Origin of the sequence: Streptomyces sp. NPDC005492 (assembly GCF_040605995.1) — a bacterium.
In the GTDB taxonomy this organism is placed as follows: domain Bacteria; phylum Actinomycetota; class Actinomycetes; order Streptomycetales; family Streptomycetaceae; genus Streptomyces.
The window spans coordinates 1-115,343 of sequence record NZ_JBEXDX010000020.1; the positions used below are offsets into that span (position 1 = coordinate 1).

At 70.7% G+C, this 115,343-nt stretch carries 94 protein-coding genes and 3 pseudogenes; 50 read left to right on the forward strand and 47 right to left on the reverse strand.

The annotated features are described in order from the left end of the window. Window positions 1-41: 41 nt before the first annotated feature. Window positions 42-329, forward strand: a complete 288-nt coding sequence (locus ABZT04_RS25425; protein WP_356059282.1) for a DUF6332 family protein — start codon at window positions 42-44, stop codon at window positions 327-329. Here the strand turns inward: ABZT04_RS25425 and ABZT04_RS25430 are convergent. The 3 genes from ABZT04_RS25430 to ABZT04_RS25440 form a co-directional block, all read right to left on the reverse strand. Then, window positions 290-955, reverse strand: a complete 666-nt coding sequence (locus ABZT04_RS25430) for a response regulator transcription factor (protein ID WP_356059283.1) — start codon at window positions 953-955, stop codon at window positions 290-292. The genes ABZT04_RS25425 and ABZT04_RS25430 overlap by 40 nt on opposite strands. Continuing rightward, window positions 952-2,187: a sensor histidine kinase gene (locus ABZT04_RS25435; RefSeq protein WP_356059284.1), complete on the reverse strand. Its 1,236-nt coding sequence runs from the start codon at window positions 2,185-2,187 to the stop codon at window positions 952-954. The genes ABZT04_RS25430 and ABZT04_RS25435 overlap by 4 nt, the downstream gene beginning before the upstream one ends. Before the next feature lie 86 nt (window positions 2,188-2,273). Further along, window positions 2,274-2,966, reverse strand: coding sequence for a TetR/AcrR family transcriptional regulator (locus ABZT04_RS25440; protein ID WP_356059285.1), 693 nt, complete (start codon window positions 2,964-2,966; stop codon window positions 2,274-2,276). Between the two features lie 188 nt (window positions 2,967-3,154). On the opposite strand from ABZT04_RS25440, the gene ABZT04_RS25445 reads away from it, so the two are divergent. Next, window positions 3,155-3,604: a nitroreductase family deazaflavin-dependent oxidoreductase gene (locus ABZT04_RS25445; RefSeq protein ID WP_356059286.1), complete on the forward strand. Its 450-nt coding sequence runs from the start codon at window positions 3,155-3,157 to the stop codon at window positions 3,602-3,604. Here ABZT04_RS25445 and ABZT04_RS25450 read toward each other — a convergent pair. Continuing rightward, window positions 3,594-4,853 carry a geranylgeranyl reductase family protein gene (locus ABZT04_RS25450; protein WP_356059287.1) on the reverse strand — a complete coding sequence of 420 codons (1,260 nt, stop codon included), beginning with the start codon at window positions 4,851-4,853 and terminating at the stop codon, window positions 3,594-3,596. The genes ABZT04_RS25445 and ABZT04_RS25450 overlap by 11 nt on opposite strands. Before the next feature lie 132 nt (window positions 4,854-4,985). On the opposite strand from ABZT04_RS25450, the gene ABZT04_RS25455 reads away from it, so the two are divergent. From ABZT04_RS25455 to ABZT04_RS25465, 3 genes are all read left to right on the forward strand, one after another. After that, window positions 4,986-6,341 (forward strand): dipeptidase, encoded by a 1,356-nt coding sequence (locus tag ABZT04_RS25455; RefSeq protein ID WP_356059288.1) that lies wholly within the window; start codon window positions 4,986-4,988, stop codon window positions 6,339-6,341. 61 nt (window positions 6,342-6,402) lie between these two features. After that, window positions 6,403-7,125 (forward strand): MBL fold metallo-hydrolase, encoded by a 723-nt coding sequence (locus ABZT04_RS25460; protein ID WP_356059289.1) that lies wholly within the window; start codon window positions 6,403-6,405, stop codon window positions 7,123-7,125. Between the two features lie 5 nt (window positions 7,126-7,130). Continuing rightward, window positions 7,131-8,186, forward strand: coding sequence for a protein kinase family protein (locus ABZT04_RS25465; protein ID WP_356059290.1), 1,056 nt, complete (start codon window positions 7,131-7,133; stop codon window positions 8,184-8,186). Here the strand turns inward: ABZT04_RS25465 and ABZT04_RS25470 are convergent. From ABZT04_RS25470 to ABZT04_RS25505, 8 genes are all read right to left on the reverse strand, one after another. Then, window positions 8,159-9,229, reverse strand: a complete 1,071-nt coding sequence (locus ABZT04_RS25470) for an oligopeptide/dipeptide ABC transporter ATP-binding protein (protein ID WP_356059291.1) — start codon at window positions 9,227-9,229, stop codon at window positions 8,159-8,161. The genes ABZT04_RS25465 and ABZT04_RS25470 overlap by 28 nt on opposite strands. Then, complete coding sequence (locus tag ABZT04_RS25475) at window positions 9,226-10,344, reverse strand: ABC transporter ATP-binding protein (RefSeq protein WP_356059292.1); 1,119 nt, start codon at window positions 10,342-10,344, stop codon at window positions 9,226-9,228. The genes ABZT04_RS25470 and ABZT04_RS25475 overlap by 4 nt, the downstream gene beginning before the upstream one ends. After that, complete coding sequence (locus ABZT04_RS25480; RefSeq protein ID WP_356059293.1) at window positions 10,341-11,261, reverse strand: ABC transporter permease; 921 nt, start codon at window positions 11,259-11,261, stop codon at window positions 10,341-10,343. Before ABZT04_RS25480 ends, ABZT04_RS25475 begins: the two co-directional genes overlap by 4 nt. Then, window positions 11,254-12,240: an ABC transporter permease gene (locus tag ABZT04_RS25485; RefSeq protein WP_356059294.1), complete on the reverse strand. Its 987-nt coding sequence runs from the start codon at window positions 12,238-12,240 to the stop codon at window positions 11,254-11,256. The genes ABZT04_RS25480 and ABZT04_RS25485 overlap by 8 nt, the downstream gene beginning before the upstream one ends. A 98-nt stretch (window positions 12,241-12,338) precedes the next feature. Then, the gene (locus ABZT04_RS25490; protein ID WP_356059295.1) at window positions 12,339-14,156 is read right to left on the reverse strand and encodes an ABC transporter family substrate-binding protein; all 1,818 of its coding nucleotides are present in this window, start codon (window positions 14,154-14,156) and stop codon (window positions 12,339-12,341) included. A 250-nt stretch (window positions 14,157-14,406) separates the two neighbouring features. Continuing rightward, window positions 14,407-15,450 carry an NUDIX domain-containing protein gene (locus ABZT04_RS25495; RefSeq protein ID WP_356059296.1) on the reverse strand — a complete coding sequence of 348 codons (1,044 nt, stop codon included), beginning with the start codon at window positions 15,448-15,450 and terminating at the stop codon, window positions 14,407-14,409. A gap of 139 nt (window positions 15,451-15,589) precedes the next feature. Then, window positions 15,590-15,784, reverse strand: a complete 195-nt coding sequence (locus ABZT04_RS25500) for a hypothetical protein (protein WP_355901722.1) — start codon at window positions 15,782-15,784, stop codon at window positions 15,590-15,592. A 30-nt stretch (window positions 15,785-15,814) separates the two neighbouring features. Then, the gene (locus ABZT04_RS25505) at window positions 15,815-16,786 is read right to left on the reverse strand and encodes a TIGR01777 family oxidoreductase (RefSeq protein WP_356059297.1); all 972 of its coding nucleotides are present in this window, start codon (window positions 16,784-16,786) and stop codon (window positions 15,815-15,817) included. Between the two features lie 202 nt (window positions 16,787-16,988). Here ABZT04_RS25505 and ABZT04_RS25510 point away from each other — a divergent pair, with 202 nt between their 5' ends. Continuing rightward, a complete protein-coding gene (locus ABZT04_RS25510; RefSeq protein WP_356059298.1) occupies window positions 16,989-19,022 on the forward strand; it encodes an NPCBM/NEW2 domain-containing protein in 2,034 nt (677 codons plus the stop codon). 33 nt (window positions 19,023-19,055) lie between these two features. On the opposite strand, the gene ABZT04_RS25515 is transcribed toward ABZT04_RS25510, so the two are convergent. Beyond that, the gene (locus ABZT04_RS25515) at window positions 19,056-20,009 is read right to left on the reverse strand and encodes an ROK family protein (RefSeq protein WP_356059299.1); all 954 of its coding nucleotides are present in this window, start codon (window positions 20,007-20,009) and stop codon (window positions 19,056-19,058) included. 208 nt (window positions 20,010-20,217) lie between these two features. Between ABZT04_RS25515 and ABZT04_RS25520 the strand changes: the two genes are divergently transcribed. Both ABZT04_RS25520 and ABZT04_RS25525 read left to right on the forward strand, forming a co-directional pair. After that, a complete protein-coding gene (locus tag ABZT04_RS25520; RefSeq protein ID WP_356059403.1) occupies window positions 20,218-21,255 on the forward strand; it encodes a LacI family DNA-binding transcriptional regulator in 1,038 nt (345 codons plus the stop codon). A gap of 6 nt (window positions 21,256-21,261) precedes the next feature. Further along, window positions 21,262-22,041, forward strand: a complete 780-nt coding sequence (locus ABZT04_RS25525; protein ID WP_356059300.1) for a hypothetical protein — start codon at window positions 21,262-21,264, stop codon at window positions 22,039-22,041. Here ABZT04_RS25525 and ABZT04_RS25530 read toward each other — a convergent pair. Continuing rightward, window positions 21,987-24,038 (reverse strand): protein kinase, encoded by a 2,052-nt coding sequence (locus tag ABZT04_RS25530; RefSeq protein ID WP_356059301.1) that lies wholly within the window; start codon window positions 24,036-24,038, stop codon window positions 21,987-21,989. The two genes, ABZT04_RS25525 and ABZT04_RS25530, sit on opposite strands and share 55 nt — an antisense overlap. A 119-nt stretch (window positions 24,039-24,157) precedes the next feature. Then, window positions 24,158-25,462: an aldolase/citrate lyase family protein gene (locus ABZT04_RS25535; protein WP_356059302.1), complete on the reverse strand. Its 1,305-nt coding sequence runs from the start codon at window positions 25,460-25,462 to the stop codon at window positions 24,158-24,160. Between the two features lie 184 nt (window positions 25,463-25,646). Between ABZT04_RS25535 and ABZT04_RS25540 the strand changes: the two genes are divergently transcribed. After that, entirely contained in the window at window positions 25,647-26,540 is an 894-nt protein-coding gene (locus ABZT04_RS25540) for an endonuclease/exonuclease/phosphatase family protein (protein ID WP_356059303.1), read from the forward strand. Between the two features lie 68 nt (window positions 26,541-26,608). On the opposite strand, the gene ABZT04_RS25545 is transcribed toward ABZT04_RS25540, so the two are convergent. The 4 genes from ABZT04_RS25545 to ABZT04_RS25560 form a co-directional block, all read right to left on the reverse strand. Further along, window positions 26,609-27,571 carry an electron transfer flavoprotein subunit alpha/FixB family protein gene (locus ABZT04_RS25545; protein ID WP_356059304.1) on the reverse strand — a complete coding sequence of 321 codons (963 nt, stop codon included), beginning with the start codon at window positions 27,569-27,571 and terminating at the stop codon, window positions 26,609-26,611. Between the two features lie 61 nt (window positions 27,572-27,632). Further along, window positions 27,633-28,421: an electron transfer flavoprotein subunit beta/FixA family protein gene (locus ABZT04_RS25550; protein ID WP_356059305.1), complete on the reverse strand. Its 789-nt coding sequence runs from the start codon at window positions 28,419-28,421 to the stop codon at window positions 27,633-27,635. 244 nt (window positions 28,422-28,665) lie between these two features. Continuing rightward, window positions 28,666-29,181: a flavin reductase family protein gene (locus tag ABZT04_RS25555; RefSeq protein ID WP_356059306.1), complete on the reverse strand. Its 516-nt coding sequence runs from the start codon at window positions 29,179-29,181 to the stop codon at window positions 28,666-28,668. Between the two features lie 208 nt (window positions 29,182-29,389). Further along, window positions 29,390-29,803 (reverse strand): thioredoxin family protein, encoded by a 414-nt coding sequence (locus ABZT04_RS25560; RefSeq protein ID WP_356059307.1) that lies wholly within the window; start codon window positions 29,801-29,803, stop codon window positions 29,390-29,392. 75 nt (window positions 29,804-29,878) lie between these two features. Here ABZT04_RS25560 and ABZT04_RS25565 point away from each other — a divergent pair, with 75 nt between their 5' ends. Then, window positions 29,879-30,295 carry a DUF4395 domain-containing protein gene (locus ABZT04_RS25565; protein WP_356059308.1) on the forward strand — a complete coding sequence of 139 codons (417 nt, stop codon included), beginning with the start codon at window positions 29,879-29,881 and terminating at the stop codon, window positions 30,293-30,295. 186 nt (window positions 30,296-30,481) lie between these two features. After that, entirely contained in the window at window positions 30,482-31,210 is a 729-nt protein-coding gene (locus ABZT04_RS25570) for a lysophospholipid acyltransferase family protein (protein ID WP_318014729.1), read from the forward strand. A 4-nt stretch (window positions 31,211-31,214) separates the two neighbouring features. On the opposite strand, the gene ABZT04_RS25575 is transcribed toward ABZT04_RS25570, so the two are convergent. From ABZT04_RS25575 to ABZT04_RS25595, 5 genes are all read right to left on the reverse strand, one after another. Then, window positions 31,215-31,907, reverse strand: coding sequence for a phenylalanine--tRNA ligase beta subunit-related protein (locus ABZT04_RS25575; protein WP_356059309.1), 693 nt, complete (start codon window positions 31,905-31,907; stop codon window positions 31,215-31,217). Between the two features lie 8 nt (window positions 31,908-31,915). Then, window positions 31,916-32,488, reverse strand: a complete 573-nt coding sequence (locus ABZT04_RS25580; RefSeq protein WP_356059310.1) for a transglutaminase family protein — start codon at window positions 32,486-32,488, stop codon at window positions 31,916-31,918. Between the two features lie 85 nt (window positions 32,489-32,573). Beyond that, window positions 32,574-33,653 carry a low specificity L-threonine aldolase gene (locus ABZT04_RS25585; RefSeq protein WP_356059311.1) on the reverse strand — a complete coding sequence of 360 codons (1,080 nt, stop codon included), beginning with the start codon at window positions 33,651-33,653 and terminating at the stop codon, window positions 32,574-32,576. After that, on the reverse strand, window positions 33,650-34,396 hold the full coding sequence (locus tag ABZT04_RS25590) for an SDR family NAD(P)-dependent oxidoreductase (RefSeq protein WP_356059312.1): 747 nt from the start codon (window positions 34,394-34,396) through the stop codon (window positions 33,650-33,652). The genes ABZT04_RS25585 and ABZT04_RS25590 overlap by 4 nt, the downstream gene beginning before the upstream one ends. Before the next feature lie 38 nt (window positions 34,397-34,434). Further along, window positions 34,435-35,832 (reverse strand): DUF6421 family protein, encoded by a 1,398-nt coding sequence (locus tag ABZT04_RS25595; protein WP_356059313.1) that lies wholly within the window; start codon window positions 35,830-35,832, stop codon window positions 34,435-34,437. Between the two features lie 393 nt (window positions 35,833-36,225). Here ABZT04_RS25595 and ABZT04_RS25600 point away from each other — a divergent pair, with 393 nt between their 5' ends. Next, on the forward strand, window positions 36,226-36,909 hold the full coding sequence (locus tag ABZT04_RS25600) for a glycerophosphodiester phosphodiesterase family protein (protein ID WP_356059314.1): 684 nt from the start codon (window positions 36,226-36,228) through the stop codon (window positions 36,907-36,909). Between the two features lie 3 nt (window positions 36,910-36,912). Here ABZT04_RS25600 and ABZT04_RS25605 read toward each other — a convergent pair whose 3' ends face one another. After that, entirely contained in the window at window positions 36,913-37,452 is a 540-nt protein-coding gene (locus ABZT04_RS25605) for a GNAT family N-acetyltransferase (protein WP_356059315.1), read from the reverse strand. A gap of 77 nt (window positions 37,453-37,529) precedes the next feature. Here ABZT04_RS25605 and ABZT04_RS25610 point away from each other — a divergent pair, with 77 nt between their 5' ends. Together ABZT04_RS25610 and ABZT04_RS25615 are read left to right on the forward strand one after the other, a co-directional pair. Next, complete coding sequence (locus ABZT04_RS25610) at window positions 37,530-37,922, forward strand: VOC family protein (RefSeq protein ID WP_356059316.1); 393 nt, start codon at window positions 37,530-37,532, stop codon at window positions 37,920-37,922. A gap of 96 nt (window positions 37,923-38,018) precedes the next feature. Next, window positions 38,019-38,786: a VOC family protein gene (locus ABZT04_RS25615; protein ID WP_356059317.1), complete on the forward strand. Its 768-nt coding sequence runs from the start codon at window positions 38,019-38,021 to the stop codon at window positions 38,784-38,786. A 22-nt stretch (window positions 38,787-38,808) separates the two neighbouring features. Here ABZT04_RS25615 and ABZT04_RS25620 read toward each other — a convergent pair whose 3' ends face one another. The 3 genes from ABZT04_RS25620 to ABZT04_RS25630 all read right to left on the reverse strand — a co-directional run bounded on the left by ABZT04_RS25620 (window position 38,809) and on the right by ABZT04_RS25630 (window position 43,827). Continuing rightward, on the reverse strand, window positions 38,809-41,457 hold the full coding sequence (locus tag ABZT04_RS25620; RefSeq protein ID WP_356059318.1) for a CBM35 domain-containing protein: 2,649 nt from the start codon (window positions 41,455-41,457) through the stop codon (window positions 38,809-38,811). 118 nt (window positions 41,458-41,575) lie between these two features. Next, window positions 41,576-42,148 (reverse strand): MarR family transcriptional regulator, encoded by a 573-nt coding sequence (locus ABZT04_RS25625; protein WP_356059319.1) that lies wholly within the window; start codon window positions 42,146-42,148, stop codon window positions 41,576-41,578. Then, complete coding sequence (locus tag ABZT04_RS25630; RefSeq protein WP_356059320.1) at window positions 42,145-43,827, reverse strand: FUSC family protein; 1,683 nt, start codon at window positions 43,825-43,827, stop codon at window positions 42,145-42,147. The genes ABZT04_RS25625 and ABZT04_RS25630 overlap by 4 nt, the downstream gene beginning before the upstream one ends. Window positions 43,828-44,059: 232 nt before the next feature. Here ABZT04_RS25630 and ABZT04_RS25635 point away from each other — a divergent pair, with 232 nt between their 5' ends. The 5 genes and pseudogenes from ABZT04_RS25635 (at window position 44,060) to ABZT04_RS25655 (ending at window position 47,158) form a co-directional block, all read left to right on the forward strand. Beyond that, window positions 44,060-44,617 carry a DUF5134 domain-containing protein gene (locus tag ABZT04_RS25635; protein ID WP_356059321.1) on the forward strand — a complete coding sequence of 186 codons (558 nt, stop codon included), beginning with the start codon at window positions 44,060-44,062 and terminating at the stop codon, window positions 44,615-44,617. Window positions 44,618-44,727: 110 nt separating this feature from the next. Further along, window positions 44,728-45,663: a M56 family metallopeptidase gene (locus tag ABZT04_RS25640; RefSeq protein ID WP_356059322.1), complete on the forward strand. Its 936-nt coding sequence runs from the start codon at window positions 44,728-44,730 to the stop codon at window positions 45,661-45,663. Window positions 45,664-45,762: 99 nt separating this feature from the next. After that, window positions 45,763-46,121: pseudogene (locus ABZT04_RS25645) on the forward strand (phosphatase PAP2 family protein). Window positions 46,122-46,231: 110 nt separating this feature from the next. Further along, a pseudogene (locus tag ABZT04_RS25650) lies at window positions 46,232-46,446 on the forward strand (hypothetical protein); the annotation flags it as partial. Between the two features lie 22 nt (window positions 46,447-46,468). Then, a complete protein-coding gene (locus tag ABZT04_RS25655) occupies window positions 46,469-47,158 on the forward strand; it encodes an HAD-IA family hydrolase (protein ID WP_356059323.1) in 690 nt (229 codons plus the stop codon). 138 nt (window positions 47,159-47,296) lie between these two features. Here ABZT04_RS25655 and ABZT04_RS25660 read toward each other — a convergent pair whose 3' ends face one another. Then, window positions 47,297-47,545, reverse strand: coding sequence for a DUF2630 family protein (locus ABZT04_RS25660; protein ID WP_043668925.1), 249 nt, complete (start codon window positions 47,543-47,545; stop codon window positions 47,297-47,299). Window positions 47,546-47,806: 261 nt separating this feature from the next. Between ABZT04_RS25660 and ABZT04_RS25665 the strand changes: the two genes are divergently transcribed. Then, a complete protein-coding gene (locus ABZT04_RS25665; protein WP_356059324.1) occupies window positions 47,807-48,553 on the forward strand; it encodes a helix-turn-helix domain-containing protein in 747 nt (248 codons plus the stop codon). Window positions 48,554-48,570: 17 nt separating this feature from the next. On the opposite strand, the gene ABZT04_RS25670 is transcribed toward ABZT04_RS25665, so the two are convergent. Continuing rightward, entirely contained in the window at window positions 48,571-49,044 is a 474-nt protein-coding gene (locus ABZT04_RS25670; protein ID WP_356059325.1) for a DUF6214 family protein, read from the reverse strand. 225 nt (window positions 49,045-49,269) lie between these two features. On the opposite strand from ABZT04_RS25670, the gene ABZT04_RS25675 reads away from it, so the two are divergent. Further along, the gene (locus tag ABZT04_RS25675; protein WP_356059326.1) at window positions 49,270-50,622 is read left to right on the forward strand and encodes an FAD-dependent oxidoreductase; all 1,353 of its coding nucleotides are present in this window, start codon (window positions 49,270-49,272) and stop codon (window positions 50,620-50,622) included. Between the two features lie 112 nt (window positions 50,623-50,734). Next, window positions 50,735-52,084 carry a nucleobase:cation symporter-2 family protein gene (locus ABZT04_RS25680; protein WP_356059327.1) on the forward strand — a complete coding sequence of 450 codons (1,350 nt, stop codon included), beginning with the start codon at window positions 50,735-50,737 and terminating at the stop codon, window positions 52,082-52,084. A gap of 249 nt (window positions 52,085-52,333) precedes the next feature. Here the strand turns inward: ABZT04_RS25680 and ABZT04_RS25685 are convergent, their stop codons facing one another. Further along, the gene (locus ABZT04_RS25685) at window positions 52,334-53,614 is read right to left on the reverse strand and encodes an SGNH/GDSL hydrolase family protein (RefSeq protein ID WP_356059328.1); all 1,281 of its coding nucleotides are present in this window, start codon (window positions 53,612-53,614) and stop codon (window positions 52,334-52,336) included. A gap of 76 nt (window positions 53,615-53,690) precedes the next feature. Continuing rightward, complete coding sequence (locus ABZT04_RS25690; protein WP_356059329.1) at window positions 53,691-55,016, reverse strand: PHB depolymerase family esterase; 1,326 nt, start codon at window positions 55,014-55,016, stop codon at window positions 53,691-53,693. Between the two features lie 251 nt (window positions 55,017-55,267). Here ABZT04_RS25690 and ABZT04_RS25695 point away from each other — a divergent pair, with 251 nt between their 5' ends. Continuing rightward, entirely contained in the window at window positions 55,268-56,062 is a 795-nt protein-coding gene (locus ABZT04_RS25695; RefSeq protein WP_356059330.1) for a pectate lyase, read from the forward strand. 40 nt (window positions 56,063-56,102) lie between these two features. On the opposite strand, the gene ABZT04_RS25700 is transcribed toward ABZT04_RS25695, so the two are convergent. Then, a complete protein-coding gene (locus ABZT04_RS25700; protein ID WP_356059331.1) occupies window positions 56,103-56,858 on the reverse strand; it encodes a PaaX family transcriptional regulator C-terminal domain-containing protein in 756 nt (251 codons plus the stop codon). Between the two features lie 74 nt (window positions 56,859-56,932). Between ABZT04_RS25700 and ABZT04_RS25705 the strand changes: the two genes are divergently transcribed. Together ABZT04_RS25705 and ABZT04_RS25710 are read left to right on the forward strand one after the other, a co-directional pair. Next, window positions 56,933-58,600: an acyl-CoA dehydrogenase family protein gene (locus ABZT04_RS25705; RefSeq protein ID WP_356059332.1), complete on the forward strand. Its 1,668-nt coding sequence runs from the start codon at window positions 56,933-56,935 to the stop codon at window positions 58,598-58,600. Between the two features lie 86 nt (window positions 58,601-58,686). Beyond that, window positions 58,687-60,681 carry a HEAT repeat domain-containing protein gene (locus tag ABZT04_RS25710; protein ID WP_356059404.1) on the forward strand — a complete coding sequence of 665 codons (1,995 nt, stop codon included), beginning with the start codon at window positions 58,687-58,689 and terminating at the stop codon, window positions 60,679-60,681. A 501-nt stretch (window positions 60,682-61,182) separates the two neighbouring features. On the opposite strand, the gene ABZT04_RS25715 is transcribed toward ABZT04_RS25710, so the two are convergent. Continuing rightward, a complete protein-coding gene (locus tag ABZT04_RS25715) occupies window positions 61,183-61,767 on the reverse strand; it encodes a hypothetical protein (RefSeq protein ID WP_356059333.1) in 585 nt (194 codons plus the stop codon). Between the two features lie 215 nt (window positions 61,768-61,982). Here ABZT04_RS25715 and ABZT04_RS25720 point away from each other — a divergent pair, with 215 nt between their 5' ends. The 4 genes from ABZT04_RS25720 (at window position 61,983) to ABZT04_RS25735 (ending at window position 65,983) form a co-directional block, all read left to right on the forward strand. Next, window positions 61,983-63,134 carry an exo-alpha-sialidase gene (locus tag ABZT04_RS25720; protein WP_356059334.1) on the forward strand — a complete coding sequence of 384 codons (1,152 nt, stop codon included), beginning with the start codon at window positions 61,983-61,985 and terminating at the stop codon, window positions 63,132-63,134. A gap of 133 nt (window positions 63,135-63,267) precedes the next feature. Continuing rightward, the gene (locus tag ABZT04_RS25725) at window positions 63,268-63,945 is read left to right on the forward strand and encodes a uracil-DNA glycosylase (protein WP_356059335.1); all 678 of its coding nucleotides are present in this window, start codon (window positions 63,268-63,270) and stop codon (window positions 63,943-63,945) included. Next, window positions 63,942-64,964: a BadF/BadG/BcrA/BcrD ATPase family protein gene (locus tag ABZT04_RS25730; protein WP_356059336.1), complete on the forward strand. Its 1,023-nt coding sequence runs from the start codon at window positions 63,942-63,944 to the stop codon at window positions 64,962-64,964. Before ABZT04_RS25725 ends, ABZT04_RS25730 begins: the two co-directional genes overlap by 4 nt. Window positions 64,965-65,059: 95 nt before the next feature. Further along, entirely contained in the window at window positions 65,060-65,983 is a 924-nt protein-coding gene (locus ABZT04_RS25735) for a hypothetical protein (RefSeq protein ID WP_356059337.1), read from the forward strand. A gap of 82 nt (window positions 65,984-66,065) precedes the next feature. Here the strand turns inward: ABZT04_RS25735 and ABZT04_RS25740 are convergent, their stop codons facing one another. Next, window positions 66,066-67,103, reverse strand: coding sequence for a lactonase family protein (locus ABZT04_RS25740; RefSeq protein WP_356059338.1), 1,038 nt, complete (start codon window positions 67,101-67,103; stop codon window positions 66,066-66,068). A 297-nt stretch (window positions 67,104-67,400) separates the two neighbouring features. Next, complete coding sequence (locus ABZT04_RS25745; protein WP_356059339.1) at window positions 67,401-68,894, reverse strand: FUSC family protein; 1,494 nt, start codon at window positions 68,892-68,894, stop codon at window positions 67,401-67,403. Between the two features lie 170 nt (window positions 68,895-69,064). On the opposite strand from ABZT04_RS25745, the gene ABZT04_RS25750 reads away from it, so the two are divergent. From ABZT04_RS25750 to ABZT04_RS25775, 6 genes and pseudogenes are all read left to right on the forward strand, one after another. Continuing rightward, window positions 69,065-69,541, forward strand: coding sequence for an Lrp/AsnC family transcriptional regulator (locus ABZT04_RS25750; RefSeq protein ID WP_356059340.1), 477 nt, complete (start codon window positions 69,065-69,067; stop codon window positions 69,539-69,541). A 19-nt stretch (window positions 69,542-69,560) separates the two neighbouring features. Next, on the forward strand, window positions 69,561-70,241 hold the full coding sequence (locus ABZT04_RS25755; RefSeq protein ID WP_356059341.1) for an HAD family phosphatase: 681 nt from the start codon (window positions 69,561-69,563) through the stop codon (window positions 70,239-70,241). A gap of 62 nt (window positions 70,242-70,303) precedes the next feature. Further along, window positions 70,304-70,653: pseudogene (locus tag ABZT04_RS25760) on the forward strand (hypothetical protein); the annotation flags it as partial. A 308-nt stretch (window positions 70,654-70,961) separates the two neighbouring features. Continuing rightward, the gene (locus ABZT04_RS25765; RefSeq protein ID WP_356059342.1) at window positions 70,962-71,642 is read left to right on the forward strand and encodes a class I SAM-dependent methyltransferase; all 681 of its coding nucleotides are present in this window, start codon (window positions 70,962-70,964) and stop codon (window positions 71,640-71,642) included. Between the two features lie 125 nt (window positions 71,643-71,767). Then, window positions 71,768-73,495, forward strand: a complete 1,728-nt coding sequence (locus ABZT04_RS25770) for a SpoIIE family protein phosphatase (RefSeq protein WP_356059405.1) — start codon at window positions 71,768-71,770, stop codon at window positions 73,493-73,495. Window positions 73,496-74,038: 543 nt separating this feature from the next. After that, a complete protein-coding gene (locus tag ABZT04_RS25775) occupies window positions 74,039-74,254 on the forward strand; it encodes a hypothetical protein (RefSeq protein ID WP_356059343.1) in 216 nt (71 codons plus the stop codon). Between the two features lie 152 nt (window positions 74,255-74,406). Here ABZT04_RS25775 and ABZT04_RS25780 read toward each other — a convergent pair whose 3' ends face one another. Further along, window positions 74,407-75,963, reverse strand: a complete 1,557-nt coding sequence (locus tag ABZT04_RS25780) for an MFS transporter (RefSeq protein ID WP_356059344.1) — start codon at window positions 75,961-75,963, stop codon at window positions 74,407-74,409. A 151-nt stretch (window positions 75,964-76,114) separates the two neighbouring features. Between ABZT04_RS25780 and ABZT04_RS25785 the strand changes: the two genes are divergently transcribed. Further along, a complete protein-coding gene (locus tag ABZT04_RS25785) occupies window positions 76,115-77,641 on the forward strand; it encodes an aromatic amino acid ammonia-lyase (protein WP_356059345.1) in 1,527 nt (508 codons plus the stop codon). Beyond that, the gene (locus ABZT04_RS25790) at window positions 77,638-78,537 is read left to right on the forward strand and encodes an amidohydrolase (RefSeq protein ID WP_356059346.1); all 900 of its coding nucleotides are present in this window, start codon (window positions 77,638-77,640) and stop codon (window positions 78,535-78,537) included. Before ABZT04_RS25785 ends, ABZT04_RS25790 begins: the two co-directional genes overlap by 4 nt. 7 nt (window positions 78,538-78,544) lie before the next feature. On the opposite strand, the gene ABZT04_RS25795 is transcribed toward ABZT04_RS25790, so the two are convergent. The 4 genes from ABZT04_RS25795 to ABZT04_RS25810 form a co-directional block, all read right to left on the reverse strand. Further along, window positions 78,545-80,005 carry a glycoside hydrolase family 76 protein gene (locus ABZT04_RS25795; RefSeq protein ID WP_356059347.1) on the reverse strand — a complete coding sequence of 487 codons (1,461 nt, stop codon included), beginning with the start codon at window positions 80,003-80,005 and terminating at the stop codon, window positions 78,545-78,547. A gap of 31 nt (window positions 80,006-80,036) precedes the next feature. Beyond that, window positions 80,037-81,650: an alpha-galactosidase gene (locus ABZT04_RS25800; RefSeq protein ID WP_356059348.1), complete on the reverse strand. Its 1,614-nt coding sequence runs from the start codon at window positions 81,648-81,650 to the stop codon at window positions 80,037-80,039. A gap of 152 nt (window positions 81,651-81,802) precedes the next feature. Next, on the reverse strand, window positions 81,803-82,834 hold the full coding sequence (locus tag ABZT04_RS25805) for a LacI family DNA-binding transcriptional regulator (RefSeq protein WP_356059349.1): 1,032 nt from the start codon (window positions 82,832-82,834) through the stop codon (window positions 81,803-81,805). Between the two features lie 86 nt (window positions 82,835-82,920). Continuing rightward, window positions 82,921-84,555, reverse strand: coding sequence for a glycosyl hydrolase family 28 protein (locus ABZT04_RS25810; protein WP_356059350.1), 1,635 nt, complete (start codon window positions 84,553-84,555; stop codon window positions 82,921-82,923). Window positions 84,556-84,805: 250 nt separating this feature from the next. On the opposite strand from ABZT04_RS25810, the gene ABZT04_RS25815 reads away from it, so the two are divergent. From ABZT04_RS25815 to ABZT04_RS25840, 6 genes are all read left to right on the forward strand, one after another. Beyond that, complete coding sequence (locus tag ABZT04_RS25815; protein ID WP_356059406.1) at window positions 84,806-86,341, forward strand: acyl-CoA carboxylase subunit beta; 1,536 nt, start codon at window positions 84,806-84,808, stop codon at window positions 86,339-86,341. Between the two features lie 79 nt (window positions 86,342-86,420). Then, window positions 86,421-88,163 (forward strand): fatty acyl-AMP ligase, encoded by a 1,743-nt coding sequence (locus ABZT04_RS25820; RefSeq protein ID WP_356059351.1) that lies wholly within the window; start codon window positions 86,421-86,423, stop codon window positions 88,161-88,163. Continuing rightward, on the forward strand, window positions 88,160-92,098 hold the full coding sequence (locus ABZT04_RS25825; RefSeq protein ID WP_356059352.1) for an acyltransferase domain-containing protein: 3,939 nt from the start codon (window positions 88,160-88,162) through the stop codon (window positions 92,096-92,098). The genes ABZT04_RS25820 and ABZT04_RS25825 overlap by 4 nt, the downstream gene beginning before the upstream one ends. Window positions 92,099-92,107: 9 nt before the next feature. Next, window positions 92,108-93,097, forward strand: a complete 990-nt coding sequence (locus tag ABZT04_RS25830) for an alpha/beta hydrolase family protein (protein WP_356059353.1) — start codon at window positions 92,108-92,110, stop codon at window positions 93,095-93,097. A gap of 122 nt (window positions 93,098-93,219) precedes the next feature. After that, a complete protein-coding gene (locus ABZT04_RS25835; protein ID WP_356059354.1) occupies window positions 93,220-94,446 on the forward strand; it encodes a helix-turn-helix domain-containing protein in 1,227 nt (408 codons plus the stop codon). Between the two features lie 138 nt (window positions 94,447-94,584). Further along, complete coding sequence (locus ABZT04_RS25840; protein ID WP_356059355.1) at window positions 94,585-95,226, forward strand: cutinase family protein; 642 nt, start codon at window positions 94,585-94,587, stop codon at window positions 95,224-95,226. Window positions 95,227-95,296: 70 nt separating this feature from the next. Here the strand turns inward: ABZT04_RS25840 and ABZT04_RS25845 are convergent, their stop codons facing one another. The 3 genes from ABZT04_RS25845 to ABZT04_RS25855 form a co-directional block, all read right to left on the reverse strand. Further along, the gene (locus ABZT04_RS25845) at window positions 95,297-97,024 is read right to left on the reverse strand and encodes a hypothetical protein (RefSeq protein ID WP_356059356.1); all 1,728 of its coding nucleotides are present in this window, start codon (window positions 97,022-97,024) and stop codon (window positions 95,297-95,299) included. A 106-nt stretch (window positions 97,025-97,130) separates the two neighbouring features. After that, window positions 97,131-97,565 carry an OsmC family protein gene (locus ABZT04_RS25850; protein WP_356059357.1) on the reverse strand — a complete coding sequence of 145 codons (435 nt, stop codon included), beginning with the start codon at window positions 97,563-97,565 and terminating at the stop codon, window positions 97,131-97,133. Between the two features lie 87 nt (window positions 97,566-97,652). Continuing rightward, window positions 97,653-99,545 (reverse strand): peptidoglycan recognition family protein, encoded by a 1,893-nt coding sequence (locus tag ABZT04_RS25855; RefSeq protein ID WP_356059407.1) that lies wholly within the window; start codon window positions 99,543-99,545, stop codon window positions 97,653-97,655. A gap of 587 nt (window positions 99,546-100,132) precedes the next feature. On the opposite strand from ABZT04_RS25855, the gene ABZT04_RS25860 reads away from it, so the two are divergent. Beyond that, on the forward strand, window positions 100,133-104,404 hold the full coding sequence (locus tag ABZT04_RS25860) for a discoidin domain-containing protein (protein ID WP_356059358.1): 4,272 nt from the start codon (window positions 100,133-100,135) through the stop codon (window positions 104,402-104,404). A gap of 64 nt (window positions 104,405-104,468) precedes the next feature. On the opposite strand, the gene ABZT04_RS25865 is transcribed toward ABZT04_RS25860, so the two are convergent. Continuing rightward, window positions 104,469-105,830, reverse strand: coding sequence for a beta-1,3-glucanase family protein (locus tag ABZT04_RS25865; RefSeq protein WP_356059359.1), 1,362 nt, complete (start codon window positions 105,828-105,830; stop codon window positions 104,469-104,471). A 239-nt stretch (window positions 105,831-106,069) separates the two neighbouring features. Beyond that, on the reverse strand, window positions 106,070-109,849 hold the full coding sequence (locus ABZT04_RS25870) for a hypothetical protein (protein WP_356059360.1): 3,780 nt from the start codon (window positions 109,847-109,849) through the stop codon (window positions 106,070-106,072). A gap of 148 nt (window positions 109,850-109,997) precedes the next feature. On the opposite strand from ABZT04_RS25870, the gene ABZT04_RS25875 reads away from it, so the two are divergent. After that, complete coding sequence (locus ABZT04_RS25875) at window positions 109,998-110,465, forward strand: ricin-type beta-trefoil lectin domain protein (RefSeq protein WP_356059361.1); 468 nt, start codon at window positions 109,998-110,000, stop codon at window positions 110,463-110,465. Window positions 110,466-110,607: 142 nt separating this feature from the next. On the opposite strand, the gene ABZT04_RS25880 is transcribed toward ABZT04_RS25875, so the two are convergent. Next, complete coding sequence (locus ABZT04_RS25880) at window positions 110,608-111,036, reverse strand: secondary thiamine-phosphate synthase enzyme YjbQ (protein ID WP_356059362.1); 429 nt, start codon at window positions 111,034-111,036, stop codon at window positions 110,608-110,610. Between the two features lie 122 nt (window positions 111,037-111,158). On the opposite strand from ABZT04_RS25880, the gene ABZT04_RS25885 reads away from it, so the two are divergent. The 5 genes from ABZT04_RS25885 to ABZT04_RS25905 all read left to right on the forward strand — a co-directional run bounded on the left by ABZT04_RS25885 (window position 111,159) and on the right by ABZT04_RS25905 (window position 115,202). After that, window positions 111,159-111,242 carry a putative leader peptide gene (locus ABZT04_RS25885; protein WP_356059408.1) on the forward strand — a complete coding sequence of 28 codons (84 nt, stop codon included), beginning with the start codon at window positions 111,159-111,161 and terminating at the stop codon, window positions 111,240-111,242. 144 nt (window positions 111,243-111,386) lie between these two features. After that, window positions 111,387-112,280: an ABC transporter permease gene (locus ABZT04_RS25890; protein ID WP_356059363.1), complete on the forward strand. Its 894-nt coding sequence runs from the start codon at window positions 111,387-111,389 to the stop codon at window positions 112,278-112,280. Continuing rightward, a complete protein-coding gene (locus ABZT04_RS25895) occupies window positions 112,253-112,990 on the forward strand; it encodes an ABC transporter ATP-binding protein (RefSeq protein WP_356059364.1) in 738 nt (245 codons plus the stop codon). Before ABZT04_RS25890 ends, ABZT04_RS25895 begins: the two co-directional genes overlap by 28 nt. A gap of 42 nt (window positions 112,991-113,032) precedes the next feature. Further along, window positions 113,033-114,058: an ABC transporter substrate-binding protein gene (locus ABZT04_RS25900; protein ID WP_356059365.1), complete on the forward strand. Its 1,026-nt coding sequence runs from the start codon at window positions 113,033-113,035 to the stop codon at window positions 114,056-114,058. Window positions 114,059-114,125: 67 nt separating this feature from the next. Beyond that, window positions 114,126-115,202 carry an NAD(P)-binding domain-containing protein gene (locus ABZT04_RS25905; RefSeq protein WP_356059366.1) on the forward strand — a complete coding sequence of 359 codons (1,077 nt, stop codon included), beginning with the start codon at window positions 114,126-114,128 and terminating at the stop codon, window positions 115,200-115,202. Window positions 115,203-115,343: the final 141 nt, after the last annotated feature.

The following is a 115,343-nucleotide window of genomic DNA, read 5'->3' on the forward strand; positions in this document are numbered from 1 at the left end:
GTTCGTTGCCCCGCCGGGCGCACACGTGTGAGACTTCCGGGATGACCACGACCGGGGGACGGCGCACTCAGGCCGAGCGGGACGCGATGACCGTCGAGATTGGATACGCTCTGGCCAGCGCGGTGTTCGTGGCGGCGGTACTCTTCGGGGCGGTCGCCGGTCCTGCGCTGCTCTTCGAACTCCCGCGCACCGTCGAGACGTTGCTGGTGCGTGGGGCGCTCGTGCTCGTTCCGGTGGTGTTCCTCGCCCGGGTGGTGACCGTGCTGTACGGGTACCGGCAGGGCGCGGGTCAGCCCAACCAGCCCGGGCGGACCAACCCCGACTCGTAGGCCAGTACGACCAGTTGAGCCCGGTCTCGGGCGCCCAGTTTCACCATCGTGCGGCTGACGTGCGTCTTCGCGGTGAGCGGGCTGACGACGAGGCGGCGGGCGATCTCCTCGTTGGAGAGGCCGATGCCGACCAGGGCCATCACCTCCCGTTCCCGCTCGGTGAGTTGGGTCAGGGCGTCGGCGGTCGCGGGCTCCTTGGAGCGGGCCGCGAACTCGGCGATCAGCCGGCGGGTCACACCGGGCGACAGCAGTGCGTCGCCCTCGACCACCGCCCTTACGGCGCGCAGGAGTTCGTCCGGTTCGGTGTCCTTGACCAGGAAGCCGGAGGCGCCCGAGCGGATCGCCTCGAAGACGTACTCGTCGAGTTCGAAGGTGGTCAGCATGACGACCTTCACGTCCTTCAGGTCGCCGTCCCCGGTGATACGGCGGGTCGCGGCCAGGCCGTCGAGCAGCGGCATGCGGATGTCCATCAGGACGACGTCGGGGCGCAGTTCGCCCACCTTGCGCACGGCTTCCTCGCCGTCGGAGGCCTCGCCGGAGACCTCGATGTCCGGCTGCGCGTCCAGGAGCGCCCTGAATCCGGCCCGGACCAGTGACTGGTCGTCGGCGAGCAGTACGCGGATCACCGGTCGTCCTCCTTGGGCTGTGGCGTCAGGGGCAGTACGGCGAACACCCGGAAGCCGCCGTCCGGGCGCGGGCCCGCCTCGATCGTGCCACCGAGCGCGGCGGCCCGCTCCCGCATCCCGGCGAGTCCGTTGCCGCTGCCTCCCGCGTCCGCGCCGGTCGCGGGTCCGTCGTCGTCGACGCGCAGCCGTAGCTCCCGGGGGTCGTGGTCGACGTGCACGCGCGCGTGCCGCGAACCCGAGTGCCGTACGACATTGGTGAGGGCCTCCTGGACGATGCGGAAGGCGGCGAGGTCGGTGCCGGGCGGGAGGCGGGGCGGTGTGCCGTCGAGCTCGACGGTGAGGCCGGCGCTCGCGGCCTGCTGCACCAGTTCGGGCAGCCGGTCGAGGCCGGGGGCCGGGGCCCGTGGTGCGTCGCCCGGAGTGCGCAGGGTGTCGAGGACCTGGCGAACCTCGCCGAGCGCCTCCTTGCTGGCGGCCTTGATGGTGGTGAGGGCCGTGCGGGCCTGCTCGGGGTCGGAGTCGAGGAGCGCGAGGCCGACGCCCGCCTGGACGTTGATGACGGAGATGCTGTGGGCGAGGACGTCGTGGAGTTCGCGGGCCATCCGCAGGCGTTCCTCGTCGGCGCGGCGGCGGGTCGCCTGGGCGCGCTCGGCGCGGTCGCGGGCCCACTGTTCGCGGCGGGTCCGGGCCAGTTCGGAGATCGCCGCGATGGCCACCACCCAGGTGGCGACGGCCACTTCACCGCTCCACGGCATTCCGTGGTCGTGCTGCGGGGGCAGCCACCGGTAGAGCCAGTGCGCGACCAGGAGATGCGCCGCCCACAGCACGCCGAGGGCGGTCCAGGCCGCCCAGCGCCGCCCGGCGACGACCGCGCTGAAGCAGCCGAGGGCGACGGTCAGGAAGACGGGGCCGTAGGGATACCCCGCGCCCAGGTAGAGGACGGCGAAGAGCACGGTGCCGAAGGCGACCGGCACGGGGTACCGGTGGCGCCACAGGAGCAGCGCCGATCCGGCGACGAGCAGCACGCGCGCGTAGAGGTCGAGCGGGACGCGGTCCTGCTGGCTGTGCGAGGCGAAGTTGCTGCCGATCAGCACGAACACGGTGACCAGCAGTGTGGAGCGCCACGGCCACCGGTGCGGTGCCGCCGGCTCGCTCTCCGGGCGGTTCCACCACGGCGGTCCGTAGCGCCACCACCGGGGTGGCGCTCCGCCGCGTACACGCTGCTCGTCCATGCACGTCACGCTAGACGCCGGGCGGCGCCGGGGGCGTCAGCCCGGCGGGGTGATCACGCGTACTTCCCGAGGAGTACGTCCTTGGGTCAGCCGTCGGTGAGACCCACTCCGAGGGCGAGTCGCCGTACCGAGTGATGGAAGAACCGCTCGCGGTCCTCCACCACGCGGTGGAACTGACCGAAGAGTTCGAAGCCGACCAGGCCGTACAGCTCGGCCCAGGCGGCGACGAGGGCCACGGCCGTCGCAGGGGGGAGGTCGGTGGCGAAGTCCGCGACCATGCGCTCCCCCTCGGGGCGCAGTTCGGCCGGGAGCGGGGGTTCGGTCAGGGTGCCGGCCCGGTGGGCGTCCTGCGCGATGCCGATCAGGAGGAGGCCGATCCTGGCGGCGGCCGGGACGGTCGTCTCGGGCGCGACATAGCCGGGCACCGGTGTGCCGTAGATCAGCGCGTACTCATGGGGATGACCGAGCGCCCAGCCGCGCACCGCCTCGCACACGGTCGTCCAGCGTCGCAGCGGGCCGTCGTCCGCCACCGCGGAATGCGCCGTCTCCGCAGTCTCCCCGAGGGAGTCGTACGCGTCGATGATGAGAGCGGTCAGCAGGTCGTCACGGCTGGGGAAGTACCGGTACAGGGCGGAGGAGACCATGCCCAGCTCACGGGCGACCGCGCGCAGCGAGAGCTTGACGGCGCCCTCGGCGACGAGCTGTCTGCGGGCTTCGTCCTTGATGGCCGCTGTGACCTCGATCCTGGCGCGGGCGCGGGCCCCTTGTGTGGTGCTCATACGAGCCAGTGTGCCATGAATCGGAGCAGTGCACACAAACGAGAGCGGCGAACAAAAAAGAGAGCACTGCTCTTGCGCCGGACCGCCGACCCGATGCAGACTGATGGCGAGCGAGAGCAGTGCTCACAAAAATGAGCGGCGCTCTCACCGTGTTTCCTTTGTTTCTCTCTCCACCTCTGGGAGTCGTCATGAGCACGCACGTTCAGAAGCCCGGCTGGTTCACCGTGAACGTCCTCAACCGCGCCGTCGCCTGGTTCACCCGCCGCGGTCTCAGCGTCTGGGGTTCACGGGTGCTGGCGGTCCGCGGCCGCAAGAGCGGTGAGTGGCGGACCACCCCGGTGAACCTGCTGACGGTGGACGGACAGCAGTACCTCGTCGCCCCGCGCGGACATGTCCAGTGGACGCACAACATGCGGGCGGCGGGCGGCGGCGAGCTGCGGCTCGGCAAGAAGGTGGACGCGTTCACCGCGACCGAGGTCACCGGCGACGACAAGGTGCCGCTGCTGCGCGCCTACCTCAAGCGCTGGAAGGCCGAGGTCGGCGTGTTCTTCGGAGGAGTCGGCCCCGACTCCTCCGACGACGAGCTGCGGCGCATCGCCCCCGACCACCCCGTCTTCCACGTCACGGTCAGGAGCTGACCTCGCCCTCCGCGGGCTCCTCGGGCGCGACGGGTTCCGCGATCCTGCGGTCGAACGCGGTCAGCGCGCGCTGCGCCATGGGGTGGCTGCGCACCAGCTCGCCGAGTGTGGTCGAGCCACGGGTGATGTCCATGAATGCCTTCCAGGCCGGCCGGAAGCCGGTGAGGGCGGCGTGGAACAGACCGGGGCGCCGCTCGAAGACGGCCAGCATGGTCTTGCCGACCTTCATCTCCACGCCGAGGCCGGCCTTGATCGCGAACGCGTAGTTGAGCGCCTGGCGGCGGGTGTCCACGGCGTCGTGCGCCTCGGCGATCCGCACCGCCCACTCCCCCGCGAGCCGTCCCGACCGCAGCGCGAAGGAGATGCCCTCCCTGGTCCACGGCTCCAGCAGTCCCGCCGCGTCCCCGCACACCAGCACCCGCCCGCGCGAGAGCGGCGAGTCGTCAGCGCGGCACCGGGTCAAGTGCCCCGAGGAGATGGCCGGTTCGAAGCCGGCGAGCCCGAGCCGGGCGATGAAGTCCTCCAAGTACCGCTTGGTGGCGGCGCCTTCACCGCGCGCGGAGATCACCCCGACCGTGAGTGTGTCGCCCTTGGGGAAGACCCAGCCGTAGCTGCCGGGCATCGGGCCCCAGTCGATGAGCACCCGCCCCTTCCAGTCCTCGGCGACCGTGTCCGGCACCGGGATCTCCGCCTCCAGACCCAGGTCCACCTGGTCGACCTTGACGCCGACGTGCGCACCTATACGGCTGGCGCTGCCGTCGGCGCCGACGACGGCCCGCGCGAGCACCGTCTCGCCGCTCTGGAGGACCAGGGCGACCGTGCGCCGGTCCGGCACCGCGGAGCCGTGCTGCTCGACTCGTGTCACTGTGACGCCGGTGCGCAGCTCGGCGCCCGCCTTCTGCGCGTGCTCGACGAGCTGCTGGTCGAACTCGGGCCGGTTGATCAGCCCGAACAGCATCTGCCGGGACCGGCGGGTCCGGGTGAAGCGCCCGTTGTTCGAGAACGTTATGGCGTGCACCCGGTCCTTCAACGGCAGCTCGAAGCCGGGTGGCAGCGAGTCGCGCGAGGGTCCGATGATGCCGCCGCCGCACGTCTTGTAGCGCGGCAGCTCGGATTTCTCCAGCAACAGCACGCGCCGTCCCGCGACCGCCGCCGCATACGCGGCCGAGGCCCCCGCGGGTCCCGCGCCCACCACGACGACGTCCCACACCCGCTGTTCGTCGTCCGCCGAAGAGTTCTCGCTGCTCACGATGGTCTACTGCTCCCGATCAAGCCGCTGCCGCACCTGTCCCCCGCATCCTACGGCGGACATCGCCACAGGCCGTTGTGGGAGGATCGACGGCATCATTCGTACAACGTCGCACCCACAAGGAGCGTGCCCATGTCGTCGAATCCGGTCGCCGAGACCGTCGCCTCGCTGATGCCCACGGCGCGGAGGGAGCTCACCGAGCTGGTGGCTTTCACATCGGTGGCGGACTTCGACCAGTTCCCCAAGAGCGAGAGCGAGGGCGCCGCGAACTGGGTCGCCGACGCGCTGCGCACCGAGGGTTTCCAGGACGTGGCCCTGCTCGACACCCCGGACGGCACCCAGTCGGTGTACGGCTACCTGCCCGGCCCGGAGGGCGCGAAGACCGTGCTCCTGTACGCGCACTACGACGTGCAGCCGCCGCTGGACGAGTCCGCGTGGACGACCCCGCCGTTCGAACTGACCGAGCGCGACGGCCGCTGGTACGGGCGTGGCGCCGCCGACTGCAAGGGCGGCGTGATCATGCACCTGCTCGCGCTGCGCGCCCTCAAGGCCAACGGCGGTGTCCCGGTGCACGTCAAGGTGATCGCCGAGGGCTCGGAGGAGCAGGGCACCGGCGGCCTGGAGCGGTACGCCGAGGAGCACCCCGCGCTGCTGAAGGCCGACACGATCGTGATCGGCGACGCGGGCAACTTCCGGGTCGGGCTGCCCACGGTCACGGCCACCCTGCGCGGCATGACGATGATGCGCGTGCAGATCGACACCCTCGAAGGCAACCTGCACTCGGGCCAGTTCGGCGGCGCCGCGCCGGACGCGCTGGCCGCGCTGATCCGTGTCCTGGACTCTCTCCGCGCCGAGGACGGCTCGACGACGATCGACGGGCTCGCGGCGAAGGCCTCCTGGGACGGACTCGCGTACGAGGAGCAGCAGTTCCGTACGGACGCCAAGGTGCTGGACGGCGTCGAACTGATCGGTTCCGACGCGGTCGCCGACCGCATCTGGGCGCGCCCGGCCGTGACGGTTCTCGGCATCGACTGCCCGCCGGTCGTCGGCGCCACCCCGTCCGTGCAGGCCGGCGCCCGCGCGCTGGTCAGCCTCCGCGTCCCGCCGGGCGTGGACGCCGTCGAGGCCGCCAAGCTGCTCCAGGCCCACCTGGAGTCACACACCCCCTGGGGCGCCCGCGTGCGCGTCGAGCAGATCGGCCAGGGCCAGCCCTTCAGCGCCGACACGACCAGCCCGGCGTACACGGCGATGGCCGACGCGATGGCGGTCGCCTACCCGGGCCAGGAGATGCAGTACGCCGGCCAGGGCGGCTCCATCCCCCTCTGCAACACCCTCGCGGCCCTCTACCCGCAGGCCGAGATCCTCCTCATCGGCCTCAGCGAGCCGGAGGCGCAGATCCACGCGGTGAACGAGAGTGTGTCGCCGGAGGAGTTGGAGCGGTTGTCGGTGGCGGAGGCGCTGTTCCTGCGGAACTACGCGAGCAGTTGATCGGTTCTGCCCGCGGCAGAGGACCCTGGCCTCCGAGCAGGGACCCTTCTACGGTCCTCCCATGGACGTCGTCGAGATCCTCCCTCATCTCCACCTTCTGCGCTTCTCGGTCGGCCAGGCCTATCTCTGGTCCGACGAAGGGGAGTTGACCCTGATCGACGCGGGGCCGGTGGGCTCGGGCGCGTCGATCGCGGAGGCGATCACCTCGCTGGGGCGGGATCCGGCGGCCGTGCGGCGGATCGTGCTCACCCATTTCCACGAGGATCATGTGGGCGGGGCGGGCGAGTTCGCCGCGATGAGCGGTGCGGAGGTGCTGGCGCATCGGCTGGACGCCCCTGTCGTGCGCGGTGATATCCCGGGCCCGCCACCGGTGTTCGAGGACTGGGAGCGACCTATCCATGCGGAGGTGGTCAGGCAACTGCCCCACGGAGACATCCACCGCCCAGCCGGAGTCACGGAGTTGGGGGACGGTGATGTACTCGGCTTCGGGGCCGGCGCTCTTGTCGTCCATGCTCCCGGTCACACGGACGGCAGCATCGCGCTCCATCTGCCGGAACACGGCGCGCTGTTCACCGGCGACGCCGTCGCCGCGTCCCCGGTCGACGGCGCTGTGATGCTCGGTCTGTTCAACGTCGACCGCGCCCGGGCCGTCTACTCCCTCCACCGGTTGGCGGCTCTCGACGTGGACGTGGCCTGTTTCGGTCACGGCGATCCGGTGATCGGACAGGCGGGGGCGGCGCTGCGGAGATCGGCGGACAAGTACGCGGCCCCAGGCCGAGGATGAACCCCATGTCTCCCACGGAACGCCTCGTCGCCCACAGTGACATCGCCACATCCCTCGCCCTCCTCTCCGACCACGAACTCGCCGAACTGGTCGAGACCGGCACGCCGTTGGGGACCAGCGTCGGGGGTCGCTCGGCGCTGATCGAGGTCGACGGCAGGAAGGTGTTCGTGAAGCGGATGCCGCTGACGGATGTCGAGCGCCTGTCGGAGAACGTGCGGTCCACGGCGAACGTGTTCGGGGCGCCCGCCGTCTGTCACTACGGCATCGGTGCCGTCCCCAGCCCCGGTTTCGGCGTCTGGCGTGAGCTGGTCGTCCATGAGATGACGACCAACTGGGTGGTGGCCGGCCGTTTTCCGGGGTTCCCGCTGCTGCACCACTGGCGCGTGCTGCCCGACCCGGAGCAGTCGCTGCCCGAGGAACTCGCCGACGTGGAGCGGAACGTGGCCTACTGGGGCGGCGGGTGCGAGCACATCGAGGCGCTGCGCACGGCGTCCGCGAGCCTGACCCTGTTCATGGAACACCTGCCGCACACCCTCCACGACTGGTTCTCCGCACAGTTGCGCGCCGAGCACCCCGACGCCGCCTGCGCCCTCGTGGAACAGGGTCTCGAAGCCGTCACCGGCTTCCTGCACGAGCACCAACTCGTACACTTCGACGCCCACTTCAGGAACATCCTCACCGACGGACGGCGGCTCTACCTCGCCGACCACGGCCTCGCGCTCTCACCGCGCTTCCGACTCACGGCGGACGAGCGCGACTTCTACGACCGCCACCGTCACTACGACCGCTCCTACGCCTTCTCCTACCTGGTGCACTGGCTCGTCGTGGACCTGTACGGCTACGGGAGGGACGAGCGCCAGGACTTCATCCGGGCCTGCGCCGACGGCAAGCGGCCCGAGGGCATCCCGCGTGCCGCCGCCGGACTCATCTCCCGGTACGCCCAACTCGCCGCGACCGTGGGCGACTTCAACCGGCGCCTGGAGCAGGAGAGCCGGCTGACTCCGTACCCGTCCGCCGAGACGCTCGGGATCGCCTACAACAACTCGACGCTCTCCGCGTAGTGACAGGCGACCGGGTTGCCGCCGCCCCGGTCGACGAGTGCCGGTATCTCCTCGACGCAGGACGTGCGTTCGCTGTCGGTGAGCTGGTTCGCGAACTTGGGGCAGCGGGTGCGGAAGCGGCAGCCGCTGGGCGGGCGGACGGGGCTCGGGACGTCGCCCTGGATGGTGATCCGTTTCCGGGCGCGTTCCTTGCGCGGGTCGGGCAGCGGGATGGCCGAGACCAGGGCCTGGGTGTAGGGATGGGCCGGGCGGGCGAAGAGCTGCCGGGCGGGGGCGATCTCCACCAGGCGGCCGAGGTACATGACGGCCACCCGGCCGGCCACGTGTCGCATCACCGACAGGTCGTGGGCGACGAACAGGAAGGACAGGCTCAGTTCGCTCTGCAGGTCCATCAGGAGGTTGAGGACGCCCGCCTGGATCGACACGTCGAGCGCCGACACCGGCTCGTCGAGGACGATCACCTTCGGGTGCAGGGCCAACGCCCTTGCTATGCCTATGCGTTGACGCTGGCCGCCGGAGAATTCGTGGGCGAAGCGGTTGCCGTGCTCGGGGTTGAGCCCGACCAGGCGCAGGAGTTCGCGGACCTCGTCCTTGGCGCCGGTCCCGTACCGCCCGTGGATGCGCAGCGGTTCGGCGACGATCTCGTGGACGGTCATCCGCGGGTCGAGCGAGGCGTACGGGTCCTGGAAGACGATCTGCAACTCGCGGCGCAGGGGCCGCATCTGACGTCTGCTCAGCTCGGTCAGCTCGTGCTGGCCGTAGCGGACCTGGCCCGCCGTGGCCCGTTCCAGGCCTAGGACGGTGCGGGAGATCGTCGTCTTGCCCGAGCCCGACTCCCCCACCAGGCCAAGGGTTTCGTTCTCGTGGAGGTCGAAGGAGACCCCGCACACGGCGTGCACATCGCCGACACGGCGGCGGATGACGCCCTTGGACATGACCGGGAAGTGCTTGACGAGTTCACGGACCTGGAGGACCGGTTCGCCGGTGCCGCCGTGGCCGGGCAGCGGCGGCAAGGGGGTGGCGGCCTGCGCGGGCGCGGTCATACGGAGCCCTCCTCGGGGTCGGTGGCGGAGGCCGCGTCGGCGAAGCGGGCCAGGGCCTCGGTGTCCGCGCCGACGGCGTCGAAGACCTGACCGGCGCCGGTGTCGACGAGTTCGTCGGCGAAGTGGCAGGCGCTGAGGTGCAGATCGCCGCCCGCCCTGCGCAGGGCGGGCTCGTCCGTGTCGCAGACGTCGCGGCGCATGGGGCAGCGGGGTGAGAAGGGGCAGCCTGGTGGCAGGTTGAGCAGGCTCGGCGGTGATCCGGTGATGGGGGTGAGCCGTGCCTCCTCGCGGTCGAGGCGGGGCAGCGAGCCGAGCAGGCCCAGGGTGTAGGGCATGCGCGGGGTGTAGAAGATGTCCTCGACGGAGCCGGTCTCCACTATCCGGCCCGCATACATGACCGCGACCCGGTCGGTGTGCCCGGCCACCACCCCCAGGTCGTGGGTGATGAGGACGAGGGCCGCGCCGGTCTCGGCGCGGGCGGTCTCCAGGGCTTCGAGGATCTGCGCCTGCACGGTGACGTCGAGGGCGGTGGTCGGCTCGTCGGCGATGATCACGTCCGGGTCGTTGGCCATGGCGATCGCGATGACGACGCGCTGGCGCATCCCGCCGGACATCTCGTGCGGATAGCTGTCGACGCGCCGCTCCGGGCTGGGGATGCCGACCGTGCCGAGGAGTTCGACGGCCCGTTTGCGAGCGTCCTTGTGTTTCATCTCGGGGTTGTGGCGGAGCAGGGTCTCGCTGATCTGGTAACCCACGTTGTAGACGGGGTTGAGCGAGGTCATCGGATCCTGGAAGATCATCGCGATGCCGCTGCCGCGCAGGTCGGACAGGCGGGCATCGGACAGCCCGAGGAGTTCGGTGCCCTCGAAGCGGACCGAGCCGCGCACCCGGGCGCCGGCCGGCAGCAGCCCCATCACGGCGAGGGCGGTCACCGACTTCCCGGACCCGGACTCGCCGACGATACCGAGGGATTCGCCGCGGTCGAGCCGGTAGCCGACGCCGCGTACGGCCCGTACCGTGCCGTCCTCGGTGCCGAACTCCACGCTGAGGTCCTCGACTTCGAGCACGGCGGACGTCACGGGGACCTCGCGCACTCCATGACTCGTGGTCGTCACTGTCGCACCCTTTGCTGCCGGGGGTCGAAGGCGTCGCGCAGTCCGTCGCCGATGAAGTTGATGGTCAGTGCGATGGCGATGATGAACGCGCCGGGAATGTAGAAGAGCCAGGGCCGGGTGTCGACCGCCGTCTGCGCCTGGGAGACCAGCAACCCCAGGGAGGTGTCGGGCGGTTGGACGCCGAAGCCGAGGAACGAGAGCGCGGTCTCGGTGAGGATGCCGGTCGCCACCAGGATCGTCGCGTTGACGATGATCGGGCCGAGGGCGTTGGGCAGCAGATGCCGGAAGATGATCCGCACGTCGGAGGCGCCGAGCGCCCGCGCCGCCTCGATGAACTCCTTCTCGCGCAGCGACAGCACCGAGGAGCGCACCACCCGGGCCACGTACGCCCAGGTCAGCCCGGCGATCACAATGGCGATCCAGTACCAGGAGCCGCCGGTGCGCGAGGAGATGACCAGCGCGATCGCGAACAGGGGCAGCGTGAGCACGAGGTCGGCGATGCGCATCATGACGGCGTCGACGATGCCCCGGTAGAAGCCCGCGATGGCGCCCCAGATCGCGCCCACCAGGGTGGAGCCGAGCGCGATCATGATGGCGATCTTGAGCGAGGTCTGGGTGCCGCGCATGACCTGTGCGTAGGCGTCGTATCCCGAGGAGTTGGTGCCGAACGGGTGCTTCCAGGACGGCGGTTTGGAGTTGTCCTCGGTGTACTTCTCGTAGGAGTAGTGCCACAGGTGCGGGCCGATGAACGCCCACAGCAGGATCAGCACGAACACCACCAGGCTGACCATCGCGGCGCGGTGCCGCACGAAGCGGCGCAGCACCAACTGGGTCTGGGTGCGCTGTCGTACGGTGAACTCGCGGTCTTCGGGCGGCAGTTGAGTGGCCGCGGACCCCGGTGCCTCAATGTCAGTCATAGCGGATCCTCGGGTCGAGTACGGCGTAGAGGAGATCGGCGATGAGGTTGAACCCGATGACGACGACGGCGGAGAGCAGCAGCCAGGCCATGGTGCGGTAGACGTCGAGCGTGGTCGCCGCCTGGACCAGCATCTCGCCCATGCCGTGCCACTGGAAGATCGTCTCCGTGATCACCGCGCCGCCCAGGATGATCGCGATGTCGAGGGCGGTGACGGTGGCGAGCGGGATGAGGGCGGTGCGCAGCGCGTGCCGGGTCATCACCCTGCCGCGCCGCAGCCCTTTGGCGCGGGCGAGCCGTACGTAGTCGCTGTTGAGGACCTCCAGCATGGAGGCGCGGGTGTAGCGGGTCCAGGACGCGAAGGAGACCAGGGCGAGGGTGATGGTGGGCAGGATCAGATGGCCCACGTGATCAGTGAACTCGTTCCAGGTGGTGTCGACTTCGAGGTACGGGGACTTCTCGCCGATGGTGCCGAGGAACTGGCTGCCGGTCTTCTCGTTGAACCAGATTCCGGCCTGCTTGAGCAGGACCGCGAACCAGAACACCGGCATGGCGAGGAACAGGAAGCCGAAGAAGGTGATGGTGTAGTCGGCCGCGGAGTACTGGCGGATGGCGCTGAACACGCCGAACACCACGGCCAGGATCAGCGCGAGGATCATCGCCGCGGCGACCAGGGTGATGGTCACCTTGAACCGGGTGAACAGGTCGTGCCCGATGTCCAGGTTGGACTGCACGGACGGGCCGAAGTCGCCGTGCAGGACGCCGATGATCCAGTTCCAATAGCGTTCCATCACGGGCTGGTTGGCATGGATGTGCCGGGCGAAGGCGGCCACCGCCGCCTTACTGGGCGCGGGTTGACGTGAGGTGGCGAAGTTGGCCACCGGGTCACCGGAGTTGATGACGACGAGGAACACGATGAACGTCGAGATGATGAGGACGGGTATGGAGACGAGGATGCGACGCACGGTGTAGGCGAGCATGCGGTCTTCTCTCGGAGGCCGGCGGGTCGGGGATGCCGTCCGGGCCGGGCCCGGCCCCGGTGTCGCCGGGGCCGGGCTCGACGGGCGTGCTGGTGGGGCTACTTCTTCAGACCCCACTCGCCGGTGTTGTAGGCCGGTCCGACGTTCGTGGAGTTGTTCCGCATGTTCACGAACCGCGTCTGCGTCGCGAAGAACGTCGGCTTCTGGTAGAGCGGCAGGACGTAGGCGTCGTTCACCATGAGCTGGTCGGCCTGGTTGAGGAGCGCGGCGGACTTCGTCGCGTCCGTCTCACCCACGGCCTGGGAGATCAGGGAGTCGGCCGTCTTGTTGCTGTAGCCGCCGTAGTTGCCGCCACCGCCGGTGAACCAGTTCTGCTGGGCGCCACTGGACGGGAACGGAGCCGCGACCCAGGCGAAGACGATGATGTCGTACTGGTGCCCGGCGAGGACCGTGCCGAGGTCGGCGGCGCCGATCGGCTTGATGGTGATCTTGATGCCGAGGCTCGCCAGGTTGCTCTGCAGGATCTGGCACTCGCTCTGCCGGATCTGGTTGCCGGTGGTGTAGCGGCAGTTGAAGGGCCCGACGGCCTTGCCGTCCGGTGTCTTCAACGCCGTTCCCACACCGGTGAACTTGGCGTCGGTGAGGTACTTCTTCGCCTTCGTCAGATCACCCGAACCCTGCCCGCTTGCGCTGACCACGTCCTTGTAACCGGCCTGCCCGGGAACGAAGTTGTGGTTGCCGAGCGGCTTCACCGCCGGGTCGAACTGGCCGACCGTCTTGGCGATGATGTCCTTGGTGTTGATCGCCGTGAACATCGCCTGACGCAGCGCCACATACTTGCCGATCACCGGATCGTGCAGGTTGAGGTCGAAGTGCTCCCAGGTCAGCCCGTTCCCGATGGTGTAGGTGACGCCGGGGATGTCCTTGACCTGGTTGACCAGGTCCACCTCGGGCTGCGGGTAGATGGCCTGAACCTCGTTGTTCTTCAGGGCTGTCGGCTCTTGAGTGGCGTCCGAGATCACCTTGAAGATCAACCGCTGGAGAGTCGCCTTCTTCGTGCCGTACCACTTGGGGTCGGGCACATAGGTGGCGTGGTCGTTGTCGGCCCACTCCTGCATCTTGTAGGCGCCCGCCGTGGGGTACTTGGTGGGCGGGGTCTTGAGGAAGTACTGCCAGGCCTTGGCCATCTGAGTGGCCGTCATGGCGGCGGCGTCACCGACCTTGGCCCCGGAGATCTTCTCGGCGGTCTGAGCGGGATAGAGCGGATAGCCCCCACCGAACAGGGACTTCCAGTCCGAGTACGGCTTCGACATCACCATGGTGACGGTCTTGCCGTTGTCGGACGGGGTGAGGGACTTGATCCGGTCATAGCCCGCGGTGCTCGCCGGCAGACAGCCCTTCGTCTGCGTGGAGTCACTGGCAGGCGGGGGCGGACAGTCCTTGCCGTTGTTGGTACGCCAGTAGTAGATGAAGTCGTCGGCGCTGATGGGCGTGCCGTCGTTCCACGACGCCTTCGGGTTGATCTTGTAGACGATGGTCTGCGGGCTGGTGCTGGTCTGCGTCGCGGACGTGACCACGTCGGTGTTGAGGGCGACGGAGAAGTCGGGCTGGGGTATGAACACCTGAGGCAGGACGACCTCCAGGGCCTCCGCGTTCTCGAAGGTGTTGCCGTTGACGTCCTGGACGTTCCACTGCTGGATGTTCTTCTCCAGCACATAGGTGAACGTCCCGCCGGACTTGGTGGCGGCCGTGTTGCAGGTGTTGGCCTTGCCCACGGTGTTGCAGGACGTGAGCCCGGCCGAGCTGCCCTTGCCGGAGCCGTCGCCCCCGCCGCCGCTGCTGCAGGCGGTGAGCGCCAGCGCGAAGCCGGCGGCGAGGGTGAGGGCCCGGGTGAGGGCCGAGGATGGCGCGCGCATGTTCCTCTCCTTCGACCGGCACGAGATCCGGTCCCGTCAGGGCGGCCGACGGCCGCGAGAGAACTGAGCTGCGCAAAGACGTTAGGGCCCGGATGTACCTTCTTCACGTTCTTGTTCATACCGGGAAGGCGACGATTCACCCTCGCTTTGTTATCGGAATGACCCACGCCCCGTAAAATCGCCAGGTCGTGTCCCCGAATAGGCAAAGTCCCGTCCAACATCGTTGATCAGACCGCAAATTCACTGACCGTCAGCCGACCGGGACTCCGGCCTCCAGATACAGCGCGGCCCCGCGTTCACGGGCCCGCAGCGCCCACCGCAACCGCTCGTAGCGGACCGGGGGCAACAGGTCCGCGGCTTCCTGTTCGCTGGCGAAGCACCAGCCGCGCAACTCGGGCCCGGGCAACAGCAGTCGGTCGGCCTCCGCGGCGTCCAGCCGGCCGCCGTCGAAGAGGAGGCGCAGTCCGCCGTAGCCCGGCGGTACGGGAGATTCCCAGTCGACGACGAGCAGCCGGGGTACGTCGTCGAGCACGATCCCGGTCTCCTCGGTGACCTCGCGCATGCCGGCCCGGGCGGGTGCCTCGCCGGGTTCGACGACCCCGCCGGGGAACTCCCAGCCGGCCTTGTAGGTGGGGTCGACGAGCAGGACGCGGTCCTGTTCGTCGAAGAGGAGCACTCCGGCCGCGAGGGTCTCGGAGGTGGGCTCCGGGGTCTGCACGATGTCACAGACGGGCACGGTACCGCTGCCGACCGCCCCGGCGATCCGGGTGGCCGTCTCGTAGGGGGTGAGCGCGCTGGTGTCGACGAGATGGGCGTCGGCGGTGAGCCAGGAGGCGAGCGCGGCGCGGTACGGCTCGATGTGGTCGTACGCCCACTGCTGCATCCGCAGCTCGCCGTCGGGGAGGTCCGGGGGGATCTCCCGGGCGGCTATTCGCTCGCGCAGGATCGTTTCAGCCGGAGCCAGGAGGACATGCCGGACGGCGATCCGGCGCGCGGCGAGACCGCCGAAGATCTCGTCGCGGTACTCCTGGCGCAGCACGGTCATCGGAACGATGAGGGTCCCGCCCAGCTCGGCGAGCATGGCGGCCGCCGTGTCGATCACCAGCCGCCGCCAGATCGGCAGGTCCTGGAAGTCGCCGACCTCCGCGAGATGCTTGGGCGGGAGCAGGCAGGACAGTGTTCCGCCGATGACCTCCGGGTCGAAGAGCGTGCTGTTCGGGATCAGGTCCATCAGTTCCCGTGCGGTGGTCGTCTTCCCCGCACCGAACGCGCCGTTGATCCAGACGACGGTCACAGTTCCCCCTCTTCTGTTGGCCCCCTGAGGCTTGCCCGTTCCACCCTGCCACGGAAACCAGCCCCAGTTGAGAGCGCGCATACGACGGCGCCGGTGCCCCCTCCGGCGAGGCACCGGCGCCGTGCGCTTCAGACCGGTATCAGCTGTTCTGTCCCAGGGCACCCTCGTCGACGGCGAGGCTGCCGTCGCTGACGAGGTGGTCCACGGAGCCCACGGTGTCCTTGACGTTCAGATCGCCGAGTACGTCGTGGTCGTGGGAGTGCGACGGAGTGATCGCGGCGACGACGAACCCGGTGGCGAGGGAGGCGATGGCGAGCATGCTGCGCTTCTTCATGCCCCGTTCAACTGGCGAAGCGCGCCGGGGTCACGCCCGGACCGCCCGCCGGGTGGAACCGGCCCCGCCCCGGGCCCGCCGTACGAGATCCACGGCCGCCTCGGGCCACTGCGGATGATCGAAGGTGAACCCCTCCGCCAGCAGCCGTCCCGGGACGACCCGCCTGCTCTTCAGGAGGAGTTCGGTGTCCGAGCGCAGGGCGAACGCGCCCAGTTCCGCCATCCACCTGGTGGCGGGCAGTCCCACGGGGACACCACGGGCGGCCCGCAGGACGCGCATGAAAGCGCGCTGCGGGAGCGGTCCCGGGGCGGCGAGGTTCACCGGTCCTGCGATGTCGTCGCGGTCGACGAGGAACTCGACCGCGCGCACGAAGTCCTGGTCGTGGATCCAGGAGACGTACTGGGCACCGCCCGCGACCGGACCGCCGAGCCCGAGCCGGACCAGCCCCGACAGCACGTCGAAGACACCGCCGCGGTCGGGGCTCATCACCATGGCTGCGCGCAGCGCGACCTTGCGGGTGTGCGGGGTGTCGGCGCGCTCCTGCGCCAGCTCCCAGTTCCTGGCGATCTCCACGCTGTAGGACCAGTAGCGCGGGACGTCCGGTTCGGCGCCGCCGATCAGGCCGGTGGCCTCGTCGTTGGGGGCGTCGTAGCGGTGGGCGTAGACGGTGGCGGTGCTCATCTGGAGCCAGACGCGCGGCGGTCGCGCGGCGGCGGCGATGGCCTCGCCGACGACCCGGGCGGAGTGGACGCGCGAGTCCATCATCGCCTTCAGATTGGCCGGCGTGTAGCGACAACTGACGCTGCGGCCCGCCAGGTTGATCACGACGTCGCTGCCGTCGACCTCCCGGGCCCAGGACCCCAGCCTCTCGCCGTCCCACCACACCTCACCATCACGCGTCGGCCGCCTGCTCAGAACGACGACCTCGTGCCCGGCCGCGGTCAGAGCACGGTTCAGCACCGCGCCCACCTGTCCCGTACCACCGGGAATGACGATCTTCACAGGGCTCCCCCTTCGGTTCGGAGTGAGCCTAGCGCAGAAACTTGAACACGTTCAAAAGCAGTCAGCTCGGCCTTCTAACATCCGATGTACCGGTGCCTCACCAACCCTTTCCAACAGAGTCCAACACGCCCTAACGTAAGCGCACATTGATGACACGTACATGCAGTCATCCCATCTTTCGCGAGTCCGGAGGAACGTCACCATGCGTCACCCCCACACCCGCACGACCCGCCGAAGACTGGTCGGGGCGCTCGCCGCAGGGCTGCTGTGCACGGCGGGCCTCGCCGGGCCGGCCGTCGCCGCCCCCGTGCAGGATCCCGTCTCGCCCGCCCTGGCCGACGGTCAGGCGCTCACCCCTCCCATGGGGTTCAACAACTGGAACTCCACCAACTGCCGTGCCGAGTTCAACGAGTCCATGGTCGAGGGAATAGCGGACCTCTTCGTCGACAAGGGCCTCAAGGCCGCCGGCTACCAGTACGTCAATCTCGACGACTGCTGGGCCCTGCCCTCCCGTGACGCGGACGGCGAACTCGTCCCCGACCCGGTCCGCTTCCCGCACGGGATCAAAGCGGTCGCGGACTACGTGCACTCCAAGGGACTCAAGCTCGGCATCTACACCAGCGCGGGCACCAAGACGTGCAACGACGCGGGGTTTCCGGGCGCCCTGGGCCACGAGTACAGCGACGCGCGGCAGTTCGCCGACTGGGGCGTGGACTATCTCAAGTACGACAACTGCAACAACCAGGGCGTCGACGCCAAGTCGCGCTACACCACCATGCGCGACGCCCTGAGGGCGACCGGCCGGCCCATCGTCTTCAGCATCTGCGAATGGGGCGAGAACAAGCCCTGGGAGTGGGCCTCGGACGTCGGACACCTGTGGCGCACGACCGGTGACATCAGCGACAACTGGGGCTCGATGCTGTCGATCCTCAAACAGAACCTCCCGCTCGCGCAGTACGCCGGCCCCGGCCACTGGAACGACCCGGACATGCTGGAGGTCGGCAACGGCGGCATGACGGACACCGAGTACCGCTCCCACTTCTCGATGTGGTCGATCATGGCCGCGCCCCTCCTCATCGGCTCGGACCTGCGCAAGGCCACCGACGCGACCTTCGACATCCTCGACAACAAGGAGGTCATCGCGGTCGACCAGGACCCGCTGGGCAAGCAGGGCGCGGTCGTCTCCTCCGAGGGCGGACGCTGGGTCGTCGCCAAGGAGATGAAGGACGGCAGCCGTACGGTGGCCCTCTTCAACGAGTCCGGCAGCGCTCAGCGCATCGCCACGACCGCGACGGCCGTCGGCCTCCCCGGCGCCCGCGCGTATACCCTGCGCGACCTGTGGCAGCACCGGAGCTACAACACCGCGGGCACGATCTCCGCGACCGTCCCGGCCCACGGCACGGTTCTCGTACGGGTCTCCGCCGACCGGCACGCGCTCAAGAACCCGCCCGCCGTCGAACTCGGCCTGGACGGCACCCCGTTGATCCAGGCGGCCACGAAGACCCCGCTCACCACGACCGTCACCGACCTGGGCCGGACGACCGCCGAGCACGTCTCCGTCGCCCTCTCGGGGCCCACCGGCTGGAAGATCCGGGCCACGTCGCCGACGACCGCGCGGGCCGTACCGACCGGCGGATCGCTGCGCACGAAGTGGACGGTCACCGCACCCGCGGGGACGCCGACAGGGTCCTACGACCTGACGCTCAAGGCGAGTTACCGCTCGCCGAGCGGTGCGCGGGCCGGCGACACCCTGCCGTTCACCGCGTCCGTGGTGGTGGCTCCCCCGGCGGGAACCTCGTACCTCGGTGACCTGCCCTGGCTGTCAACGACCAATGGATACGGGCCCGTTGAGCGCAACACCAGCAACGGGGAGAGCGCCGCGGGAGACGGCCATCCGATCACCCTGGGCGGAGTGGTGTACGCCAAGGGGCTCGGTGTCCACGCCGCCAGCGACGTGGAGTACTACACCGGAAAGGCGTGCGAGAAGGTCACCGCGGACGTCGGTGTGGACGACGAGAAGGGCGCCAACGGCACCGTCGCCTTCGAGATCTGGGCGGACGGCACCAGGGTCGCCTCGACCGGCGTCCTCACCAACGCGATGCCCGCCCAGCCGGTCACGGCGGACGTGACCGGCGCCCAGGTGGTCCGGCTCGTCGTCACCGACGGCGGTGACGGGATCGACTCGGACCACGCGGACTGGGCGGACGTTCAACTCACGTGCCGAGCAAGGGCGTAGGCCACTGAGCGAACGTTTCGTCCGCTCGGTTCCTCACACCCCGGCCGAGGTCGTGCTCGCCCGCCCGGCGAGCGCGGCCGCGGCCGCTCCCACCAGCCCGGCGTCCGTGCCCATCTGAGCCGGCGTCACCGTCAGGCGCTGCACGAAGGACAGCGTCGCGTAGTCGCTCAGGGCCTTGCGGAGCGGCGTGAAGAGCACGTCGCCCGCCTTGCCCACGCCGCCGCCGATCACGGCGATGTCGATCTCGACGAGGGTCGCGGTGGCCGCGATACCAGCGGCGAGTGCCTGCGCGGCCCGCTCGAAGGAGGCCACGGCGACCGGGTCGCCGGCGCGGGCCGCGGCGGCCACCGCGGCGGCCGAGGCGTCGCCGTCCGGGCCCGGCCGCCAACCGCCCTCGACCGCCCGCCGGGCGATGTTGGGACCGCTGGCGATCCGCTCCACACAGCCGCGCGAACCGCACGGACAGGCGTCGCCGTCCAGGTCCACGCTGATGTGGCCGATGTGACCCGCGTTGCCGGTCGGCCCGGGATGCAACTGCCCGCCCAGGACGAGGCCGCCCCCGACGCCCGTGGACACCACCATGCAGAGCGCGTTGGCGTGCCCGCGCGCGGCGCCCTGCCAGTGCTCGGCCGCCGTGATCGCCACACCGTCGCCGATCAGCTCGACGGGCAGGCCCCCGGTCGCCGCACGCACCCGCTCGACAAGCGGATAGTCGCGCCAGCCGGGCACGTTGACCGGACTCACGGTGCCCGCGGAGGCGTCCACGGGACCCGCGCTGCCGATGCCGAGGGCGCTCGCGCGGGACCACGAAGGCGATGCGGTGAGCTCCCCGAGCACCTCCTCCACGGCGCTCATCACGGTGTCGCCGTCGTCCTGCGAGGGTGTCGGGCGCTGCGCGCGCACCAGGATCTTGCCGTGGCCGTCCACCAGCGCCCCGGCGATCTTGGTGCCTCCGATGTCGAGCGCGGCCACGAGGTCGGTGTGCATCACAGTGTCAGATCTCCCCGTCAAACATGAGGTACCACCAGAAGGTGAGTTGGGCCGGTCTCGCGGTGGGGGCGCAGGCCGGAGATATCGGTGGACAGTCTCTCTCGCATATGACAACGTTGTCCAGGCTCTATGCTCGACGCCACATCCTCATACAAACCCATGGACCTATGCATCCCCCGTGGACGACAGGACAGGACAGCGCATCGTGCCAGAGACCGCCCGCCGCCCCGAGAACCGCTACGGCAACCGTCCGACCATGAAGGACGTGGCCGCACGCGCCGGTGTCGGCCTGAAAACGGTGTCACGCGTGGTCAACGGCGAACCGGGCGTCACCCCGGACACCGAGCGCCGCGTCCAGGAGGCGATCGACGCCCTCGGCTTCCGTCGCAACGACAGCGCACGCGTCCTGCGCAAGGGCCGCACGGCCAGCATCGGTCTCGTCCTGGAGGACCTCGCCGACCCGTTCTACGGCCCGCTCAGCCGCGCGGTCGAGGAGGTCGCCCGGGCCCACGGCGCCCTGCTGATCAACGGCTCCAGCGCCGAAGACCCGGACCGCGAGCAGGAGTTGGTGCTGGCGCTGTGCGCCCGGCGCGTGGACGGACTGGTGGTGATCCCGGCCGGGGACGACCACCGCTATCTGGAACCGGAGATCAAGGCGGGCGTCGCGACCGTGTTCGTGGACCGTCCGGCCGGACAGATCGACGCGGACGTCGTCCTTTCCGACAGTTACGGCGGCGCGCGCGACGGCGTCACCCACCTCATCTCCCACGGCCACCGGCGCATCGGCTTCATCGGTGACATGCCCCGCATCCACACCGCCGTCGAGCGACTGCGCGGCTACCGGGCCGCCATGGAGGACGCGGGCATACCGGTCGAGGACGCCTGGATGTCCCTCGGTGTGACCGACCCCGTGCGGGTGCGCCGGGCGGCCGAGGAGATGCTGACCGGCCCCTCCCCCGTGACCGCGATCTTCGCCGGCAACAACCGTGTGACGGTCACCGTCGTCCGGGTCCTGGCCGAACAGTCCCGCCGGGTCGCCCTCGTCGGCTTCGACGACTTCGAGCTCGCCGACCTGCTCCAGCCCGGCGTGACCGTCGTCGCCCAGGACTCCGCGACCCTCGGCCGCACGGCCGCCGACCGCCTCTTCCGCCAACTGGACGGCAACCTCATCGCCCCGGAGCGCATCGAATTGCCCACCCGGCTGATCACCCGGGGCTCGGGCGAGCTGCCGCCGACGGACTGAGGGCTCGTGGACGACCGTACGTTGGAGGCCCTCGGACTGGCTCGGGCCCCACGCGAGGAACCCCTCACCTACCCGGGCGCCTGGCCCGCCACCTCCGGACTCCTCGTCGGCGACCGGCTGTTGCCTCTCGACGATCGCGTCACGTACGAGGACAGCACCCCGGTCCTCGCCATCGGTTCCAACGCCTGTCCCGGCCAACTGCGGCACAAGATGGCGGAGTTCGGGATCACGTCTCCCGTCCCGATGGTGAAGGCGCGGGTCACGGGTGTCGGCATCGGCGTCTCCGCGCATGTGAGTCGCATGGGTTACGTCTCGGCGTCTCCCGTCAACTCACCCGGCGTCGTACGGGAGTTGTTCGTGACGTGGTTCGAGGCGCGGCAGCTCGCGGTGGTGGACGCGAGCGAGATCGCCTTCGACCGGGTGTGGTTGCCCGGGTCCGAGTTCGGCTTCGAGCCGGAGTCGGGGGTGTTGCCAGAGGGCGTGTACGCCTACGTCAACCGGCATGGGGTGCTGCATGACGGTACGGGCGTACCGCGCCGGCATCCGGGCGAGCGGGCGCTGCTCACCGAACTGCTGGGCGGCTCGGCGGAGTTGAGGAAGCTGTTCGGGCGGACGCCGGAGAAGTTCTGCAGGCGGGCGCGCGCGGACCGGGAGTTGTGCGAGCGGGGTACCCGACTGTTCCTGGAGGAGGGGATGGTGACGGTGTCCGGCCTGGAGGGCTTCGGACAGCTTCAGCAGACCGGCAGCCCCGGGACCGGCTCGTCGTTGTCGCCACCCTTGATGTAGACGTCGCTGACGTAGACGTTCGTGTTGCCGCTGTCGTCGTCCGTCCTGGCCCACCAGACGTTGGTCCACTGGCCGTAGGTCTCGCGGCGGCCCAGGTTCTGCTGGCAGAAGAAGTAGTTGGTCCCCGCGCCGAGGACACCGGCTTCGTTGCCGGACGCGGTGTAGGACTTGGCGCTGTGCCACACCTGGCAGTTGTACTTGCCGCCGCCGATGGACTGGCAGGCGGCGGGGCTGGGACTGGGGCTGTTCCCGCCCGTCGTCGGGGTGGTTCCGCCGCTGGGGGTCGTGGACCTGCCCGGAGCGGCGCTGGAAGCCTTCCCCGCTCCCGTCCCCTCTCCCTTGCCCGTGTGCTGCTGCGTCGGCGCCTGGGACCCGTCGTCGCCCTGACCGGTGGGCTTGGGGTCGATCGAGCGGTCGGCGTCGGTGCGTCCGGTGGGCGAGGCGGGGCCGATCACGTCACCGGCCGGGGGTGAGCTGGGTCGCGAAGTGACGGACGTGTCCCCGGAGTTGGCCAAGCGGGCGACGAGGACTCCGGCACCGGCGAGGACGACGGCTGCCGTTGCGGCGGCCATCAGGACGCGTGCCTTGCGGCGGGGCGGGTCGGGTCGGGTCATGGGGCCGGTCGGGTGCGTTGCGGGGGTGGGGGGCGGGCCGAAGCCTTGGGGCGCGGATGTGGGAGGGGGCGTGGTGGCGGGCCGGTGGGTGCCCGAGGCAGGTCGCCCTGGAGAAGCGGGGCCCTGCTCTCCTGATGCGGGCGGGTATGCCGCACTCGATCCGTAGGCCGTTGCTTCAAGTCGCCCCGGCTGCCCGGGTATTGAAACTCCGGACCCGGAACGCCCCGAGGCCACGGTTCCGGCGTTCTCCGGTCCCGCCTCCCCCGGTGTACCACCGCTCTCCGGCTCACCGCCTGCGACCGGGTCGACGGCGCCGCCCCTCGGCCCAGCCGGAGCCCCGGCCCCCGCGGACCCGAGCCCCTGCCCGATCTCCGTCGCCTCAGCGGCCTCGGCTCCCTCAACTCCCGCCCCGACCTCGCCCCGTACCGCGCCCGCTCCCCCAAGGCCCGCCGTACGAGCCTCCGTTGACTCCACCGGTCCGAACCCCGGCGGCACCGCGCGAACCCCGCCCCCGCTCGCCCGCAACGTGGTCGTAGGCGCATCCGTCTCCGGCGCCCCGGCCACCGCTTCCAGCAGCTCCCGCGCCCGGTCGGCGTCAGGGCGGGACTCCGGGCGTTTGTCCATCAGTTGGCGCAGGACGGGGCCGAGGGGGCCCGCCCGGTGGGAGTCCGGCAGGGGCTCGGAGACGATCGCCGTGAGTGTGGAGTAGGTCGAGGTGCGGCGGAACGGTGAGGTGCCCTCGACCGCCGCGTAGAGCGTGGCGCCCAGGGCCCAGACGTCGGAGGCCGGTCCTGGGTCGGCGCCCTGGGCCCGCTCGGGGGCCAAGTAGTCCAGGGAGCCGATGAGTTCGCCGCTGCGGGTGAGGTGGGTGGCGGACCCGTCGCCCGGGTCGTCCATGGTGGCTATGCCGAAGTCCGTGAGGACGACCCGGCCCGAGCGGTCCAGGAGGATGTTGCCCGGCTTCACATCGCGGTGCAGGACGCCGGCGGAGTGGGCGGCGGCCAGTGCCTCCATGACCTTCGCGCCGATTCCGGCCGCCTCGCGCGGGCCGATCGGGCCGCGCTCCGCCAGGACGTCGTCGAGGGAGGGGCCGTCGATCAGCTCCATGACGATCAGCGGGCGTCCGTCGACCTCGGCGATGTCGTGCACGGCGACGACTCCGGGATGGCGGACCCGCGCCGCCGCCCGCGCCTCGCGCTGCATCCGCAGCCGCAGGTCGTCCAGTTCGGGCCCATGGGCGTCGGTGAAGGTGCGCAGTTCCTTGACGGCTACCTCACGGCCGAGGACCTCGTCCACGGCCCGCCAGACGACGCCCATGCCACCGCGCCCCAGCCGGGCCACGACGCGATAGCGCCCGGCCAGCAACCGGTCGGTCCCGTCCACGCGTCCGCTCTCCCCCGAAGGCACCGCCGCTCCGTCCCTGTGGCACAACCATGAACGCCGTACAGCCTACGGGGCGGCAGTGACAACAGCATCCGACGACAACAGCTGTGACAGGTCCGCTACTTGGCGGACGCCGTCAGGTCACCCCGGCGCGGCACCGCGAAGCCCTCCAGGTCCGCCCGGGTCAGCCCGGTCGCCCTCGCCACCTCGGCGATGTCGAGCGCCCCGCAGTCCAGGCCGCGCAGCAGATAGCCGCTGAGGGCCTTGGCGGTCGCGGGCTCGTCCATGACGTCGCCGCCGGCCCGGTTGGCGTAGCGGGTGAGGCGCGCGGCGGCCTGTTCGAAGCCTTCGCGGTAGAAGGCGAAGACGGCCGCGTAGCGGGTGGGGATGTGCCCGGGGTGCATGTCCCAGCCCTGGTAGTACGCGCGGGACAGGGCCCGCCGGGTGAGGCCGTAGTGCAGCCGCCAGGCATCGTGGACCCGAGCGGTGGGACCGACCGGGAGGACGTTCGTGGAGCCGTCCGAGACACGCACCCCGGTCCCCGCCGCCGCGACCTGCATGACCGCCTTCGCGTGGTCGGCGGCCGGGTGATCGCCGGCCTGGTAGGCGGCGGAGACGCCGAGACAGGCGCTGTAGTCGAAGGTGCCGTAGTGCAGACCGGTGGCGCGGCCCTCGGCGGCCTGGATCATGCGGGCCACGGTCGCCGTGCCGTCGGTGGCGAGGATGGACTGGCTGGTCTCGATCTGTATCTCGAAGCCGATGCGTCCCTGCTCCAGGCCGTGCGCCTCCTCGAAGGCCTCCAGGAGGCGCACCATCGCGGTGACCTGCTCGGCATAGGTGACCTTGGGCAGGGTCAGGACCAGTCCCTCGGGCAGCCCGCCGGCCGCCATCAGGCCGGTCAGGAAGATGTCGAGGGTGCGGATGCCCCGCTCGCGCACCGGTGCCTCCATGCACTTCATCCGGATGCCCATGTACGGCGCCGCCGTGCCCTTCGCGTACGCCTCGGCGATCAGCCGGGCCGCGCGGGCGGCGGCCTCGTCCTCCTCGGCGTCGGGGCGGGGGCCGTAGCCGTCCTCGAAGTCGACACGCAGGTCCTCGATGGGCTCGCGCTCCAACTTGGCCCGCACGCGCGCGTGGACGGGCTCGGCGAGTGCGTCGGAGAGGCCGAGGACGGCGGCGAAGGAGGCCGCGTCGGGCGCGTGCTCGTCGAGGGCGGCGAGTGCCCGGTCGCCCCAGGAGCGGATCGTGTCGGCGGCGAAGACGTCACCGGGGACGTAGACCGTGTGGACGGGCTGACGGGTGCCGGGGTCGCCCGGGTAGCGGCGCTCCAGTTCGGCGTCGACCGGTGCCAGGGAGGCGCTGATCTCCTCGCCGACCGCGCCCGCGAGACTCGTCGCCACCTTCTCCTGCTGGCCCTGACCCATCCCACACCCTCCAGTTTTCCGCTCTACGGAATCAACAATCCGTAGAACGAAGTTATCCATGGAGCTTCCCGCCGGTCAACACCCTGTCCACGGCGTGAACCCGAGGCGTTCACTCCTGCCCCGAGGCCCTCTTCCGCCCAGCTCTCCGCCCCTTCATCCTGACTCCCAAGGGGAGGGGATGCACATGTCGACTGTCGGGACGGTGACGCGGCGCGCCGGGCTCACCGCACTGGTGGCGGCAGCCGTCGCCCTGCCACTGATCGGAACCGTGCGCTCCGGGACAGTCCGCAAGGAGACCCGGCTGCTGGACGTCATGACGTTCAACCTGCGCTACGCCAGCAGCGACGAACCCAATAGCTGGAAGGTCCGCCGCCCGGTGATGCGCGATCTGCTGCTCCGCGCGGCCCCCGACATCATCGGCACCCAGGAGGGCCTCTACCAGCAGCTCCAGGACATCAAGCACGACCTCGCCCCGCACTACGACTGGATCGGCGGCGGCCGCAAGGGGGGCAGCCACGACGAGGAGACGGCGATCTTCTACGACACCCGCCGACTCGCCCCCGTCGAGTACGACCAGTTCTGGCTCTCCGACACACCCGCCGTGATCGGGTCGAACACCTGGGGCGGCGCGCATCCGCGCATCGCGACCTGGATCCGCTTCCGCGACCTCGGGGACAACGGACGGGAGTTCTACGTCCTCAACACCCACCTGGACAACGCGAGTCAGTACGCACGCGAGCGTGCCGCCACCCTCATCGCCGAACGCATAGCGGGCCTCGACCGCTCCCTGCCGTTCGTGGTGACCGGCGACTTCAACACCGCCGCGTACACCACCTCGGTCTACGACACGATGCTGGGCGCCGGCTTCAGGGACACCTGGGACGCGGCGGCGGGCCGCGGGGAGCTGTACGGGAGTTTCCACGGCTATCGTGCGCTCGTGCCGGGCGGTGCGCGCATCGACTGGATCCTGGTCACTCCGGGCATCACCGTGCGCCGGACGACCCTGGACACCTTCTCCGAGAACAGCCAGTTCCCGAGCGACCATCTGCCCGTGCGGTCCACCATCAGCCTGGGATGAACGGCCCGTGACACGCGAGGGCCCCCACGACCGCGCGGGTCGCAGGGGCCTCGTACAGCCTGGCGGGATCAGCCCTTGCGGGTGGTGATCTCCTCGGTGAGCTGCGGGACGACGTCGAAGAGGTCGCCGACCACGCCGTAGTCGACGAGGTCGAAGATCGGGGCCTCGGCGTCCTTGTTGACGGCCACGATCGTCTTCGAGGTCTGCATGCCCGCGCGGTGCTGGATGGCGCCGGAGATGCCGTTGGCGATGTAGAGCTGCGGGGAGACGCTCTTGCCGGTCTGGCCGACCTGGTTGGAGTGCGGGTACCAGCCGGCGTCGACCGCGGCACGCGAGGCGCCGACGGCCGCGCCGAGGGAGTCGGCGAGGGCCTCGATGATCGCGAAGTTCTCCGCGCCGTTGACGCCGCGGCCGCCGGAGACGACGATCGCGGCCTCGGTCAGCTCCGGGCGGCCGGTCGACTCGCGCGGGGTGCGGGCGGTGACCTTGGTGCCGGTGGCCTTGTCGGAGAAGGTGACCGCGAGGGCCTCGACGGTGCCGGCGGCCGGAGCGGCCTCCACGGCGGCCGAGTTGGGCTTGACCGTGATGACCGGGGTGCCCTTGGCCACGCGGGTCTTGGTGGTGAAGGAGGCGGCGAACACCGACTGCGTCGCGACCGGGCCGTTGTCGCCGGCCTCGAGGTCGACGGCGTCGGTGATGATGCCGGAGCCGATGCGCACCGCGAGGCGGGCGGCGATCTCCTTGCCCTCGGCGGAGGACGGCACCAGGACGGCGGCCGGGGAGACGGAGTCGTAGGCCGCCTGGAGGGCGTCCACCTTGGGGACGACGAGGTAGTCGGCGTACTCGGCGGCGTCGTGGGTGAGCACCTTCACCGCGCCGTGCTCGGCGAGCGCGGCGGCGGTGTTCTCGGCACCGGAGCCGAGGGCGACCGCGACGGGCTCGCCGATACGGCGGGCCAGGGTCAGCAGCTCCAGGGTGGGCTTGCGGACGGCGCCGTCCACGTGGTCGACGTAGACGAGAACTTCAGCCATGGGAATGGTCTCCTGCGTGCTTGCGAAGTCTGAGGGGCGGTGAGCGAGTTGAGCCTGGGCCTTAGATGAACTTCTGGCCCGCGAGGAACTCGGCGAGCTGCTTGCCGCCCTCGCCCTCGTCCTTGACGATCGTGCCGGCGGTGCGCGCGGGGCGCTGGGCCGCGGAGTCGACGGCGCTCCAGGCGCCTGCCAGGCCGACCTCGTCGGCGTCGATCTCCAGGTCGGAGAGGTCCCAGGCCTGAACCGGCTTCTTCTTGGCGGCCATGATGCCCTTGAAGGACGGGTAGCGCGCCTCGCCCGACTGGTCGGTGACCGACACGACGGCCGGCAGGGAGGCCTCCAACTGCTCGGAGGCGCTGTCGCCGTCACGGCGGCCCTTGACCACACCGTCCTCGACGGAGACCTCGGAGAGCAGCGTGACCTGCGGGACGCCCAGGCGCTCGGCCAGCAGGGCGGGGATCACGCCGGCGGTGCCGTCGGTGGAGGCCATGCCGGAGACGACCAGGTCGAAGCCGGCCTTCTCGATCGCCTTGGCCAGCACCAGGGAGGTGCCGATGGCGTCGGTGCCGTGCAGGTCGTCGTCCTCGACGTGGATCGCCTTGTCGGCACCCATGGACAGCGCCTTGCGCAGGGCATCCTTGGCGTCCTCGGGGCCCACGGTCAGGACGGTGATCTCCACGTCGTCGTCCGAGTTCTCGGAGATCTGCAGCGCCTGCTCGACCGCGTACTCGTCGAGCTCGGAGAGCAGACCGTCCACGTCGTCCCGGTCGACGGTCAGGTCATCGGCGAAGTGCCGGTCGCCAGTGGCGTCGGGCACGTACTTCACAGTGACAACGATCCTCAAGCTCACGCCGGCTCTCCTACTGCATCGTCATTTTTCGGCTGCCTACTTCCAGGCAGCATAGGCGCCTAGAACGGCCGTTCCCTGTGGGGGCGACCGGTGCTCCGAGCGAAATATTACTCACCAGTACGCACCACTACGCTCCCCCAAGGGGTGCCCGCTAAGCAAGCGCTTTGAACTGTGACCTGTGCAACGCAGCGTAATCGGAACTCGACACTTTCGCAGGGCGGCCCGTCACCCCGGGCGAGTGGCCTCAGTCACGCAGCCCGTTGAAGCGCCCCTGGTGGTAGAGGAGCGGGCGGCCGGAACCGGCGGGATCGCCGAGGACGACCTCGGCCACGACGATGCGGTGGTCCCCGGCGGGCACGCGCGCGACGACCCTGCACACCAGCCAGGCGAGCACGTCGTCGAGGACCGGCACGCCCTCGGGCCCCTCGCGCCAGGCGGTGGGCGCCCCGAACCGGTCGGCGCCGCTGCGCGCGAAGGTGGCGGCCAACTGCTCCTGGTGCTCGCCGAGTATGTGCACGCCGACATGGTCGGCACCGGATATCGCCGGCCAACTGGAGGCACCGGTGCTGATCCCGAAGGACAGCATCGGGGGCTGCGCCGAGACGGAACTGAGCGAGGTGGCGGTGAAGCCGACCGGACCGGCGCCACCGCTCGCGGTGATCACCGCCACACCCGCCGCGTGCCGCCGGAAGACGGAGCGCAGCAGGTCGGGAGAGGCGAGTTGGGGAGTACGGGTGCCGAGATCGGGCGTGGCCGGCATGGAGTTGTCCTTCTGCGGAGGGGACGAGCGGGGACCGTGGCTGCTCAACAGCCCGGACAGCGCGCGCTCGCGGTGCGGGCGAGGTCGACGTGCACCCGCCCGAAGAGAAGGAGTTCCGAAGGCATACGGTCAGGCTGACGATAGGTGGTGCGCGCAGTCAAGTACGTTCCGGCATATGGGAGATGCCTCACCGTAGTCGTCACAGCCGTCAGACCGCCTCCCCCAGAGCCGCGATGACATCCGCCTTGCGGGGGAGGCCGGTGGCGCGGCGTACGACCCGTCCGTCGGCGTCGAGGACCAGCACGGTGGGGGTCTTCAGGATGTCGAGTTCGCGTACCAGCTCCAAATGGTCCTCGGCGTCGATCTCGATGTGACGGACGCCCGCGACCATGTCGGCCACCTCGCCCAGCACCCGGCGCGTGGCCCGGCAGGGCGCGCAGAACGCGCTGGAGAACTGCACCAGGGTGGCCTTCTCACCGAGGTCGCCGCCCAACTCGGCGGCCCCGAGCCGTTTTCCGCCGTCGCGCCCGCGCACCCGCACTCTCCCGCTCCGCCGCCGATGCAGCACTCCGTAGGCGCTCGCCACCGCGAACACCGCCACGCACACCATCAGTCCGGTCATCCCCGGCTTCAGCGTTCACGAGACTGCAAAGATTCCCAGCACTACGAATCGATTTCGCTGCGGAATCCTGGGTTCATGGACATCGACGTGAGAGGGCCGCGCTTCGGGGCGGCCCTGACGACCGTAGTACTGGCGGTCGTGCTGATCACCGGCAGCTTCTGGCTGCTGGCCTGGCAGACCCTGGCGTTCGCGCTGGGCGCGGCGGGCGGCGTGGGCCGTTCGCCGTACGGCTGGCTGTTCCGGACGGCCGTACGGCCCCGGATCGGGCCGCCGACCGAGTTCGAGTCGCCGCAGCCGCCGCGGTTCGCGCAGGCGGTCGGGCTGGTCTTCGCCGGGTTGGGTCTGGTCGGTTTCGGCCCGGGTCCCGAGTGGCTGGGGCTCGCGGCGGCCGGCGCCGCGCTCGCCGCCGCCTTCCTCAATGCCGCTTTCGGGTACTGCCTGGGGTGCGAGATGTACCTGCTCGCGCGTCGCGTCACAGTACGTGCACAGTAAAGACAATTTAAAAGCCCGAGGTGGATCAAGTGATGGACGTGACGAGGATCTCGCCGTTCTGCGGCACGAGGACTGGCCACTCGTCCGTTCTTGGGGCACGATCTGCGCAATGCCGTAAACCTACGGCGGCGTAACTTTCCCGCCCGGAGAACCCCTTCCAGGCAGAGAGAAGGGTCCACCCCGTCCATGGCTGAGCTTGTCTACCGCCCCGTCATCGGTCTCGCCCAAACGCTGTTCAAGGCCTGGGACCTCAAGATCGACTGCAAGGGGTCGGAGAACATTCCGCGCTCGGGCGGCGCCGTGCTGGTCAGCAATCACATCAGCTACCTGGACTTCATCTTCGACGGTCTCGCCGCGCTGCCGCAGAAGCGCCTGGTGCGCTTCATGGCGAAGGAGTCGGTGTTCCGGCACAAGATCTCCGGTCCGCTGATGCGCGGCATGAAGCACATCCCCGTGGACCGCAAGCAGGGCGAGACGGCGTACCAGCACGCACTGGATTCACTGCGGTCCGGCGAGATCGTCGGCGTCTTCCCCGAGGCGACCATCTCGCAGTCCTTCACTCTGAAGAGCTTCAAGTCCGGTGCCGCGCGCATGGCCCAGGAGGCCGGTGTCCCGCTGATCCCGATGGCCCTGTGGGGCACGCAGCGCCTGTGGACCAAGGGGCACCCGAAGAACTTCAAGCGCAGCCACACCCCGATCACCATCCGGGTCGGCGAGCCGGTGGAGGCTCCTCAGGACCAGTACGCGGGCGCGATCACCCGTCGACTGCGCGAGCGCATCCAGGAGTTGCTGGAGGCCGCCCAGCGCGCCTACCCGGTGCGGCCGAACGGCCCGGACGACACCTGGTGGATGCCCGCCCATCTCGGCGGCACCGCGCCGACCCCTGAAGAGGTCAAGGCGGCCGAGGCCCGCTGAGCCGTCATGCCGGGGCGTGGACGGAGATCCGCGCCCCTGGGCTGAACTTCCCCAGCAGTTCGGCGAGTTCGGCACCGGCGTCCTCGACGTCGGCCACCGGCATGGGCGCCAGGCTCTCCAACAGGAAGACGGCGGAGGTCGATTGCTCCGTGAGCCTGGTGCGCGGCCCCTGCCGCCAGTTCCAGCGGCGGCAGGTGACCCCGGCCGCGTCACGCCAGACCACCTCGCCCGCGTCCGGGTGCTCGACGACCTCCTCGCCGCCCGAGACGGTCACGAACTCCTCGTCCCCGACGGCCCGTTCGAGCACCATCCCGCCCTGGATGCGGTCGGTGTCCTCACCGCCCACAGGGATCAGGTGGGCGACACTGATGGCGTTGTAGAGGTCGACCAGGAGATTGATCCGGGGCAGCCCGCCGTCCGAGAGCGCCCTCTTGGCCAGCGCCTCCGCCGAGTTGCGGGTGCGCGACGGCTTCGATCCGAACGCCGTGTACACCTCGCGCCAGGCCGCCATGTGCGGGTCCTCGTGCGGGGCCCGACCGTCGAGTCGCACGGCGAGCCGGCGGGCCGCGTCGTCGAGGAGCGCCGAACTCGCGCCGGTGCTCGGCCCGTTGACCAGTCCGTGCGCCTCGATCGCGAGATGCGTGAACCCGGGGGCGAGGGCGCGGACTTCGTCGGACACGGTCAGTGTGAGAGCCATGGCTTGCCTCAGAGTGCGGTCGGGAGCGTCTTCCACAGGTACGGCCGGTCGGGGGCGGATTTGAGGGCGCTCAGCACGACCGGATGCGGTTCAGCGTACAGGACCGGATAGTCCAGCTCATTGAACTCCGGATCCGGTACGAAGGCCAGCCGCTCGCCGTCGAGGGAGAACTGCGCGTCCACGCCCGGCTTGTTGCCGCGCGGATCCTGCCGGTGCCAGGCCCCGTTGAAGCGGACGGCCACCAGACCATGCACCACGTCGAACTTCTGGTAGCACAGCGCCGTCGGGATGTCCTCGGCGCGCAGCAGCGCGGCGAGGGCGTGCGCCTTGGCGTAGCAGATGCCGGTGCCCTGCTCCAGGACGTCGGAGGCCCGCCAGGTGACGCGCAGGTCGCCGGAGTCCTGCGAGTGGGGAATGGCGTCCCGCACGAACTCGAACGCCAACCGTGCATAGCCATACGAGTCTGCGGCACCGTCGGCCAGCCGCGCGGCCGTCTCCCGTACGAGAGGGTGCTCGTGGTCGATGACCTCGTCGGCGGCCAAGTAGGCGGACAGGTCGGGGGCGTTCTGGATCAGCTCCATGACCGGAGAGCATAGGAAAGCGATCACCCGAGAGTCAATGACTTTTCAGACGACCGCATACCTATGCATGACCTCCTGCGGCCCGTCAGCGCGCCATCTCCTCCTTAAGCGCCGCCACGAAGGCGTCCACGTCGTCCTCGGTCGTGTCGAAGGCGCACATCCAGCGGACGTCGCCGGCGGCCTCGTCCCAGAAGTAGAAGCGGAACCGCTGCTGGAGACGCTCGCTCACGTCGTGCGGAAGGCGGGCGAAGACGCCGTTGGCCTGCACGGGATAGAGGATCTCCACACCGTGCACCGCGCGCACGCCCTCGGCGAGGCGCTGGGCCATCTCGTTGGCGTGGCGGGCGTTGCGCAGCCACAGGTCCTTGGCGAGCAGCGCCTCCAACTGCACGGAGACGAAGCGCATCTTGGAGGCGAGCTGCATGGACAGCTTGCGCAGATGCTTCATATGGCTGACGGCGTCCTGGTTGATGACCACGACCGCCTCGCCGAACAGGGCGCCGTTCTTGGTGCCCCCGAAGGAGAGGATGTCGACGCCGACCGCGTTGGTGAACGTCCGCATGGGGACGTTCAGGGAGGCGGCCGCGTTGGCTATCCGGGAGCCGTCGAGGTGGACCTTCATGCCGTGTGCGTGGGCGTGGTCGCAGATCGCGCGGATCTCGTCGGGCGTGTAGAGAGTGCCGAGTTCGGTGCTCTGGGTGATCGAGACGACCTGCGGCATCGCGCGGTGCTCGTCGTCCCACCCGTAGGCCTGCCGGTCGATCAGTTCGGGGGTGAGCTTGCCGTCCGGGGTGGGCACCGTGAGCAGTTTGAGGCCGCCCATGCGCTCGGGGGCGCCGCCCTCGTCGACGTTGATGTGCGCGCTCTCGGCGCAGATCACCGCGCCCCAGCGGTCGGTGACCGCCTGGAGCGCGACGACGTTGGCGCCGGTGCCGTTGAAGACCGGGAAGGCCTCCGCCGTGGCGCCGAAGTGGCTGCGGATGACGCCCTGGAGGTGGTCGGTGTAGTCGTCCTCGCCGTAGGCCACCTGGTGGCCGCCGTTGGCGAGGGCGAGGGCGGCGAGTACCTCGGGGTGAGCGCCGGCGTAGTTGTCACTGGCGAAGCCGCGGCTCTCCGGGTCGTGATGGCGTCCGGCCTGCGTAAAAGGGGCCTTCGGAGGGTTCATGGCTTCTCGGTCAGCCACAGACGGTGTCCGTTCACTTCGGTGGCGGGCTTGTCCCAGACGCCGGCGATGGCCTCGGCGAGATCCTTGACGTCGGTGAAGCCCGCGAACTTCGCGTTGGGGCGTTCGGCGCGCATCGCGTCGTGCACCAGTGCCTTCACCACCATGATCGCAGCGGCGGAGGTGGGACCGTCCGCGCCCCCGGCCTTGCGGTAGCCGTCGGCCATGGCGAGGGTCCAGGCCTCGGCGGCGGCCTTCGAGGCGGCGTACGCCGCGTTGCCCGCGGTGGGCTTGCTGGCGCCGGCCGCGCTGATCAGGAGGTAGCGGCCGCGGTCGCTGCGCTCCAGGCCGTCGTAGAAGGCCAGGGAGGTGTGCTGGACGGTGCGGATGAGCAGTTTCTCCAGCAGCTCCCAGTCGGCGAGGTCGGTGTCGGTGAAGGTGGCGCTGCCGCGCCAGCCGCCGACGAGGTGGACCAGGCCGTCGATGCGGCCGAAGTCCTTCTCGATGTGCTCGGCCCACTCGCGGGTCGCCTGCGCGTCGAGCAGGTCGACCGTGTCCCCGACGACGGTGGCCCCGCCGTGCGCGTAGCGGGCCGCGTCCACGGCCTCCGCCAGGCGCTCGGGATGCGCGTCCGAGCCGACGACGGTCGCGCCCGCCTCCGCCAGCCGCAGCAGTACGGCATGGCCCGCGGGCCCGCCCGCTCCGGCCACCGCGATCACCGCGCCGTTGAGCGCCCCGTTCCCCATGGTCCTCGCCTCCTGAGCCACTTCTGTCGTGCGGTCGCTCACGCGGCGACCTGCTCGGCGCTCTCCACCCGGATCCCCTTGGTCGAGGCGATCACGTTCTTCAGCTTCTTGGAGAGTGCCTCATAGAACATGCTCAGCGGAAACTCGTCCGCAAGCACGTCATCCACGAGTTTCCGCGGCGGCTGGGTCAGGTCCAGGGCATCGGGGCCCTTGGCCCACTTGGAGCCCGGGTGCGGGGCGAGATAGGTGGCGACCAGCTCGTAGGCCTTGAACCAGTGGACGAGCTTGGGGCGGTCGATGCCCGCGCGGTAGAGGTCCTCGATCTCGGCGCACAGCCGGTTGGTGACCTCGGGGGCGCGCTGCCAGTCGATGTGCAGCTTGTTGTCGGTCCAGCGGACGACGCCGTGCTGGTGCAGGTACGCGAAGAGGAGCTGGCCGCCGAGTCCGTCGTAGTTGCGGACGCGTTCGCCGGTGACCGGGAAGCGGAACATGCGGTCGCAGAGGACCGCGTACTGCACGTCACGGGCCTGCGGGACGCCGTCGGCCTCCAGCTTCACGGCCTCCTTGAAGGCGGTGAGGTCGCAGCGCAGCTCCTCCAGGCCGTACATCCAGAACGGCTGGCGCTGCTTGATCATGAACGGGTCGAAGGGCAGGTCGCCGTGGCTGTGGGTGCGGTCGTGGACCATGTCCCACAGGACGAAGGCCTCCTCGCAGCGCTTCTGGTCGTCGACCATCGAGGCGATGTCCTCGGGCAGTCGCATCCCCAGGATGTCGACGGCGGCCTCGGTCACCCGGCGGAAGCGGGCGGCCTCGCGGTCACAGAAGATGCCACCCCAGGAGAAACGTTCCGGCGCCTGGCGCACGGCGATGGTCTCCGGGAAGAGCACGGCGGAGTTGGTGTCGTAGCCGGCCGTGAAGTCCTCGAAGGTGATGCCGCAGAACAGCGGGTTGTCGTAGCGGGTCGCTTCCAGCTCGGCCAGCCAGTCGGGCCAGACCATGCGCAGGACGACCGCTTCGAGGTTGCGGTCCGGGTTGCCGTTCTGGGTGTACATCGGGAAGACGACCAGGTGCTGGAGTCCGTCCCGGCGGTTCGCGGCGGGCTGGAAGGCCAGCAGCGAGTCGAGGAAGTCGGGCTCCTGGAAGCCGTCGTCCGCCCAGCGCTCCAGGTCTGCGACCAGCGCGGTGTGGTAGGCGGCATCGTGCGGGAGCAGCGGGGAGAGCTCCTCGACGGCACCGGTAACGCGGCGCACGGTGTGCTCGACGTCCGCGCGGTCCGGGGCACCCTCGGCCGTGAAGTCGATCGACCCGTCCTTCGACTGCCATGGCCGGATCCGCTCCACGGCATCCTTGAGCACGGGCCATGCCGGATGCTCCACCACCCTGGTCACGGGAGGAACCCGCTCCTCCGTACCCACCTGCACAAGAATTTCAGTCATGCCCCATCCTCCACGGGAGAACCTCGCGTATGGACACCGTATGCGTTCATGGTTTCTCCCAGCAAGGGGAGGTTCCGCAGATTATCCTGCGCGCCCCGGGCCGTCACCGCACTTTTTCCTGCCGGACACGGGGAAGACGATTACATCCGCTGTGACGGGGTAGACACCGACGCGCATGGAACCGGGGTCCGGTTCCGGTCAACGCCCGCGACACTCGTCCACGGAGGAGTGACGGCGACGCGCGGTACAGCTCCAAGTGCGTAGTTGCTCCGTGTACGCGCGGGTACATCGCCGGGTCCGGCCATTAGGCTGCGGCTCTGCCGCGTGGACGCCGGTGTCCGGCCGCGCCCACGCGCGCGTGCCGAGCCGCCGTCGACGGAAGCGAGTTGAACCTTGAACTTCCTTACCATCGGTCACCGCGGAGTCATGGGTCTCGAACCCGAGAACACTCTCCGTTCCTTCGTCGCCGCCGAGCAGGCCGGCCTCGATGTCATCGAACTCGATCTGCATCTGAGCAAGGACGGCGCCCTCGTCGTCATGCACGACGCCGACGTGGACCGTACGACCGACGGGACCGGCCCGATCGCCGAGCGGACCCTCGGCGAACTGCGCACCCTGGACGCGGGCCGCGGCGAGCGCGTACCCGTCTTCGAAGAGGTACTGGACGCGGTCGCCTCACCGCTCCAGGCCGAGATCAAGGACCTGGCGGCGGCGCGGGCGCTGGCCGAGGTGATGCAGCGGCGCGACCTGGCCGGGCGGGTGGAGGTGTCGTCGTTCCACGACGAGGCGATCGCCGAGATCTCCCGTCTGGTGCCCGGTGTGCGCACCGCGCTGATCGCGAGCCGTTTCGGCCCCGACGTGGTGGACCGGGCCACCGAGGCCGGTGCCGAAACGGTCTGCCTCAACATCCGCCGGCTGACCCTGGAGGTCGTCGAGGCGGCCCGGAAGGCGGACCTGAAGATCATCGGCTGGGTGGTGAACACCCAGGACCAGCTACGGCTCGTACGCGCCCTGGGGCTTGACGGCGCGACCACCGACTACCCGGAGATCAAACGCACCGGCCGTTTTACGGCATGACCGTCACACCAGCGGCTTGACCAGCAGCTCGAACTGCAGGTCCTCGCGCTGCGGAATGCCGAACCGCTCGTCGCCGTACGGGAACGGGGTCATCCGGCCCGTACGGCGGTAGCCGCGGCGCTCGTACCAGGCGATGAGGTCGTCGCGTACGGATATCACGGTCATGTGCATCTCCCGCACGCCCCAGGTCTCGCGGGCCGTGCGCTCGGCCTCCGCGATGATGACCTTGCCGAGGCCGCCGCCCTGGAGCCGCGGGCTTACGGCGAACATCCCGAAGTAGGCGTGGTCGCCCCGGTGTTCGAGCTGGCAGCAGGCGACGACCTGACCGTCGCGTTCGACGACCAGCAGTCGGCTGTCGGTCGACTTGATGACCGCGAGCACACCCTCGGGATCGGTCCGCTGCCCTTCGAGGATGTCCGCCTCGGTGGTCCACCCGGCCCGGCTGGAGTCCCCCCGGTAGGCGGACTCGATCAGCACCACCAAGGCGTCCGCATCGGCGTCGGTGGCGTCTCGGAACGTGAGTCCGGTGGCGGCGGTTTCCATGGTGCACAACTCCGATCAGGGGCGCGGCTCGGGCAGGGACGAGAGTAACGCGACTCGGGCGACTAGGCTCCGGCCGCATGGTGCACGTACTGAGCAGCCGAATCCTGTTGCGTCCCGGCGATCCCGAGCGGTCCCGCGCTTTCTACGGCGAGCAGTTGGGACTGGCCGTCCACCGGGAGTTCGGCACAGGCCCGGAGCGCGGGACCGTCTACTTCCTCGGCGGCGGCTTCCTGGAGGTATCCGGGCGCTCCGACACCCCGCACTCCCCCGCCGTACAACTGTGGTTGCAGGTCGCGGACGTGGAGGCCGCGCACGAGGAGCTGCGGGCGAAGGGGGTCGAGATCGTGCGGCCGCCGGTGAAGGAACCCTGGGGGCTGATCGAGATGTGGATCTCGGATCCGGACGGGACGCGGATCGTGCTGGTGGAGGTGCCGGCGGATCATCCGTTGCGGTATCGGCCGGGGATCTAGGTCCACGGCGGGCGGGGCGCCCCTGCCCGCCCGATGGCCGGGGTCGCGGCCCGGGCATAGCGTGCTGGGAGGGGAGTTCTCTGCGGAAGGAACGCCATGAAGCTCGACAAGCCGGTGACCGGTGGGCCCTGCTGGACCGAGTTGGGGACCAGTGATCTGGAGGCGGCCAAGCGGTTCTACTCGGACCTGTTCGGCTGGCGTACGGAGACCGATCCCCGGCAGGAGGCGGGCGGTTACACGGTCGCACACGTCGGGGACGCGGCGGTCGCCGCGCTGACGCCGCTGTACCAGGAGTCGCAACCGGTGGGCTGGAACCAGTCGTTCGCCGTGGCGGACGCCGACGCGGCCGCGGAGAAGGTGCGGGCGGCGGGCGGGACGCTGGTGATGGAACCCGTCGACGTGTTCGACATCGGGCGCTTCGCGGTCGCTCTGGATCCGGGCGGTGCCGCCTTCCAGATGTGGCAGGCGCGGACCTTCCCCGGCGCCGGGTTGTTCAACGCGCCCGGCTCGCTGGGCTGGGTGGAGCTGCTGACGCGGGCGCCCGAGCGGGCGGAGACCTTCTACACGGCGGTGTTCGGCTGGACCGTCCGCCCCTCGGAGCACTACCCGCAGTGGGGCATCGACGGCGCCGACTTCGGCGGCATGATGACGATGGACGAGAAGTTCCCGCCGGAAGTGCCCCCGCACTGGCTGCCCTACTTCTCCGTGATCGATGTCGACGCCACCGCCGCCACGGCGACGGAGGCGGGCGGCGCGGTCCTCATGGAGCCCACGTCCGTCGGCGACGTACGGCGGATCGCGGTGCTGCGGGATCCGCAGGGCGCGGTGTTCGGGGTGTACGCGGCGGCCGACGAGGCGGGCTGAGCCGGCCGCCCGTACCTCGTCCTCAGGCCAGCCGGGTCACCGTCACCCGGTCGATCACCGGTGCGTACGCGGAGCGTTGGCCGTACTGGTTCCTGGAGTGGCCGTCGTGGTCCCGGAGTTCGTCGGCGGTGAAGGTGAGAGTGTTGGCGCCGGCGTCGAGCGTGACCGGGACGGAGAGGTCGCGGAAGTCGTTGAAGTGGAAGGTCGTGGGGAACAACACGCGCTGCGGGGCACCCCCGTTGACCGCGATGTCCGCGTGGCGGCAGACCGGGTCCGGGTTGTAGTGGGTGGCGGGCGCCTGCTCGCCGTTGGAGTAGCGGATCGTGAGCGCGTGACGGCCGGCGCGCTCCGCGGTCACGGTGAGGGTGAGGGCGTTCCCGGTTCCGGCTCCGACGCCTTCCACCGCCTTGCCGCCGGTCGCGAACGTGTGGGCGCCGGTGACCCGGGCACTGCCCGTCACGACGCCTTCCTCGGCCTGGTGGGTCGACGTGGGCAGGAGACCGCGTGAAGGCCCTACCTGGAGGCGGTCCAGGACGAGCTGGTCCGAGGTGGCGGTGACGGTGACCTTGTTGATGCCGGACGCGAGGAACAGGGGAACGGAGGATCGTTCAACAATCCCCATGTCGCCTCCGCTGACTGTCCTCATGTCGTCTCCGCCGAACGTCCCCACGTCCATACCGTTGATCGTCGACACATCCTCGCCGTTGACCGTCAACACGCCGTCCCCGGGGCCGACCAGATCGACGCTCACCGCCGCCTCCCCGTCGTCCGCAGCGTGCACCCAGAAGGTTGCGGTGCCGCCCCTCGGCAGTACGGCGACCCCGGGGCCCGAGGCTCCGCGCCACGCGTAGCCGACGCGGGCGCCGCCACCCAGGGCAGCGAACTCGGCGTCGTACAGCGCGGGTGCGTTCACGTGCTCGTCGCGCAGGGCGAGGTCGAGCCTGTCGATGACGGCGTCGCCGCGGGTGGCTCCGAGGTCGGGGTCCTGGGCGGCGAGGGTGATCGTGTGCGCGCCGGCGGTCAGCTCGACCCGGGTGTCGGCGTGTCCCCACACCGCCCACTTGTAGCCGAGCGGCAACCGGAGTTCCTGCGGCTGCCTGCCGTCGACCCGGAGGAAGACATTGGTGGGCCCCTGCTCGCGCACCGCGTCGGCCAGGTTGTAGGAGTTGGCGAAGACGCTCACGTCGTACGTCCCGTCCCGCGGGACCTCCACGGAGAAGGCGAGCACACCGTCGGAACCGGTGCGGAGCCCGCCCACGTGGTAGCCGGTCGAGCCGGCGAACCTGTCGACGGCGGACGGGGACCCCTCGGGCCCGTTCAGCGAACGGCCGCCGCCGAGATAGGTCGCGTCCTCGGCCTGGTACGTCCGCCGCCAGCCGACCGAGGGCGACAGCGCTAGGGCCCCCTTGCCGCCCGGGGAGAGGATCACCTGGTACGCCGACATCTCCTCCAGGTCGGCCAGACGCAGCGTCACTTTGCCGTCCAGGACTGGCAGTTCGCGATCTGTTAGACGCAACGGCTGTGCGGAGGCGCCGAGTTGGCCCGTCCAGGGGATCTCCTGGAGTCGTAGGTGCACGGTCGTGCCGAAGGTTTCGGGGTCGACGTGCTCGAACACGACGTCCGCGGCCCCGCCGGCGCCGCCGAGGAGCACCCGCGCCTGCCGCTTGTCCCGGTCGAGCGCGGCGACGCCCTGCAGCGTGTACTGGACGTTGGGGTGGGGCGCGTCGACCCGGACGGTGTTGCCGGTGAACTGCCCGTAGGCGTTGAACAGCCACCACTGGCCGTTGCCCTTGTTGGCCTCCACGGCCGAGTCGTTGAGGTTGCCGTCGATGTTCCAGTACGCCATGTCGGCGTCGACCTTGGACTCCTCGATGGCGGCGATCCACTGGATCATCTGCCCCGGCACGGACAAGTGGTAGTTGTGTGCGTACTCGTTGAGGTTGACGGGCAGCGGGCCGATGCCCAACTCCTCTTCCAGTGCACGGTACTTGGTGACGTTGGTGCGGATCTCGTCGGGCGAGGACAGCTCGTGCCAGGTGATGACGTCGGGCAGGACGCCCTCGGCCTTGGCGAACTCCAGGAAGCCGCGCACCTCGTCGTACAGGAGGGAGGTGTTGGGGCCGGCGATGCGGGCGCCCGGGTCGAGGTCCTTGATGAGGCGGTGGATGTCCCGCCAGGCGGTGAAGTAGCGGTGCGGGTCGGTGCGCCAGGAAACCTGGTCGTAGCTCCACTCCCCCGTGCCGAACATGTTGCCCTCGGGTTCGTTGAACGGGACGTACACGACATGGGACTTGTACGCGCCCAGTGCCAGCACCTGTTCGACCTGCCTGCGGACGCGCGCCGTGAAGTCGGCGAGCCGCTCGGCTCCGGTGTCGCCGGGCCATTCATAGGGGAAGCCGCGGTAGATGTCGGTCATGTAGACGTAGACGTCCCGGCCGCCCGCCTCCACGAAGGGGCGCAGGATCTCCAGGGCGTCGGCGCCCGGGTGCTGGGTGCCGTCCTGGGCCTTGGTGGAGACCGTGCGCACGTACATGCCCTCGACGACGTTGCGGCTGGGGACGCCGGCGCCGTAGAGGCCGTAGAGCGTGCCGCTCGCGCCGCCGTGGAAGGGGCCCGTTTCGGTGCCGAGGTCGATGGTGAGCGTCTCGCGGGCGGAGGCTGCGGCTGCCACGGCATCAATCCCTTGTTCGACATGTCGTATGCCGGTCGGTGTCCCGAACCGGCCTGGTCGAACGTAGGGAGACCACGCGATCCGCGTCAACGGTCCGTCACGGTCCAGGTGCGGCGGCTCAGACGCGCAGCACGCCCGGTCGGCCTTCCAGTTGGACGAGCAACTCGCCGAGCAGGGAAGCGAGTTCGCCCTGTCCGCGATTGTCCAGGCCCGACAGCACAGTGGTCTCGTAGGCGAGTTGCTCGGGCAGGATGGCGTCGACGAGGTCGCGGCCGGTGTCCGTGAGGCGGACGTGGGCGACCCGGCGGTCGCGGGTGTCGCCGCGGCGCTCCACCAGACCCCGTTCGGTCAGGTGCTTGAGGCGCTTGGTCACGGCGGCGCCCGAGGAGAAGGTCTCCCGGGTCAGCTCGCTCGGCGTCAGCTCGTGCCCGGTGCGGCGGAGCGCGCCGAGGAGGTCGAACTCGGGACGGCTGAGCCCAGCCCGCCGCAGGGGCGCGTCCTCGGCCTGCTGGAGCAGGGCGGCGCACCGGTTGATGCGGCCGATGATCTCCATCGGGCCGGTGTCGAGGTCGGGGTGCACGGCCTGCCACTGCCCGACGACGGCGGCGACGGTGTCGCGCCGCACCGCACCCGGAGCGGTTGGGCGGGCCGGGTCCGGCCCGCCCACCGGCCGTCCGTTCGTTGCCGTCATCCCCGTACGCCCTCCGTCTTCCCGCCTGTGCGCCGATCCACGGCGATCCAGGGGCCTGGCCCCCGGCGTCGTACCGTCGCGGCGAGCGTACGGTGTCCGGACCGCTCGGCGAGCACGACCCGCTCCTGCGGCAGGGCGCGCTGCCACCACTCGCCGGACGCGGCGTCTACGGTGGCGCGCAGTTCGACCAGGGCGGCGGCGAGCGCGCGGTGCGCGGATTCCAGGGCTCCGGGCGCGGGAGTCCGCTCCACGAGGAGCCGCGCGGCCCGCTCACGGGCCCGTTCCACCGCGCTCAGCGCCTCCTCGATGCGGTCGGTCGCGCGGCGGTTGGTGACGGCGACCGCGGCGACGAGGCCGACCAGGGCGCCGACGAGGGTGTCCACGACCCGCTCGGTGATCAGCTCGCCGGGCTGCTGGGTGCGGGCGAACTCGGTGACGAGCAGCGCCATCGGGGTCACACAGACGCTGCCGAGCCAGTAGTTGCGGCCGATCAGCGCCTCGGCACCGAAGTTGAACGCGAGGCAGCACAGCACCAGTGCCGCCGGGTGGAGGTGGGCGAGCGGGGCCACCGCGGCGAAGACGAGCACACCGGCGAGGTTGCCGACGACGCGCTGGACGCCACGGCCCCAGGTGAGGGTGATGTTGGCCTGGTAGAGGGAGGCGGCGGTGACGAGGGCCCAGTAGGGGCGGCCGACCCCGAGGGCGAGGGAGGCGTATCCGGCGAGGGCGCAGCCGAGCGCCGTGCGCAGCACGAGGGGGGTGAGCGGGCCGAGCCTCGTCCACAACAGGCGGGCGGGGGCGGCGAGTTCGGCCTCCACACCGAGGAGTTCGGCTGCGGCGCCCACGGTCTCATCGGCCTGCGGGACCGGTCCCCTGCCGCGCAGTTCGCGCGCCCAGGTGCGCAACCGCTCCGGGTCGGCGTCGGCGGGTGCGGCGAGCGCGACCTCGGCACGGACGACGAGGCGTTCGAGAGCGCGGCGGGGTGCGGTGCGGGCTCCGGTGGCGAGCAGGGACTGCCCGGCGGCGTGGACGGCGGCCGCCGCGGCGGCACGCGCGCGTGCATGACCTTCGCCCTGAGCGGCCGCGTATGCGGCGGCCGCGTTCAGTGCCTGGGCGGTGGCGCGGCGCTCGGGGCCGTAGGGGCGGACGAGCCCGGGCGTCATGCCGACGAGCCAGGCCCAGGCGCCCGCTGCGGCGGCCAGTGCGAGGTGACCGGGGACCTGGCCGAGCGTCTGCGGCGCGAAGAGCGAGGCCGAGCTGATGAAGGTGAGGACCACGTTCCCGGGCGGGCCGATCCGGGTCGCGTCGCAGAGTCCCTTCTGTACGGCGGCCAGGGCGGCGCCGACCGTGACGAGTACGACGGCGTTCGTGGTGAGGGAGGCCGTGACCAGCGCGACGGCGAGTCCGCCGATCATCCCGAGCACCACCCACACCAGGGCACGGGCCCGGGCGGCGTAGGGCTTGTTGTGGGCGTAGAGCGCGCACAAGGAGCCGGCCATCGTGTACATCGCCAGGTCGAGACGGCCGAGGCCCAACAGGATCAGGTTCGGCGGGGCGACGGAGGCGACCACGCTGAGCGCGGGCTTGAACCAGATGTCGGAGGGCCGACCGAGGCGCAGCACGCCGGTGAGCGGGAGACGTCGGACGCGCGGGGTCGGGGCGGGGGTCGCACTGCTCATGGGAAACAAGTTTAGCAGGTGTTTTACTCGTGAATAATTTGCCGCGAACGCGCCTCCGACAGGACTCCGACCTGCCGCGCTCCACCGAGTGCTCCCCGTGTACACCGTTGCGCTCGGTTGCGCCCCGTGCGGCACGGGCATCCTGTGACCGACTGTCGACGGAGAGTGAGGCCGAGGGCGGGGCATGGAGGTCGAGCCGCCCGCCGTTCGTCAGGGACACGGAGCAGGGGGGATGCGCGTGCAGGGTGGACCGGCTTCGCCCGGCTGGTTGCTGGTCGCGTTGTGCGCGGCGACCGGGGCGTACTGCCTGCTGCGGATGCGCAGCCCCGTGGAGGAGCAGCGCCGGGCCGCGGGCGGTGAGGCGTTGATGGGCTTCGGCATGGCCGCGATGGCCGTGCCCGCCGCGGTGTTCAGCCCACCGTCGTGGGCCTGGCCCGGCTACGCGGCGGTGTTCGGCGCGGCGGCGCTGCGCGCCCTGTGGACGGCCCGCAGGAGCCCGCACCATGTGCACCATCTGCTGGGCACGGCGGCCATGATCTACATGGCGCTCGTGATGGCCGCCTCCCCCGCACACCACCACGAGCACGGCGGCTCCGGAGTCCCGCTGGTGACCGGCGTGTTGCTCCTCTACTTCGTCGGATACGTCCTGCTGTCGGGGGTCCGGCTGGTGCCCGCGAACGCCACGGCCGCCGGCGCCGGGAGCGTCGGGTGGGGCGACCGGCCGGAGCTGGCGCGGGCGTGCCGGTTGTCCATGGGGATCGGCATGGTCGCGATGCTGCTGACCCTGTGAAGGGGGGCGGGGAGCCGGAACACGGGCGCGGCTGTACGGAATCGTGGTCTGCGTCACTTTGGCGTGACAAGCCGTACCCCTGATCACCGCGCCGCTCATAGGGTGCTTCCATGATGGTCCCCGCGGCACTGTTGCTGCTCGGCGCCCTGGCCGCCGTAGTCGCCCCACGGCTGCTCGCCCGGGCCGACTGGGCGGACCATGAGCCGGTGGTCGCGCTGTGGGTCTGGCAGTGCGTGGTGGTGGCCGTGCTGCTGTGCTGCGCCCTGTCGATGACGCTCAGCGCCGCCGCCGCGTGGCAGGCGGTGCGCGGTCATGTCTTCGCCAGTGCGCCGCACGCGGTCGTGGACGCCTATCCCCTGGTGACGACCGGGCCTTGGGCCGCCGCGACCGCGGTGACCCTCGCCTGCGGCGGGGCGTGGACCGCGGCGATGCTGGTCCGGGAAGTCGTACGGGCCCGGGCACGACGCCGGCTGCGCAGGGCCGAACTCCTGGTACGGGCCCCGGTGTTGCCCGGCGAGGAGCCCGGCGCCGAGCCGCTGGTCATCCTGGAGGGCGAGCGGCCCGACGCCTGGTGGATGTCCGGTACCGCGCCCCAACTGGTCATCACCACGGCCGCGTTGCGCCGGCTGAAGGGACGCCAGTTGGACTCGCTGCTCGCCCACGAGCAGGGGCACGCGCAGGCCCGGCACGACTGGCTGCTGCACTGCTCGGGCGCGCTCGCGAACGGGTTTCCGCAGGTGCCGGTGTTCGCCGCGTTCCGGGACGAGATGCATCGCCTGGTCGAACTCGCCGCCGACGACATGGCCTCCCGCCGCTTCGGCCGACTGACCACGGCACTCGCACTGGTCGAACTCAACGAAGATCGTGGGGTGTTCGGCCCGTGCCCCACTCCGCAGGCCCATGTCCCGCAGCGGGTGCACCGGTTGCTCACTCCCCCGGACCGGCTCACGGCAATGCGCCGCCTGGGCCTGACCGCGACGGCGGCGCTGGTCCCGGTGGTGCCGGTGCTGGTGGCCTTCGTGCCCGGGTTGCGGGCGCTCGGCTGAGGAGCGGCGGAGCTTCACTCGCACACCACGGGTCGTGGAGGATCGTTCCATGCGCACCCTGTCCCTCCCGTCCCGATCGTCCGGCGCACCACCGTCTCCCTGGCGCTGTGCTCGGCGGCGCTCCTCACTCCGGTCGCGGTCGAGTGGGATGGGCGGTCGAGCAGCGCGGGGCGACGCGTACGTGCAGGATCCTGACGGACTGGATCTGGGACCCGCTGACCCTGCGCCTTGTGTGTGCGGGCGCCGTGGTGTGGCTGGTATGACGGCGCTCGGCCTGGTGGACGGCCCTATGGCTGGCGTACGGCCATGGCCACGGCCGTGATCTCCGTCGCGGGTGTGGGACTGACCCGTGTGTGGCTGGGTGTGCACTGGCTGTCGGACGTGGTGGGCGGCTGGCTGCTAGGGGCGCGCTCGTGGTGGCGGTGGCTGTCGGGGGGTACGAGCGGTGGCGGGTGTGAGAGTGGCAGAGTGGCGGCATCGATATGTCGGACCTGCGGAGCTACTCACCGCGATCCGGCCGGGCGCGGCGGGCGAAGTCGTACGGTCGGTCGCCGACCTACACGTCTGGCTGACCGGACGCGACAAGGCCGAGCTTGCCGAACCCTTCACCTTCGTCGTCGACCTGGACGGACTGCTGCGGATGGCGCCTCGCCGGAGTGAGCATGTGGCGTGTGCCGGAGGCACGGATGTCCTGGGCGCGGGCGAGATCGCACGGCGGGGGCCTGGGTCGTCACGATGGTCAGCAACCAGTCCACCGGGTACTGCCCACACATCGACTCCTGGCGTGACTGCGTAAGATCACCACATGAACGCCGTCCTCTTCGACTTCTCCGGAACCCTCTTCCGCATAGAGTCCACCGAGTCCTGGCTCCGTGCCGTGCTGCGCGACACCGGGATCGCGCTGCCCGAGCCGGAGTTGGCCGAGGCGGCGCGGGCGCTGGAGTCGGCGGGGGCGATGCCGGGTGGGGCGCAACCCGAGCGGCTGCCCGAGGAGTTCGCCGAGGTGTGGGCGGTGCGGGACGAGAGTGCCGCGCTGCACCGGGCCGCGTACACCGGCGTCGCACGCCAAGTCCCGCTTCCCGACCCGGCGTTGTACGACGCGCTGTACGACCGGCACATGACGCCGGCCGCCTGGACGCCTTACCCGGACACGGAGGACGTCCTGCGGACACTGCGCGAGCGCGGGATCGGCGTGGGTGTGGTCAGCAACATCGGCTGGGATCTGCGGCCGATCTTCCGTGAACACGGCCTCGACCCGTACGTGGACGCGTACGTCCTGTCGTACGAACACGGCATCCAGAAACCGGACCCACGCCTGTTCGCCGTCGCCTGCGAGGGCCTCGGCGTCGCCCCGGAGGACGTGCTGATGGTCGGCGACGACCGGCGGGCGGACGGCGGGGCGGCGGCTCTGGGGTGCGGGGTGCACTTCGTGGACCACCGGCCGGTGACGGAGCGGCCGGACAGTCTGCGGCCGGTGCTTGACCTGGTCGGGTAGGACAGGCTTCGGGAGCGGGGCTGAGCTGAGACAACCCCGGCCCGTCGGTCCGCGGTGTCGGCGGGCTTGCCTGAGCCGACCCCGACGAGGTCGCGCTCGACTCCTAGCCGGAGGCCTGAAGCGCCCGCACCGCTCGCCTCACCCCTGATACCCCTCCACCTCGGACTCCGGCCGCACCCGCGCCTCGTCCGGGTTCTCCCCGAACTCGACCTTGGCGCGACGCTGCCGCAACAGGTCCCAGCACTGGTCGAGTTCCCGTTCCAGTTGGCCGAGTCGCTGATGTTCCGTGGTGCTGTCGATCGTGCCGGACGCGAGGGCCTCCCGGAGCTTGCGCTCGTCGTCGACCATCTCGTTGATCCGCGCGAAGATCTGCTGGTCCTGCTCCATGCCCGTGCTCCTCATCGGCTCGACACCCGTGCCCACTCTAGGGACGGATCACAAGCCGTGCGACAGATGTGCGAGAAGCAGGCACCGGAGGACGGGTCAAAGGTCGCCCGAGGAAACCATTGGGTGAAAAGGAGCCGCCCGCCTGAGACGATCCCCCGCGTCGCCCCAGACGGACGGCAGCATTGGCCAGGCCCCCACGGCGGGGGACCCGGACGTCCTGAGTATAGTTGGCTGATAGCCAGTCAACGCAGGAGTTACAGCATGTCCCCGCGAAGCGCCTCGGTCAATGAAGAGTTGCGACGGCGTTCCCGCGAGCGGCTCTTGCTGGCGGCCCTCGAACTGGTCGGTGAGCGCGGATACGAGGCCACGACCTTGGGCGACATCGCGGACCGGGCCGGCTCGGCGCGGGGCCTCGTGTCGTACTACTTTCCCGGAAAACGCCAGCTCGTACAGTCCGCGGTGCACCGGTTGATGCACCGCACCCTGGAAGAGGCGCTGGAGTGCGAGCCCCGGACCGACGACGGTCGGGAGCGGATGGCGCGGGCCATAGACGCGATCCTGGGCCTGGCGCAAGACCGCCCCGTGCTGATGCGCCAGCACATGGCCGGACTCCTCCAGGGCGAGGGCTTCGTGCAGTGCCCGGAGCAGCGGCGACTGTCCGAGCTGCTCGGCGAGACCATCGCGCGGTACGGGTCGGGGAACGTCCCGTCCGACTACCCGATGCTGCGAGCACTGCTCATGGGCGCGGTCTACGCGGCACTGGTGCCGGGGGTGCCCATGCCGATTCCGGTGCTGCGCTCCGAACTGTTCAAAAGGTACGGTCTCCACCGGGAGTTGGGGGTTCCGCACCATCCCGGTGCGCCGGGCGGGGTGGCCGACACGGACCTGTCACGGTTCTTCGAGACCGACGACCGGACGGCTGACGACGACAACTCCACGGATCGCGACGGCAGTTCCGCGACCGTCAGACCTGGCGACGACCATCCCACCCTGCCGACCAACGCCTGATCGCCCGACAGGCCTGCTCAGCGCCGCGCATGACGAGGCGTCAGGTATCCCGCGTCGCGCGCCTGGGAGATGAGCCGCAGCGACCGGCGCCGACTGTGCCCGGTCGCGCACATCACCGCGAGGACCGGATCGACGCCCTCCTCCTGCGCGGCCCGGTACTCCTGCGCCACCAGCCAGCGCCCCTCGATGCCGCGCGGCCAGGCCGGACGGGCCCGGCGCGCACCGCCCGACTCCACCCCCTCCTCCCCTTCCGCCACCCCTGGTTCCAGTCCGCACGCCTCGAACAGCGGTGCCTCGATCCAGTCGGCGAGGACCGTCAAGTCGTCAAGGGACAGGGCCGGTTGGGCCCGTACGTCCTCGACGGAGACGTTCTGCTCGGACACCACGGCGAGTGCGTCGACCCGGGCACCGTCGGTGAAGGCCAGTCTGACGTGGAACCACGAGGTGGTCCGGTCGTGCTCCTGCACTTCCCACGCGGGCCATACGGACACCGCACCATCCGCCGGGCATCGATCGGAAAGATTAAGAAAGGATGCTTCTAGCACACACGCAACGTAACCGCATGATCACATTCCATACGAACGGACACGCGCGCCCACCATGGACCGGCCCGCACGGCACTCTGTCAGCGGAGCACCGGTGGTGCGATCCTGGACCTGTCAGTGGTCTGGCGATTCTGCGATCTCCTGTGTGCCTCTCGGGTTAGGAGTTCCGCCGTGCTACGTGTCGCCGTCGTCGGTTCCGGGCCGAGCGGGGTCTACACCGCCCAGAGCCTTGTCCAGCAGGAGCCCGGGGTGCTGGTCGACGTGCTGGACCGGCTGCCGTGCCCGTACGGTCTGGTGCGCTACGGCGTGGCGCCCGACCACGAGAAGATCAAGTCCCTGCAGAACAATCTGCGCACGGTCCTGGAGCACGAGCGGGTGCGGTTCCTCGGCGGGGTGCGGGTGGGTCCCGGACCCGGCGGACTGACGACCGCCCGGCTGCGGGAGCTGTACGACGCGGTCGTGTACTGCGTGGGCGCCGCCACCGACCGCCATCTGGGGATTCCCGGCGAGGAGCTGCCGGGCAGTTGGTCGGCGACCGAGTTCGTGTCCTGGTACAGCGCGCACCCGGACTCCACCGCCGACGGTTTCGTGCTCGGGGCGCGCTCGGCGGTCGTCATCGGCCTGGGCAATGTCGCGGTGGACGTTTCCCGGATGCTGGCGCGCGGCGCGGCCGAGCTGAGCCGTACCGACATGCCCCAGGCGGCACTCACCGCGCTGGCCGCGAGCGGTGTGACGGAGGTCCACATGGTGGGCCGGCGCGGCCCCTCGCAGGCCCGCTTCACCACCAAGGAGCTGCGCGAACTGGGCAACCTGCCGGACACCGAAGTAGCCGTGGATCCGGTCGAGTTGGCGCTCGACCCGGACTGCCTCGACCCCTCCGTGCTGCCCGCCGCCCAGCGCCGCAATGTGGAGACGCTGCGCACCTGGGCAGCGCTGCCTTCCTCGGGCGCCCCACGCCGTATCCGGCTCCGCTTCTTCCTCCGTCCCGTCGAAATCCTCGCCGAGGGTGGGCGCGTGGGCGCCGTGCGCTTCGAACGCACCGCGCCGGACGGCCGGGGCGGAGTAACCGGCACAGGTCGATTCGAGGACATCGGGGCGCAGTTGGTGCTGCGCTCGGTGGGATATCGCGGGGTGCCCTTGGACGGGTTGCCGTTCGACGCCGATCTCGGCATCGTGCCGCACCGGGCCGGCCGTGTCGTACGCGACGGAAGGACCGTACCCGGCGAGTACGTGGCCGGCTGGATCAAGCGCGGCCCGACGGGAGTCATCGGAACCAACCGCCCGGACGCCAAGGAGACGGTGACGTCCCTGCTGGAGGACGCCTCCATGCTCGTACGACGGGACGCGCCCGAGGACCCCCTCGCCGTGCTGCGTGCCGAGGGGATCGAGCCGGTCGAGTGGGCCGGATGGGAGGCCATCGAGCGGGCCGAGGCGGAGCTGGGAGCCTCCCTGGGGCGAGGTGGTGTGGTCAAGCTGCCCGACTGGGCGGCTCTGCTCGCGGCGATACGTGGGTCGCGCACATAGCGGAAGGGCATGACACACAGCGGCAACACCACAGACATCAACAAACTGTTCAAGGCGCTTACGGTCTCGTGCTGTTCGCATGTTCTTCCCCCTCCGCCGCTCAGGAGTGCCCATGGCAACGACCACCCCCGTACATCCCGTCGACGAGGTCCCGCCCATACGGCAGTTGGCCGCCTTCGGGCTTCAGCATGTGCTCGCGATGTACGCGGGCGCGGTGGCGGTGCCGCTGATCGTCGGCGGGGCGATGAAGCTGTCGGCCGCCGATCTGGCGTATCTGATCACCGCGGATCTACTGGTGTGCGGTATCGCGACACTCATCCAGTGCGTCGGCTTCTGGCGGTTCGGGGTACGGCTGCCGATCATGCAGGGCTGTACGTTCGCGGCCGTGTCGCCGATGGTGCTGATCGGTACGACCGGCGGCGGACTGCCCGCGATCTACGGGTCCGTGATCGTCGCGGGGCTGGCCATCGCGCTGCTGGCACCCGTCTTCGGCCAACTGCTGCGCTTCTTCCCTCCGTTGGTCACCGGCACGGTGATCCTGATCATCGGTCTGTCGCTGCTGCCGGCGGCGGGCAACTGGGCGGCCGGCGGACAGGGCGCGAAGGACTTCGGTGAGCCGAAGAACCTGGCGCTCGCGGCCTTCGTCCTCGTCGTCGTCCTGGGTGTGCAGCGGTTCGCGCCGGCGTTCCTGAGCCGCATCGCGGTGCTGATCGGCATGGCCGTGGGGCTCGTGGCCGCGGTGGCGTTCGGTTTCACGGACTTCAGCGGGGTCGGGGACGCCGACTGGGTCGGCATCAGCACGCCGTTCCACTTCGGTACGCCCACCTTCCATGCCTCGGCGATCGTGTCGATGCTGGTGGTGGCGCTGGTGACGATGACCGAGACGACCGGTGACCTGATCGCGGTGGGCGAGATGACCGACCGCCCGATCGAGCCGCGCTCCCTCGCCGACGGCCTGCGCGCCGACGGCCTCTCCACCGTCCTCGGCGGTGTCTTCAACACCTTCCCGTACACCGCGTACGCCCAGAACGTCGGGCTCGTCGGGATGACCCGGGTGCGCAGCCGCTGGGTCGTCGCGGTCGCCGGTGGCATCCTCGTCGTCCTCGGCCTGCTGCCCAAGTTGGGCGCGGTCGTCGCGGCGATACCGGCGCCGGTGCTCGGCGGCGCGGGCCTGGTCATGTTCGGCACGGTCGCCGCGAGCGGCATCCGCACCCTGGCCCAGGTCGACTTCAAGGACAACCACAACCTCACCGTCGTCGCCGTCTCGGTGGCCGTGGGCATGCTGCCGGTCGGGGTGCCGACGGTGTACGCGCGGTTCCCCGACTGGTTCCAGACGGTGATGAACAGCGGGATCAGCGCGGGCTGTCTGACGGCGATCGTGCTGAACCTGGTCTTCAACCACCTTCCGGCGAAGGGCAGTTCGTCCACCACCACGGCTGCCGCGAAGGAGTCGGTCGCCTAGGACTTGTCCGCCGATCATGGGTCTGGCCGGTCAGGGACGAGGCCCGGGTGAGCATCATCGTCAAGCTCTTGTCGAAGCCGGCGAGCCACGCATCGTCGTCGGTGAGGACGAGGGCGGTCGTGTCTTCGCGATCTCGCCCGGCCGCTCTCGTCGGCGGCGCCCGTCGCCAGAGCCGCGGCGTCTACTGCTGCGGCGCGTAGGAGCTCACGTTCGGAGCCGGATGGCGAACACCTGTCCGGCGGATCGCGTCTAACGCAGCAGCCCGGCCGGGACCGTCGCGGCCAGCACCCCGTACCCCTTCGGGTTGAGGTGCAGCCAGTCCCCCACCTGGAGGGACTCCAGCAGTCGGCGCGGGTCGGCGGGGTCGCGTACGGCGCGGTCGAAGTCGAGGACCGCGTCGAAGTGGCCGCTCGTCCGGATCCAGGTGTTGACCACCTGGCGGCAGGACTCGCGTTCACCCGCCGGGTCGTCGTAGGAGTTGCCGCCGAAGGGGAGCAGGGTGGCGCCGTAGACGCGGATGCCCTGGGCGTGGGCGCGGACGACGATCTGGTCGTAGGCGGCCAACAGGTCTTCGGCGAGCCGGTGTTGGGCGGCCTGGGTCGCCTCGGCGGTGCCGATGTCGTTGACGCCCTCGAAGACGATGAGGCGGGTGACTCCGCTGCGCGTCAGGACGTCGCGGTCCAGACGGGCGAGGACGTTGGGGCCGAGGCCGTCGTTGAGGACGCGGTTGCCGCCTGCTGCCTGGTTCAGGATCGACACGGCGGCGGTGGCAGGGTGGGCGCGGAGGCGGTCGTAGAGCTGGTCGGGCCAGCGGTCGTTGGCGTTGGTCGTGGAGCCTCGGCCGTCGGTGAGCGAGTCGCCCAGGATCGCCACGGCGCTGGTGTCGTGCGGGGCGAGGACCTCGACGTCGCTCAGCAGGTACCAGTGGTCGACCGGGATCGCACCGGGCAGGTCCTCGTCCCGCGTGTGATCTCCGAGCTGGAGATACGACGTCGTGCGCGAACCGGGGTGCGAGGTGAGCGCGAGCGAGGGCTGACCCGTCGCGAGGTACGTCGTCACGGTCAGGACGGACGCGGCGGGCAGGTCCAAGTCCACCGGGTCGGAGACCAGTTGGGCGCCGACCGGGACGGTCGCCGACGCGCGTCCGGCGAAGGTGACCGCCTTGCCGCTTCCATGCACGATCGCGCTCGCTCCCGGCTTGCCGTCCACGGGGAGCGCCACCGTCACCGCGGTGAGCGGGAGCGGGGTGTCGCCGTAGGCGTTGGAGTAGCGCAGCCGCAGAGTACGGCCGCCGGTCGTGATGCGGAGTGTCTGTCGCAAGGTGGTGTCGACCAGGATCGAGTTGGTGCCGGTGAACGGGGCGGGCGGCAGGTTGGCGGGTTCGGTGAGTTGGGGCATCGCCGTCCAGGTGTGCAACCAGTGCACGGCGGGACGAGGCGCATTCCCTTCCGCGCGTGCCGAGTTGGGGACGACCAGCGCCGACAGCGCGGTTGTCGTCGCGGCGATCGCGGTCCGTCTCGTTGGCTGCACAGAACCTGCCTTCCTCTGAGGGGAGTTGGGGCAGGGTGCGCGCCGGAAGCGACACAGGCACGCACCCCGGGGTGGATCAACCGACCGTGCAGGACGTCCCGTTGAGCGTGTAGGCGGTGGGCCCCGCACTGTTCCCGGTGTGGTTCGCCTGGTAGCCGATAGTCACGCTCGCGTTCGGGGCGATCGTGCCGTCGTAGGACGCATTGGTGGCCGTCACCGTGCCGGAGGCCGGTGTGTACGTCGCTCCCCAGCCGTTGGTGATGGTCTGGCCGGTGGGCAGGGTGAAGCCGAGCTGCCAGCCGTTGACCGTGGTCGTGGCGGTGTTGGTGATCGTCACGGAGGCGGTGAGGCCGGTGTTCCAGGCGCTGGTCGTGACCGCCACCTTGCAGGGACCGGTCGACGGCGGGGGTGTGGTGCCGCCGCCGGTCAGCCCGAAGAAGGTGAGGACGCGGGCGCCCATGCCGTACGTGTAGAGGTTGTGGGTGACGCCCTGGAGGCTGATCGCCTCGACGGGGGCCTGGTCACCGGTGGCGCCGTAGCGGGTGCGGGTCCAGCCGCTCACCGGGGAGTCGGTGGCGGCCGGGGTCTGGCTGACGCCCAGCACGTTCGTCCACTGTTTGATCTCCTCCCCGAAGTTGGGGTAGAAGAGCGTCGCGTCGGCGGTGCCGTGCCACAACTGCATGCGGGGGCGGGCGCCGGTGTAGCCGGGGTAGGCGCCGCGCACCAAGTCCCCCCATTCCTGGGGGGTATGGGTGACGGTGCCGTTCGCGCAGGCGGTGTTCCACTCGGAGCCGTCGGTGGTGGCGAAGCAGCCGAAGGGCACACCGGCGAAGGCGGCGCCGGCCGCGAACACGTCGGGGTAGTCGCCGAGCAGGACGTTCGTCATCATCGCGCCGGAGGAGATGCCAGTGGCGAAGACGCGGCTCGGGTCGGCGGAGTAGGTGCTCTTCACCCAGTCGACCATGGACTTGATGCCGACCGGATCGCTGCCGCCGTCATGGTGCAGGGCCTGGGGCGAGGAGACGTCGAAGCACTTGCTGGCACGGGTGACCGACGGATAGACGACGATGAAGCCCAACTGGTCGGCCAGCGAGGCGTATTCGGTGCCGGAGTACATCGCCGGGCCGGATCCCCCGCAGTAGTGCACGGCCACCACGATCGCCGGGTGTGCGGTGACGGCGGCCGGGACGTACACGTACATCTGCAGGTTGCTGGGGTTGGTGCCGAAGCCGGTGACCTCGGTGAGGGTCGCGGTGGGGACGGCCTCGGTGCGGGCGGCGGCCGGGGGTGCCACCAGCGTCAGGACGGCGAGGAGCGGCACCAGTGCTCCGAAGAGGGCCAGGAGCACCGAACGCGGCGGTTTCGCGGCGGACTTGAGGGTGTTGTCGGCTGTGGGGCGCACGTCTTCGTCCCTTCCAGATCGCGGCTCGTGCGGCATCGTTCAGGGCGGACCATCGGCATCGTGACATGGACATGAGCCCCATGGAAGCGCTCCCACTCTCCGAATAGTTTCGGCGTGAGGCGTTGACTAGAAAGCGCTTGCACCCTACGTTCCGTTCAGATGTGTGACCGCGGCATCCGCGACCGCACTCACCGTTCACGTACAAGACCAACCACACCCCGCGACAACGACCTCGGAGAAGGAATCGGGACATGACTTCTTCCTTACGGCCCCGCATGCTCACCGGCGCGGCGGCGGCCTTCGGCCTCTCGCTTGGCATGCTTATGACATCCGGTGCCCTCTCGCCGGCCAGTGCCGCCACCTGGCCCACCGCGAGCGGCAGCCAGGCGGTCACCTCGACCATCTCGGTCTCGGGCACCAAGGACTACGGGATGCTGCGCCTGTACGGCAGCGGCGACCTGGGCACGGGCAGCCAGGACGAGGACCAGGGCCCCATCCTGGAACTGGCCCCCGGCGCCGTCGTCAAGAACGTCATCATCGGCTCCCCCGCCGCCGACGGCATCCACTGCCTGGGCAGTTGCACGCTGCAGAACGTGTGGTGGGAGGACGTGGGCGAGGACGCGGCGACCTTCCTGGGCTCCTCGTCGTCCAACGTGTACACCGTCTCCGGCGGTGGCGCGAAGGAGGCCAGCGACAAGGTGTTCCAGTTCAACGGCGCCGGAACGCTGAACATCTCCAACTTCGCGGCGCAGACCTTCGGCACCTTCGTCCGCTCGTGCGGCAACTGCAAGACGCAGTACAAGCGCACGATCAACCTCAACACCATCGAGGCGACCTACAAGGGCAGCAGGATCGTCGGCATCAACACCAACTACGGTGACAGCGCGACCCTGAAGGCCATCACGATCGTCGGGGACACCAGCAAGAAGATGATCCCCTGCCAGAAGTACATCGGAAACAACACGGGCGCGGAGCCGCCGACCAACGGCACCGGCCCGGACAGCACTTACTGCAAGTACACATCCTCGGACATCACCTACAAGTGAGCCTCCGACGGTGACTGCGACCGTGCCGGGCCCCCTCGGGTCATGCCGGGTTTCCCAGCACGGTCGCGGTCAACTCCCGCTGGTGGCGCGTGTACGCGGTGCGCAGGGCGTGGCCCGGCCAGTCGGCAGGCAGGAGTTCGGGGGGCAGGACCGGGTCGGCGAGCAAGTGCCGTACGGCGGCGGCCAGTACGGTGAAACGGTCGGCCGGAGAGTCTGCGGTGGCGGTGATCCTGGCGAGCAGCGCCTCGGCCGTCTTCGCCCAGGTCTCAAGTGGCCACAGATCCATGACCAGTTGACGGGCAGGCTCCTCGGGCCGGGTGGTGAAATGCCGGGCGACCGCGCCGAGTTCGTCCGGTCGGGGCCGTAGCAGATTGGCCGGGCGGAGCCAGACTCCCTCGCGGAGTTCGGCGAGGCGGAGTGCGGTCAACTCGCCGCGCAGTTCGGCGCGTTCGGCGGGGCCGCGGCCGGTCGCGGTGACGACGGTCATCTCCCAGTCGCCGTCCCACGGGCGGGTCTCAGGGTGGACGGCGATGTCCTGGCGGCGCTGGCGTTCCAGCAGGCGGTCGCTGAGTCGGTAGACCGCGTCCGTGCTCCGCAGGTCCCCGGCTGCCACCATCCGGCTGAGGGCGGCCCGCAGGGTGGATCCGGCGACACCGAGCGGTTCGACGGCGCGGAGCAGATCCCGTACGGGCAGCTCGGGCGGATGCGTGCCGAGCAGCAGGCTGAGGACGACCGACCGCGCGGACAGCGGGCGCAGGTCCACGTCGCCGGGCCCTTCTGACATGTTCATCCGCATGGCCTCGTACTCTATGGGGCAGTTCTCGTGTTACATCATTGCTGCGGTCGCAGCATTAGTGCAACACTGCCCGTATGGCCCAGACACTCGCGCACACACCGCCGCACCCGCCGAACGCCACGCACGACGTCACCAACCAGCCTCCGTCCCTGGCCCCGTACGACGCCTCCGATGACGCGGCCCTGCTTGAGGGGCTGCGCCGGGAGGGCGCCGGGTGGGCAGAGGAGGACGTGCGGCGGCTCGGGCGCTCGGCTGGGAGCGAGGAGGCGCAGGAGTGGGGTGAGCAGGCGAACCGGTACGAGCCGGAGCTGCGCACGCACGACCGGTACGGGAATCGCATCGACGAGGTCGAGTTCCACCCGAGCTGGGATCGGCTGATGGGGGTCGCCGTCGCCGAGGGGCTGGCCGGCGCGCCCTGGGCGGACGAGCGCCCCGGCGCACATGTGGCCCGTACCGCGGGCGGACTGGTGTGGGGACACACCGACGCCGGGCACGGCTGCCCGACCTCGATGACGTACGCCGCAGTCCCCGCCCTGCGCGCCCAGCCCGAACTGGCCGCGGTCTACGAGCCGTTGCTGACCAGTCGCGTGTACGACCCGGTCCTGCGCGTGCCGACCGAGAAGCGCGGGCTGCTGGCCGGGATGGGGATGACCGAGAAGCAGGGCGGCTCGGACGTCCGTACGAACACCACTGCGGCCACCCCCACCGCCGAGCCCGGTGTGTACAGGCTGCGCGGGCACAAGTGGTTCACGTCGGCGCCGATGTGCGACGTGTTCCTCGTGCTGGCACAGGCTCCGGGCGGGCTGTCGTGCTTCCTGGTGCCGCGCGTGCTGCCCGACGGCAGCCGCAACGTGTTCCGTATCCAGCGGCTGAAGGACAAGCTGGGCAACCGGTCCAACGCGTCCTCGGAACCCGAGTTCGACGGGACCGTCGCCTGGCTGGTCGGGCCCGAGGGACGCGGGGTCAAGACGATCATCGAGATGGTCAACTGCACTCGGCTGGACTGCGTGATGATGTCGGCGACGCTGATGCGCAAGACGATCGTCGAGGCGGGTCATCATGCGCGGTACCGGTCCGCGTTCGGCGCGCGGCTGCTCGAACAGCCGCTGATGCGCAATGTGTTGGCCGATCTGGCGCTGGAGTCGGAGGCCGCGACGACTCTCACGCTGCGGCTGGCGGGCGCTGCGGACCGTGCGGTGCGCGGGGACGAGGCCGAGTCGGCGTTCCGCCGGATCGCCACCGCCGTGGGCAAGTACTGGGTCACCAAGCGCGGCCCGGCCTTCACGGCGGAGGCCCTGGAGTGCCTCGGCGGCAACGGCTATGTCGAGGAGTCGGGCATGCCCCGCCACTACCGCGAAGCTCCGCTCCTCTCCATCTGGGAGGGCTCGGGGAACGTCAACGCCCTTGATGTGATGCGAGCGTTGACCCGGGACCCCGGCACGGCGGAGGCGCTGTTCGCCGAACTCGCCCTGGCGCGGGGCGTGGACAGCCGTCTGGACGCGGCCGTGACCCGGCTCAGGACCTGGTTGGGCGAGGCCACCGAGACGGGAGCCCGCCGGCTGGTGGAACACATGGCCCTCACGCTCCAGGCCTCCCTCCTCGTACGGCACGCCCCCGCCGCGGTCGCCGACGCCTTCTGCGCGAGCCGGCTGGGCGGCGACTGGGGGCACGCCTTCGGCACCCTTCCCGACTCCGCCGGCCTCGACACGATCCTGGCCCGCGCCCTGCCCGAAGGGGACTGACCCTCGGTCGCCTCTCGATTCCGCTTCGTTGTCAGTGGCGTGGTGCAGACTCGTGATCGTTGGCACTTCGTCTGGGGGAGGACAACGTGTTCACGGGGATCGACGAGGTCGACTGGGCCACACTGCGGCATGCGTGCGGCAGTGCGGCGGACGTGCCCGGACTGCTCAGGGGACTGGCCGCCACGGACCCCGTCGAGCGGGCGGGCGCGCTCGACGGGATGTACGGGGTGGTGCACCACCAGGGGATCGTGTACGACTCGACCCTCGCCTGCGTTCCGTTTCTGTGCGCGCTGATCGCTCGCGAAGAGGTGGCGGAGCGGGGCGAGTTGGTGGAACTCCTGATCAGCATCGGCCAGGGACACGGGCTGCGGGGGAGCGCGGATGCCGCCGTCCGCGCCGGGGCCGAGGCCTTCGCCGGCCTCGTCGGAGACCGGGACCCCGGCGTGCGCCTGGCGGCGGCGGAAGCAGTCGTCCGGTTCCTGGACCAACCCGCGCGCGTGCTCGGCCTGTTGCGGCAGCGGATCACGGTGGAACGCGACGACCGGGTGCTGCTCGCCCTCGCCGAGAGCCTCGGCCTGTTCGTACGCCGGCACCCGGCCCACGCCGACGAGGCGCTGGACATCCTTCTGATGCTCGGCACTCCGCCCTACGCCCCCGGGCTACGGCTCGCCGCGCTCGGCCAACTCGCGGGCTGCGCACCGCATCTCCTCCCCGCCGACCTGGTGCCGACCGTCGTCGGACTCCTCGAGGAGCGGTCCGAGCGCCGCCGGTCGGGCCACCACCTGGACTCAGACCCGGACACACTCGCCTGGCGGTTACGGCGATCGCGGCCCTCGGACGAGGAGGGCGCGGATCTGATGCGTACGCTGCACACCGCGCTCGGTGGGCGGCTGACGGACCGGATCGCCCTGCTGGACGGGCAGTTGACCAGTCCGGACCTGTCCGACCGGTGCAACGGTGTGTGGCTGTCGGCGGGACTGTTCCGCGAGTGGCGGGGCGACCACTCGGCGACCGTCGAGCTGGTGGGTCGGCAACTCGACGCGGGGTCTGACCTGTTGCGCGACGCCGCCGTGTCCGTCCTCGGGGACCTCTACCATCTGGCCGCGCCTGCCGCCGATCACCTCCACGCGCTGGTGAGCGCACGCCCGGACCTGTGGGTGCGGCGCTGGGGGCGTGGGGCGCCGCCGACCCTGGGCGGCCCGCTCAAGGCCCTTGCCCGCAGCGGAGATCCACGGGCGACGGCGGTGCTGGCCGAGATACTGGCACGGCCGGTGCTGCCCGACGATCTGGGGCGGGTGATCGTCCACCTCGGCCGGTCCGCCGCACCACTCGCCCCGGCGCTACGACACCGGCTCGGCCGGGTACCCCTCGACTCCCCCGAGACGTTCGACCATGCCGTACCGCTCCTGTCCGCGCTGACCGCCCTCGCCGACCGGGAGGCCGTACCGGAGGTGCTGCGGCTGTTGCGCGGGATGCCTGAGGGGGTGCGGTCGAGGCAGCGGATCGTGGAGTCTGCGGTTCGGGCGCTCGATGCGTTCGGGGGTGGTGCGGACGGGGTTGTACCGGTGCTGCGGGGGCTGTTGGGGTCCGAGTGTGCGGCTGTGGCCGCCGGTGCGTTGTGGTCGGTGGAGGGGGATGCGGCGGCTGTACTGCCGGTGCTGGTACGGGAGTTGGACGGTGTGGATGCGGGTCGGCGGCGGGCTGCCGCGGAGGTGGTGGCGCGGCTGGGGTCGTCTGCCGTGGCCGCGTCACCCGGGTTGTCGCGGATGATCGCGGCGGAGTGCGAGGGGGAGCGGACGGTGGGCGCTTGTGCGTTGCGGCGGGTCACCGGGGAGGTGGAGAGGGTTGTTCCGGTGCTGCGCTCGGCCTGGACGGAACATCCGCGGGTGCGGGGCGCCATCGCTGTGTGCCTGCTCGACATGGGGGCGGCCGCGTCGCCTCTGCTGGACCTGGTTGAGGCTGAACTCGCCGCTCCGCGACGGCATTTGGTACGGGCAGGTGGGCATGGGGGTGGGGATGTGTTGGAGGACGAGCGGTTGTTGGGGGTGTGTCGGGAGGTGTGGGTGGGGCGGAGGCGGTGAGGGGCCCGGCATGTGGCTGCGAAGGGTCGGGGGCCTTGTTCGACCGTGGCGAGGCGTGCAACGCGTCTTGCGGCCCTCAGTTGGAGCGTGCTCGTGGACACGAGGGCCGAGACTTCCTGGAGGACGAGCGGATGCTGAGGCCGTGTCGAAAAGTCCCGGCCGGTGAGACCCGGTAGGTGTGGGGGCGGGCATGGCGAGAGCCTCCGCCGTGTGCGCTCGCCGCAGCGGAGCGCACAGCCCGTCTCTCAGCCGCAGTTGGCGCATGCCGGCCGGCACGGCAGCCCGCTCGTGCCGGAAGGTGCGGGCCCGGTCAGGCCGGTAGGTGTGCCCGGCATGCCGCCAGCAGCAGGCCAGGGGCATCCATCGGGTCAGGACGCACAGCCCGCCCCTCGGCCCCAACGGCCGGGCCGTGCCGGAAGATTCCGGCAGGTCAGGCTCGGTTAGGGGTGCCCGGCCTGCGGCCGCAGCAGGCCAGGGGCACTCCCCGTCGCGGCCGGGCGCTCAGCCCGTCTTGCGCCCCCACAGTGGGCCGAAGCGTGCCCACTCCTCGTCCCACTGGTCCATGCGGCGGCGTTCCAGACGGATGCGGAGGGCGCGGGCGCCGACGAAGGGGACGGCTGCCGCGCCGACGCCCAGGAGGGTTCCGATGAGGGTGGCGCGCAGTTGGGCCTGCGAGGGGGTGGCGGGCTTGGTGACCAGGTGGCCCTGCGGGTCAGTCCAGACGGTCACCGGGGTGCCCAGTTCGCTGCCGGAAGGGACACGTATCTGGCCGGTGTGCGAGGAGCCGTCCGTGGCCGTCCAGCGGACCTTCGCCCAGACCATCTCGCTGTTCGTCCGGCTGGAGTTGGCCGGGGCAGGGCCGGGCGCGTCCTGTGTCACCAGGGCCACAACGGGTTTCCAGTCGACGCGTTCCTGAGCCAGCTCGTGCTCGACGGACCTCGTCGCCGTCAGACCGGCGAGCACACCGGCGAGGACTGTGATCAGCCAGGCGCCGAGCACGATCCACGACTCCACCGCATCGGCGCGGCGCTTGAGCGGATTGCGCCGCCACCGCCACAGCCACACCTTCGGACCTCGGAACGCCATCGAAGGCATCCTCCTCATGAACGCACTGACACGCCGAACCGCCCTCCCATACGGGAGACGTCTCCCCGATGCTCACGACGAATACCCCGAGTCGGCGTTCCCATGGCTGCCCGGGCTCGCGGAGGTGGTGGGCGCGGGGTCACCGCAAATCCGCCCACACCGACCGGACCCGGCGCCCTGACCTGGGGTGATGGCGATTCCGGGGGCCACTGTCAGTGGTGAGGTGCAGACTGGCCAGGGAGAGGGGCGAAGTCGCCAAAAACGCGGTGGAGGTGATCGGCATGACTGAGGTGCTGCTCGCGGTGGGTACGCGAAAAGGCCTGTTCATCGGGCGCAGGCGCGGTGGCGTCTGGGAGTTCGACGAGAGTCCGTACTTCAACGCGCAGGCACTGTATTCGGTCGCCGTCGACACACGGGGCCCGACACCGAGACTGCTGGCCGGTGGAGACAGCGCGCACTGGGGTCCGTCCGTGTTCCACTCCGACGACCTGGGCCGCACCTGGGCCGAGCCCACGCGGCCGGCCGTCAAGTTCCCCAAGGACACGGGTGCTTCACTGGAGCGGGTGTGGCAACTGCACCCGGCGGCCGCGGAACCGGACGTGGTGTACGCGGGGACGGAGCCGGCCGCGTTGTTCCGCTCCGAGGACCGCGGCGAGAGCTTCGAGCTGGTACGCCCGCTCTGGGAACACCCCACCCGTTCACGGTGGGTGCCGGGCGGTGGCGGAGAGGGACTGCACACCGTCCTCACCGACGAGCGCGACCCGCGGGCCGTGACGGTCGCCGTGTCGACGGCCGGCGTGTTCCGGACGAGCGACGGGGGCGCGAGCTGGGAGCCGTCCAACTCCGGTGTCTCGGCGGTGTTCCTGCCGGATCCGAACCCGGAGTTCGGCCAGTGCGTGCACAAGGTCGCCCAGGACGCGGCGACCCCGGACCGGTTGTATCTGCAGAACCACTGGGGGGTGTACCGCAGCGACGACGCGGGCGCGCACTGGACGGACATCGGTGAGGGCCTGCCGTCCACGTTCGGCTTCGCGGCGGCGGCCCATCCGCACCGTGGCGACACGGCGTATGTCTTCCCGATCAACGCCGATTCCGACCGGGTGCCCGCCGAGCACCGGTGCCGGGTCTTCCGTACGGCGGACGCGGGCCGGAGTTGGGAGCCGCTGACGGCGGGCCTGCCGTCCGAGGATCATTACGGCACGGTGTTGCGCGACGCGATGTGCACGGACGGCGCGGACCCGGCGGGCGTGTACTTCGGCAATCGCAACGGCGAGGTGTTCGCGTCGGACGACGACGGCGACAGTTGGCGGCAGTTGGCGTCCCATCTCCCGGATGTGCTGTGCGTGCGCGCCGCGGTCCTCGCATGAAGGCGGGAGCGACCTGGGCCGGAACTCCCGTGCGGGCAGGATTCGTTCAGAGCCGTCGACGGTTCGGTCGCTCTCGGTCGGGCTCGGCCCTCCGGTTGATCGCCGGGCCCTGTACGGCAGTAGGGTGACGCCCGTGGCACCACGACCGTTGCATGAGATCGTCGAACCGGGCTGGGCGAAAGCTCTGGAACCCGTGGCCGGACGCATCGCCGGGATGGGGGAGTTCCTGCGCGCGGAGATCGCCGCCGGGCGGACCTATCTACCGGCCGGACCGAATGTCCTGCGCGCCTTCCAGCAGCCCTTCGACGACGTCCGCGTCCTGATCGTCGGACAGGATCCGTATCCGACCCCGGGGCACGCGGTGGGGCTGTCCTTCTCGGTGGCCCCCGAGGTACGTCCGCTGCCGCCGAGCCTGCTCAACATCTACCGGGAGCTCAACACGGACCTGGGGCTCCCCCAGCCGTCGAACGGCGATCTGACGCCGTGGAGCCAGCAGGGGGTGCTGCTGCTCAACAGGGCGCTCACCACAGCTCCGCGGAGTCCCGCGGCCCATCGCGGCAAGGGCTGGGAAGAGGTCACCGAGCAGGCCATACGAGCGCTCGCGGCGCGTGGCAAACCGCTGGTGTCGATCCTGTGGGGCCGCGACGCCCGCAACCTGCGCCCGCTCCTGGGCGACCTGCCCTCGGTGGAGTCCTCCCACCCGTCCCCGATGTCGGCCGACCGCGGCTTCTTCGGCTCACGCCCGTTCAGCCGCGCCAATGACCTGCTGGTCCGGCAGGGAGGACAACCGGTGGACTGGCGCCTGCCGTGACCGTGCCGGAGGACGGTGCGGACGGGGTGGCGGATGCCGTCGGCGGGTTTCTCGCCGTGGACTCCGGAGGTTCAGGGCTCCGTGTCGTCGTAGGCGGGGCCGGTCGTCCGGTGTCCGGTCCACTCTCATCGGGGCAGGCCGTTCGGACCGGTGCTCGGGGGATCGACGCCGGGCATCTCATGGAGCAACTGGTGCCCATGGTGCGCGCCCTGGTCGGTGCGGACGCGGTGGGTGGGTTGGGTACGGCTGTGATCGGGGCCGCCGGTCTCGCCACCCTCGGTGACGGGTTGCGGGCCGAGTTGCCGGGGGCGCTGGCCCGGGAGTTCGGGGTGCGGACGGTCGCGCTCGTCGCCGATGCTGTCACCGCCTATGCGGGCGCCCTCGGGTCCCGGCCCGGTGCCGTGGTGGCCGCCGGTACCGGACTCATAGCGATCGGCACGGATCTGATCGACTGGCGGCGGGCCGACGGCTGGGGCCACCTGCTGGGTGACTGTGGTGGCGGGGCCTGGATCGGGCGGGCGGGGCTGGAGGCGGCGCTGCGTGCGTACGACGGGCGGGAAGGCGGCTCGGGTGCGCTGTTGAGCCGTGCCGAGGATCAGTTCGGGGCGGTGTCGGGGTTGCCGGGCAAGCTGTATCCGCGGCCGGACCGTCCCGCCGTACTCGCGTCGTTCGCGCCCCAAGTCGCCGCGTGCGCCCCGGACGACCCGGTGGCCGCCGGCATCCTGCGCGCCGCCGCGCGGTGCATGGCCGAGTCCGCCGTCGCGGTCTGCCCGCCCACCGGAGACCCCCAAGTCGCCCTCACCGGTGGGCTCTTCAAGATGGGCGACCCCCTCCTCGTACCCCTGCACGAGGAGTTGGCGAAGCGGCTGCCGCACGCCCGGCGGGTTCCGGCGGAAGGTGATCCGCTGGACGGCGCGGTGCGGATCGCGCGCGATCTCGCGGCGGGCGCCCTCACACTTCCGGGCGACGACGTGATGGTGCGCGTGGTGACCTCAGGGAGACGAGGTGATCACTTCTGATCCGGACGTAACTCATCAGACAAAACAGGACGGATACCGCTCACCTGCACCCTCCCCGAACAGGGGAGCCCAGGAAGCCAGTAACATGCGTCGCCATGAGCTCCCCCACTGGGCCCGCGTCCGGCCTGCCAGTACGAATGCCGCGACCTCGCCAGCCCGGGCGGCACCGCCGACCCGAGCCGCTGGCGGCTCCCGAGGGCGCGCCCGCGTTCGTCCTCGCCGTGCCGGGTACGCCCAGCGCCGCCACGCGCAGCCTCGCCGAGGAGGTCGTGAGCATCGCCCGCTCCGAGCTGCCCGGTCTCGACGGGCGCATCGGTTACCTCGACGGGGACGACGCCGAGTTCCCCACGCTGACGTCCGTGCTCGCGCACGCCGCGGAGGAGCGCACCGCCCGCTTCGAGCAGGCCAGGGCCGCCGGTGCCGACGTCAAGGAGCCCGACGGTCCCGTGGCTGTCGTGGTGCCGCTGCTCGCCGGTCCGGACAGCGCGCTGCTGCGCCAGGTCCGCCAGGCGGTCATGGACAGCCGGGTCGCGGCCGACCTGACCGATGTCCTCGGCCCGCACCCGCTGCTCGCCGAGGCGCTGCACGTGCGCCTCTCCGAGGCCGGTCTGGCCCGTGCCGACCGCGCCAGGCTGTTCAACGTGGCCACCGCCGCGGACGGCATCGTCCTGGCCTCGGTGGGTGGCGAGGAGGCCGTGCAGGCGGCCGGGATCACCGGGATGCTGCTCTCCGCGCGCCTCGCCGTGCCGGTGATGGCGGCCGCTCTGGACCAGGACGGTTCGATCGCGGCCATCGCCGAGCAGTTGCGGGGTTCGGGCTCGCAGCAACTCGCTCTGGCGCCTTATCTGATCGGTCCCGAGATCGACCCGGAGCTGCTCCAGGCGGCCGCCGCCGAGGCGGGCTGCGCCGCCGCCGAGTCGCTCGGCCCGTACCCGGCGATCGGCAAGCTGGCCCTCGCCAAATACACGACGGCGCTGGGTATCGCCCCGCCTCAGCCGCAGGGCGCGCCGGTTCGCTGACCCACCCCGTACGTGTAACGCCGTAGCGCCGACAGGGCCCCTCCTCACGCGGGAGCGGGCCCTTCGGCATGTGGGCCCGGGCTTAGCCGAACACCACGCAGGACGCCGCGGTCACCTGGATCGAGCCGCCGCGCCGGGGTACGCCGGTGGTGGGGTCGACGGCGAACCAGGTCACGTCGCCGGACCGCTCGTTCGCCACGTAGAGATGGCCCCCGGCCTCGGTGATCGCGCGCGGCCAGTGGCCTCCGCAGGGCACCGTCCCGACCAGGCGCAGCCCCTCCCCCTCGACGGCGAGCACGGACAGGACGTCCTCGCCGCGGGTCGCCGTCCAGACGAAACGGCCGTCCGGTGAGGTCACGATGCCCGAGGGGTAGGCGGCCTCGCCGGCCGGGGCGCCGGGCAGTACCGATGTCTCGGTCAGCGGCTTGAGTGAGCCGTCCTCGGCGTCCCAGCGGCAGACGGTGACGGTCGGGGTGAGTTCGTTGGCGATGTAGGCGTGGCTGCCGTCCGGGTGGAAGGCCAGGTGACGGGGGCCCGAGCCGGGTCGGAGGGCGGTCTCGCGGTGGAGTACGGGGCGTCCGGCGTCCAGCGTGCACACCCGTACGGAGTCGGTGCCGAGGTCGACGCTGACGGCCCAGCGGCCGCTCGGGTCGGGCTGGACCTGGTGGGCGTGCGGGCCCTGCTGGCGCTGTTGGTGCGGTCCCGAGCCGACGTGCCGGACCTGTCCGGAGGGGCGGTCGGAAAGCGTGCCGTCCGGGCGGACCGGAACGGCGGTGACGGTGCCGGAGCCGTAGTCGGCGGTCAGCACGTGCCCCGCGAACAGACTCAGGTACGTCGGTCCCGCGCCACCGATGTGCACCGGCGCCCCGAGCAGCTCGGGCTTGTCGCCGTTGACACGGAACGCGGCCACCGCACCCTCGGCCGTCTCGCTGACCGAGTACAGGGTCTCCCCGTCACTGTCGAGGGCCAGGTACGAGGGGTCGGGGACGCCGTCGGCACTGCCCAGCACGGTCAGCGCGCCGCTGTCCGCGTCCACCGTCGCCGCGACGACACCCGGTCCGCCCGCCGCCGTGAACGACCCGATGAAGGCCCGCCGTTCACGCCTGCCGCCGTCTGTCACCGCTGTCCCCTCTCGGTTCTGTGCTGTCGGGGGTGACGGTAGCAGTCGATCACGAGCGGTCTAGACCAAAGCGGCTACTTGGTCACCGGGGGCATGCCTGTCCTGGTGCGCACGGGCTTGGCGAGTTCGGTTTAGGCGCGTTCCAGGCTGTGAAGATGGGCCGGCGGGGGTTCTTCGGGCGGCCGTGAACTGCGCCGCGCCGCCCTCGGCGAGCCTTCCACCACCATCTCCACGCGCCGACAGCCAGCGGCCTGGCGGGCGTTACACGAAACCCCGAGCCCGCCAGACCACTCCCCCTCAAGCCCCCACAAGCCGCGAACCCGACCGCACCCGCAACGGCTCAGCCAGCTCCACCAAAGCCCGTTCCACACCAAGGAGATGAGCCAGCGCAGGTTCCGCAGGCGGTCGGGTCGGAGCAGCCGTGAACGTCGCTCCGCCGCCCTCGGTGAGCGCCTCCACCGCCCTCTCCACTCGGCGGCAGGCGTCCGACAGGCGGTTGTCGTGGGAGGTCTCCGGGGCGGCGGTCGCCGTGGTCAGGCCGTGGATCTCGTGGGCGCAGTCGTCGAGGAGGGCTAGGACTCGGTGGGCGCGGCGTTTGCGGTCGAGGGCGGGGTTCAGCGGGTGCACGAGGGGGGCTACGGACTGCCGTACCCGGGCCAGGAGTTGTTCGAGTTCGGCGACGCGTGCGGCGGGGTCGGCCGTGGTGGAGCCGGCGAGGCGGGCGGTGGCCTCGGCGGTGCAGGTGTGGACGCAGTGCAGGGCGCGTTGGATCCAGGCGTCCGTGGTGGTGTGGGTGGTCACCGGGAGCACGAGGAGGACGGCCAGGACCGCGCCGAGCGCGCCGACTCCGGTCTCCGCGAAGCGCAGCGCCAGCAGGCCTGGAGTCAGGACGCCCAGGAGGCCGTAGAGGAGCTCGGCCAGCAGGGTCACCGCGAGCATCATCCAGGTGTAGGAGACGGAGGCCGAATAGAAGATCGTGAAGACGCAGACCGCGACCAGGATCGCGGTCGGGACGACGGCGCCGTGGAGCGGTACGGCGACGAGCAGGCCCAGGCCGATGCCGAGGACCGTGCCCAGGACGCGGCGGAAACCGCGGACCACGGTCTCTCCGCGCGAGGCGGTGTTGACGAAGATCCACCAGGTGGCGCCGACGGCCCAGTACCAGCGCTGTCCGGACACCAACTGGCCGACGACGAGCGCGAATCCGGCGCCCGCGGTCGCCTGGACCGCCTGTCGCGTGGTCACCCGGGCCAGGCCGCGGCCGGCCGACGGGGCGGGAACGGCGGGTGGTGGCTGTCGGCGCTCGTAGCACCACAGGCCGAAGCGGACCGCCGCCGCGCTGAGCACGGAGAGCGCGACGGCCGCATACAGCGCGGGCAGTTGGGCGGTGGTCGCGTGCAGGAACTGCGCCACGAAGAAGGTCATGAACGCGAACACACCGAGGCTGTGGCCGCGCGGTCCCCAGCGGCGGGCATAGACACCCGCGCCGACGACCGCGAGGAAGGTGAGGTCCCGGGCGACCGGGTGGTCGTGCAGTGCGGCCGCGGCGGTGAGCACCGGCAGTCCCGCGCAGGGCAGCAGCGCGGTGGTGACGGCCTGCCCGCGCACCGTGGCGTCCGTGACCGTGAACAGGGCGAGCAGCGCGGCGAGACCGCCGGTGACGGCGCCCGCGAGGGACTGCCCGGTCAGCCCACAGACGACGACCGCGAGGCCGATACCGAGGACGGCCCGACCGGCGAACCGCAGCCGCGTCCGCCCCGGGTCCGGAGCCACGAACACCCTCTTCAGCACTGTTTCCCGCCCCCTGCGCACACCCGCACGAAAAAGGCGCCGCGGAGGTCCGCAGCGCCATCGACCGGCCCATCACAGCATCATCGGGGCGACTGGCTCAAGTGACTCTCGAAGCAGTGGGCCATTGGCACAGGGTCATTGTAATGAAGCCATTGGTACAGTCGTGGGCCATGAGCGTGGACGAACTCGACACCCGCATCCTGCGGCTGCTCCTGGAGGAGCCGCGTACCAGCGTGCGCGAGTACGCACGGCTGCTCGGCGTCGCCCGGGGCACGCTCCAGGCCCGGCTCGACCGGCTGGAGCGGGACGGGGTGATCACCGGTACGGGTCCCTTCCTCTCCCCCGCCGCGCTCGGCCACCCGGTGCTCGCGTTCGTGCACATCGAGGTCACCCAGGGGCATCTCGACGAGGTGGGGGACGCGCTGGCCGCCGTACCGGAGATCGTCGAGGCGTTCTCGATCACGGGCGGCGGAGATCTGCTCACCCGGGTCGTGGCACGGGACAACGGCCATCTGGAGGATGTGATCCAGCGGCTCATCAGCCTGCCGGGAGTGGTCCGCACCCGCACCGAGATGGCGCTGCGCGAGCGGGTACCGCACCGACTGCTGCCGCTCGTGGAGGCGGTCGGCCGCGCGGCCGGGAAGTGACCCTTGGCATCCTGAGCGCATGAGCAATCTCGGCGGCCTCTCGGTCATCTTCGATCTGGACGGAACCCTCGTGGACAGCGAGCCCAACTACTACGAAGCCACCCGGCAGACCCTCGCCGAGCATGGTGTCCCGGAGTTCACCTGGGCCCAGCACGAGCGCTTCGTCGGCATCAGCACCCAGGAGACCCTTGCCCTGCTGAAGGAGCGTCACGGGCTCACGGCGCCGCTGGAGGACCTGCTCGCGGAGACGAACCGCCGTTATCTGGCGCTGGCCCGGACGGCCACGCGTGTATATCCGGAGATGCGGAAGTTCGTGGAGCTGCTGGCGGCCGAGGGTGTGCCGATGGCGGTGGCCTCGGGTTCCTCGCCGGAGGCCATCGGGGCGATCCTGGCGGGCACCGGGCTCGACGCGTGGCTGCGGACCATGGTCTCGGCGGACGAGGTGGCACGGGGCAAGCCCGCCCCGGACGTCTTCCTGGAGGCCGCGCGCAGGCTCGGGGCGGCTCCGGCCGACTGTGTGGTCCTGGAGGACGCGGCTCCGGGCGCGGCGGCGGCGCGGGCGGCGGGGATGCGCTGCATCGCGATCCCGTATGTGGCCGCGCAGGCCGACGCCGCCGAGTTCGCCACGGCGGGGCTGCTGTTGCGGGGCGGGCAGGCGGAGTTCAGCGCACAGGCGGCGTACGACTGGCTGGCCGGCTGACCCGACTCCCGGGCCGTAAAACCCGAATGCGCCCGCTTGTTCGGTTCTGGGACCATGCCGGAATGATCGACCGACTCGAACCGCTGGTCATCCGGCACAGGCTCCGCGTCCCCACGCCCACGGGTCCCGTGGGTGAAGGCGCCGCCGCCGCACGGCAGTTGGACGCCGTGCTGCTGTCCGTGGAATTCAAGCTCTCCGCGGAGCTGCGGGAACGGCTGTCGGGACTGTCCGAGGAGACGGTCGTCCGGATCGCCGGACGCACCCTGCGGACCGTGCGCGAGCTGGTCGCGAGTTGATCGCGACGGCAGGCGACCGGATCACCGTGCTGCACGCGGGCGGTGACCTGGCCGATGAACTCACCGCCCTGTACCTGGCGTTGGCGGGCAGCGACACTCCGCTCGGCGAGGAGCACGACGGTCCGGTGACCTACATCGGGCTGCGCCGCCCGGACGGGCTGCCCGAGGGTTCGCGGATCGTCACCCCGGAAAACCTGCGCGACCTGATCCCCGCCTGACTCCTACCGTCGGCCGTGGCGAGGCCATGAACGGGCTTCCTTCTCACACCTTCTTGTATCCAGTCCGTTCGCCTTCCTCGCCCTCGACGTTCCGTGAGGGGTGCCCCGGGGCGTCCCTCACGGCGTTTCCCCACCTAAACCGCGCTTTCCCCACTTGTGGGACAATCCACTATGCGCGGAAGAAAGGTCATCGAAAGGCCACTGCAGTGAGCAGAGCGAAGGACGGGACCGGCTACGACAGGCTGCGGCTCGACCGCTCAGGTCAGGCCGAGGCCTTCGATGCCATCGGTGACCGGTACGACGAGGCCTTCCCGCACAAGGAGGGCCAGATCGCCGCCGGTGACTGGCTGGTCGAGTCCCTCGATCCGGGCTCCCGTGTGCTGGACCTCGGCTGCGGCACGGGTGTGCCGACCGCCCGACAGCTCGCGGACGCCGGTTTCGAGGTCGTGGGCGTGGATCTGTCGGGGCGGATGGTGGAGCTGGCCCGGGAGTACGTGCCCGCCGCCACGTTCCATCAGCTCGATCTCGCCGACCTGCGCCCGGGTGGCCCCCGTGACCTGGGCCGTTTCGACGGTGTCGCCGCGTTCTTCTCCCTGCTGATGCTGCCGCGCGCGGAGATCCCCCTCGCGCTGCGCACGATCCACCACCTCTTGAACCCGGGCGGCCTGCTCGCCCTGTCGATGGTGGAGGCCCATGTGGACGACTTCGAGATCCCCTTCCTCGGCCACACGATCCGGGTCTCCGGCTATCTCCTCGACGACCTGCACCGGATCCTGGACATCACGGGCTTCGAGATCGTCAAGGAGACCTCGTACACCTACGCCCCGGCGGTGGCAGACGTCCCGCCCGAGGAACAGGTCTTCCTCTGCTGCCGACGGCGCGACTGAGGCCGTAGGACGGACACCGCGGCCCTCGGCCGCACCAGTGGACGGGACGAAGTGTGACGGAGCAGCACAGCCCCCGCGACGGCCCCGCCGGAACCGCCCGGCGAGGCGCCTCGTCGAGCGGACCGATGCCCCTCACGCGGCCGGAGCCCGTGCCGCAGACCGACCGGCTCCAGTACCTGGACGTGGCCACCCGGCGGATCGCGCGCGGGATGGACCTGGACGAGACGCTGCGGGAACTGCGGTGGGCTGCGGTGCCCGCCTTCGCCGACGCGATCGTCATCCACCTGCACGACCCGCTGCCCGTCGGGGACGAGAAGTCGGCCGTGCCCGTCGTGCTGCAGTTGCACAGCATCGACCGGGCGCCGGAGGCGAGGTCGGCGCTGCTGATGCCGCACGCCGAGTACGCGGACGTGACCGAGCGGGTGCAGCCCGCGCCCACCGGCCGGCTCTCCCGACTGCTGATGGCCGGACAGCCTGCCTTCGGCGACGCGCCCGGCATCGGCCCCGCGGTGGCCGAGCTGCTCGGCCCCGCGGCGAGCGCGCCGGGGACGCTGCCGCCGGGCCGCCGACTGATCATCGCCCCGTTGCACGGCCGCCACCACGTCATGGGCACCGTCGTCCTGCTGCGCCGCCCCGATCGGCCCGTGTTCACCGGCGACGACCTGCTCGTCGCCTCCCAGCTCGCCACCCACACCGCGATCGGCGTCCAGAAGGCGGTGATGTACGGCCACGAGGCCTCCGTCGCGGACACGCTCCAGCACACCATGCTCCCGTCCTCGCTGCCCGAGCCGACCGGCGTGCAACTGGCCAGCCGCTATCTGCCCGCCTCCAAGACCGCGCAGGTAGGCGGCGACTGGTACGACGCGATACCGCTGTCGGGCAACCGGGTCGCGCTGATCGTCGGCGACGTCATGGGCCACTCCATGACCTCGGCCGCGATCATGGGCCAGCTCCGCACCATCGTGCAGACCCTCGCCGGTCTCGACCTGCCCCCGCACGAGGTGCTGCACCACCTCGACGAACAGGCCCAGCGGCTCGGCAGCGACCACATCGCGACCTGCCTGTACGCGATCTACGACCCCATCTCGCACCGCCTCCTCATGGCCAACGCCGGGCACCCGCCCCCGATGCTGCTGCGTCCGAACGGCCACGCGGAGGTCCTGCGGGTGCCGCCGGGCGCCCCGATCGGGGTCGGCGGTGTCGTCTTCGAGTCGGTGGAGATGCCGGCGCCCACCGGCACCACCCTGGTGCTGTACACCGACGGCCTGGTCGAGTCCCGTGACACGGACGTGGGGACGGGCGTGGAGGCCCTGCGCACCCATCTCCACTCCACCCCGTACCGACACCGCCTCTCCTCGCTGGAGCGGCTGTGCGACCGGATCCTCGCCGCGCTGGCGCCGGGCCCCCGCGACGACGACATCGCCCTCCTCACCGCCCGCTTCGAGGGCTTCCCCCCGGACAGCGTCGGCTACTGGCACCTGGACCCCCACCCGCTCACCGCGGGCCAGGCCCGCCGGCTGACCCGCAGGGTGCTGCGCCGCTGGGGTCTGGACGCCCTGCTCGACACCACGGAGCTCCTGGTCAGCGAGGTCGTCACGAACGCCGTGCGGTACGCCTCCCGTCCGATCTCCCTACGGCTGCTGCGTACCGACGTGCTGCGCTGCGAGGTGACCGACGACTCGCCCCAGGTGCCCCGGATGCGGGAGGCGGCCCTGGGCGACGAGGACGGACGCGGGCTGTTCCTGGTCGACCACCTCGCCCTGCGCTGGGGTGCGACGCGGCTGAGCACCGGCAAGGTCGTGTGGTTCGAGCAGCGCATCCCGAAGGCACGGCCCGAGCACAGCGGGGCGTGACTCCGCCGCGGGCGTCGATGGGTCGGTCCCGGTGCGCTCCTGGGCGATTGACGTGGGCTTTCCCGTCCTGGCGTGGGCGAACGGCGGTCACGCACCACACCTGCGACGCCTACGAGATCTGTGAACTTCGGGAGAAACACCATGTCCGAGAGGGCCGAGCCGGTTCGTCCCGTCCTGGAACCCGCCGCCCGGGAGTTGTCGAAGGCCGGGCCGTCGGGGCATCCGGTGTGGAGGACAGAGCACATCGAGACCGGCGTCGACGACCGCGTCGGTTCCCGAAGTCGGCCTCGACGACGGCCCGTTCGACGGGTGAGTCACGACCCACCGCCTCGGTCACCTCCGGGTGTCCACCCTGGAGGCCGCGGCCCAGCGCCTCCGGCGCACACCGGCTGCCCTCACCCGCTCCCCCGCACCCTGCCTCGCGGTCCGGGTGCACGTGCCGGGCACGGCGACCCTGCTCCAGGACGGGCGGCCGGCCGTGGCGGAGGCCGATCTCCGCCGGATCACCGGGACCGCGATCGACGGCGGAACGGAGTGGCCGCGGTGCTGTCGTCGATCCTGCGCACACCGGCCGCGTCCATCGGCTCCGAGGTGGCCGACGCCACCCTGACCCGCCCGGACCCGGCCGGTACCGGCGGTCATCTGCTGGTCCGCGTGCGGGAGCACATCGACCGGTGTCTCGGCGATCCGGCGCTGTCGCCGGAGACGATCGCGCGGGCCCACCGGATCTCCGGCTGGAGGAGTGCGCCCGTGAATTGACCCGCGCCCGCGGGCGCGCCCACCGTGTCCGCGGTGGCCCGGCGCCGGGGTTTCGTGAGCGCGCCGCACTTCGGCCGGGCCTTCCGTACGGCGTACGGGGTCTCCCCAGTGAGTGGCGCGGTCTGCGCACCGCGTCGTACGGACAGCGGTCCTCACATCGGACCGGCCGCACCGGCGCCGCCCTTGAGGCGTTCCAGGTCGGAGGGGCGCACCTGGATCACGACCAACGCGATCAGCGCGGCGACCACCGTGAAGATCGCGGCCATGACGAAGGCGGCCGACGCGCCGGCGGTGAGGACGTGGTCGCCCCAGGTGCCCGGGAGCTGCCCGGTGCGCTGGAAGCGGATGCGCTCGGCCGGCGTGGCCTGTGCCAGGAACGCGGGGATCTGGTCCTTGGCTTCGTTCCTGCTGGCGGTGCCGAACATCGTGACCAGGATGGACAGTCCGAGCGAACCGCCCACCTGCTGCATGGCGTTGAGGAGTCCGGAGGCCGCGCCGGTGTCCTGGACGGGGACGTCGGAGAGCGCCATCAGGGTCAGCGAGACGAACTCCATGCCCATGCCCAGGCTGAACACGAGCATCGGGCCGAGCACGCTGCCCAGGTAGGTGGAGTCGACGTCCGTGAGCGTCAGCCAGGACAGGCCCGCCGCCGCGAGGACCGCGCCCACCACCATGAACGGTTTGGGCCCGTAGGTCGGCAGGAACCGTGAGGCCAGGCCGGCGCCGACCGCGATGACCGCGCTGACGGGCAGGAAGGCGAAGCCGGCCTCCAACGGGCTGAAGCCCAGCACGTCCTGCACGAAGAGCGTGAGGAAGAAGAACATGCCGAAGATCGCGGCGGCGAGGCAGAGCATGATGCCGTACGTGCCCGCCCGGTTGCGGTCGCGGAACATGTGCAGCGGGGTGATCGGCTGCCGGGAGCGCCGCTCGACCAGCACGAACAGGGCGAGGACGAGCACGGCCGCGGCGAACGAGGCCAGGGTGAGCCAGTCCCGCCAGCCCTCCTGAGCGGCCCGGATGAAGCCGTACACCAGCAGCACCATGCCCACGGTCGAGGTCAGCGCGCCGGTGATGTCGAAGTGGCCCGCATGGCGTTCCGACTCGCGGATCCAGCGCGGGGTGGCGAGGACGATGAGCAGTCCGATGGGCACGTTGACGAAGAGCACCCACCGCCAGTTCAGCCACTCGACGAGGATCCCGCCCATCAGCAGCCCGATCGCGCCGCCGCCGGCCGAGACACCGGCGAACACCCCGAACGCCCGGTTGCGTTCCGGGCCTTCGCGGAACGTCGTGCTGATGAGGGCGAGGGAGGTCGGGGAGGCGATGGCACCGCCGACGCCCTGGAGGGCGCGTGCGGCGAGGAGTTCGCCGGAGTTCTGGGAGAGCCCGCCGAGCAGGGAGGCCAGCACGAAGAGCAGCACGCCGAACACGAACACCCGGCGTCGGCCCAGGATGTCGCCGGCCCGGCCGCCGAGCAGCAGCAGACCGCCGAAGGTGAGGGTGTAGGCGTTGACGACCCAGGCCAGGCTGGTGGTGGAGAAACCCAGCGAGCTCTGGATGTGCGGGAGCGCGATGTTCACGATGGTGATGTCCAGGACCACCATCAACTGGCAGGACGCGATGACCAGCAGCGCCATGGTGTTTCCGCCACCGCCCGCGTCCCGGGTGGTGGTCTGCTCCGCGGAGGCTTGCTGAGGGCTGCTGCTCATGTCGGGTCGCACTCACGAGACGTCGGCGGACGGAGGCGTCCACCGCATGCTCACCGTTCGACCGTACGCCCGGCCCCTGGTCATCACCACTCGATCATCACGGGCCCGCGCGCTAGGTTCACACATGACAGGACATGGGGAGAAACCTTTGGTGACCAAGGTCGTCGTCGACGGACGGACGCTGTCCTACGGCGATGTCGTCGCCGTCGCCCACCAGGGTGCCCAAGTCGCCCTGGGCGACGGGGTGTTGTCGCGCCTCGCGGACGAACGGGCCGTCGTGGACGACGTGGTCGACCGGCAGATGCCGACCTACGGTCTGACGACGGGGCTCGGGGCCCGCTCCTCGTACGCCCTGCCCCGTGCGGAGCTCGACGCGTTCAGCGTGCGCACGGTGCGGGGACGGGCGAACGCGGTCGGCGATCCACTCCCGGCGCCCGTCGTACGGGCGGCCCTGCTCGCCCGGGTCAACGGCCTCGCGGGCGGTGGCAGCGGGGTGTCGCCGCAGGTCCCGCGACTCCTGGTGGCCCTGCTCAACGCGCGGGTGCATCCGGTGATCCCCGAGGTGGGGTCCATCGGCGCCTCCGACCTGTGCCAGATGGCGCATGCCGGTCTGGTCGTCATCGGTGAGGGGAGCGCCGAGTACGGCGGTGAGGTGCTCGACGGTGGCACGGCCCTGCGCCGGGCCGGTCTCGCCCCCGTCGCGCTGGGTCCGAAGGACGGCCATGTGCTGTGCAGCGCGAGCCCGTTGGCGGCCGGCGTCGGCGCGCTCGCCCTGCACGAGGCGGGTGCGGTCCTCGCCCTGGCGCAGGCGGTCACGGCACTCACCTACGAGGGCTTCCGGGCCAACACCAGCCCGCTCGACCCCCGGATACTGGCCTTGCGCCCGGCCCCCGGACAGTCCCGCGCGGCGGGCGGACTGCTCGCCCTGCTGGACGGCGGTGACCTGGGCGATCCCCGTAACGCACGGCGGGTCCAGGACCCGGTCAGCCTGCGCTGTGCCGCCCAGGTGCACGGTGCCGGGTACGCGGCCCTGGATTTCGCGGACGCCGCGCTGCGTCCCGAGCTGAACGGCTGCGGCGACAACCCTGTCGTGCTGCCGGGCACCGGCGAGATCCTGTCCTCCGGCAACTTCCACACCCCCGGCCTTGCCCTCGCCTACGACACCCTCGCGCTGGCCCTGACGCAGACGGCCGCGATCTGCGCCGAACGCATGCGCAGACTGCTCGACCCCGCCGTCAGCGGGCTGCCCGCGAACCTCTCCCCGTACGGTCCGGAGCGCTCGGGGTTCGCGCCGCTGGTCAAGACGGCGCAGGCGCTGGTCGCCGAAGTCCGAATGCTGTCGGCGCCGGTGTGCACCGACCCCCGGCAGGGTGCGGACGCCGTCGAGGACGACTCGACCAACGCGGCGCTCGGCGCACGGCGGTTGACGACGATGCTCGGGCGGCTGCGCCAACTCCTCGCCGTGGAGGCGGTGGTGGCCGCTCAGGCGGTGGATCTGGCGGCGCCGGCCGCGCTGGGGCGGGGGCCGGAGTTCCTGCACCGCACGATCCGGAAGGCAGTGCCCCGGCTCGACGACGACCGGCCCCACGGCGTGGACGTGGAGACGGTGAGCTGCGACATCCTGGGATCCGACGACGTCCGCAGCACACTGAACGCCTTGGCGGGAGACACGACATGACCAACGTCGACGTACACCAGCATCTGTGGACCCCGTCGCTGGTGACGGCTCTGCGCGCCCGCCGCGAACCGCCGTACCTGGACGGCTGGACGCTGTTCCTGCACGGTGAGCCGCCCTTCGAGATATCGCCCGCCGATCACGACATCGCCCTGCGCGCGGACCTCGCCGCCGCGGACGGCCTCGGCCGGGCCCTCGTCTCGCTGTCCGCGCCGATCGGCGTGGAGTGGCTGCCCACGGCCGAGGCACGGCCTCTGCTCGACGCCTACCACGACGGCGCGGCGGCGCTGCCCGAGCCGTTCGGGGCCTGGGCCGCGACCTGCGTACGGGACATCGACGCGGCCACGACCGCCAAGGACCTCGACCGCGGCTTCGCCGGCCTTCAACTCCCGGCCAACTCCCTTGCCGACGCGGTCGGTTACGCCCGCTGCGCTCCGCTCCTCGATCTGCTCGAAGAACGCGACCTGCCGCTCTTCGTCCACCCGGGACCCGCGGTGGGCTCCTCGGCGGACCCGTCCTGGTGGCCCGCGATGGTGCCGTACGTCCAGCAGATGCACGCCGCCTGGTACGCCTTTCGCGCCTTCGGCCGCCCGCGCCACCCGCGTCTGCGGGTGTGCTTCGCGCTGCTGGCCGGTCTCGCCCCGCTGCACGGGGAGCGACTGGCCGCCCGGGGTGGCGGACAGGGCGAGGCCGACCTGGGTGTCTTCGTCGAGACCTCGTCGTACGGCCCGACCGCCGTCGAGGCCATTGTGCGGGCCCTCGGTGTCAACGCCGTGGTCCAGGGCTCGGACCGGCCGTACGCGGAGCCGCCGAGCCACCCCGGGCACGGGCTGGGCGGAGCCGCCGCGTACGCCTTCCGCATCGCCAATCCTCGGCGGTTGCTGACCGGCAAGGGGTGACGGTACGTCAGTTGGCCGCGTTCATCAGGTCGAGCGCACTCTGCTGCCGGGCCGCGTCGGTGGAGTCCACCGGTCCGGCCCAGTGCAGCCCGTACGCATCAAGGGAGTTGCGGTCGCTCGCGTAGGCGGCGTCGGCCTGCCGTTTGATGTACGCGGTGTAAGGGCGGTCGGACAGCCGGGAGTTGAAGGCACTCAGCCCCCGGATGTACGCACCCTTGAACGACGGGGCGTCACCGTCGCAGCCACTCGTCTCGCACGGATCCCGGAGGATTCCGCCGGAGTTGAGCGCCGTGGACGTGGTCGAGGCGTCGCCGATCTGGCGTCCGGTGGTGAGGAGGGCGGAGTCACCGGTCGCCCGGTACAGCTCCGACAGGCCGCCGAGCAGCACGCCCTGGTTGTACGACCAGGTGGTGCCACCGTTGTTGCCACACGTGGCCAGGTCGATACCGTCGTTGACCAGATGGGAACCGTTGATCATCCCGGTGCCCTTGAACCACGACCACTCGGCGTTGGCCCGGCCGAGGTAGGCCGTGTCGCCCGCGACGCGGTTGTGCAGGGCCGCGTTCAGCTCCAGGTAGAGGGAGTTGGCGATGGCGTTCTTGTAGGTCTTGGCGGTGCTCCACCACACGCCACCACCGCAGGACGAGTCCCAGTAGCGGGCCATGTAATCGGCGTCCGCGCGGGCGGTGTTGAGGTAGCGGCTGTCTCCGGTGAGGTCGTAGGCGTCGACCCAGGCCAGGCCCCACCAGCCGGTGTCGTCGATGTAGTCGTTGGTGAAGTTGCCGCCCTGGGCGGAGAGGTTGCGGTCGTAGGTGGTGGCGATCGCGTACTTGTAGCTGCCCATTCCGGTGGCGCGGATGTTGTCGACGAGGGCGGTCAGGGCGTTGGCGGAGTTCCACCAGCCGGTGGTGTCGAAGAGGCCGGTGGCCGGGTTGTACGACTGCATCAGCGCGGTGGCCGCGGCGGTCGGACGGCTGCCCGCGTTCCAGGTCGTCCGGGCCCACGACGTACAGGCGATCTCGGCCCGGTCACCGGCCTTGCCGCAGGCGCGCAGGGCGCCGACGCCGAGGGCGTTCCAGTCGTCGACGTTGTACATCAGGGTGCGCCAACCGCCTTGCCCCGCGGGGACGGTGGTGTCGCCGAGCCTGCTGCCGGAGCTCCAGGTGCGACCACCGTCGAAGGAGCGGTCGAGCCAGACCTCGTCACCGGGGCTGCCATTGGTGATCGAGGCCCAGCCCATCGCGTCGGTGTCGTCGAAGTGCAGGGCGATCGTGCGGGAGTAGAGGGCGGCAGAGACCGGTTGGCGGTCCCCCGGGGACAGGGCCGGGTCGCGGGCGTCGCAGTACTTGTTGCAGATCGTCGCCTCGGCGGCGGCGTTCGCGACATCGCCGGCGACGGGCACGGACAGGGCCAGTGCGGTGATCAGGCCGGTCCCGACTCGCCTGATACACCGTGCTGTTGGGTTCATACCGGCTCCGTGGGTGGGGGGAAGCGGACGGTCAGCCCAGGCGCCACTGCTGGTTGGCGCCGCCGTTGCAGGTCCAGAGCTCCAGCGCGACGCCGTTGACGTTGCCTGACGCCTGGTCGCCGCCGGTGACATCGAGGCAACGGCCCGACTGGGTTCCCGTGATGGTGCCGTCGGGGTTGAGGCTCCACTTCTGGTTGGCGCCGCCGCCGCAGGTGTAGAGCTCCACCTTGGTGCCGTTGGCCGTCTGGTTGTCGTAGGCGTCCAGGCACTGGGTGCCGCCGTAGAGCCGGAGTTCACCGGCCGCGGTGATGGTCACGGCCTGGTTGGCGCCGCCGCCGCAGTCCCAGATCTCGATCTTGGTGCCGGGGGTGGTCTGGCTGTCGTAGGCATCCAGGCAGCGGTTGGAGGAGGCGCTGATGAGCGGGTGGGTGGTGCCGACGCTGGTGCCGCTGCCGGCGGAGACCCGGTACATCACGGAGCCGTGGCCGGGGACGCTCGCCGAGATGGCGCCGGTGGTGCTGCTGATCACGTGCGACCAGAGGTTGTTGAGCCGGTAGGAGGACGCCGAGGGGAGGCCGGCCGCCGTCGCGGAGGTGGTGATGGTGGCGGCGGAGGAGTTCTCGTTGAAGAGGACCACCGAGACGTCGCCGTTGGCGAGGGGCTTGGAAAGGACGTGCAGACCACCGGAGTTGGAGATCTCGGTGCCCTGCTTGCCCAGGGAGTCCTGGTCCACGGCGATGACGTCCTTGTTGCCGTACAGGGAGAGGGTGGCGGCGGAGGCCTTGCGCAGGTCGGTGCCGGCGATCAGGGGTGCGGCCATCTCCGACCAGAGGCTGAAGTGGGAGCGGTCCTCGGTGAAGGACATGCCGTTGCCGACTTCGAGCATGTCGGGGTCGTTCCAGGCGCCCGGCTTGGCGTACGGGGCGAGTTTGACGTTGGCCTTGTAGATCGACACCACGGTGGAGAAGTTGACGTTGATGTCGTCGGTGGTGCGCCAGCTGTTGCCGACGCCCGCCCCCCAGGTCCACACGTCGGCGAGGCCCCAGTTGCAGAGGCTGTAGACGATCGGGCGGCCGGTGTTGGCGAGGGCGTCGCGCATCGCGGTGTAGCGCTGCTGGTCGGGCACGTTCTGGTGGTTGCAGTTGTCGTACTTGAGGTAGTCGACACCCCAGGCCGCGAAGCTGTTGGCGTCCGTCTGCTCATGGCCGAGGCTGCCGGGGTAGCCCGCGCAGGTGGCGGTGCCGGCGCTCTCGTAGATGCCGAGCTTGAGGCCCTTGGCGTGCACGTAGGCGGCGGTGCCGCTGATGCCGTCGGGGAACTTGGCCGGGTCGGGGACCAGTTGGCCCGCGGAGTTGCGGGCCGAGGTCATCCAGCAGTCGTCGATGTTGACGTACTGGTAGCCGGCGTCCTTCAGGCCGGACGAGACCAGGTAGTCGGCGGTCTGCTCGACCAGTTGCTCCGTCACATTGCAGCCGAAGGCGTTCCAGTCGTTCCATCCCATCGGAGGCGTCTTGGCAAGCCCGTTGTCGAGGGCCTGCGCAGGCGGTGCGGCGCGCAGCACCAGCAGGGCCGGGACGAGGGCCAGCAGCAGCACCATCGAAAGGGCTGCGCTCAGGCGTCTCTTGAAGGGGGACGGGACGGTCATGTCGAGGTCTCCTGCTTCGCCGTGTGGGGCCGGACGAACTCACCGGTGGAAACGTATCCATCGAGAAGAGTCCACCAGCCGGGCGCCGCCGTCAATGGTCCGGACCATGACGCCTGGAGTGAACTACCGGTGCTGTCCCAGCCGTTGACGGCTCACGGGTGTGCGATCTCGCCGGTCCCGCGTGCGATCAGCTCGACCGGGAGGGCGGTGCGGCCGGCGGGGGAATCGTCGCCGTCGATGCGGTCCAGCAGGATGTGGGCGGCCCGGCGGCCGAGTTCCTCGGTGTCGGAGGTGACCACCGTGACCGGCGTGGGGAGCATGTCGGCGAGCTTGAAGTCGTCGAACCCCACGACCGCGACGGCGACTTGGAGGTCTCGGCAGGCCCGCAGCACCCCCTCGGTGAGGAAGCCCGTCGTGGCGAAGACCGCGGTGGGTGGGTTCGCGGAGGTGAGCAGGGTGCGGGTGGCGGCACTCGCCTCCTCGGTGGTGCCGCGGCGCAGGGTGACGACGAGGTCCTTGTCGGGCTCGATGCCGCTGCGGCGCAGCGCCTTGCGGTAGCCGCGCAGTCGGCGGCCGGTGCTGTAGTACGAGGGGGCGACGAGGATCGCGATACGGCGGTGGCCCTGGTCGATGAGGTGCCGGGTGGCCTTGTGTCCGCCGTCCTCGTTGTCGACGAGGACGACATCGGCGTCGGCGCCGGTGGCCGGCCGGTCCACGAAGACGATGGGCACGTGGTCGTGGCCGTTGATCTCGTCGAGGAAGGCGTGGTCGCCCTGGTCGGGGACGATGATGAGCCCGGCGACCCGCCGTCCGATCAGCTCGCCGACGGCCCGGCGTTCAACCTCCGGGTCCTCGTCGGCCGTGCTCAACAGCACTGCGTAGCCTGCCTGGTTGGCGACCTCGACGGCGGCCTTGGCGAGGGAGGCGTAGAACGGGTTGGTGAGGTCGCCGAGCAGCAGTCCGATGGTCATCGAGTTCTGTCCGGGACGCAGCGAGCGCGCGATCTCGTTGCGCTGGTAACCGATGGCGCTGATCGCCGCGTTGACCCGCTCGGCCGTCTCCTCACGGACCGTTCCGCTGCCGTTGACGACACGGGAGACGGTGACGACGGCGACGCCGGCCCGCTCCGCGACATCGCGCATCGTGGGTCTGGTGCTCTGGCGGTGCGGGGAACGACTGCTCACGTGGGTCGTAGACCACCCTTCCGTCGCGTACCGGGGCCGGGACCGCCCCCAGGATACGGTTGCGGGTCCCGGCCGGTAGGCGGTGATCAGGGTGTGATCGTGAGGCTGCCGTAGTCCGAGAGATTGGTGAGGCCGGCCTGGGTCAGGGTGCTCGCTCCGGTCGTGCTGCCCGGCATCACGATATGGCTCAGCGCGACGCCCGAAATGGGCGCGCCGGGAAGGCCGTTGATGCGCGCGGCGGTCGTACCGGCGTTGCGGACACGGACGTTGGAGATCGTGACGCCGGTGACCGGGCCGATGCCCGCCGTGTTGCCGGTCATCATGGCGAGCCAGGTCCGATTGCCGTCGTTGCTGAAGCTGAGCCGCTCGATGTCGATGTCGTCGAACTTGAGGTTCGTCGCGCTCGCCGTGCCGTACTTGTGGTGGACGCCGATGCCGACCGCCGCGTCGTAGACGACGACATGCTGGAAGGTGACCTTGTTCTGCGACTCGTAGACGCCCTGGCCGACCTTGACGCCGTAGCAATAGGTCCAGGAGACAAGGTCGTTGAAGGTGACGTTGTCGAGCGGTCGGGCGGTGCCGGGGACGGTCTTGTAGATGTCGGCGCCGGCCGGCCAGGTCTTGGTGCTGAACGGGTCGTCGAGGGCGATGCCGATGGCGTGGTCGACGGTGACGTTCGTGGACTCCATGACGTCGATGCCGTCGTTCTCGCCCATGTCGAACCTGTTGAAGATCTTGATGTTCCGGAAGGCCAGGTCCGAGGAGCGCAGCGGGATGACCGCCCAACTGCTGGACTCCCGGAAGGTGATGCCGTCGACCGTGAAGCCGCTCGTGTAGATCGGGGCGAGGAGGTTCACGCCGAGGTTGGAGGGCGCGAGCGCGGCCTTGCCGTTGCCGTCGATGATGCCGCGGCCGTAGATCTTGATGTTCGAGGACGAGTAGCGGGTGGAGATGAACCAGGTGAGGTCGCGGCCCTGCGAGGTCTTGTGGCCGTTCACCACATAGTGGGCGGCGTCTCCCGTGTAGCGGAGGACCGCGCCCGGTGCCAGGTAGAGGGCGAGGTTGCTGCGCAGATAGAGGTTGCCCAGGGTGTAGACGCCGGCCGGGACGTACACGATGCCCTGGGTGCCATGGGCCGATCCGTACGCGGCGGCGTCGTTCAGCGCGTTCTGGAAGGCCGTCGTGGTGTAGTCCCCGGTGTTCGGCTGGGCCGAGTAGGGCGCGCTCTGCACGTTGAAGATCCCGGTGCCGCCGGTCGCCGGGCGGTCGGTCTCGGCCGGGTCTGCGGCGATGACCAGGTTGGGGCGGCCGTCGAGCTTGACGATGAGGTACTCGTCGTTCTGGACGGTGAAGGTCAGGGTGGGACCGCTGACGGTCCCGGCGATGCCGAGCTTCTGCGGGCTGATGCTGTACGCGCCGATGGCCGTGTTGTTGACCTTGGTGACGGAGATGGTGGCGGTGCCGGTGCCCAGGGCGAGTTGGGCGATGTCGTATCCGGTGTACTTGGTGACGGGTACGGCCGTTCCGTTGACGGTCAGCCGGTAGTCGGTGGACGCCGGATAGATGGACGGGACCGGGTACGCCGTCACGGCGCCGGTCGCGGCCCCTGCGGAGTGCGGGACTCCCAGCAGGGCCGCGAGGCCGAGCAGGAGTGCGGTCAGGCCGAGGGCCAGGCCACGCCTGAGGCGGCGGCCGGCTCCGTCGACAGCGATCGTGGTCATGGGTGATCCCATCCGTGCGTCCTCCCGTATGACAACGTTTCCAAGAGACATGACGATCTCAGTGGTCTGGACCACCATAGCGCCCATCCCTGGTCCCTCCCTTGTCATCTCAGGACGAACCTCCGTCGCCTGGGACTCAACTCCCGCAAACAGAACGCCGATCCCCCGGTCCACTCCCGAATCGCTGCCATATTCGAGAACCACTTCGGAGGTGGCTGTGACGCTAGAGGCGACGACATCCCTGACGGCAGTGACACCCGCGGCGGACCGCACCGCCGGACGTATCGCCGACCTGGAGCACCGTCGGGCACGGGCGGTGGTCACGGCCGCGCCCAGAAGACGCGGGGCGCTCGGCGCGCGGGAGCGGATCGAGCGGCTGCTGGACGCGGGCTCGTTCGCGGAGACGGGCGGGTTCGTACGGGCCAGAGCCGTCGGGGACGGGGCCCGACGCCCTTACGGCGACGGGGTCGTCACCGGATACGGCACGGTCGACGGACGCCCGGTCTGTGTGTTCGCGCAGGACTCCACGGTCTTCGGCGGCAGCATGGGCGAGGCGTTCGGCGAGAAGACCGTGGCCCTCATGGAACTCGCCCTGAAGACCGGATGTCCGGTCGTCGGCCTCAACGACTCGGGCGGCGCCCGTATCCAGGAGGGCGTCAACTCGCTCGCCCTGTATGCCGAGTTGGTGCGCCGCAATGTGAAGGCGTCCGGGGTGATCCCGCAGATCTCCGTCGTCCTCGGACCATGTGCGGGCGGGGCCGCCTACTCCCCCGCGATCACCGACTTCACCGTGATGGTGGACGGCGCCTCGCACATGTTCGTCACCGGGCCGGACGTCATCGAGGCGGTCACCGGGGAACGCACCACCGCCGAGGACCTGGGGGGCGCCCGCACCAGCAACTCCGTGAACGGCAACGCCCACTTCCTCGCCGCCGACGAGGAGGACGCGCTCGACACCGTACGCGACCTGCTGTCGTACCTTCCCGCCAACAACCTGGACCGGCCGCCCGAGTACGCGCCCGGTGCCGTCGCCGACGGCACCCCGCTCGACGAGATCGTGCCCGACCGGCTCGGCCAGGCCTACGACATGCGGGACATCCTGCGAGCGGTCGTCGACGACGGTGAACTCCTGTACGTCCAGGAGCTGTTCGCGCCGAACATCATCTGCGCGCTGGCCCGGGTCGAGGGCGCCAGTGTCGGAGTCGTCGCCAACCAGCCGCTGCACTCGGCCGGTGTCCTGGACATCGACGCCTCCGAGAAGGCCGCGCGGTTCGTGCGGTTCTGCGACGCGTTCGGCATTCCGCTGCTGACCTTCGCCGACGTCCCCGGCTATCTCTCCGGCGTCCGCCAGGAGCGGGGCGGCATCATCCGGCGCGGCGCCAAACTCCTGTACGCGTACGCCGAGGCGACCGTCCCGAAGGTCACCGTCGTCGTGCGCAAGGCGTACGGCGGCGGGTACGCGGTGATGGGCTCCAAACACCTCGGCGCCGACCTCAACCTCGCCTGGCCCACGGCCCGTATCGCCGTGATGGGCGCGGAGGGCGCCGTGGGCGTGCTGCACCGGCGCGAACTCGCCGCCGCCGACGACCCGGAGGCGCTGCGGGCCGACCTGGTCGCCGCGTACGAGGGCACGCACGGGACGCCGTACCCGGCCGCCGAACGCGGGTACGTCGACGACGTGATCGCCCCGCGCGACACCCGCGTCCATGTCGCCCGTGCCCTGCGCGCGCTGCGCGGCAAGCGGGCCCCGATGCCGGAGCGACGGCACGGCAACATCCCGCTCTGACCGCCCTGTTCAGCCTGTTCGCCTTGTTCGCCCTCGCCAGCCGCCACCGCGACGACCGCGATGTGAGGAGCCACGCCCGATGGACAGCCGCCGTCCCCCGCTCGCGCCCGCGTACCGGACTCTGCCCGAGTACGTGCGGCACTGGGCCGAAACCGCCCCGGACCGCCGGGCGTTCACGTTCGTCGACCACCCCGCCCCCAACTCCCGTGGTGTGCATCGCACTCTGACCTGGAGGCGCCTGGATGTGCGCGTGCGGGCGCTGGCCGCCCGGCTGGCGCAGCAGGCCGAACCCGGTGCACGGGTCGCTCTGTTGTGCCCGCAGGGGACGGACTACATCACCGGTTTCCTGGCGGCGCTGACCGCCGGGATGGTCGCCGTACCGCTGTATCCGCCCGGTCTGCCGGGGCACGGCGACCGGCTCGTCGGGGTGCTGACCGATGCCCGCCCCTCGGTCGTGGTGACCACCGGGCGCGCCCTCGCGGAGGTGACGGACTTCTGTGAACGGACGCGGGTGCCGGTCCTCACGGCGGACCGGGTCCCGGACTCGGACGGCCTCAACTGGCAGGCTCCTGAGCCCGATTCGGCCGCGACGGCCTATCTCCAGTACACGTCCGGGTCCACCCGGGCTCCGGCCGGTGTGGAGATCACCCACGCCAATGTCGTCGCCAACGCCCGCCAGGCGCTCGCCGCCTACGGCGCCGACGCGCACCAGGTGACCTGCGTGGGCTGGTTGCCGCTGTACCACGACATGGGGCTGGTGCTGAGCGTCGCGGCGCCCGTCGTCCGGGGGTTGTTGTCGGTCCTCATGGACCCGACCGCGTTCCTGCACGAACCGGCGCGCTGGCTACGGCTGTTGGCCGCGCATCCGCGCGCGCTGAGCGCCGCGCCCAACTTCGCCTACGACTACTGCGCCTCCGCCGTCACCGGGGCGCAGAAGGAGGGGCTGCGGCTGGACGGGATCGCCGCGCTGATCAACGGCAGCGAGCCCGTCCGGCCCGGCACCGTCGACCGGTTCCACGCCGCGTTCGCCGCGCAGGGGCTGGCCGCGGAGGTCCACTGTCCGTCGTACGGGCTCGCCGAGGCGACCGTGTTCGTCAGCGCCGCCCGGCCCGGCCGGCCGCTCGGCCGGTTCGCCCTCGACCGGGACGCGCTCGCCGCCGGGAAGGCGCTGCCCGCGCGGCCCGACGACCCCCGAGCCGTGCTGCTTGCGGGGTGCGGGACGCCGGTGGGGCAGCGGGTGCGGATCGTCGATCCGGTCGCCCACGCCGTGCTGGCCGAGGGCGAGGTCGGGGAGATCTGGGTGCAGGGTCCGAACACGGGGCGCGGCTACTGGAACAACCTGGCGCAGACCCGGCGCGTGTTCCGTGCCTCGCTCGGCGAGCAGGCGCCGGGCGACTGGCTGCGCACCGGCGACCTCGGGACCGTCCTGGACGGGCAGTTGATCGTCACCGGGCGGCTCAAGGACCTCATCGTCGTCGACGGCCGCAACCACTATCCGCAGGACGTGGAGGCCACCGCGCAGGACGCGCACGAGGCCGTACGGCGGGACCGGCTCGCGGCGTTCGGGGTGCCGGGCGTCGCGGGTGAGCGGGTGGTGGTCGTGGCCGAGCACGCGCGGACCGTCCACCTGGCCGACATCGACGTACCGGCCCTGACCCGGGCCGTGCGCGCCGCCGTCTCCGCCCGGCACGGCCTGCGCCTGGCCGACGTCGTCCTGGTCGCGCCGGGCGCCGTGCCCCGCACCTCCAGCGGGAAGGTCTCGCGGGCCCTGACCCGCGCCCGCTATCTGGAGGGCGTCTACGCGGCGGAGAGCGCGGTATGACGGCCGCCGACGAGAGAGCGCTGCTGCGCCGTCGGATCGCGGAACGGGTCGCCGGGTGGCACGGCACCCCGGTCGCCGACCTCCCCATGGACCGTCCGCTGGCCGATCTCGGCATGTCCTCGCGGGACGCGGTCGTGCTGGCGGGCGAGTTGTCGCTGCTGACGGGGCACGACTGGCCGGCGACCCTGTTGTGGGAGGCGCCGACCGTGGACGCGCTGGTGGAGCACGTGTGCGGTACGACCACGCGGGCCGCTCGGCAGGACCCCGCTCCGGTGACCCGCGGCGAGCCCGTCGCGGTCATCGGGGTCGGCTGCCGACTGCCGGGCGGGGTGCGCGGTCCGGCCGACTACTGGCGGCTGCTCATCGACGGCGTCGATGCGATCGGCCGCGTCCCGGAGGACAGATGGGGCGACTTCACGGCGTTCCCGCCTCCCGAAACACCGGTGTACGGCGGCTACTTGGACGACATCGCCGGGTTCGACGCCGACTTCTTCCGCATCACCCCGCGCGAGGCCGCGGTGATGGACCCCCAGCAACGCGTCCTCCTGGAGGTCGTCCGCGAGACCCTCGACCACGCGGCCGTCCCCGCCGGCGCCCTCGCGGGCACGACCACCGGCATCTACGTCGGTGTCTCGGCCCCGGAGTACGGACAGCTCACCGGCGCCGACGCGCACGCCGTCGACCCCTGGGCCCCGGCGGGTGCGGCCCTCAGCGTGACGGCGGGCCGGCTGGCGTACGTCCTAGACACCCGCGGCCCCACCATGGCGGTGGACACAGCCTGTTCGTCCTCCCTGGTCGCCCTGCACCAGGCCTGCGTCAGCCTGCGCGACGGCGAGACCGACACCGCGATCGCCGCCGGAGTCAACATCCTGCTCTCGCCCGTCGTAGGCGTCGCCTTCGCACGCGCGGGGGCGCTAGCGCCGGACGGCCGCTGCAAACCCTTCGCCACGGCGGCCGACGGCATCGGGCGCGGTGAGGGCTGCGCGGCGGTGCTGCTGAAGCGGCTGTCGGACGCGGAGCGGGACGGCGACCGGGTCCTCGCGGTCGTCCGCGCGACCGCCGTCAACTCCGACGGCCGTTCCAACGGTCTGCTCGCCCCCAACCCGGCAGCGCAGCAAGCCCTGTTGACCACCGCGTACGCGCGGGCCGGGCTCTCCCCCGCGCACATCGACCACGTCGAGGCGCACGGCACCGGCACCCCGCTCGGCGACCCGATCGAGGCGGGCGCGCTCGGCGCGGTGCTGGGCGCGGGCCGTGACCCCGAACAGCCGTTGCTGCTCGGCTCGGTGAAAGGGAACCTCGGCCATCTGGAGTCCGCGGCCGGTCTCGCCGGCCTGGTGAAGACGGTCCTCGCCCTCCACCACGACCTGGTCCCGCCGTCGCTGCACGGCGGCACCCTCGCGGACCAACGGCTGCGCGTCGTCACCGAGCCCGAATCATGGCCCCGCTACGGCGGTACGGCCACCGCCGGTGTCTCGGGCTTCGGGTTCGGCGGCACCAACGCCCATGCCGTACTGGAGGAATGGCGCCCCGCCGTCCTCCCGGTCGACGAACCCGCCGCCCGCCTCCATCTCCTCTCCGACGTCGACACCGAGCGCGTCCGCGACACGGCGTCCCGCCTCGCCGCGTGGCTCCGCACCCCCGAAGGGAGCGCCGCCCGCCCCGCCGATGTGGCGCGCACGCTCGCCGGACGGGCCGGACGCGGGCCCGTCCGCGCGGCCGTCGTCGCGCACGACGGCGGTGAACTGGCCGATGCGCTGGGCGTGTTGGGGCAGGGCGGCCCGGACACGCGTGTGCTGACCGGCGACCGCGATCTCGTGGGACGCGGCCCGGTATGGGTGTTCTCCGGGTACGGCAGCCAGTGGACCGGCATGGGACGCCAACTCCTCCTGGAGGAACCGGCTTTCGCCGCCGCCGTGGAGAAGCTGGACGCACGGTTGGCCGACACGTTCGGCCTCTCCCTGCACGAGCACCTGACCTCCGCCGGGGATCTCGACCGACTCGACGTCTCCCAACCCGTCCTGTTCGGCGTCCAGTTGGCACTCGCCGAACTCTGGCGGTCCTACGGCGTCGAGCCCGTCGCCGTGATCGGTCACTCCCTGGGCGAAGTGGCCGCCGCCGTCTGCGCGGGCGCGCTGGACGTGGCGGACGCGGCCCGGGTCGTCGCCGTACGGGCGCGGCTGCTCGGGCGGTTGCAGGGTGGCGCGATGGCTGTCGTCGACCTGGAGGACGACGAACTGCTCACCCTGGAGCGGGACTTCCCGGGGGTTCAGGTCGCCGTCCACTCCTCGCCCCGGCAGAAGGTCGTCGCCGGTGACGAGATGGCCGTGGCCCGGCTGGTGCGCCGCCTGGAGGAGCGGGGGCGGGCGGCCCGTGCCATGCGGGTCGTCGGCGCCGGGCACTCGGCGCAGGTGGACCCGCTGCTGCCGGAACTGACCGAGGCGCTCGCGGACATCCGGGGCCGGGCTCCGCGCATCCCGGTCTACTCCACCGTCCTCGAGGACCCGCGCGGTGTCGGTGAGTTCGACGCCGAGCACTGGGCCGCCAACCTGCGGCGGCCGGTGCGTCTGGACCGGGCCCTCGCCGCCGCGGCGGCCGACGGCCACACCGCCTTCGTGGAGATCTCGCCGCATCCGGTGCTTGCCCGGTCCGTCAGGGACACCGTGCCCGATGCACTCGCCGTCGGCACCCTGCGTCGCGACGCGGCCGGATCCGCCGCGTTCCTCGGGGAGTTGGGAGCTCTGTACGCGGCGGGACTGGATCTGCCGCTGCCGTCCGGCCGGGTCATCGACCTCCCCGCCCCTCGTTGGCGGCACGTCCGGCACTGGTGGACCGACGGCCGAACTCCGGCCACGACGACGGCCGCCCGCGAGTGGGCAGAGCCCGCGCCGGCCGCGGGAGACTCGGTGACCGCCGGCCTCAGCCGGCACATCGCCACCGTCACCGGTCATCCCGCGGCCCGGATCACCCCCGCCACGGCCCTGGCCGACCTCGGTCTGGACTCCCTCATGGCGGTCCGCATCCGTACGGCCCTGGAACGCGACTTCGGCGTCGAGCTGCACCTGCGCGAGCTGTTCGACGCTGCCACGGTCGCCGAACTGGCCGACCGGGTAAGCCGGTTGACCACGTCGGCACGCCTCCTGCGCGCGGGCGGCACGCGGCCCCCGCTCTTCCTCTTCCACGCCGCCGGCGGATCCTCCGACGTCTATCGCCCACTCGCCGGGTGCCTGGGCGCAGACCGGCCGGTGTACGGACTGGACCGGATCGAGGACGCCGGTACCGTGTCCGAGAAGGCCCGCCGCTATGCGGAGGCGATCACCGCCGCGCACCCCGACGGGCCGTATCTGCTGGGCGGTTGGTCCTTCGGCGGGTTCGTCGCCCAGGAGACGGCGCGCCGACTCACCGCGTCCGGACGGGACGTCGAACTCGTCGCGCTCATCGACTCCGTACGCCCCCTCCCTCATCCCGACCGCGTCCGCACCCACCTCACGGGCTTCGCCCGGCACATCGCCGACACCTACGGCGTCCAACTGCCCCTGCCCTACGACGATCTCGTGGCGCTGGACGACGACCACGAGCGCATCGAACTCGTGCTGGACGCCCTGCGCGAGGCCGTGCGGGTGCCGCCCGCCGTGCTGGAGCACCAGCGTGCCTCCTACCTGGACCTGCGGATCGGCGAGGCACACCGGCCGGGCCGGTACGAGGGCAGGGTGGTCCTGTACCGGGCCACCGAACCGGCACCGCACACCGTGCGTGACCCGGCGTACGAACGCGACGACGACGCGCTCGGCTGGGACGAGGTGTGCCCCCGGCTGACGGTCGTACCGGTGGCGGGGCACCACCTCTCGCTGCTCGACCCGCCGTACGTCGACGAGATCGCCGCCCATCTGCGGCGGGTGCTCGCCTCACCGGGCGGGCTCACCGAACCGGACTGAGGAGCCGCCATGCCCTGCCACCGCCCTGTCGGAACGTCCCCCAGCACCGCCGAGCCGCAGCACCCTGCCGCCGCCGTGTCCCGCCGTACCGTCGCCAGAGCGGCGGCGGCCACGGGGCTGGCCGTCCTGTTCGGTGCCACGGTCTCCACCGGCCGTGCGCGGGCCACGACCCAGATCTCGGCGCGCACGTTCGACGTGTCCGTGTCCTCCCCCGCGCTGGGCCGCAGCGCGCCGGTGCGGCTGATCCTGCCGTCGGACTTCGCCGCGCAGCCGAGCCGGACGTACCCCGTGCTGTATCTGCTGCACGGAGCGCACGACGACTACACGTCCTGGACCCGGGAGACGGACATCGAGGCCTTCACCGAGGGCCGCGACCTGATCGTGGCGATGCCGGACGCGGGTCCCACCGGCATCCCGAGCGCCTGGCGCTCCGGCCCCGACTACGAGACCTTCCAGCTCCAGGAGGTCCCCGCGCTGCTCGCCCGCGACTACCGGGCGTCCGGTGTGCGGGCCGTCGCCGGGGTGTCCACCGGGGGCTACGGCGCGATGGCGCACGCGGCCCGTCATCCCGGGGTGTTCACCGCCGCCGCGTCCTACAGCGGCATCCTCGACACCACGGCCCCCGGTGTGCCCTCGCTGGTGGACGCCATCGTGGCCCGGGAGAGCCTGGCGCCGACGTCCCTCTGGGGCAATCCCCTGCTGGACGCGCTGACTTGGCAGGCGTTCAATCCGCGCGCCCAGGCCGGCGGGCTGCGCGGGACGCCGCTGTACGTGTCCAACGGCAGTGGTGTGGCGGGAGGTTCGGGCGACTGGCTGCCGGAGGCGCTGGAGAGTCTGCTGTGGCCCTCCGCGCACAGTTTCACCGGCGTCCTCGCGCTGCTCGGCATTCCGGTCACCGCGCACTTCTACTCGGGCGGCGGACACAGTTGGGCCTACTGGAAAGGGGAGTTCACCGCCTCGTGGCCGATGCTCGCCGGTGCGCTGGGGCTGCCGGAGTGATGTCGGTGCAGCCGGGGCACGGAACGGAGCGCAGGGGACGACCGTCCAACACAGGACGTCCCCCTCGTCCCACGGGCACCAGCCTGTGGGCGAGCCGCCTCCGGGGGAAAGGAGTGTCCGTCGTGGCTGTCCCCACCCCGCGCGGAGTACCCACCGAGCCCGGGACCGCACTGGTTCCGCCCGAGCTCGCCGAGCTGCTGCGCGCCCAACTCGCCGCCGTCTCGGACGAGGTGGAGGAGGTGGTCCGCAGTGAGGTCCCCGAGTACGCGCGGCTGGCCGACGAGACCGAGCGCGAGAATCTCCGGGCCGGCGTGGTGCAGGCACTCACGCTGTTCGTCGACCACATCGCGGACCCGCACGGCCAGAGCGCCGCGATGGCGGCGACGTACTACCAGGAGCTGGGGCGCGGCGAGGCCCTGAAGGGCCGCAGCCTGGACGCGCTGCAGTCCGCGTTGCGGGTGGGTGGGCTGCACGCCTGGCGGCTGATGGGGCGTACGGCGGAGGAACTCGGCCTGGATTCGGCGGTCGTGGCCACGCTGGGAGAGCTGGCGTTCCGCACTGTGCACGAGGTCGCGGAGGCGGCGGCGGCAGGGTACGCGGAGGCGCAGTCCCGCAGTACGGACGAGGTGGAGCGGCGGCGTCGGCGGCTGCTCGATCTGCTGCTCGGCGAGGGAGCGGTGTCCCTGGAGGCGGTGCAGGACCTCGCGCACGGTGCCCGGTGGCGGGTGCCCTCGCGGGTCGCCGTCGTCGCGCTGGCGGGTCCCGCCGACCCGCGCACGGAGGACCGGGCGCCCGCGCTGCCGGGTGCGCTGGCGGACATGGCGTCGCGGCCGCCGCGCGTGCTGGTGCCGGATCCGGAGGGCTACGGCCGGTTCGGTGGCCGGTCCTTCGTCCTCGGCCTGGGCGGCCGTCCGGCGGCGATCGGTCCTACGGTCCCGGTCACCGAGGCCGCGCGGTCGTTGCGCTGGGCGACGCGGGCGCTGGGCCTGATGGGCCGCGGGGTGCTGCCCCGGCAGGGGGTGGTGCTGTGCGTCGACCATCTGTCGACGCTGTTGCTGTACAGCGACGAGCCGCTGCTCGCCCAGTTGGAGGCCCGGGTCCTGGCGCCGTTGGAGGCCGCCTCGGAGGGCCAACGCCCGCGCCTGGCCGAGACGTTGCTCGCCTGGCTCCTCAGCGGCAGCAACGTCCCCGATGTCGCCGCCCTGCTCCACATCCACCCCCAGACGGTCCGCTATCGCCTGCGGCAACTGGAGAAGCTCTTCGGGGACTCCCTCCACGACCCGGGCACGCGTCTGGACCTGATTCTCGCCCTGCGCTCGGCGGCGTCGCGCGAGAGCGACCCTGACTAACGATCGCGACTCACGAGCCGACAAAAACAGAGACGGTTTCTGAATTCCCGTCCATAACACTCGGTAGAACAACGCGAATACCTTCGGGATGTCCTTTCCACAGGCGCTTCACATGCGCCCCACCCTCAAAGGATTCCCATGCGTATTCGCTTATGCCTCGCCGCGCTCTCCTTGGCGGGCGGGGCCGGGCTCGCCACCCTCTCCGCACCCGCCGCGTCGGCCGCCACCTGCTCGGATCTCGACGTAGTGGCGGCTCGCGGCACCTTCGAGCCGGGCACGCTCGGCCTGGTCGTCGGCGACCCGGTGTTCTCCGCACTCCAGAAGAAAATCACCGGAAAGAGCCTCTCCAGCTACGCGGTGAACTATCCCGCCGACCTTTCCCTGACGTCCGCCGCGACAGGGAACGCCGACGTGGTGAACCACGTGAACGCGCAGGCGGCCGCCTGCCCGAATCAGCGTTTCATTCTCGTCGGCTATTCGCAGGGCGCGAATGTCGTCGACAACTCCATCGGGATCAGCAGCGACGGCGCGGTGGTCGGCAGCCCGATCGTGGCGACCATCCCCGCCGCGCTCGCACCCCGAGTCGCCGCGGTGCTGCTGTTCGGCAACCCGATCCGGGCCCTCGGCAAGAGCGTCACCGGCACCTACCAGAGCCGCACCATTGACTTCTGCGCCAACGGCGACCCCATCTGCCAGAACGGCGGGACCGACGTCCTGGCACACCTCGGCTACACCTCCGACGCCGACGCGGCGGCCACCTTCGCCGCCGGCAAGGTCTGAGCCATAGCAACACCAGCGCAGTAGGGCCCGGGAGTTGATCCTCCCGGGCCCTACTGGCTTATGCGAAGGGCTACTTGGGTGCCGCGGCGAATCCCGCGAGGCTGGTGGAGACGGTCTCGGGCCGGCCGTCGTTCTGGACGGGGGCGGCGGTCAGGACGTCGAGGTGCTGGTAACCGGGGGCGATCACCGGGTGCAGGTCGGCGGGGATGTGGCCGGCGAGCAGTCCGTCACCCGCGAGCACGGTGAGCGTCGGGTTGGCCGTCAACCCCTCCGGATGGACGACGAGTTGCTTCACCTGCGGGGAGGTGGCCAGCTCGATGTCGGTGACCAGCTTGGTCGGGAAGTACTGCTCGGTGAAGTCCAGCGGCTGCTCCCCCATGCTGCGGGCCAGCTCGTGGATGTCGGTGACCTCCTTGGAGGCGTTGGTGAAGGGGGTGCCGTCGGCCGACCGGTAGCCGGGGTCGTCGGCGTCGCCCACCCGGTCGTAGTTCCGCCAGGTGTAGAGCGGGCCGTGGGGCTGTGCGGGAATCGCCTTGTACTCGACGCCGAAGAGCTGCGGCTGATCCGAACTCCCGTTGGCGGCGGGGAAGTTCTTGTCCGTGATCGGCCCGCCGTCGAAGAAGCCGACGCTGCTCTGCAGGAAGGCCAGCGGTACGGAGTTGTCGTCCATCAGTGCGCCGAGCACCGCGTCGTTCGTGAGCCGGAAGTCCTTCACCGCGGGCGAGCCGGTGAGGAACGTGGCGGTGTCCTTGGAGAAGAGGAAACGGTTGGTGGCCTCGATGTTGACGTTGGTGGGGAGATAGGCGGGCAGGTCGGCCTCGCCGTCCGGGTCGCGTACGGCGCCCAGTCCCGCGATGGCGAGCAGGGTCATGGTCTCGGGGTTGAGCAGCACCGGCGCGGACAGCGAACGCGGCAGCACTCCGCTGTCGAGCCCGGCCTGTACGACGCCGTAACCGAGCCCGATGTCGGGCAGGTTGGTGTCGTCCGGGATGCTGCCACTGAGGTCAGCGAGCGAGGTGGAGATCGTCGTGTCGAGGGCGAAGTACCCGGCGCACTGGTTCTGTCCGGCGTCCGCCGTGGTGGCGGGGTCGCCGTCGAAGTCGGCGGCCGCGAAGTACCCGGTGATGACGCCGCCGAGCGAGTGTCCGCCGCACAGCAGCTTGCGCTTGCGCAGCCCCTGGTCGGGCAACTCGGCGACGAGCAGGTCGTATTCGTCCCGTACGGTCTGTTGGATGCCGAGCTTCGCCATCCAGCCGAGCTGGTCGTTGCCGACGAAGCCGGCGAAGGTCCGGCCGTCGACGGCCTTGCCCCGGTAGTAGTAGTCGACGGCCGTGTGCTGGTCGCCGGAGGCGATGCCGGTCGGATCCTCAAGGCAGTTGGAGCGTCGGTCCAGGGCCCAGAACTCGATGTGCCGTCCCTGCGCGGCGGCTTGGGCGACCGTGTCGCGGGCAACGCTGTCGAAGGCGCCGGCCCCCTCCAGGATGCCGGGCTGCGCCACCAGGATCCGGTCGGCGTCGGCCGAGGCGCTCGGCCCGCCGGTGGAGCGGTAGCGGAGGTACGACAGCCAGTCGCACCCCGCCGGGCGGGCGCCGAACGACTGCGGCAGCGGCACCTTCACGCGCACCAGCGACTCGACCACACCGTCGGCGGGGTGCGTCGACGCCACCGGGGTCTCGGTGCGCGCGCTCTCGCCCTGTGCCTGTGGGGCGGCGGCGGTGAGCGCGCCCGCGGTCAGCAGCGCCGCGAGCGCGGCACCGCGCCATGTTCTTGTCCGTCCTGTGCTGCGACTCGTCTTCATGGCCGGACCGTAGGGCGGTCGGGGCCACCGGATCAGGTGGTGCTCACAAGAACGCAGCGCCCGGTGAACGCCTTGTCACGGGCCCGCAGAGAACGGGGCGGTGGGGTCAGGCGTCCTTGATCGTCGCGGTGACGGGTGTGCCGGTCTCGATCGTGCGGCTGACGGTGCACAGCCGGTCGTGGGAGACGGTGACCGCCCGGGGCAGGATGGCGCGGGCGCGGTCCCCGGCCTCGCCGTGCGGGAAGGTCACGGCGAAGGTGACCGCCAGGTCGGTCAGACGGTTGCCGAGTTCGTCGGTGACCTTGTTGCCGGTCACGGTGACGGTGAACCCGTCCGGCTCCGTGTGCCGGGTGGTGGCGACGTCGACGTCGGCCGCGGTGCAGCCCCCGATCGCGGCGAGCAGCAGCTCGACGGGGGTGAACTCGGTGCCGTCCTCGGACGCGGTGCCGAAGTCGACGGTGCCGCCGCGGGCGTTGGTCGCGGTGAACCGGCCGGGGCCGGTGCGGTCGACGGTGACGAGGCGCAGGGGGTTTTCGCTCATGGTGTGGATCTTTCCAGAGAGCCCCACCGGACGCCCGTCGCCGTCCGGTGCGGGCAGGACGTGACCGTGCCGCCCGCACCGGCCGCTTCAGGAGACCTGTGAGGCGTCGACCAGGACGACCCGGTGGTTGTACTGGATGGTGTAGTACTTGGCCGCGCCGGTGACATAGGTGTCGCCCGAGACGAAGAAGTCGTCTGCGCTGACCGGCGGTTGGGTGGCCACGTAGGCCTGGCCCGCCGGGAAGGCGTAGAGGGTCAGGGGCTTCTGCGTGGACGGGGACAGGCCGGACGGGTATTCCGACGCCTGCGGGTAGCCGGAGCCGTAGAGGGTCGCTGCCTGGTCGCCGGAGTGGACGACGGTGACGCCGGGCGCGGCGCAGGTGTTGACGCCGCCGGGGTTGTAGAACCACACCTTCGCGCCGCTGAACCAGATGGCGGTCCAGTCGCCCTGGACGTCGGCGACCACGAACTGCTGGCCCGCCGCGACGGTGCTGCCCCAGTCGTGGATGGAGTCGGTGCCCGCGCTCGCGCCGGGGTGGATGGCGGGGTCGGCGAACAGGGGAGCGTCCGCGCTGGGGGCGGTGCGCACGGGAAGGAAGTTCGACGGCTCGGTCTGTTCGGTGCACGCGGTGGTGGCGCCCGTGGGGTCGTCGGCCGGGCAGACCTGGACGGTCTGCTGGTTGGTCGCGAACCTCGGGCTGATGGTGACCGCCGAGCCCACCGTCGGGGCGTGCCGGGCGGCGCTCTGCGCACGGGCCGTCCGCGCCGGGGCGACCATGTCCATGAAGGCCGTCCAGTCCCAGTAGGGGCCGGGGTCCCAGTGCATGCCGGTGATGTAACTGTCCTGCGGGCCGGGCACGTTGTCGTGGCCGATGATGTGCTCGCGGTCGAGCGGGATGTCGAACCTCGCGGCGAGGTACTTCACCAGATCGGCGGTCGCCTGGTACTGCGTCTGCGAGTACCAGGTGGCACCGTGGGCGGCGTAGCCCTCGTGCTCGATACCGATCGAGTGCATGTTGAACCAGTAGTTGCCGGCGTGGAACGCGATGTCCTTGGTGGGCGTCATCTGGGTCACGGCCCCGTCCGAGGCCCGCATGACGTAGTGCGCCGAGTCGCCGGAACCGGCCGTCTGGAAGATCTTGATCGCGGAGTCGTACGACGTCTCGGTGTCATGCAGCACTATGTACTTGATCTGCACACCGTCGCCCGGCCGCCCGGCGACCTGCCCGTTGGAGGCGGCCGCGGCGAGGAACGTGCAGTCCACCGTGGGCGGGCACTCCGTGTCGGTGGCCGTCGCGGCGGTCTTCAGCTTCAGTTCGGACAACTGCCGAGTCTCGGGCTGGACCGCCCGCTGCGCCGCGAGATGGACACGCTGCCCGTCGACGGTGGTGCGGGAGGCGCCCGAGGAAACGGTCTTGAAGACCCGGTCGGCGAAGAGCTGCGCGGCCTTCCGGTCCGAGGACTGGCTGTACTTGGCGACCGCCCCGTACCAGTCGGCCGGATCGGCGGACCCCTCGCCCGCGGACTTGTTCTTCGTCAACTCCCGCTGGTACGAGGCGAGTAGCGCGGCGCCGGCCCGGATGTTCGCGCGATCGTCGGTGCGCAGCCGCGCCGCCGAGGTGTGGGTGAGTTCGGCCGCCGCGTCGAGGGTGTGCAGAGCCGGATCCGAGGTCAGCTCGGCGAGGTCACCACGGCCCGCGGCACCCGCCGCGCCGCCGGACACCATCGTGGCGGTGACGTCCGTCAGGTTCATCGGGCCGTATCCGCCCGAGGTGTTGTACTGCCCGTCGTGGTCGTCCCACTGGGACTCCTGGTACGACACGGCCAGGAGCACGGGCAGCGGAACGCCGAACTCCTTCGCCGCGTCGGCGAAGGAGGACTGCCGGTCGGCGGCGGGGGTCTGGGCGGCCTGCGCGGTCGACGGCAGAACGGCGAAACATCCCGCGGCCACGGTGCCGCCGGCGAGGATTCCGGCCAACAGTTTCCGGGGGGATCTTCTGCTTGAGGATGGCTGCAAGGCATGTCCCTTGTACGTGGTGTCCCGATGGTTCACAACTCCCCCGACCGACACGCGAGTCGAGATCACACCCAGGTTGCCACTCGCTCCCGCCACGTCGGCGTCCGGTCCGGGCGTGTCGCCCAAGCTCCGGTAAAACCCGTGCCGGGCAACGGAGTTGGGGCCTGCCCAACGGATCCGGTCAACAGGCCTTCGGCTCAGGCTCCCTGACGGAGCATCAGCAATCTCCTCGCAGGGGCTGCACCTTCGGCACCCGACGAAAGCAACAGTCGGATCACGCAAGAAGTTGCGCGACTTGCGCCCGCTTGCGGTCGCGCCTCAAGGGTTCAGAAGTAGCGCGCACCCCAGCACTCACCGACCATGGGCGCTTCTGGTGAAAATTGTGTCGCTCAAGCCGTAGACCATCCTATCCACCTCTGCAATATTTCGATGAATCAACGCAAAATCCTGCCTCACCTTGATCGTCCTGCACCTTTCTGCACCACTCCGCCAGGAATGAGCCGCCCTCGCCGCCCCACCGGCGCGCGAGCCTCCGCAGGAAGCGACCCCGCATGACTCGTCACAAGCAGAGATCCCCCGGGCGGCGCGCAGCGACCGCCGCACTCGCCTCCGCCGTCATGGTGCTGGGCCTGCCCGCCGTCGCCGCGCACGCGGCCGGTGGCCCCAACGCCGCCGCCGACGCCAGGACTTCGGCCGGCAGCACCCGTGGCACGCATGCCGCCGCCAACATCACGGACGGCAACCTCGACACCTACTGGCAGGCCGGAAAGAAGTCCGCCCAGTGGGTCCAGACCGACCTCGGGCGGAGCAAGCGCGTCCGTCAGGTCGTCCTGCGGCTGCCCGAGGGCTGGCAGACCCGCAAGCAGACGCTGGCGCTCCAGGGCAGCGCCGACGGAAAGAGCTTCGCCACCCTCAAGTCGTCGGCGCAGTACGTCTTCGGCCCCGGCAACGACAACACGGTGAAGATCTCGCTCCCCGCGACCCTCGCCCGGTACGTCCGGGCCGACTTCAGCGCGAACTCGGCCGCCGGCACCGCCCAGCTCGGCGAGATGCAGGTCCTCACGACCGCCGCCTCGACCCCCAACCTCGCCCAGGGCAAGCCCTTCAGCGAGAGCGGGCACGCCGATGTCTACGGCGCGGCCAACGCCGGTGACGGCAACCGCGACACCTACTGGGAGAGCACCAACAACGCCTTCCCGCAGTGGCTCCAGGTCGATCTCGGTTCGTCGGTGAAGGTCAACCAGGTGGCACTGCGGCTGCCCAGTGGCTGGCCGAGCCGCAGTCAGACCTTCAAGGTCCAGGGCTCGACCGACAACCAGAACTTCACCGACCTGACGGCCTCGAAGGCGTACACCTTCGACAGTTCCACCGACCAGTCGGCGACCATCAGCTTCGACACGACCACCACGCGGTATGTGCGCGCGCTGTTCACCGCCAACACCGGCTGGCCCGCCGGGCAGGCGTCCGAGCTGGAGGTCTACGGCCCGGCGACCGGCGACGCCCAGGCACCCACCGCACCGGCCAATCTGGCCTACACCGAGCCGGCCACCGGTCAGATCAAGCTGACGTGGAGCGCGGCCACCGACGACACGGCCGTCACGGGCTACGACGTCTACGCCAACGGGCAGTTGAGGGCGAGCGTCGCCGGGAACGTCCTGACCTACACGGACACTCAGCCGGCCGGCAGCGACATCACCTACTTCGTGCGGGCCAAGGACGCGGCGGGCAATGTCTCCGCCAACAGCAACAGCGTCACCCGCAAGGGAGCGGGCGGCGACACCCAGGCCCCGACCGCGCCCGGCAACCTCGCCTACACGCAGTCGGGCAGCGACGTGAAGCTGACCTGGCAGGCGTCGAGCGACAACGTCCAGGTGACCGGTTATGACATCTACGCCAATGACCAGCTCGTCAAGTCCGTTGCCGGAGACGTCACTTCGTACACCGACACCCCCTCGCCGACGGCCACGGTCACCTACTACGTGAAGGCCAAGGACGCCGCCGGGAACGTGTCCGTAGCGAGCAACAGCGTCACCCGGGCCGGCAACGGTTCCGGCTCCGACCTCGCCCAGGGCAAGCCCATCGAGGCCTCCTCGTACACCTTCACCTATGTCGCCGCGAACGCCAACGACGGCCAGGTGAGCACCTATTGGGAGAGCGGGGGCGGCGCCTACCCGGCCACCCTCACCACCAAGCTGGGTGCCAACGCCGATCTGAGCCAGGTCGTCGTCAAGCTCAACCCGGACGCCGCCTGGTCCACACGCACCCAGAACATCCAGGTGCTGGGCCGCGACCAGGACGCGACCACCTTCACCAGTCTCGCCGCGGCGAAGGACTACACGTTCAACCCGGCGAGCGGCAACACGGTGACCATCCCGGTCTCCGGCGCGGCGGCCGACATCCAGCTCAAGTTCGCCTCCAACACGGGCGCCCCGGGCGCGCAGGTGGCCGAGCTCCAGGTGATCGGCACCCCGGCCGCCAACCCGGATCTCAAGGTCACCGGCATCACCAACTCCCCTGCCGCACCGGTCGAGTCGGTCGCCATCAGCCTGACGGCGACCGTCACCAACAGCGGCAGCAAGGCGTCCAAGGCCACCGACCTGAACTTCACGCTCGGCGGCACCAAGGCCGCCACCGCGGACGTCCCGGTCCTCGCGGCCGGCGCCTCCACGACCGTCACCGCGAGCATCGGCGCCCGGGACGCGGGTAGTTACCCGGTCGGCGCCGAGGTGGACCCGTCGAACAAGGTCATCGAGCAGAACGAGGCGAACAACGTCTTCACCCGCTCCGACGCCCTCGTCGTCAAGCCGGTCTCCAGCTCCGACCTGGTCGCCGCGCCGGTCGCCTGGACCCCGTCCAGCGCCTCGGCGGGCGACAACGTCACGTTCACCGTGGCGATCAAGAACCAGGGGACGACGGACTCGGCCTCCGGCGCCCACGGCGTCACACTCACGCTCCTGGATGCCAACGGCGCGACCGTCAAGACACTCACCGGCTCCTACAGCGGCACCATCGCCTCCGGTCAGACGACCGCTCCCGTCAGCCTCGGCTCATGGACGGCCGCCAACGGCAAGTACACCGTCAAGACCGTCATCGCGGACGACGCCAACGAACTGCCGGTCAAACGGACCAACAACGCCACCACCCAAGCCCTGTTCGTCGGCCGCGGCGCCGACATGCCGTACGACATGTACGAGGCCGAGGACGGGACCGTGGGCGGCGGCGCCAAGGTCGTAGGACCCAACCGCACGATCGGCGACATCTCCGGCGAGGCCAGCGGACGCAAGGCGGTGACCCTCAACTCGACGGGCCAGTACGTCGAATGGACCACCCGCGCGGCGACCAACACCCTGGTCACCCGCTTCGAGATCCCCGACGGCACCGACACCACACTCGACGTCTACGTCGACGGCCAGTTCCTCAAGGCCATCGACCTCACCTCCAAGTACGCCTGGCTGTACGGCAACGAGACCGCGCCCGGCAACTCCCCGAGCGCCGGAGCGCCGCGCCACATCTACGACGAGGCGAACGTCCTTCTCGGCAGGACCGTCCCGGCCGGCTCCAAGATCCGCCTCCAGAAGGACGCGGCCAACACCTCCACCTACGCCGTCGACTTCATCAACCTCGAACAGGCGACGGCCGTCCCGAACCCGGATCCGGCCGCCTACACGGTCCCGGCCGGCTTCTCCCAGCAGGACGTGCAGAACGCGCTCGACAAGGTCCGCATGGACACCACGGGCAAGCTCGTCGGGGTCTACCTGCCCGCCGGTGACTACGAGACCTCCAGCAAGTTCCAGGTCTACGGCAAGGCGGTCAAGGTCCTGGGAGCCGGGTCGTGGTTCACCCGCTTCCACGCGCCCGCCTCGCAGGAGAACACCGACATCGGCTTCCGGGCCGAGGCGACCGCCAACGGCTCGTCGTTCACCGGGTTCGCCTACTTCGGCAACTACACGTCCCGGATCGACGGTCCGGGCAAGGTGTTCGACTTCTCCAACGTCTCGGGCATCACCATCGACGACATCTGGGTCGAGCACATGGTGTGCCTCTACTGGGGCGCCAACACCGACAGCATGACCATCAAGAACTCCCGCATCCGTGACACGTTCGCCGACGGCATCAACATGACGAACGGTTCCACGGACAACCACGTGGTCAACAACGACGCCCGGGCCACGGGCGACGACAGCTTCGCGCTCTTCTCGGCGATCGACGCGGGCGGCGCCGACGAGAAGAACAACCTCTACGAGAACCTGACCTCGACGCTCACCTGGCGTGCGGCCGGTATCGCCGTCTACGGCGGCTTCAACAACACCTTCCGCAACATCCGGGTCGCCGACACCCTGGTCTACTCCGGCATCACCATCTCCTCGCTGGACTTCGGCTACCCGATGAACGGCTTCGGGACCGATCCGACGACGATCGAGAACGTCTCCCTGGACAGAACCGGCGGCCACTTCTGGGGCTCGCAGGTCTTCCCCGCCATCTGGGCGTTCTCGGCCTCGAAGGTCTTCCAGGGCATCCGGGTCAACGACGTCGACATCGACGACTCCACCTACGGAGGAGTGATGTTCCAGACCAACTACGTAGGCGGACAACCGCAGTTCCCGGTGAAGGACACGATCTTCACCGACATCTCGATCACCAACTCCAAGAAGAGCGGAGACGCGTTCGACGCCAAGTCCGGATTCGGCATCTGGGCCAACGAGTTGCCCGAACCCGGTCAGGGACCGGCCGTCGGCTCGGCCACCTTCGTCAACCTGCGGATGAGCGGCAACGCCCAGGACATCCGCAACACCACGTCCACCTTCACGATCAACGTCCAGTAACTCCCGGCAGCACGGCATGAAGCGGGGCCGCCCTTCGCGAGGGCGGCCCCGTTTCCGCGCGTGCCTACCAGCCGACGGCGACCAGGAGCCACTGCGGGTCGGCGTGGGAGATGAACGAGGACTGGCCCGCCACGTCGTCGTAGGGGAAGCCGTAGGCGAGTTGGTTGATGGCGTTGTCGTGCCAGAACTTGGCGTAGTAGTTCGCGGGCGCCGCCTTGTAGAACTGCGCCGGGTCGGACTGCTGCGACGCCGGAAGAGTGGCCACATGGCGGTTGAGCGCGGCGCACATGTCGGGGTTGGCGGCCAGCGAGGCCGCGCAACCGAAGATGTCGGAGGTGGCCGCGTTCACGCCGACCGACTGGGCGTACGACGTGAAGTAGCCGGCGTTGGCGCCGCCCGCGCGGAAGCTCGGGTCGCTGCCGGGCGCGATGATCCGGTACGGGGCCTGGGTCTGCGCAAGCACCTTGAACTGGGCCGGAACCGCGTCGGTGAACCGCTGGAAGGTGGTCGCACGGTCCTCGGCGAAGGTCGCCCGGTTCTCGCCGACCTCTGTGTCGTAACCGTCCTTGCTGTGCAGGCGCATGGCGAGCTTGAGGCCGAAGGCGTCGACCCGGGTGGTGTTGCCGTTGAAGACGTTGGCGCCGACCGTGAACTCGATGAAGTCGTAGTAGGGGCCGTTGGGTGTGCCCAGGTAGAAGTACATGCGGCCCGCGGAGTTGGCCGGCATGTCGAGGTAGGGCTGCTCGGCGATGGAGTGCGTCTGCCCGTTGAAGCTCCAATACACCTGGCTGTCGGGGTACTTGCCGTTGGTGCGGTTGAGGATCTTCACCTCTACGGCGTTGTTCGCCGCCGGTATGTCGCTGGTGCTCCCCCAGAAGTCGTCCGGGGGTGTGGTGCTTCCGGGGCCGTAGACCTGGAACTCCCAGAGCGAGTAGCCGTACGGGGTGGCACGGGCGGTGCCGTACAGCCGGACGTAGCGTCCGCTGCCCGAGACGGTGATGTTCTGGGTGCCGCCGGTGGCGGTGGTGGTCGAGTAGACGGTGGTCCAGGTGCTCGCGTCGGTCGAGGTCTGGATCTGGTAGCCGGTGGCGTAGGCGGCCTCCCAGTTCAGCGAGACGCGGGTGAGCTGCTGGACGGAGCCGAGGTCCACCCGCAGCCACTGCGGATCGGCGAAGGCCGAGGACCAGCGGGTGCCGGTGTCGCCGTCGACGGCGGCGCTCGCGGGGAAGGACGCGTTCTCGGTCGAGGACGCGGTGGCGGGCCGCCCCTGGGACAGCAACTGATCGGCGGCGCGGGCGGGCGAGGGGGTCAGGGCGGCGAAGCAGGCGACTATCAGGACGACGACCAGACCGAGCGCGGTACGGGGGCGTAGGGCACCGGGCGACGGTCTGCCGAGGGAGCCGGATACGCCGGCGGAAGTCTGCATGGGGGGTCTCCTCAAGCCGGTTCGGCGTGCGGGGCAGGAGCGGGAGCGCGTTGGGAGCGCTCTCTCCGGGTTGTATCCGCGCCCCTGCCCGACGTCAACAACTGAAGCCGATATCGCGGTAGTTCGGGTTCTCACCGGGTGCTGCCGCGATGCTCCGTTCAGGATCCGATCGCGCACCTAGCCTCAACGCGCCCTGTTCTTGCATCACTTGACGCGTCCGGTATGGACCTTCTTGCACATCACACTGCGGGGCAGGGCGGGTTGAAGTCCGTCCCCGTGAAGTACCGGCCCCATTCGGCTCTGGTGATCCGCGGGTACGCGCTGTCGCAGATGCGGGCGGCGACCCGGTCCAGGCGGGTGTCCCACAGACGGATCGTGAAGTCGTTGCCGCCGGTGGCCAGGGTGTCGCCGCGCGGGCCGAACGCCACGGCCGGTACCGGGTTCGAATGGCCGGAGAGGACGGCGGGAGCGGCCGTAGCGCCTGCGTTCCACAGCAGGGCCTTGCCGTCGGCGGCTCCGGCGGCCAGTCGGTGGCCGTCTTCGGAGAAGGCCAGTGCGTAGAGCCAGGAGCCGGACGCCCGGAGCCGCGCCATCTTCGGTGTGCGGCGGAGGTCGCCGATGTCGATCAGCCAGACCGCGCGGTCCGGCCGGTGGACCGCTGCCAGGTGACGGTTGTCGGGGCTGAACATGCCGTCGGTGAGCGGGACGGATCGCAGTGGGGAAGGGAGTTCGCGAGGGTTGCGCGGTTCGCCGAGGTCCCAGAACCGCAGGGAGCCGACGTTGCCCGTGCTCGTCACCAGCGTGCGACCGTCGGGCCGGAACGACGCCATGGTGACCTCCGGTCCGCTCTCGGCGATCCGGCTGAGTGGTCGGGGACGGCCGGGGACGGCCAGGTCCCACAGTCCGACCCCTCGCTGCGCCCACACGACCAGCAGTCGGCCGCCCGGCCCGAAGCCGGCCCCTGCGACCTCACCGGCTTCGCAGCGGAGGACGGATCTGAGGCGCGGTCTGCGTGGTGCGGTCACGTCCCAGACGCGGACGGTGGTGTCCTCGCTCGCGGTGACAAGGGTGCGCCCGTCCGGGCTGAAGGCCACGGACCGGACGAACCCGGTGTGACCGCGCAGGACCGCCAGCGGCCACAGGGCCCGGCCGCCGGTGACCCGCCACAGCCGCGCGGTGCCGTCCCAGCCGGCGCTGGCGAGCACCTGGCCGCCTGGGGCGAACGCGAGGGATGTGACGACGTCGTCCTGGGTGCCCAGGGACAGATCCCGCAGGTCCAGCAGCCGGTCGGCGTCGGCGACCACACGGCCGTCCGGGCTGAAAGCGGCCTGGTAGGCCCCACCGGGAATCGCGCTGACGCGCCTCGGGCGGGCCGGTTCGTTGACGTCCCAGAACAGGGTGGACCCGCCGACCGAGACGAGGGTGTGTCCGTCGGGGCTGAACGCGACCGACCAGACGATCGCCGTATGGCCGGACAGGACGGTCGGTGGTCGCGTCCGAGGGCCGCCGCCGACCTGCCAGATCCGTGCTGTGTGGTCCCAACTGCCGGTCGCCACGGTCCGGCCGTCCGGGGCGAACGCCACCGAGGTCACGGTGTCGGTGTGTCCGCGCAGCACGTCGAGTCGGCGCGGAGCGGCGGGATCGGTGACGTCCCACAGCCTGGCCGTGGTGTCGCCGGTCGTCGCGAGGCTACGGCCGTCCGGGCTGAACGCCGCCGAAGTCACCGCGCCGGTATGGCCGTTGAGGGTGGCAAGCCGCCGCGGCCGGCGAGGATCCCGAACGTTCCACAGCCGTGTCGTCCCGTCGGTGTGGCCGGTGGCGATGGTGTCGCCGTCGGGCCGGAACGCCACCCACGTCGGAGCGGCGGACACCTCCGGCAGGGTGCTCAGCGCGACGGGCGCCCGTCGGTCGGTCACGTTCCACAGTCGCACCGACCGTTCGCTCGCCGTCGCCAGGACGCGGCCGCCCTGCCCGAACGCGACCGACCACAGCCGCCACGGCTCCTTGAGGATCGCCAACCGGGCCGGCCGATGGGGGTTGTCGACGTCCCACAGCCGGACCGTGTGGTCCCAGCTCGCGGTGGCCAGGATCCTGCCGCGCGGGGCGAAGGAGATCGAGACCACGTCGGAGGTGTGTCCGGCGAGGCGGCTCGTGTACGGCGTCGCGAAGGTGTTCATGAGCTGATCGCGGACGTCGGCCGTGGGCGCCAGTCGGTAGGCGGCCAGGTTCAACTGCGCGGCCAGCGCCGGGTTCTGCTGCCGTAGCTCGGCCGCGTCCGTGGCGACCTTGCGCGCGACGGCCACGTTGCGCTGCTGGACGGCCGCGTCGCGCGAGTCGACTGCCAGTACACCGGTGGCCAGGGCGGTGATCACCAACACGGTGAGCAGAGTGACCAGTTGGCGCAGGCGGACGGTCCGCCGTCTGACCGCCGCCAGCTCCCCGGCCTGTGCGTCGCTGCTCGCGTCGAGGAAACTCCGTTCCCTGGACGTCAGTCGGCCGCCGTCCGCGGCCGCCAGGTCCAGTGCGGCGGCGAGGCGGGCGCCCCGCCATACGGCGTGGGGGTCGCGGTCGTGCGCCTGCCAGTCGGCGGTGGCTTCGGTGAGCTGCCGGTGCAGGAGCAGCCGTTCCCGGTCCTCGGTCAGCCAGCCGCGCAGCCTCGGCCAGCACCGGATGATCGCCTCGTGGGTGATCTCGACATATCGCTCGTCCAGAGTCACCAGCCGTTGCCGGGCGAGGGATTCGAGCACAAAGGCGGTGTCGGGGCCCGAGTCCAGCTCGTCCGGGGTGATACGGCGTCTGGTGTCCTCGGTGCCGTCGCCGAGTGCCGTCAGCCGCAGGAACAGCGATCTGGCGAGATCCTGGCGCACCGGTGTCAACGCCCGGTAGGCGGTCTCGGCGGTCTGCGCGAGCGCGTGCTGGATACCGCCGGCCGCCAGATATCCGTCCAGGGTGAGGCGGTTGCCGCTACGACGGCGCCAGGTCTCCACCATCGCGTGCGAGACCAGGGGCAGCGCGCCCGGCTGACCGGTCGCGTCCGCGACCACCGCCGCCAGCAGCGGACCGGTCACCGTGCAGCCGGCGAGATTGGCCGGCCGGGTGATCGCCTCGCGCAACTCCTGGCTGCTCATGGGGCCCACGGCGAGCTGCGCGTCCCGCATCGCCTCGACCAGCCGGGGCTCCTGGACGCAGTGGCCGTAGAAATCGGCACGCACGCCGAGCACCACCCGGGTCCGGCTGGTCGGCACGCTGGTGGCGGTGATCAACTGAGCGATGAACGCGTCGCGTTCGTCCCGGTCGCGGCAGAGGGTGAAGACCTCCTCGAACTGGTCGGCCACGATGAGGGTGTCGACGTCCGGTGCGCGGTCGATGGTGGCCTGCCGGATCCGCAGGTGCAACGCCTCGGGATCGTCGCGAAGTTCGGTGATGAGCGTGCCGGGGGCCTCGCCCGTCGTCACGGCCAGCCGGACGGCGCACTCCTCCAGGGGGTGGGGGCCCGGCGTGAGGAGCAGCACCGGCCGGCCGGCTGCCCGCGCACGAGCGACGAGCCCCGCCCGCAGCAGCGAGGACTTGCCCGATCCGGACGGCCCGAAGACCGCGAGGAACCGGCGGTCCCGCACTCTCGCGAGCACCTCTTCGGTCAGCCGCTCGCGCCCGAAGAACCGGTCGGCGTCCTCCGGTTGGAACGCCGAAAGCCCGGCATACGGCGTGCATGTCCCGCTGGTTTCCCCGGGCCCCTCGCCCTGCGCACTCGCGGCGATCTCGGCGGCGGTCGTGTGCCAACGGGACTCCCACGCGCGGCGGTCGCCCTGGCACGCCTCGACGTACGCGAGCGTGACGCTCAGGCTCGGAAACGTGCGGCCGCCGGCCGCGTCGGACAGCGTGGTGGACGAATAGTGCGCCGTCTTCGCCATGGTCCGGTACGGCGGCCCGCCCGCCTTCTCGCGCAGTCGCCGCAGGTCGGCCGCGAAGCTCGTCAGCGGACCGCTGTCCAAATCAAGCGGGCGTTCGGCACGTGGCACGCGGTTCCCCTCCCGAGCCTTTCGACAGCCCCGACGCGCCCTGGTTGTCCGGCTGTTGATGTCCGGCGTCGACGGCCCGGCGCCGGACAACCTCCGGCCGGTAGCCATGAGTCAGCGCAACCGCGCACCGACCATACGGAGGGACAACATGAGGGCTCTGAAACAACTGGTGCCGCTGTTGGCGGCGATCGGGCTCACGATCGGCGCCGTCGTGACGGCACTGCCGGCACACGCCGCGGCACCGCTGCTCAAGTCCAACCTGAACGGCAGGTGCGCCGACGTCTTCGGGTTCCATCAGGAGAACGGCGCCTCCACCGTGACGTGGGACTGCCACGGCAACACCAACCAGCAGTGGCGCTGGGACGGTGAGCAGATCCGCTCCGGCATGAACGGCAAGTGCCTGGAGATCTACGGCTCCAACCAGAATGACCAGGGCTCGGTGAGCATGTGGGACTGCACCGGCGGCTCCAACCAGAAGTGGTTCCGCAACGGCAGCGAGATCCGCAGCCGGATGAACGGCAAGTGCCTCGACATCCTGGCCGGCCGGCCTGAGAACGGCCAGCTCTTGGTGAGCTGGAGCTGCAACGGATCGAGGAGCCAGAGCTGGGACTTCTGAACGGTGGCCCGGTCCGGCACATGACGTGCCGGACCGGGCTATGGTCGTTCGCGCACGGTACTCACGTCGATCGCACACGCGACGAGACTCGCGCACCGCGTACGAGGTCAGGGGCCGAATGGACCGCTGTCACTCGAAGAGGTCACGAGCCCGCGAGAAAGGTGAGCCGCACCTGCCGCTCGGCGTTGTCCCTGTTCGTGTCGACCAGGCACACGGACTGCCATGTCCCGAGCTCCAGCCGCCCGCCCAGCACCGGCAGGGTCGCGTGCGGCGGGACGAGAGCCGGGAGGACGTGGTCGCGGCCGTGTCCGGGGCTGCCGTGGCGGTGCTGCCAGCGGTCGTCGGCGGGGAGGAGGGTGTGCAGGGCGGCGAGGAGGTCGTCGTCGCTGCCGGCGCCCGTTTCGAGGATCGCGACGCCCGCGGTGGCGTGCGGGACGAAGACGTTGAGGAGGCCGTCACGGCCGGCCGCCGCCTCCCGCAGGAAGGCCTCGCAGTCGCGGGTCAGATCCATGACCCGCTCCCGGGAGCCGGTGGCGACGTGCAGAACGCGGGTGGTGAAGGCTGCTGACATGTTCCCATCCTGACCCATACGCCGGGGTGCCTACCCGGTCGGTTGACCGGCCCGTGATACGAGCGGTCCAATCCCCGAGACACCGTTGACCGTGGCACGCCATCTGACCTAACTTCGGCCGCATGTCGCGATCAGTTCTGCTCACCACGCGCGGTCACATCGACCTGCTGCGGGTGGCCTCCGCCGCGTGTCGCCGCGGCTGCTGACGCCTTCTTCCGCCTCACCCCTCTTTTTCCCGCACTCGGTCGCGCCCGCGCACACCGTGGTGACCGCGCAGATCGTCGTGACGCGGCGGCGCTGAGGCGTATCCCCTTCCTCACCGGACGCTCTCCCCCTCCCGTGGAGCACCCATGAGCATCAGCCATGCCCCGCCCGACTCCTCCGAGCCGGATATTTCTCCTATATCGGTCGCGAAGTCCGACTCTGGCACCTCCTCCGCCCTCGATCTCGTCCCCCTCGTCCCCACCTCCTCGCGCCGCACCCGTGTCCCCCGCTGGCTGCGCCGCACCACCGGTCCGCTGGTGCTGCTCGCGCTGTGGCAACTCCTCAGCAGCACGGGTGTGTTGACCTCCGACGTACTCGCCTCTCCCGGGCGGATCGCCCAGGTCGGCCGGGATCTGATCGCCGACGGTTCGCTGACCTCGGCCATGACGACCTCGCTCCAGCGTGTCGCGATCGGACTGCTCCTCGGTACCGTCATCGGTACCGGACTGGCCCTCGTCTCCGGGCTGTTCAGGATCGGCGAGGATCTGGTCGACGCGCCCGTGCAGATGCTGCGGACCGTGCCCTTCGTGGGGCTGATCCCGCTGTTCATCATCTGGTTTGGCATCGGCGAGGCTCCGAAGGTCGCCATCATCACGCTCGGGGTGACCTTCCCGCTCTACCTCAACGTCTACGCCGGAATCCGGGGCGTGGACAGCCAACTGATCGAGGCCGGGGAGTCCCTCGGGCTGTCCCGCTGGGGCCTTGTACGGCATGTCGTGCTGCCGGGCGCGCTCCCCAACGCGATGACCGGACTGCGCTACTCCCTGGGCATCGCCTGGCTGGCGCTCGTCTTCGCCGAGCAGATCAACGCGGACGCCGGGATCGGCTTCCTCATGGTGCAGGCACGGGACTTCCTGCAGACCGACGTGATCGTGGTCTGCCTCATCGTCTACGCCTTCCTCGGCCTGCTGGCCGACTTCGTCGTCCGAACCCTCGAAAGGCTGCTGCTGCAATGGCGACCGACGTTCACGGGCCGGTGACCACCCAGGCGGTCAGGGTCGAGGGGCTGACCCGCTCCTTCGACGGCCGACCCGTCATCGACAAGCTCCAACTCGACATACGGCAGGGCGAGTTCGTGGCGCTGCTCGGCCGCAGCGGCTGCGGCAAGTCCACGTTGCTGCGCATCCTGGCCGGGCTCGACCGGGACATAGAGGGCACCGTCCTCGTGCCGCGCCGCAAGGCCGTCGCGTTCCAGGCACCCCGGCTGATGCCGTGGAAGAAGGTGTGGCGCAACGTCCTGCTCGGGCTGCCCGGCAAGCCCGAACGTGCCGTCGCCGAGCGGGCGTTGGCGGAGGTCGGGCTCGCGGACCACTGTGACGCCTGGCCCAGGACGCTGTCCGGCGGTGAGGCCCAGCGCGCCTCGCTGGCCCGCGCCCTGGTGCGCGAGCCCGATCTGCTGCTGCTCGACGAGCCGTTCGGCGCGCTCGACGCGCTCACCCGCCTCAAGGCCCAGCGGCTGGTGGGCGAGCTGTGGCAACGGCGGGGCTGCGCCGTCCTGTTGGTGACCCACGACGTCGAGGAGGCAGTCCTGCTCGCCGACCGGGTCCTCGTGATGGACGACGGTGTCATCGCACACGAACAGCGCATCGACCTCGACCGCCCCCGCGGCATCACCGACCCCCGGTTCGCCGAGCTGCGCGCCGGGCTCCTGGAACGCCTCGGCGTCGACACCGCCGCCGAAGCCGCCTGAACTCCCGCACGCACGAACCCAGTTCCCGAGATCGGATTTCCCATGCGACGCAGCCTCGTCCCCGCCGCCCTGCTCCTCCCCCTGGCCCTCCTGCTCACCGCCTGCGGCGGGAACTCGGCCGCCGAGACCTCGACCGGCACGGACGGCAAGGGCTCCCTCACGCTCAACGTCGGTGACCAGAAAGGCGGTTCCGAAGCGGTCCTGCGGGCCGCCGGTGAACTCAAGAACCTGGACTACAGGATCAAGTGGTCCACGTTCACCTCCGGCCCGCCGCTTCTGGAGGCCGTCAACGCCAAGGCCGTCGACATCGGCGGGGTCGGCAACACCCCTCCGGTGTTCGCGGCCGGCGCCGACTCGAAGATCAAGGTGGTGGCGGCCTGGCACGGCACGTCCGCCGGCGACGCCATCCTGATCCCGAAGAACTCGAAGCTCACCACCCCGCAGCAGCTCAAGGGCAGGTCCATCGCCGTGGCGCAGGGCTCGTCCGCGCACTTCCAGCTCGTCGCCTCCCTCAAGGCGGCCGGGCTCTCGCTGAGCGACGTCAAGGTGAAGTACCTCCAACCGGCCGACGCGCTGGCCGCGTTCACCTCCGGCAAGGTCGACGCGTGGGCGGTGTGGGACCCGTACACCTCGCAGATACTCCAGTCGAAGCAGGGCCGCGTCCTCACCACCGGCGAGGGCGTCACCAACGGCCTCACCTTCCAGGTGGCGGCGCCCGGCGCGCTCCAGGACAAGAAGAAGGCCGCCGCCGTCAAGGACTACCTCGACCGGCTGCGCCGCGCCCAGACGTGGGTGTTCTCCCACCAGGAGGAGTGGGCCAAGGTGTGGTCGAAGGACACCGGGCTGCCGTACGAGGTGGCCCTGGCCTCCGTGAAACGGACCAACTCCACCCGGGTGTCCGTCGCCGTGGACAAGCCGCTCATCGCCTCGGAGCAGCAGATCGCCGACACCTTCACCGGGCTCAAGCTGATCCCGCGAAAGGTGGACTTCGCCGACTTCGTGGACACCCGCTACAACGACGGCCTGCCCGCCTCCACCTCCGCGCCGCGCACCACGGGAGGTTCGTGACGTCGGCGTGGGCAACGGACGCTGAGCGCGCGGGAAGATCGATGCCCCCGGTGCTGTTCGTACAGTCGTGAACAGCACCCGTGAGGTCGACGTGGTCGTCATAGGCGCCGGACAGGCCGGCCTGGCCGGCGCCTATCACCTGCGGCGCACCGGTTTCGAGCCGGAGCGCGACTTCGTGGTGCTGGACCACGCGCCCGCACCGGGTGGCGCCTGGCAGTTCCGGTGGCCGTCGCTGACGTACGGCAAGGTGCACGGGATGCACGCGCTGCCGGGCATGGAACTCACCGACGCCGATCCGGGCCGCCCGTCCGCCGAGGTGATCGCCGAGTACTTCGCCGCCTACGAACGGGCCTTCGACCTGCGGGTGCGGCGTCCGGTGGACGTGAAGGCGGTCCGGGAGGACGAGGGCGGGCGGCTGCTCGTCGAGACGTCGGAGGGCGCCTGGTCGACACGGGCGCTGATCAACGCGACCGGCACCTGGGACCGGCCGTTCTGGCCGCGCTATCCGGGCCAGGAGACGTTCCGGGGGCGGCAGTTGCACACCGCGCAGTACCCCGGGCCCGAGGAGTTCGCCGGGTTGCGGGTGGTCGTGGTGGGCGGGGGCGCGTCCGGCACCCAGCACCTGATGGAACTGGCCCCGTACACGGCCGCGACGACCTGGGTGACCCGGCGTCCGCCGGTCTTCCGCGAGGGCCCTTTCACGGAGGACCTGGGCCGCGCGGCCGTCGCGCTGGTGGAGGAGCGGGTACGGCAGGGGCTGCCGCCGAAGAGTGTCGTCTCCGTGACCGGCCTGCCGCTCAACGACGCGATCCGCCAGGCCCTCGCGGACGGCGTCCTGGACCGGCAGCCGATGTTCGACCGCATCACCCCAGACGGGGTGGCTTGGGACGACGGCCGGCAGGTGGACGCCGATGTCATCCTCTGGGCAACCGGCTTCCGCGCCGCGATCGACCACCTGTCCCCCTTGAAGCTACGCGGCCCGGGCGGCGGCATCCGCCTCGACGGCACCCGGGTCACCGCGGACCCACGCGTCCACCTGGTCGGCTACGGCCCGTCGGCGAGCACGATCGGCGCGAACCGGGCGGGCCGCGCGGCGGTACGGGACATCAGGCGGTTGCTGGCCGGGGAGGCGGTCGCCGCCTGAGGTCGTCGCGGCCGGGCCGCTTCGCAGGCGGGCGCAGGCGTCAGCGCCAGGCGCACCGGCCTTCGTCCCTCCGTGCTTCCACCCCCTCGGTGACGGGTCACCGTCACGCCAACTGCGCCGCTCCGTAGGCGACTTCAGGCG

Coding starts and splice junctions, on each gene's coding strand:
- ABZT04_RS25425 (WP_356059282.1), top strand. CDS start 42: ATGACCACGACCGGGGGACGGCGCACTCAGGCCGAGCGGGACGCGATG.
- ABZT04_RS25435 (WP_356059284.1), bottom strand. CDS start 2,187: ATGGACGAGCAGCGTGTACGCGGCGGAGCGCCACCCCGGTGGTGGCGC.
- ABZT04_RS25440 (WP_356059285.1), bottom strand. CDS start 2,966: ATGAGCACCACACAAGGGGCCCGCGCCCGCGCCAGGATCGAGGTCACA.
- ABZT04_RS25445 (WP_356059286.1), top strand. CDS start 3,155: ATGAGCACGCACGTTCAGAAGCCCGGCTGGTTCACCGTGAACGTCCTC.
- ABZT04_RS25455 (WP_356059288.1), top strand. CDS start 4,986: ATGTCGTCGAATCCGGTCGCCGAGACCGTCGCCTCGCTGATGCCCACG.
- ABZT04_RS25460 (WP_356059289.1), top strand. CDS start 6,403: ATGGACGTCGTCGAGATCCTCCCTCATCTCCACCTTCTGCGCTTCTCG.
- ABZT04_RS25465 (WP_356059290.1), top strand. CDS start 7,131: ATGTCTCCCACGGAACGCCTCGTCGCCCACAGTGACATCGCCACATCC.
- ABZT04_RS25470 (WP_356059291.1), bottom strand. CDS start 9,229: ATGACCGCGCCCGCGCAGGCCGCCACCCCCTTGCCGCCGCTGCCCGGC.
- ABZT04_RS25480 (WP_356059293.1), bottom strand. CDS start 11,261: ATGACTGACATTGAGGCACCGGGGTCCGCGGCCACTCAACTGCCGCCC.
- ABZT04_RS25485 (WP_356059294.1), bottom strand. CDS start 12,240: ATGCTCGCCTACACCGTGCGTCGCATCCTCGTCTCCATACCCGTCCTC.
- ABZT04_RS25490 (WP_356059295.1), bottom strand. CDS start 14,156: ATGCGCGCGCCATCCTCGGCCCTCACCCGGGCCCTCACCCTCGCCGCC.
- ABZT04_RS25500 (WP_355901722.1), bottom strand. CDS start 15,784: ATGAAGAAGCGCAGCATGCTCGCCATCGCCTCCCTCGCCACCGGGTTC.
- ABZT04_RS25510 (WP_356059298.1), top strand. CDS start 16,989: ATGCGTCACCCCCACACCCGCACGACCCGCCGAAGACTGGTCGGGGCG.
- ABZT04_RS25515 (WP_356059299.1), bottom strand. CDS start 20,009: ATGCACACCGACCTCGTGGCCGCGCTCGACATCGGAGGCACCAAGATC.
- ABZT04_RS25535 (WP_356059302.1), bottom strand. CDS start 25,462: ATGGGTCAGGGCCAGCAGGAGAAGGTGGCGACGAGTCTCGCGGGCGCG.
- ABZT04_RS25540 (WP_356059303.1), top strand. CDS start 25,647: ATGTCGACTGTCGGGACGGTGACGCGGCGCGCCGGGCTCACCGCACTG.
- ABZT04_RS25545 (WP_356059304.1), bottom strand. CDS start 27,571: ATGGCTGAAGTTCTCGTCTACGTCGACCACGTGGACGGCGCCGTCCGC.
- ABZT04_RS25555 (WP_356059306.1), bottom strand. CDS start 29,181: ATGCCGGCCACGCCCGATCTCGGCACCCGTACTCCCCAACTCGCCTCT.
- ABZT04_RS25560 (WP_356059307.1), bottom strand. CDS start 29,803: ATGACCGGACTGATGGTGTGCGTGGCGGTGTTCGCGGTGGCGAGCGCC.
- ABZT04_RS25565 (WP_356059308.1), top strand. CDS start 29,879: ATGGACATCGACGTGAGAGGGCCGCGCTTCGGGGCGGCCCTGACGACC.
- ABZT04_RS25570 (WP_318014729.1), top strand. CDS start 30,482: ATGGCTGAGCTTGTCTACCGCCCCGTCATCGGTCTCGCCCAAACGCTG.
- ABZT04_RS25575 (WP_356059309.1), bottom strand. CDS start 31,907: ATGGCTCTCACACTGACCGTGTCCGACGAAGTCCGCGCCCTCGCCCCC.
- ABZT04_RS25580 (WP_356059310.1), bottom strand. CDS start 32,488: ATGGAGCTGATCCAGAACGCCCCCGACCTGTCCGCCTACTTGGCCGCC.
- ABZT04_RS25585 (WP_356059311.1), bottom strand. CDS start 33,653: ATGAACCCTCCGAAGGCCCCTTTTACGCAGGCCGGACGCCATCACGAC.
- ABZT04_RS25590 (WP_356059312.1), bottom strand. CDS start 34,396: ATGGGGAACGGGGCGCTCAACGGCGCGGTGATCGCGGTGGCCGGAGCG.
- ABZT04_RS25595 (WP_356059313.1), bottom strand. CDS start 35,832: ATGACTGAAATTCTTGTGCAGGTGGGTACGGAGGAGCGGGTTCCTCCC.
- ABZT04_RS25605 (WP_356059315.1), bottom strand. CDS start 37,452: ATGGAAACCGCCGCCACCGGACTCACGTTCCGAGACGCCACCGACGCC.
- ABZT04_RS25610 (WP_356059316.1), top strand. CDS start 37,530: ATGGTGCACGTACTGAGCAGCCGAATCCTGTTGCGTCCCGGCGATCCC.
- ABZT04_RS25615 (WP_356059317.1), top strand. CDS start 38,019: ATGAAGCTCGACAAGCCGGTGACCGGTGGGCCCTGCTGGACCGAGTTG.
- ABZT04_RS25625 (WP_356059319.1), bottom strand. CDS start 42,148: ATGACGGCAACGAACGGACGGCCGGTGGGCGGGCCGGACCCGGCCCGC.
- ABZT04_RS25630 (WP_356059320.1), bottom strand. CDS start 43,827: ATGAGCAGTGCGACCCCCGCCCCGACCCCGCGCGTCCGACGTCTCCCG.
- ABZT04_RS25635 (WP_356059321.1), top strand. CDS start 44,060: ATGCGCGTGCAGGGTGGACCGGCTTCGCCCGGCTGGTTGCTGGTCGCG.
- ABZT04_RS25640 (WP_356059322.1), top strand. CDS start 44,728: ATGATGGTCCCCGCGGCACTGTTGCTGCTCGGCGCCCTGGCCGCCGTA.
- ABZT04_RS25655 (WP_356059323.1), top strand. CDS start 46,469: ATGAACGCCGTCCTCTTCGACTTCTCCGGAACCCTCTTCCGCATAGAG.
- ABZT04_RS25660 (WP_043668925.1), bottom strand. CDS start 47,545: ATGGAGCAGGACCAGCAGATCTTCGCGCGGATCAACGAGATGGTCGAC.
- ABZT04_RS25665 (WP_356059324.1), top strand. CDS start 47,807: ATGTCCCCGCGAAGCGCCTCGGTCAATGAAGAGTTGCGACGGCGTTCC.
- ABZT04_RS25680 (WP_356059327.1), top strand. CDS start 50,735: ATGGCAACGACCACCCCCGTACATCCCGTCGACGAGGTCCCGCCCATA.
- ABZT04_RS25695 (WP_356059330.1), top strand. CDS start 55,268: ATGACTTCTTCCTTACGGCCCCGCATGCTCACCGGCGCGGCGGCGGCC.
- ABZT04_RS25700 (WP_356059331.1), bottom strand. CDS start 56,858: ATGCGGATGAACATGTCAGAAGGGCCCGGCGACGTGGACCTGCGCCCG.
- ABZT04_RS25705 (WP_356059332.1), top strand. CDS start 56,933: ATGGCCCAGACACTCGCGCACACACCGCCGCACCCGCCGAACGCCACG.
- ABZT04_RS25715 (WP_356059333.1), bottom strand. CDS start 61,767: ATGGCGTTCCGAGGTCCGAAGGTGTGGCTGTGGCGGTGGCGGCGCAAT.
- ABZT04_RS25735 (WP_356059337.1), top strand. CDS start 65,060: ATGAGCTCCCCCACTGGGCCCGCGTCCGGCCTGCCAGTACGAATGCCG.
- ABZT04_RS25750 (WP_356059340.1), top strand. CDS start 69,065: ATGAGCGTGGACGAACTCGACACCCGCATCCTGCGGCTGCTCCTGGAG.
- ABZT04_RS25755 (WP_356059341.1), top strand. CDS start 69,561: ATGAGCAATCTCGGCGGCCTCTCGGTCATCTTCGATCTGGACGGAACC.
- ABZT04_RS25770 (WP_356059405.1), top strand. CDS start 71,768: ATGCCCCTCACGCGGCCGGAGCCCGTGCCGCAGACCGACCGGCTCCAG.
- ABZT04_RS25780 (WP_356059344.1), bottom strand. CDS start 75,963: ATGAGCAGCAGCCCTCAGCAAGCCTCCGCGGAGCAGACCACCACCCGG.
- ABZT04_RS25790 (WP_356059346.1), top strand. CDS start 77,638: ATGACCAACGTCGACGTACACCAGCATCTGTGGACCCCGTCGCTGGTG.
- ABZT04_RS25795 (WP_356059347.1), bottom strand. CDS start 80,005: ATGAACCCAACAGCACGGTGTATCAGGCGAGTCGGGACCGGCCTGATC.
- ABZT04_RS25800 (WP_356059348.1), bottom strand. CDS start 81,650: ATGACCGTCCCGTCCCCCTTCAAGAGACGCCTGAGCGCAGCCCTTTCG.
- ABZT04_RS25810 (WP_356059350.1), bottom strand. CDS start 84,555: ATGACCACGATCGCTGTCGACGGAGCCGGCCGCCGCCTCAGGCGTGGC.
- ABZT04_RS25820 (WP_356059351.1), top strand. CDS start 86,421: ATGGACAGCCGCCGTCCCCCGCTCGCGCCCGCGTACCGGACTCTGCCC.
- ABZT04_RS25825 (WP_356059352.1), top strand. CDS start 88,160: ATGACGGCCGCCGACGAGAGAGCGCTGCTGCGCCGTCGGATCGCGGAA.
- ABZT04_RS25830 (WP_356059353.1), top strand. CDS start 92,108: ATGCCCTGCCACCGCCCTGTCGGAACGTCCCCCAGCACCGCCGAGCCG.
- ABZT04_RS25840 (WP_356059355.1), top strand. CDS start 94,585: ATGCGTATTCGCTTATGCCTCGCCGCGCTCTCCTTGGCGGGCGGGGCC.
- ABZT04_RS25845 (WP_356059356.1), bottom strand. CDS start 97,024: ATGAAGACGAGTCGCAGCACAGGACGGACAAGAACATGGCGCGGTGCC.
- ABZT04_RS25850 (WP_356059357.1), bottom strand. CDS start 97,565: ATGAGCGAAAACCCCCTGCGCCTCGTCACCGTCGACCGCACCGGCCCC.
- ABZT04_RS25860 (WP_356059358.1), top strand. CDS start 100,133: ATGACTCGTCACAAGCAGAGATCCCCCGGGCGGCGCGCAGCGACCGCC.
- ABZT04_RS25865 (WP_356059359.1), bottom strand. CDS start 105,830: ATGCAGACTTCCGCCGGCGTATCCGGCTCCCTCGGCAGACCGTCGCCC.
- ABZT04_RS25875 (WP_356059361.1), top strand. CDS start 109,998: ATGAGGGCTCTGAAACAACTGGTGCCGCTGTTGGCGGCGATCGGGCTC.
- ABZT04_RS25880 (WP_356059362.1), bottom strand. CDS start 111,036: ATGTCAGCAGCCTTCACCACCCGCGTTCTGCACGTCGCCACCGGCTCC.
- ABZT04_RS25885 (WP_356059408.1), top strand. CDS start 111,159: ATGTCGCGATCAGTTCTGCTCACCACGCGCGGTCACATCGACCTGCTG.
- ABZT04_RS25890 (WP_356059363.1), top strand. CDS start 111,387: ATGAGCATCAGCCATGCCCCGCCCGACTCCTCCGAGCCGGATATTTCT.
- ABZT04_RS25895 (WP_356059364.1), top strand. CDS start 112,253: ATGGCGACCGACGTTCACGGGCCGGTGACCACCCAGGCGGTCAGGGTC.
- ABZT04_RS25900 (WP_356059365.1), top strand. CDS start 113,033: ATGCGACGCAGCCTCGTCCCCGCCGCCCTGCTCCTCCCCCTGGCCCTC.